The organism is Lentzea rhizosphaerae (assembly GCF_042649515.1).
GTDB classification, from domain to species: domain Bacteria; phylum Actinomycetota; class Actinomycetes; order Mycobacteriales; family Pseudonocardiaceae; genus Lentzea; species Lentzea aerocolonigenes.
The window spans coordinates 342483-454459 of sequence record NZ_JBHRZI010000011.1; the positions used below are offsets into that span (position 1 = coordinate 342483).

A 111977-nucleotide genomic window follows, 5' to 3' on the forward strand; every position below is an offset into this window, starting at 1 on the left:
GCTACTCCCACTCCCACCGCACTCCACGGATTCCGGGCTTGATGTTCCGCACGTGGATGTGCGTCGAAGCGGTCGTCCCGATCCACAGGTCGTTCAGCGCGGTTTCCGGTTCCTGCAACGAGGGCCGAGCGAACTCGTAGCAGCGCGCCGGCACCGCGTCCGGGTGGAAGTCGATCTGCAGGGTGTACTCGCCCACCGGCCGCAGGAACCGCCGGTCGCAGACCTCGCTGTCCGCACCGGGTCTCATCCGGACCGTGTAGTCGACGAGAGCCGTCTCCCCCGCCCTGAGCATCCGGTCGAACAGGATCTCCGCGACGAGGAACCCGGTGGAGTCCTCACCCCGCACCCTGCCGAGCCGGCACGGCGGTCCCGCCTCGATCGACGGCACCCCGAGGTCCGTGGCGTCGGCGAGCTGGATCGCGAGGAACCTGTCGACACCGTCCTCCAACGCCTGGACGACGCCGGTGCAGCGGTTCGACACCTCACGGCGGTCCGGGCCGATCACCTGCCGGTCCTGCACGCTGACGTACGTCGACGCCGTCGGCTGCAGCCGGTCGATCCGCGCCATGACCTCGCCGAGGTCGGTCGCGCGCGAGTCCCACATGTCCTCGATGGACATCGCCTGCCCGACCCACCGCCCCCGCGGCCGCTTGTCGCCGAGGCGGTCGGTGAGGAACCCCTCGCCGAGGTCGAGCAGGTCCTCCAGCGCGGCGACGACCTTCAACGACTCCGGCCGCTCCGGCCTGCTGCGGCCGCGGCGCCAGTAGCTCAGCGTCGAGAGGCTCACCTGCATGCCGCGGGCGGCCAGGTGGTGCTGGATGCGTTCGAGGCTGAGTCCACTGCGGTCGACGGCTTTCGTCAGCGCCTCCGCGAAGTCCACCACGGGGCCACCGTACGGCGCCGCGCCCTCCGCCAGTAGGCCCACACGGAGGGTCATGCCTCAGACGGCGCGTACGCCCTTGCGCCACACCGAGTGCGTCAACGGGACGCCCGGACGGTAGGCCAGATGCGTGATCGACGGCGCCTCCAGCACGTGGAGGTCAGCGCGCGCACCAGACCTGATGACGCCGACGTCGTCACGACGCAACGCCCGCGCGCCTCCGGCCGTGGCCGCCCAGACCGCCTCCTCGACGCTCATCCGCATCTGGAGCACCGCCGTCGTCACGCAGAACGCCATCGACGACGTGTAGGACGAGCCGGGATTGCAGTTGCTCGCCAACGCCACCGTCGCACCGGCGTCCAGCAGGGCGCGGGCCGGCGGCAGCGACTGGCGGGTCGACAGGTCGCACGCCGGGAGCAGCGTGGCGACCGTGTCGGACGAGGCCAGCGCGTCGACGTCCTCCTGCGAGAGGTACGTGCAGTGGTCGACGGACGCGGCACCGAGCTCGACGGCCAGCCGGACGCCGGGTCCCTCGCCGAGCTGGTTGCCGTGCACCCGCAGGCCGAGACCCTTCTCCTTGGCCGCGATGAGCACGGCCTTCGACTGCTCGTAGTCGAAGGCGCCCTTCTCGCAGAACACGTCGGCCCAGCGCACGAGAGGCGCGACGGCGTCGAGCATCTCACCGCGGACCAGCTCGACGTAGGTGTCCGCGTCCTCGCCCGGCGGCACGAGGTGGGCGCCGAGGAACGTCACCTCGTCGACGTGCTCGGCCGCGATCCGCGCGCTGCGCACCTCGTCCGCCACGTTCAGGCCGTAGCCGGTCTTGGTCTCGACGAACGTCGTGCCCTGCCGCAACGCCTCGGCGACGTGCCTGCGCACGACGTCCGACAGCTCGGCGTCGGTGGCGTTCCTGGTCGCGCCGACGGTGACCGCGATGCCGCCCGCGGTGTACGGCTTGCCCGCCATGCGCGCGCCGAACTCGGCGGTGCGGTCGCCCGCGAAGACCAGGTGGGTGTGGCTGTCGACCCAGCCGGGCAGCACCGCGCGGCCCTCGACGTCGACGCGTTCGTCGGCTGCCGGAGCTTCGGAAGCCTTGCCCACCCACGCGATCCGCTCGCCGTCGACGACCACCGCATCACCGGCGGACTCGCTGTTCGTCGTCAGCTCACCGATGCCGGTGATCAGCACGCTCATGCCCACAGCTCCTCGATCGCGTCCGCCAGCAGCCTGCCGACGTCTCCCAGAGTCTCGTGCACACCACCGGACGCGACCACCCGGCCGCGGACCACGACGGTGTCCACATCGGACGCCGTCGCCGACAGGAACACCTGCTGCGGCAACGAGCCCGCGGTGCGCGGTGTCGAGCAGCTGATCGCCACGAGGTCGCACGGCGCACCCGGTTCGATGCGGCCGCCCGGCCACCCCAGCGCGGAGTGCCGGGTGGCGGCCTCCAGCAGTTCGGCCGGCGAGAAACGGCCGCGTTGACCGGTGCGGAGACGTTCGTTGTGCTCCAGCGCGCGAGTCTCCAGCAACGGGTCGATCACCGCGTGCTGGTCGCTGCCCAACGACAGCGGGCTGCCCGCGTCCGCCAGCTCGCGGGCGGGGCCGATACCGTCGGCCAGGTCGGCCTCGGTGGTCGGACAGAAGCACGCACCGGTCCCGGACTCACCGAGCAGCGCGATGTCCTCGGGCGTCAGGTGGGTGGCGTGCACCGCCGTCGTGCGCGGCGACAACGCCCCGGCCTCGTGCAGCAGCGCGGTCGGGGTGAGGCCGTGGGCGGCGAGGCAGGCCTCGTTCTCGGCGGGCTGCTCGGAGAGGTGGACGTGCAGCGGTGCGTCCGGAAACGCCTGTGCCACCACGGAAAGCTCGCCCCGCGGCACGGCGCGGACGGAGTGGATCGCCGCGCCGACCTTCATGACGTCGTCGGACTTGAGCTCCGCCACCCGGTTCGCCCACGCCTCTGCCGTGCCGTCGGAGAACCGTTGCTGCACCTCGTTCACCGGCTGGTCGATGCCACCCGCGAGGTAGCAGGTGTCGAGCAGCGTGAGGCGGATGCCCGCGTCGGCCGCCGCCTCGCGCAGGGCGTACCCGAACTCGTTCGACCTGTCGTGCACGTAGTGGAACTCGCCGACGGCCGAGACGCCGGCGAGCGCCATTTCGCCGTAGACCGCGCGGGCCAGGCGGTAGTACGACTGCGGGGTCAACTTCGACGCCAGCGCGTACATGCCTTCACGCCACGTCCAGAACGTGCCGCCGCCGTCGTGCGTACGACCTCGGAGCGCCCGGTGGAACGCGTGCGAGTGGGCGTTCGCAAAGCCCGGCACGACAACGCCGTACAGCCTTCGCACGCCGAGCGGGATCGTGTCCACAGTGGACACGCTCGCGACGACGCCGTTCTCGACCCTGATCAGCACGCGTTCCGCGAGCCCGTCGGGCAGCCAGGCCCGCTCGCACCAGAAGTTCATGAGCCGAGGTGTTCGAGCGTCGCGGCCAGCGCCTTGACGCCCTCGTCGACGTCGGTCTGCTCGGCGAACTCCTCCGGCGCGTGGCTCACGCCGGTGGGGTTGCGCACGAACAACATCGCAGTCGGCACGTGCGCGGCGAGGATGCCCGCGTCGTGGCCCGCACCGGTCGGCAACGCCGGAACGCCGCCGAGGGCACCCGCGATGTCGTCGCGGAGGTTTGCGTCGAAGTGCACCGTGTCGCCGTACGACTCCTCGGTGATGACGACTTCGCAGCCCTCTTCCTCGGCAGCGTTGTGGGCCGCTTCGGAGATCTCCGCGACCATCGCACGGGTGCGTGCGTCGTCGCTGTCCCGGGCGTCCAGCCAGACGTCCACAGTGGACGCGATGACGTTGGTGCCACCGGGGTTGGGCACGAGCCTCCCCACGGTGGCGCGCCCGCCGCCGCTGGCCGCTTTCCGCGCCGCCAGAACGAGTTGCGACGCCGGCAACATCGGGTCGCGACGGTCCTCGATCAACGTCGCACCGGCGTGGTTGCCCTCGCCGCGGAACGTGAAGCGCCACCGGCCGTGCGCCAGGATGCTGGACGCGACGCCCACCGGCACCGTCAGGCCGCGGCCCTGTTCGACGTGCAGCTCGACGAACTGCCCGATGCGGCCCAGGGCCTTCTCGTCCTTGCCGACCAGGTTCGGGTTGTAGCCCGCGGCCTTCATGGCCTCGGCCAGCGTGACGCCGTCCGGGTCCTTGAGGTTCAGGGCCTTGTCCGCGTCGATGGCACCGGTCAGGAGCCTGCTGCCGAGGCACGCGACCCCGAACCGGCCGCCTTCCTCCTCGGCGAAGACCGCGATGGCGAACGGCCTGCGTGGCGTGACCCCCTTGGCCTGCAACAGGTCCACGGCTTCCAAGGCGCTCGTGACGCCGAGGGGTCCGTCGAACGCGCCGCCGCCGGGGACGGAGTCCAGGTGGCTGCCGGTGACGAGCGCGTTGTCGCCGCGCTCGCCCCACCACGCCCAGAGGTTGCCGTTCTGGTCGGTCTCGACGTTCAGGCCGCGTTTGACGGCCTGCTCGACGAACCAGTGCCGCAGCTCGAGCTCCGGCTTGTCGTAGCCGTGACGGGAGTAGCCGCCGCGCTTCGAGTCCCTGCCGACGTCCGCGATCTGGTCGAGCATCAGCCCTCCATCGGAATGCGGACACCCTTGTCCGCGGCCACCGTCTTCGCCTCGTCGTACCCGGCGTCCACGTGCCGGATGACGCCCATGCCGGGGTCGTTGGTCAGCACGCGCTCGATCTTCTGCGCCGCCAGCGGAGTGCCGTCCGCGACCGTCACCTGACCGGCGTGGATCGAACGCCCGATGCCGACGCCACCGCCGTGGTGGATCGACACCCACGTGGCGCCGGAAGCCGTGTTGACCAGCGCGTTGAGCAGCGGCCAGTCCGCGATCGCGTCGGAACCGTCCGCCATGGCCTCGGTCTCGCGGTACGGCGAGGCCACCGAGCCGCAGTCGAGGTGGTCTCGGCCGATGACGATCGGCGCGGACAGCTCGCCGGACGCCACCATCTCGTTGAACTTGAGGCCCGCGAGGTGCCGTTCGCCGTAGCCGAGCCAGCAGATCCGGGCGGGCAGGCCCTGGAACTCGACGCGCTCCCCCGCCATCTTGATCCACCGGGCGAGCTGCTCGTTCTCCGGGAAGAGCTCCAGAATGGCGGCATCGGTCTTCGCGATGTCGGCAGGGTCGCCGGACAGCGCGGCCCAGCGGAACGGGCCCTTGCCCTCGCAGAACAGCGGGCGGATGTAGGCGGGGACGAAGCCGGGGAACGCGAACGCGCGGTCGTAGCCGCCGAGCTGCGCCTCACCGCGGATCGAGTTGCCGTAGTCGAAGACCTCGGCGCCGCGGTCCAGGAAACCGACCATGGCCTCGACGTGCGCGGCCATCGACTCCCGCGCGCGCTGAGTGAACTCGTCAGGCTTCGCGCCGGCGTAGTCCTGCCACTCCTCCAGCGAGACACCGACAGGCAGGTACGCCAACGGGTCGTGCGCGGACGTCTGGTCCGTGACGATGTCGACCGGGACCTCGCGGCGCAGCAGCTCGGGCAGGATCTCGGCCGCGTTGCCCACGACACCGACGGACACGGCCTCACCGGCGGCCTTGGCGGCCAGGCAACGCTCGATGGCGCTGTCCAGGTCGTCCGCGATCTCGTCGAGGTAGCGGGTCTCCAGGCGACGCTGGGCGCGGTGCGGGTCGACCTCGATGCACAGCGCGACGCCCTCGTTCATCGTCACGGCGAGAGGCTGCGCACCGCCCATGCCACCCAGTCCGGCGGTGACCGTCAGGGTTCCGCGAAGCGTGCCGTTGAAGCGCTTGGTGGCGACCGCGGCGAACGTCTCGAAGGTGCCCTGGAGGATGCCCTGCGTGCCGATGTAGATCCACGAACCGGCGGTCATCTGCCCGTACATCGTGAGGCCCTCGGCCTCCAGGCGGCGGAACTCGGGCCAGTTCGCCCAGTCCGGCACGAGGTTCGAGTTCGCGATGAGCACGCGCGGCGCCCACTCGTGCGTGCGCATGACGCCGACCGGACGACCGGACTGCACGAGCAGCGTCTCGTCGGCTTCGAGGTTCTTGAGCTCACGGGAGATCGCGTCGAACGACGGCCAGTCGCGGGCGGCCTTGCCCGTGCCGCCGTAGACGACCAGGTCCTCGGGGCGCTCGGCGACGTCCGGGTCGAGGTTGTTGTGGAACATCCGCAGCGCGGCCTCGGTCGACCACTGCTTGGCGGTCAGTTCGGTGCCACGGTCAGCACGAACGGTGGTCATCACAGAGCTCCACTTCGAATCAGGGCCTCGGCGGCGGCGATCTCGGGTGCGAGGTGGCGGTCGGGGCCGGGCCCCTGGACCGTCTCGCGCAACTTCGCCACGGCCGCGGCCGTCGCGGGGGCGGGCTTGAGGGGCGCGCGCAGGTCGAGCGCGCGCGCTGCGGTGAGCAGTTCGATGGCGAGGACGGTGGTCAGGCCGTCCACGGCCTTGCGCAGCTTGCGTGCGGCGGACCAGCCCATCGACACGTGGTCCTCCTGCATCGCGGAGGACGGGATCGAGTCGACGGACGCCGGCACCGCGAGCCGCTTGAGCTCGGACACGATCGCGGCCTGGGTGTACTGGGCGATCATGTGGCCGGAGTCGACGCCGGGGTCGTCGGCGAGGAACGGCGGCAGGCCGTGCGAACGCGAGACGTCGAGCATGCGGTCCGTGCGGCGTTCGGCGATCGAGGCCACGTCCGCGAGCGGGATGGCCAGGAAGTCCAGCGCGTAGGCGACGGGAGCGCCGTGGAAGTTGCCGTTGGACTCGACCCGGCCGTCGGCCAGCACCACAGGGTTGTCGATCACCGACGCGAGCTCGCGGTCGGCCACCGTCGCCGCGTAGGCCACGGTGTCCCGCGCCGCGCCGTGCACCTGCGGGGAGCAGCGCAGCGAGTACGCGTCCTGCACGCGGGTGCAGTCGGGGCCGCGGTGCGAGGCGACGATCTCGGAGTCCCGCAGGAACGCGAGCATCCTGGCCGCGGACAGGTTCTGGCCGGGGTGCGGGCGCAGGGCGTGCAGCTCGGGCTCGAAGACCCGGTCGGTGCCCAGCAGCGCCTCGACGCTCATCGCGGCGGTGAGATCGGCGATGTCGAGCAACCGGGTGAGGTCGGCGATCGCCAGCGCCAGCATGCCGAGCATGCCGTCGGTGCCGTTGATCAGCGCAAGGCCTTCCTTCTCGGCCAGCTGCACGGGCTCGATGCCGGCCTGCTCGAGTGCCTCCGCCGCCGTGACGAGCTCCCCGGCGGCGTTGCGGACCATGCCCTCGCCCATCAACGCCAGCGCGTTCGCCGAGAGCGGCGCCAGGTCACCGGAGCAGCCCAGCGAGCCGAACTCGTGCACCACGGGGGTGATGCCGGCGTTCAGCATCCCGGCCATGGCGTCCACAGTGGACAGCCGAACGCCGGTGTGCCCGGTCGAGAGGGTGCGCAGCCGCAGCAGCATCAGCGCCCGCACGACCTCGCGCTCCACCTCGGGCCCGGAACCGGCGGCGTGCGAGCGGATCAGCGACCGCTGCAGCTGGGCACGGCGGTCCGGCGGGATGTGCCGGACGGCGAGCGCGCCGAACCCGGTCGAGACGCCGTAGGTGGGGCGTTCGGCCGTGGCGAGCTGTTCGATGTGGCCGCGGGCGGTGGTGACCGCCTCGCGGGCCGCCTCGGTGATCGCCACCGGGGCGCCGTCGCGGGCGACGGCATGAACGTCCTCGAGGGTCAGTGGCTTCGGACCCAGCTCCACCGGTTGTCGCATGCAGACATCACAGCGCTCCGGAGCCGACTCAGCGACCCCGGAGCGCGCGATGGCGTCTGGCATCCCAGACGCGCTACTTCTTGCCGATCCAGCCGGTGTCGAGGTTCGGCGCGATCGTGACGTCGTTGATCGCCGCGACCAGGTCCTGGACCGACCTGTCCCCGGTGCTGGTCGCGCTGATCCAGACCCCGCCCTCCTGCACCGCCACCGCGCGGCCGTCGAGGACCACGCCCTGCTTGCCACGGACGGTCACGGGCTCGGTCTTCTTGCCGCTGAAGTCCGGCGTCGCCGAGAACACGGTCACGTCGACGGGCGCAGGGGAAAGCCGCGCACTCCAGTCTCCGGGGCTGGTGCCCTTGAACTCGTTCGCGTGCTTGTCCTTCACCTTGAACGGCGCCTGGAAGGTGACGTTCGAGTCCGCGCGCACCGAGTCGGCGACGCGCAGAGCGGTTTCCTTCGGGTCGGTCACGCCGACCACCTGGACGACCAGCTTGTCCTGCGCCTTCCACTCGACGACGGCGCTCGTGCCGGACACCTGCACGCGAGCCTTCAGGCCGCGGACCGCCGCGTCCTGCCACTCGGCCAGCTCGCCCTTGTAGTCCAGACCGCTGTCGAGCTCGATCCGCGGGGCGTCGACCTGCGGGGCGCTCGGGGTGGTCCAGACGCGCGCGGTGGTGCCGTCCGGGTTCACGGCGCGAAGGGTCTCGGTGAAACCCTCCGGCAGCCAGTGCGGCGAGTACTTGAGGGCGACGACGCCCTGACCGTTGCCGGGCACCAGCGCCGCGGCCGCGTCGTTGCCGGTCGGCGGCGCGTACCTGTCGCTGGCGATGACGCCCGCGAAGATCAGGACTGCGACGGCCGCCACGCCGGCGGTGGCGATGAGGAAGATGTTGCTCCGTTGCTGCTTGCGCTTGCGCCGCAGGGCGTTGAGCGTCGGCCCCGGATGCGGGGTGCGTTCGGCGAGCTTGCCGAGCGCGTCCTTGACGAGCTGTTCGGTGTCGTTCACGACAGGCCCTCCCCGAGCCGCAACCCGACACCAGCGGGCTCCGGCGTGTGGTCCATCCGGAGTGTGGCCAGCGCACGTGAGATGTGGCTGCGCACGGTTCCCTCGGCACAACCGAGCATCTGTGCGATCTCCGAGTCCTCGTAGTTCTCGTAGTAGCGGAGCACGACCGCGGCCCGCTGTTTGCGGGGGAGCTTGGCGATCCGCTGCAACATTGCTTCCCGCTCGTCGTAGTGGTGCGTCGTGTCCGAGACGGGAGGTGTGACGGACTCCAGAGTCGTCATGCACAGAGCGACGTCCTTGGCCGCCCTGCGTCTGCGCCACGAGAGGTACTCGTTGGTCACCATGCGCTTGACGTAGGCGTGAGGGAGGTCGACTGAACCGATGCGATCCCACTTCTGCTGCGCGCGCAGCAGCACTTCCTGGACCACGTCCTGGGCCAGGTGCGGGTCACACGTGAGCACGGTGGCGTAGCGCAGCAACGGGGTCACCTGTTCTGCCACGAAGTCATCGAAACTCGGTGTCAATCCCGACCCCCTTCAAAACCGTCACGTCCCTATGACGCGCCTCGGTCCTGTTCTGTTGAGTGTGCCCTGATGGAGGAACGGCGTGGGCTGCATCACGTGGGAAAATCACTGTTGTGGGCAGCAGCAGTGACGTTCCCGCGCTGCGGCGAGGACTCGCGGTCCTCCGGCTGCTGGCGGGCAGGCCGGGTCCCGTCTCCGCGGCGTCGGTGGCGCGCGAGCTCAATCTGCCCAGGTCAACGACCTATCACCTGCTCTCGGAACTGACCGAGGCCGGGTTCGCGACCCACTTCCCCGAGGAGAAGCGCTACGGCCTGGGCGTCGCGGCGTTCGAACTCGGCTCCGCGTACCTGCGCCACGACCCGTTGGAGCGGCTGGCCCGTCCGTTGCTGCGCAAGCTCGCGGACCGGATGGAGAAGGTCGCCCACCTGGGTGTTCTGCACGGCGCCGAGGCGCTGTACCTGGTGCGTGAACAGCCGCGGCAGCCGCAGACGATCGTGTCCGACGTCGGCGTCCGCCTGCCCGCCCACCTCACCGCGTCCGGCCGCGCGATGCTGGCCCACGTGCCCCCGGCGCAGGTCAGGGCGCTGTTCCCGTCCGTCGCGTCCTTCGTCGACCGCACCGGCCGCGGCCCGCACAACCTGCCGGCGTTGCGCCGGTTGCTGACCATCGAGCGCCGTCAGGGCTGGGCGGTCGAGGACGGGTTCGTGACGGCGGGGTTCGCCTCGGTGGCGGCGCCGGTGTTCGACCACGGGGAACGGCCGATCGCGGCCATCACGCTGACGTTCCGGCACCTGTGCGACACGCCCTGCGGCCAGACGTGGCCGGACCTCGCCAAGGAGGTGCGCAAGGCGGCCGACGAGCTGACCGCCCGGATCGGTGGGCACGTGGCGCCCAGTTAGTAGCCATGTACATAGTAGCCATGTACTGTATCTGCCATGAGCAGTGCAGAGTTCACCGTTGGACACCTCGTCTGGCGTCTCGCGATGAAGTGGCGGACGGCCGTTGACCGCGCGTTGGCCCCCCTCGGCCTGACGCACGCGCAGTACGTCGTGCTGTCGTCGCTGCTGGCCCTGGACCGTCCGTCACAACGCGAACTGGCCGACCACACCGGCCTCGAAGCGCTGTACGTCTCGAAGCTGGCGCGCTCGCTGGAGGCTTCCGGCTTCATCTCGCGCGCTCGGGACAGCACCGACACCCGCACGGTCCGGCTGGAGCTGACCCCGCACGGCCGGTCGACGGTCGAACCCGCCGTCGCCGTGGTCAGGGCGCTGCTCTACCAGCTGACGGCCCCGCTGGGTGATCGTTCCTCGGCCTTCTCACGCGACCTGACCGCGCTGCTCGCCGTTCCCCTGTCCTGAGGAAGGTCCGTCATGCCTGTAGTTCCTGTTCTCGACTCGACCGTGCACTACGAGCAGTCCGGCTCGGCGCCGTTCGTGTTCCTGCACGGCAACCCCGGCTCGTCGCACGCCTGGCGCAACGTCCTGCCGCAGCTGGGCGGCCTGGCACCCGACCTGATCGGCATGGGCCGCTCGGGCAAGCCGGACGTCGAGTACTCGTTCGCCGACCACGCCCGCTACCTCGACGCGTGGTTCGACGCCCTCGAACTGGACCGCGTGGTGCTGGTCGGCCACGACTGGGGCGGTGCGCTGGCGTTCGACTGGGCGGCCCGGAACCCTTCGCGCGTCGCGGGCATCGCGTTCTTCGAGATGATCGTGAAGCCGATGTACGGCTCCGAGCTGCCGGTGCCCGCGCAGGAACGGGTGCGCAGGTTCCGCGCCACCGAGGCGCTGGAAGACGACGGGTTCGTGCGCCAGGCGTACACCCGCGGCGTGCTGACGCCTGTGTCGGACGAGGATCTGACGGCCTACCTGGCGCCGTTCCCCGACGCGGCGAGCAGGCGGCCGGTGCTCGCGTGGGCGCGGCAGATGCCGTTCGACGGGGAGCCTGCCGCGCTGGTGCCGCGGATCGAGGCCTACGACGCGTGGCTGGCCACCTCCGACGTGCCGAAGCTGCTCATGACGTTCGAGGGCTCGCCGACGTTGCTGATCGGGTCGCAGTTGCAGGCGTGGTGCTCGGCGAACGTCGCCGCACTGGACGTGGTGGCGCTCGGCGAGGCCGGGCATCACGCGATGGAGGACCGGCCGAAGGAGATCGCGGCGGCGGTCGCGGCCTGGGCAGATCAACACGATCTTGCTTAGATCGGGTGCATGGGGGTTGAAGAGTTCGATTTCGCGCACGCACCCGAACACGAGCGGCGAGACCTGTACGAGGTGCTCGCCGCCTCTGAGGCCGAGGAGCTGAGGGAAGCAGCGCCGTACGAACACCAGATCACCGGCTGGCAGTCGCCCAACGACCTCGGCTTCGGGCCTGCGCGCTTCGCGGTCGCACGGGAGGGCGAGCAGATCGTCGGCTACGTCTCGGCGCGGGTGACCGAGGAAGCGGCGAACGACCACATCGCACTGGTGTACATCGTGGTGCTGCCCGAGTTCCGCCGTCGTGGCATCGGCACAGCACTGCTGCACGCCCTGCCGTCACTGATGCCGGGACGAACCGTCGCCGAGTGCTGGAACGTGTACGAGGGCACCGCGGGCGAGCACTTCGCAGCCGCCCGCGGGTTGCGGATCGTCACGTCGATGACGAGGCAACGGCTGAACGTCACCGAACTGCCGGAGATCGGCGAGGTGCCGGCGGGCTACGAGCTGGTCACGTGGACCGGCCGGACACCGGACGAGTTCGCGCAGGTGTGCGTCGACGGGCTCAACGCCATGTCGGACGCGCCGTTCGGCGACACCGCGCTCGACTCGGCGGGCTACACGGTCGACCGCCTGCGACGAGAGGAGTCCAACGTCCTCGACGCCGGGGGCGACCGGTGGGTGGTGCTCGCGCTGCGGGGCCGTGAGATCGCCGGCCTGACCATCGTGGAACGCGGGCCCGGCGACCCCGCCACGGCCGAGCAGCTGCACACGGTCGTGGTGCCGGCACATCGCGGTCGCGGACTGGGCATGGTGCTGAAGGCGCGGATGCTGCACGAGCTGACCGGCGTCGAGGTGATCTTCACGCGGACCAGCAGCGGGAACGAGCACATGCTGCGCGTCAACCACGCGTTGGGTTACCGGGACCTCTACACGTACCTGGCCGTGCAGGCGAAGTCATGAGCGAGATCGACATCGACGAACTCGACTTCGACGGTGCCGCCGAACCCGACCTGCGTGCCCTGTTCGACCTTCAGGTGGCCTGGTGGACGAGCGCCATGCCGCCACGTGAACCGCCGGCGTTCAGCGGCTGGGTGCGGCGGCGACGGACACCGGAGGCCGGCTGGGGCCGCCCGCGGTTCGCCGTCGCGCGGGAGAACGGACGCATCGTCGGGTACGCGGACGGATACCTGCCGACGACCGGCAACACGCATCTCGTCGCGGGCACCGTCGTGGTGGACGAACGGTGGCGGGGTCGTGGCATCGGCACCGCGCTGCTCCGGTACGCCCTGCGCTCGTCGAACCGCGACACCGCTGAGGCCTCGTGGGTTCCTGCGGACAGCGAGGGCTCGCGGTGGGCGACCAGCCGCGGCTTCACCGTCGTCAGTTCAGCCACTCTGCAGGAGCTCGTGCTCACCGACCCGCTGCCCGAGGTCGGCGAAGTGCCGTCCGGCTACCGGCTGGAGCACTGGACCGGACGTGCTCCGGAAGACCTGCTCGACGCCTTCGTCGATGCGCTCAACGCGACGAACGACCAGCCCATGGGCGACAGTGCGATCGACCTCGTCCCACTCACGCGGGAACAGGTGCGGCAGGAGGAAGACGACCTGTCCTCCGCCGGAGTCGACGTGTGGGTCGTCCTCGCACTGCACGGCGACCAGGCCGCCGGTGTGACCGTGATGCACCGAACTCTCTCGCGGCCCTCTGTTGGTCACCAACGGCACACCGCCGTGGTTGCCGAGCATCGCGGCCAAGGCCTCGGCAGGTTGGTCAAAGCGCACATGCTCCGCCGGCTCACCGGCATCGAGACCGTCGAGACCGAGACGAACAGCACCAACGAGCACATGCGGCGCATCAACCACTCGCTCGGCTTCACCGACCGGCTCACCACCGTCGACCTGAGCGCACGCGTGGCCGATCTGAAGCTGTGAAACGATGAACGGCGCTTTTGTGCACGTCAGGTGCACAAAAGCGCCGTTCATCGTTTGCGGTCAGATGCCTGCGGAAGCGAGCCACTCCTTCGCGACCTTCTCCGGCTCGGGCTTGTCCGGCGACGCCAGCTTCTGGTTCAGGTCCAGCAAGGTCTTCGTGTCGATCTTCTTCGAGATGGCGTTCAGGGTGTCGCGCACCTGCTGCGACGCCTTCTTCTCGTTGATGAGCGGCAACACGTTCTGCGCGGCGAAGACGTTCTTCGGGTCTTCGAGCACCACGAACTCGTTGGCCTTGATGGCCGAGTCCGTCGTGAACAGGTCGGCCGCCTGCACGGTGTTGTCCTTCAGGCCGGCGACGGTCAGCGGGCCGCCGACGTCGAGCGACTTGAACTCCTTGAACTCGCAGTTGTACTTGGCCTTCAGGCCGGGCAGGCCGTCCGGCCGGTTCTGGAACTCCGGCGGGCCGCCGAAGACGAGCTCCTTGCAGTACGGCACGAGGTCGTCGATCGACTTGAGGCTGTACTGGGCGGCGATCTGCTTGGTGACGACGACCGCGTCCTTGTCCTCGGCCGCGGACTTGTCGAGCACGGTGAGGCCCTGCGGCAGGGCCTTCTTGAGCGCCGCGTAGACCTCTTCGGAGCCGACCTCGGGGGCTTCCTTGTTGACGTGCTTGAGAAGCACGCCGCTGTACTCGGGGATCAGGTCGATCGAGCCGTCCTGCACGCCCTTGAAGTACAGCTCGCGGTTGCCGATGTTCAGCTTCTTGGAGACCTTGACGCCCTTGGCCGCCAACGCCTGCGCGTAGATCTCGGCGAGCACGGTCGACTCCGGGAAGTTGGCGGAGCCCACGACGATCGTGTCCGTCGGGGCCGGGTTGTTGTTGCCGCCGGTCAACGGGTCACCGCCACATGCCGACAAGAGCATGACCGCAGCGACGACTGTCGCGATGCGCTTCATCGTTTTCCTCCGGTTCCCACTGGACGCAGCCCTGGCGAGACCGTCAGCCGTTGCAGGCCGGCGAACCCCAGGTCGACGAGAACGGCGAGCAGTGCCACGAGCACCGCGCCGGCGAGCATCTGACCGAACTCCTGCAGGGCGAGGCCGTCGAAGACGAACCTGCCGAGACCACCGGCACCGGTGTAGGCGGCGATGGTGGCGGTCGCGACCACTTGCAGTGCGGCGCCGCGGAAACCGCCGTAGATCAACGGAAGCGCGTTCGGGATCTCCACGTTCGCCAGGACACCCCACTCCCGCATGCCGACACCTCGCGCGGCGTCGACCGCCACCGGGTCGACCGCACGGATGCCCGCGTAGGTACCCGCCATGATCGGCGGGATCGCCAGCAGCACCAGTGCGACGTACACCGGGAAGTCACCGAGACCCGCCCACAGCACCACCAGGATCAGCACGGCGGTGGTGGGCAGGGCGCGCAGCACGTTCGAGAGCCCGACGACCAGGAACCCGCCCTTGCCGGTGTGGCCGACGAACGCGCCGAGCGGGATCGCGATCACCGCGGCGATCAACAGGGTCGTCAGCGTGTAACCGAGGTGTTCCAGCAACCGCACCGGAATCCCGGTCGTGCCGGACCAGTGCGCGGGATCGAAGAGCCAGCCACCCATTCAGCTCACCTCCCCGCCCTCGCCCACGGCGTGAGCGCTCGACCGACCAGCAACAGCAGCCCGTCCGCGAGCGCCGCGAGCACGACCGTCCCGATGAGACCGGCGAAGACCTTCGCGCTGTTGTCGGTCTGGTACCCCTCGGTGAAGAGCTGACCGTAACCGCCGAGCCCGACGAGCGCGCCGACGCTCACCATGCTGATGTTCGACACCGTCGCGACCCTCAGACCCGCGATCGTCACGGGCAGTGCCAGCGGGAAGTCGACGACGAAAAACCGCCGCAAAGGCCGGAATCCCATCGCGTTCGCGGCGGCCGTCACGTGGCCGGGCACCGCGGAGAGCGCGTCCGCGACCGAGCGCACCATCAGCGCGACCGTGTAGATCGTCAGCGGCACGATGACGTTGATCTCGTCGAGGATCTTCACGCCGACCAGCACCGGCGTGATCACGATCAGCGCGATGGACGGGATCGTGAACAGGACGTTCGCGAGCGGGAAGAGGACCGCGCGCGCCGTCGCGGACCGGGAAGCGAACCACCCCAGCGGGATCGAGAGCGCGAACCCGATCAGCACCGGCACGACGGAGAGCCGGAGGTGCACCTCGGTGACTTCCCAGAACCTTTCCCAGTTCTCGAAAATCCAGGTCACTTCGGGACCTCACCCGCCGCGCGGGCCTTCGCGAGCGCCTTGATGACGTCGTCGGCCCTGACCACCCCGGTCACCGCGCCGACGTCGTCGATCACCACACCGAGTGCGGACGGCGAGCTGAGCGCGGCGTCGAGCGCACCTCTGAGCGTGGAGCCGTCGTACAGCGAGCCGCCGGAGATCAGGTCCTTCTCGGCGACCTCGATCTCACCGTCCACACCGGACAGCCAGCCCTTCGGCCGGTTCTCGTCGTCGACGACGAGCGTCCAGTCCGAGACGGTGATGCGTTCGCCGAGCTTGGCCGTGGTGACCGGGTGCACGGGCACGTCGGCGTGCAGGAACGTGAGCGTGCGGTAGCCGCGGTCCCTGCCGACGAACGAGGCCACGAAGTCGTTGGCGGGCGCGGCCAGGAGCTCGGTCGGCTTCGCGTACTGCGCGAGGTGCCCGCCGGTCTGGAACACCGCGACGCGCTCGCCGAGCTTCAACGCCTCGTCGATGTCGTGCGTCACGAACACGATCGTCTTGTCGAGTTCCGCTTGCAGGCGAAGGAGTTCGTTCTGCAGGTCTTCCCTGACCACCGGGTCGACCGCGCTGAACGGCTCGTCCATCAGCAACACCGGCGGGTCGGCGGCGAGCGCGCGGGCGACCCCGACGCGTTGCTGCTGACCGCCCGAGAGCTGCGCCGGGTAGCGCTTGCCGAAGGCCGGGTCGAGCCCGACGCGCTCCAGCAGCTCGGCCGCGCGGGTGCGCGCCTTGCGTTTGTCCCAACCGGACAGAAGGGGCACGGTCGCGACGTTGTCCAGCACCGTGCGGTGCGGGAACAGCCCGGCCTGCTGGATCACGTAGCCGATGCCGCGCCGCAGGGTCGGCGGGTCGACGGTGAGGACGTCCTTGCCGTCCACCAGGATCGTGCCCGACGTGGGGTCGATCATGCGGTTGACCATGCGCAGCGACGTCGTCTTGCCGCAGCCGGAGGGGCCGACGAACACCGTGATGGTGCCCGCCTCGACCGTGAGGTCGAGCTCGTCGACAGCGATGGTCCCGTCCTCGAACCGCTTGGTGACGGCCCGGAACTCGATCACCCGAAGATCCCTCCGGTCGTGACGGCCTCCCCGATTCGGGCCGCCCTGGATGCAGATCCCTGTGACCTTAACTCGTTCGGCGTACCCCGGCACAGCGTTCCACCATCTGACAGGCCGTATGGTCTACCGCTTGTGACGATCGACCAGGTTCGGCAGTTGGTGTCGGAGCGCGGAGTGCACGCCCGCAAGCTCCGCGAGGTGTTGTCCCTGCTCAGCGAGGACTGGCATCCGCTGGCCGAGCTGGTGCGCCTGCCCGCAGTGCCCCGCCGCACCGTGCAGGACCTGCTCAAGGCCCTCGGTGACGACGCCGAATCTTCAGGTGATCGTTACCGCATCGCGCCCGGCCTGGTTGCGGCCTACCGCACCGAGTTCGCGGTGGCCGGTGTGCGCGACCACACCGACGTGCTGCGCCAGATCCTGGTCGACATCGCCGACGTGCCGCAGCCGCTGTCCTCGTTGGACCACGTGCAGGCGACCGCGGAGACGGCGCTCAACCGCGCGGTGTGGCTGGACTCCACCTACGACCTCGCGGGCAAGCGTTTGCTGTGCCTGGGCGACCACGACCTGACCTCGCTCGCCGTGGCCGCGGTCAACCCGCACGTGTCGATCACGGTCGTGGACCTCGACGAGCGACTGCTGGAGTTCATCGACTCCAGGGCTGCTTCCCGGGAACTCGACATCCGGACGTTGCACTGCGACATGCGTTTCGGGCTGCCTGCGTCCGTTCTGGAAACCTTCGACCTGGTCTTCAGCGACCCGCCCTACACGCCGGAAGGCATGGGCCTCTTCGCCGGCCGCGCGGTCGAGGCGCTCTCGGACATCGCCGCCGGCCGCGTGCTGCTGGCCTACGGCTTCTCCGACCGCACGCCCGCACTGGGCCTGAAGGTGCAGCAGGAACTGCAGAAGCTCGGCCTCGTGTTCGAGGCGATCCTGCCCGCGTTCCACCGCTTCGACGGCGCCCAGGCGATCGGTTCCGCGGCCGACCTGTACGTCTGCCGCCCCACCGGGCGACGCGCGGTGTCCGGCGGCACGCGCATCTACACGCACGGCGCGCAGTCCGTGGAGTCCGCGGGCCCGTCGAAGGAAGCACTCGCCGCACTCTCGGAACTGGCGCCACGCCCCGAATCCTCGCCGCCGCCGAAGCCCCGCCAGCCGGGCTGGGCCGAGCCGGTGGGCAAGGGTGCGGCCTCACTCGCCGTTGACCTGTCGGCAGATCCGGGCCCCTGGCTGCTGCGCACCCTGCTGGCCTCGTCACCGGCGCGGCTGGCGTGCCTGGTGCCGAACAACCACCCGTCGGTGTCCTCGGAGGCGGGGCAGAAGGAGCTGCAATCGCTGGTGGGAACACGGTTCTCGCTCAAGTTCCTGCGCAACAACCCCGATTCCAAGACCACGATCGTCGTCGCCGACCAGGTGCTGACCGGCACGCTGTCCCTGGGTGACCGCACGGTCCGCGAAGTGCTCATGAAGGCGCACGGCAAGCTGCGCAACGTGTGGCGCGAGGCGTTGATCACAGCGTCGCAGGGCGTGCTGACCAAGCGGCAGGCGGCGGAGATCGTCGACAACGCCTCTGTGACGGCGGACGACCTCGAGTTGAGGTTGATCGACCTGCCGAAGCACCGGATCGTGGCGCTGCTGCCGGAGATCTCGGCGAGTGCGCGGTATGTGGAGCGGCCGGAGAGCTGACCTCGTTCGGTGCGTGCACGTTTCAGCCTTCAGGCCCCTGGCCAAGTCCTCGGCCGTCGTCCATGAACGGCGCATTTGTGCACGTGAGGTCGACAGATGCGCCGTTCATGCCAGAGCCGGACTGGGCCCACGGCGCGTGGAGTGCAGACGCGCTCTCATCGGGCAGGTCGGGCTGGCTGGACTCATCCGCAGGCGACGAGGCTCAGCCGGCCCTCGGGATGTGCAACGGTCCCAGTGCCAGCACCGCCCGGAACTCCTTGGGCGGCACCGGACGCGAGAACAGCCACCCCTGGTAAGCATCCACCCCGACCCCGCGCAGCACGTGGAACTGCGTCGCGGTCTCGACACCCTCCGCCACGCACTTGCGGCCCATCGCGCGGGCCATGTCCACGACCGCGCGGGCCACGGCGAAGTCCGAGGAGTCGTTGCCCACGCCGGAAACGAACCGCCGGTCGACCTTGATGATCTGCGCCGGCAGGTCCTTCAGGCGGGCGAGCGACGAGTAGCCGGTGCCGAAGTCGTCCACGGCGAACTGCACGCCGCGCTGCACCAGCTCGTCCATCGACTGGCGCACCCGTGAAGGCAGGTCGACGAACGCCGTCTCGACGAGCTCCAGGACCACGCGCTCCCACGGCACGCCGGACTCCATGATCGCGTTCGAGACGATGTCGACGAACTCCGGATCGCCCGGCACCAGGCCGGCCAGGTTCACCGCCACCGACACCGGGCGGCCGTCGGGAGCGGGCCAGGTCGCGGCTTCCTTCAACGCCGTTCGCAGGACCCAGCGGTCCAGTTCGCGCATCAGGTCGCCCTGCTCGGCGACGGGCAGAAACACGTCGGGTGGCAGCAGGCCTCGGTCGGGATGCGGCCAGCGCACCAGGGCTTCGGCCGTCAGCACCGCGCCGTCCACGCCCACGACCGGCTGGAAGTGCAGGGCCAGGCCGTCGTGCTGCAGGGCGTCCCGCAGCTGGCCCTCGAGGTGCACCTGGCGGTCGGCGGACGCGATCAGCGCGGCGGAGGCCAGTGACACTCGTCCGGCACCGTTGCGCTTCGCCTCGAACATCGCGGCGTCGGCGAAGCGCAGGAGGTCCGCACCGTTGGCGCGGGAGCCGTTCGGGACGGCCGCGCCGATCGAGGCCGAGACCCGGACGAGCTGGCCGTGCACGGGAACGGCGGTGCGCAGCAACGAGGCCACGCGGGTCGCCAGGGCGTCGACGCCGCCGACCGAGTCGATGTCCTCGCAGATGATCACGTACTCGTCGCCGGACAGGCGCGCGGCCGTGCAGCCCTCCGGCAGGCCGCCCTCCAGCCGCCGTGCCAGTGCCACGAGCAGCTCGTCGCCCGCGTCGTGGCCGAGGGAGTCGTTGACGCGCTTGAAGTTGTCGATGTCGCAGAAGAAGACGGCGACCTTGGAGCGGCCGGGGCCGTCGAGGAGCTTGCTCAGCATCTCCTTCACCAGCGCGCGGTTCGGGAGACCGGTCAGCTCGTCGTGGGTCGCCTGGTGGCGCAGGGCTTCCGCGGTGCGGCGGCGTTCGGTGATGTCCAGGAACACGATCAGCCAGAAGCGGCGGCCGTCGTCCTGCACGGACAGGGCGATGTGCAGCTCGCAGTAGACCTTCTCGCCGTCGGGACGGACGAGGATGCGCTGCGGGATCTTCTGCGTGCGCTCGGCTGCCCACTGCAGGCCCGGCGAGGTGTCCTCGGGGTGGGTGAGCTGCTCGGCCGTCACGCCGCGCAGCTGCTCCAGCTCCATGCCGAGCAGGTCGCACAACGCGTCGTTGGCGTCGACCAGGCGCTCGGCCTCGTCGAAGAGACCGATGCCGACCGGCGTGACCGAGACCAGGTCGGTGAAGCGCTGCGAGGAACGCTTCATGCGTGCCTCGGCGGCGCGCTGCTCGGTGACGTCCTGGGCGGTGCCGACGGCGAGCTGCTTGCCGCGCGGGTCGTGGACGATCATGCCGTGGCACCGGAAGATGCGGATCGAGCCGTCGTGGCGCACCACGCGGTGCTCGAACTGCGAGGCGACCTCGTCCACCACCAGCTGGCGGCACAGGTCGTCGACCCAGGCGCGGTCCTCGGGGTGCACCAGGTCGAGGTACGCCTGGTAGCTGCCGGGGAGGTCCGCGGGCAGGCCGAAGAGCTCGCGGAGCATGTCGGACCACACGACCTCGCCGGTGGCGGGGTTCCACTCCCACATGCCGAGGCGGGCCGCCTGCTGCGCGTCCGCCAGTCTTCGGCGGTCCTCACGCATCTGGCGTTCCAGCGCACGTGCCTCGGTGACGTCCTGGATCGTGCCGTGGTAGCGCTCGATGCGGCCCGACGGGTCGATCTCCGCACGTGCCCGGCACATGTAGACGCGCTCGCCGAGCTCGCTGCGCACCTCCACCTCGACCGGCGCGTCGTCACGGGCGTGCAGCAGCTGGTGGCGGAGGTCCTTGACGGCTTCCCTGTCATCGGGGTGCACGCCGCTGAGCAGGTCGTCGTCCGGGGTCATGCCGATCTCGGCGTACATCTCCATCAGCACTTCGCTGCGGTGCACCGCGCGCGTGCCGGTCTCGTACGCCCAGCTGCCGATCCGGGCGATGCGCTGCGCCTCCAGCAGCCGCGCCCGTTCCTGGGCGAGCTCGGTGGCGGCGCGCTTGGCCTCGGTGATGTCGCGGATGTACCCGGTGATCTTGTCGAGCTGGCCCTCGTCGGACAGCCGCGCCTCCGCCACGCCGCGGATCCACCGCAGCTGGCCGTCCGGGCGCACGATCCGGTACTCGATGTCGATCGGGTCGCCGGTGATCTCGCGGCCGTGCCAGTACGACTCCACCATCGTGTAGTCGTCGGGGTGCACGACGTCGAGAACGGCCTGCGCGCCAGGCACGACCGTGCCGCGTTCGAGGCCGAGGAGCTCGTAGTGGGTGTCCGACCAGACGGTCAGACCGGTCTCCGGGTCGTACTCCCACGAACCCAGCTGCGCGACCTGCTGAACCTTGCGCAGCCGGCGCTGTTCGTCGCGCAACGCGTCCGCCGCGGCGGCCAGATCCGAGACGTCGATCAGCAGGACGGCCTGCAGACCCGTTCCGGGCACCGCGTGCCGGGCGACGCGGACCGGCAGCTCGGTGCCGTCAGCGCGCAGGAGCCTCAGGTCGGCGGAGTTGCCGAGGAGCAGCTCGCCCAGCGGGTGCCCGACGAGGTCGTCGGCTCCCTGCGCGCCGGCCAGCTCCACGGCCGCGGGGTTCGCCTGCATGACGACACCCTTGACGTCGACGAGCAACGACGGCGCGTCGGGCAGGGTCAGCCCGTCCAGCGTCACCGGAGGCTTGGCAGCCGTCCGTGCACGGCCGTTCACCACCGTCGCGCGTCCTACCCACTTGGGCACCGGCCCACCCTCTCCCGCATCCACCGCCCGCGGCAATTCGGGTGGGCACGACAACGGCACCCGAACGGCGGCAAACACGAACCCTCTCCTCGAGTGAACACCCGAGGAGAGGGACGGTAGCGCTTCGGAGCGTCATCGCCCACCCCTTGACGGGTTAACGAAAAGCCACGTTCGTGGTTCCGGTACCCGTGAACATGCAAAAGGGTGGCAAATGCAGAACGAGATCAGACTCCGGGTCAGGCGACGCCGTCGGCCCTGGCGGCAAGCGCCACAGCTGCGGCGACCTCGGGTCCGACGCGCGGGTCCAGTGCGGACGGAACAATTCGGTCTGGACCCAAATCATCCTTCGCGACCGCGAGAATGGCGTCCGCCGCCGCGAGTTTCATGCCCTCGGTGATCCGCCGCGCACCCGCGTCGAGCGCCCCGCGGAAAATGCCGGGGAACGCGAGCACGTTGTTGATCTGGTTCGGGAAGTCGCTGCGACCCGTCGCCACGATCGCGGCGTGCCTGGCCGCGACCTCCGGGTGCACCTCGGGGTCCGGGTTGGACAGTGCGAAGACGATCGAGTCGTCCGCCATGCTCGCGATCAGTTCCTCGGACACCTTCGACGAGCTGACGCCGATGAAGACGTCCGCGCCGCGCAGAGCCACGTCGATGCCGCCGTCGAGGTTGCTCTGGTTCGTGACCGCCGCGATCTCTTCCTTGATCGGGTTGAGGCCGGAACGACCGGTGCGCACGATGCCGCGCGAGTCGATCAGCGTGATCTCGCCGACACCCGCGGCCAGCAGGATCTTGGCGATCGCGATGCCCGCGGCGCCCGCACCGGAGATGACCACCCGCTGGTCACCGATGTTCTTGCCGAGGACCGTGTTGGCGCCGTTGAGCGCGGCGAGCGACACGACGGCGGTGCCGTGCTGGTCGTCGTGCATGACGGGGCAGTCGAGCGCCTCGATCAGCTTCTGCTCCAGCTCGAAGCAGCGCGGCGCCGAGACGTCCTCCAGGTTGACCGCGCCGAACGACGGGCGCAGCCGCACCAGGGTCTCGACGATCTCGTCCACGTCCGTCGTGTTGAGCACGAGCGGGATGGAGTCGAGACCGCCGAAGGTCTTGAACAGCGCGGACTTGCCCTCCATGACGGGCAGGGACGCGCTGGGGCCGATGTCGCCGAGACCGAGCACCGCGGTGCCGTCGCTGACGACGACGACCAGGCGGTGCGCCCACGTGTACTTCGCGGCGAGGGCGGCGTCCTCCGCGATGGCCTTGCTCACTCGTGCGACACCGGGGGTGTAGGCGATGGACAGCGCTTTCGGGTCAGCGAGCGAGGCGGTCGCGCCGACCTCGAGCTTCCCGCCCAGGTGCGCGTTGAAGATCTCCTCGTCCGTCAGCTTCGTCGGATCGGAGTTCTCGGTACGGGCTTCGTTCACTGCTGTCACGGCGTCCCTCCTGCGGTGCGGGCGGCGTAGTAGCCCCGGACATGGGCTCATCACCAAACGGCGCACCGGCCCAGCGTTGTCACGCCGGGTACACGGGGCCTTGAAAGTCGGTCGACGTCGCCGGCGAATTTGGCGCCGGTGAGCCGCCCGAGTGCTGCGGGTGACGGAAGTGTGGCAGGGTCCCGCTTCGCTGTCTGCGGCGGGGATCACACTTTTTCCGCAGGTCAGAGGGCATGTAGCAAGACGTCCGTCCGGTTTTCTGCACCGACCGGTCGGTTTATGCAGGCAGGAAGCACCCGATCGGTCAAGAAACTTTGACGCCTTAGAGTGACGGCATGCAGGCGAGTTCGCTGAAAATTGACGGCGCGTTCGAGTTCACACCTCGGACATTCCCCGACGACCGCGGCGTGTTCGTCTCGCCGTACCAGGAGGCAGCCTTCGTCGAGGCGGTCGGCCACCCGTTGAAGGTCGCCCAGACGAACCACAGCGTCTCCCGCGCGGGGACCATCCGCGGCATCCACTACGCGGACGTCCCGCCGTCCCAGGCCAAGTACGTCTTCTGCCCGCGCGGCTCGTTCATCGACATGATCGTGGACATCCGCGTCGGCTCCCCCACGTTCGGCCAGTGGGAGGCGGTGCTCGTCGACTCGACGAAGTGCAACGCCGTCTACCTGGCCGAGGGGCTGGGCCACGCGATGATCGCGCTGGAAGACGACACGACCATGAACTACCTCTGCTCCACCGTCTACAACCCGTCCGGCGAGCACGGCCTGACCCCGCTCGACCCGGCGCTGGACCTGCCGTGGCCCAGGGAGCTGGAATTCCTGTTGTCGGAGAAGGACACCGCGGCCCCGACCCTCGCCGAGGCCTACGAGGCCGGCGTGCTCCCGCGCTACGAGGACTGCCTGGCCCTGTACGCGTCCCTCAAAGCCTGAGCCGAGGCCTCGGCCATAGTCGAGCTTTGACGACTCCGAGCACCTCGGCCGGCCCGAGCTGCTCGGAGTCGGTGCTCGCGTAGGGGTTGTCTCCCACGACGTGCCACCCACCGTCCACGGGGTGAGAGGCCCGCTTGATCGACAGTTGCCCCGGTCTGCCGGCCCACCTGACCAGGACCACCTGACCGGCTCTGGGCATCGCACCCCATCTGACCAGCACGATGTCCTCGTCACGGAGGGCGGGCACCATCGAGGGCCCCCGCACGAGCACGGTGGAGAGACGCGGTCTCAACGATCACCCTTCGGTCAGCCGGAGTAGGGTCCTTCTTGTCGGAGCATCCACTGTTTTCATTCTGGGAGGAACGATGCGACTCGTGTCGCGCATTCTCCGCCCGCGCGTCGAGGCAACCGCGCACTGCGACCTGCCCTGCGGCGTCTACGACCCGGCGCAGGCCCGCATCGAGGCCGAGTCGATCAAGGCGGTTCAGGAGAAGTACCAGGCCAACGAGGACCCGGAGTTCCGGGAGCGCGCTGTCCTGATCAAGGAGCAGCGCAGCGAGCTCGTCAAGCACCACCTGTGGGTGCTGTGGACGGACTACTTCAAGCCGCCGCACTTCGAGAAGTACCCCGAGCTGCACGACCTGTTCAACCGCGCCACCAAGGCCGCGGGCGCGGCGGGCACCAAGGGGTCGATGGACCCGGCGTCGGGCCAGCAGCTGCTGGACCTGATCGCGCAGATCGACAAGATTTTCTGGGAGACCAAGCAGGGCTGAGCTCAGAGCCTTGTAAACGACGCTGACCAGCGAAAACCTTGTTCGTTGGTCAGCGTCGTTTGTCGTCCTTGAGGGTTGTTCGACGGCCCCCAGACGGCCCAAGTTCGTCCTAATTGGACTGACCGGCAACACCGTGTCTTCGGCCCGCAACTGTTAGCTCAACCGCCCCGCGAGTCTTCAGACGCTCGGTAGACAGATCCCCAGGCAGCGGCGCGGCGGGATCCTTGTCGTCGAAGCGCCAACGACGTCGAACACTCGGGCCTTCGCAGGGCGCAGACCGCACAGAGCCGCGCTCCACTGCATCGGAATGAGCATCGGTCCGTTTGGGGCATAAGGCGCATCGACAGACGTGCTTCTCGGGCAGACCAAGCGGATGACTGGCAATCAAAGCGCCTGTTCACATCCTCGAACGGCACTCCTGGCACGTCACGTCGCTACGGCCAGAACTGGCTCCTGCTCCATCAAACGAACCACACGCAGTCCGGTCATTTATCGAGTCCACGATGTAGTGAACCGGTCCTGATACCTCAACCCAGCAGGTAGCAGACGTGATCGGCGAACAGTAGTCGCTGTCGTGTCGCTCCCAGTACTCCGTCGCGGTGGGCTTGCCACAGTTCGGGCAGTTGTCAGTCGCCATCGTGAACTTCCAATGCTGGATCCAGCGGGAGTGCCACCCGGACTAGGCCTGCTCTGCTGTCTGCAGTTCGCACAAGTCTTAGATGGATCGACTGGTGCGCTCGTGTTGTTGCCCGCTGCCCCGACAGGACTGCCTCCGCACAGCTTCGGCGATCTGCCGCGCCACATCGGGAGGTGGCTCATGTTCCCAGAAACGCAGCACTCTCCAACCCGCCTCAGCTAGCTGGCGGTTGGTGTCCATGTCTCGCTCACGGTTTCCCCGCACCTTGTTGGCCCAGAAGCCTGCGTTGGCCTTCGGGGCTGTGTGGTGGTCGGGACAGCCGTGCCAGAAGCAACCGTCCACGAAGACCGCGACCTTCGCGCGGGTGAAGACCAGGTCAGCAGTACGACGTAAGGAAGGAACAGGCCGATATGAGACTCGATAGCGGAGACCGAGCGCGTGCACGGCTCGCCGGACAGCCAGCTCCGGCCCAGTGTCCCGCCCGCGGTTCGACCGCATGCTCGCCCGGGCACCAGGAGAGGACGCCCACGAGGGTTCAACCCGTACCACGGGTCCGACGGTACAAGGTTCTCGAAGATCCGATGTCGCGTCCCGAAAGTGTCAGACCCGCCGCATATGATGACGTCGTGCCCACCATGATCGATCTTTTCGCTGGCTGTGGCGGTATGACCGTCGGTTTTGCTGCGGAGGGGTTCACGTCAGAGCTTGCTGTGGAGTTCAACCTCCACGCTGCGGCGACGTACGCTGCCAACTTCGGCGAGCAGCACACCTTCCACGGCGACATCGCCAACCTCCGCGAGGCCGACATCCCTGAAGTTGACGTCGTGATCGGTGGGCCGCCGTGTCAGGGGTTCTCGAACCTAGGCAGTCGAGACATCAAAGATCCACGTAACCAGCTCTGGCGTGAGTACGTCCGAGTGGTGCTGGCCGCACGCCCCAAGGTCTTCGTCATCGAGAACGTCGACAGGTTCATGTCGTCATCGGAGTTCGCACTGCTTGTGAACGAGGCTGACCACGGGGCCCTCGCTGAGTATGAGCTGTCCTACGGTCACCTCAACGCGGCCGACTACGGTGTCTCGCAGCGCCGCAAGCGCACGATCGTCATCGGCTCTCGTGTCGGAAAGATCGAATTGCCAGCACCGACGCACGCCCGTGTGCCGGCGCCAGGTTCCGGCCTGAAGCCTTGGGTCGGAACCGCAGCCAAGATCGCCGTGCTGCCCGAGATCCCCGACACAACGGAACTTCCCCGCACGACTGTAGAGTTCTTTGGTCAGACCATGCCTGGCCCATTCAAGGGGCTTGACATCCACGTCGGACGAAATCCGACCAGCCTGTCATTGCAACGCTACGACAAAATTCCTCCAGGTGGCGGTCGTTTCGACCTGAACCCATACCCTGAACTTCTGCCTAAGTGCTGGCGAGACAAGCCCACAGGCACGACAGATGTCATGGGTCGGATGCGCTGGGATATGCCGTCCCACACAATCCGCACCGAGTTCTTCAAGCCGGAGAAGGGGGCGTACCTTCACCCCCAATGGGATAAGCAAGGAAAGCACCGCGTCAACCGGCCAATTACTCATCTCGAAGCAGCACTGTTGCAGGATTTCCCGGAAGACTTCTTGTGGTGCGGCTCTAAGATCGAGATCGCTCGACAGATCGGCAACGCGGTGCCAGCCGGACTTGCTCAAGCCATCGCCGCGCACATCAAGCCCCACCTTGCGTAGCACAAGAAGTTGTCGCATTGCCTGATCCGCTCAAGTCCGCTTCAGGCCAGCCACACGTGGACTAGCCTCTGCGGGCGTGAGCGGACCCGATTCGGCTGGCCAACTGCCACTTCTCCCAGAGCTGGACAACCCTGTAACCAGCGACTCAACAGACTTGCACCAGGTTCAACCAAGCAGCGGCACGGATGACGAACTAGACCGTGTACGACGTTGGCTGATCGCCAACGACCCTACCGGCAAGAGGTTCGCCCGAGTACTGCGCGAGTCTCTCGACCAGGTACTCGACGGTCCCAGGACCGGGAGATTCCGCTACTCGGACCTGCGCAAAACAGAGAAGACTCACGTCGGAACCGTTGTGGAGATCAATCTCGCTAAAGAGTTTGGTTTCACTGACGGTGCCGATATGGACTATCAGATTGCCGGCGCGCAGGTCGATTGCAAGTACTCGATGAGTCGGACCGGATGGGCGATCCCTCTTGAGGCAAGCGGTCATCTAGTTCTCTTGACGTGGACTGACGACAACGCTAGCAAATGGTCCGTAGGACTCTGGCGCGTCGACCCGAACCATCTGAACCCAGGAAATAATCGAGACAGCAAAAAAACAATCTCTGCCACGGGTCGCGCTCAAATTCATTGGCTCTGGCATGAGGCCAAGCTTGACGAGAATTTGCTTCTACATCTCAAAGCAAGCGATCTGGACAAGATCTTCTCTCATGATGGCAAGAGGAACGGACAGAAGCGGGTAAACGAGCTGTTCCGTCAAGTTCAAGGCCGAATCATTAGACGTGAAGTGGTCCTTACCGTGGCCCAGCAAAAAGATGGACCGCGTCGAGCTCGAATGGCACGCGAGCCGAAACAGCTCGGAAAGGAAGGGATAATCGTGTTGGGCCACTACTCGTGGGATGTCCAGGTCGCGGAGATTCTCGGGCTTCCCGTGCCAAAGTCAGGGGAGTGGGTCTCCGTCAGGATCGCCCCGGTAACGCCAGAGTCAACTCGGGCGAAGTTCCCTGCAGGGGACGGGTATTGGGCGATCGCGAACGACACCGACCCGGTCATGCCGGCGCCCGTAGTGCCCCGCGGAAAGCCCCTCGACGACGAGTAAGGCGATTGCTCTGAGTACAGCATGCGCAGCAGTGACGTCCAGCGTCATCGGCGGACAGCACAGGGCTACGTACCGATGACGACGGAGGAGCCATGCCGGAGCGTAGGAAGCCTGCCTCACCTGGGCCCATCACCGGCATCGCACCTCTGTTGGGCCAGCCGTCCTACATCGCCGGACCACCGCGCGAGGATACGGCCAAAAATGAACAGCTGCGCCAAGGGCAACGAATAACGGATCGGCCCAGGCAAGCCGGATATCAGCTCAGGAGAGACGATGACTGAATCACGGATATTACATATCGAATTTCATGGACGTGTCATCGAGCACCTTGGCATCGACATGTACCAATCTCCAGTCGCAGCCATAGCCGAGCTGATCTCGAACGCTTGGGACGCGGACGCAACGTCGGTCGACATCGACCTTCCGAAGAACATTCAAACGGGTGCCGAAATTGTCATCAGAGACAATGGCGAGGGCATGACATTCAATGAATGTCAGGATCGATACCTGAAGGTAGGTTACAACAGACGCAAAGACAGGAAATCCGCAGTAACAAACAAAAATGGCCGTCCAGTAATGGGCCGCAAGGGCATTGGAAAGTTCGCCGGCTTCGGAATCGCCGGTTTGGTCGAGGTAGAAACAGTCAGCGAGAAGACTGGCGAAAAGACCGTGTTTCAGCTGGACGTCGCTAAACTCACGGGCGAAAAGGACGACTACGCCAGCAGTACGCCAATGCCTGTCAGCGTCGTCACTTATCTACCACCCGACGAGGACCGCAAAGGAGATCACGGAACGAAGCTCACGTTACGCGAACTCACTTTAAAGAAGACTCCAAACACAGAGCAGTTCGCTCGAAGCATGGCTCGTCGATTCCTTCTTATGGACCGCGCAGACGAGTTCAAGGTTAACGTCGACGGAAAATCAATCTCTGACGTTGAAGAAGTCGAGAAGATCGAGTTCGATTTTCCGCGCGACTACAAGCAAGGTGAGCTGCCGCCCAACCTTACGGTCAAGGATGGCTGGGGCACTGAAGTGCTCCCGGACGGCAACAAGATCAAGTGGCGATTCGTCTTCTACAAGGACACGATCTCCGACGACGATCTCGCTGGCATATCAATCTTTAGCCACCACAAGCTGTCGCAGCGGCCCTTCTTCTTCAATCTCAGCGGCGGCATTGGCGGCCAACAAGGAATGAGCTATCTGTCAGGCAGGGTTGAGGCGGACTTTATTGATGACCAAACTCAAGATCTGATTTCGACCGAGCGTCAGCGGATAAGTTGGCAATCTGAAACTACTTTACCCCTGCTCAATTGGGGGCAGAGTCGAGTGAAGTCACTTCTTCGTCGCTGGCAGGATCGGCGTGCCGAAGTGAAAGTCGAGGCAATGAACAGGCGCCTCACACCGTTCTCCACTCGTCTCGACAAGCTCGACCCACCAGAAAAGAAGATCGTCAGACGTGCTCTAACAGCGGTCGCACGAATCGCCGTATTGTCTGACGAGAACTTCGCCCACCTTGCTGACGCCATCCTTTCAGCATGGGAAGGAGGCCGCCTCAAGGGCCTCATCGACAAACTTTCCGAAGCGTCCGAACTAGATGCCGAAGAACTGGTCCAGATTCTCGTCGAATCTCGCGTGATGAATGCGCTTCACGCAGCCGAACGAGTCAAGGCACAACTGAGCCTGATCGAAGGCCTTGAAGAGCGCATCCGAAATAGGGATCTTGAAAACGCGGTTCGCGACTACATCGCAGAGAACCCGTGGATGATCTCACCTGAGTGGGACACTTTCCGGGTTGAGAAGAGCCTCTCGATCCTCACAAAGGAGATCGCAAAGGAGTCACTCGACCAGGGCGGAGAAAATAACGGATGGAACAAGAGGGTCGACCTTCTTCTCTCATCCGGAAACCAGCTCCTCGTCGTAGAATTCATGCGACCAGGAGTAACTGCAGACTGGGACCACGTAAGCAGATTCAAGCGTTATGTGCTGACATTGCGTGCCGCCGTACTGGCCAACCGGGGCGGAGACTTCAGGGAAGTCAGCGGCCTGATGGTCGCGGATAGGATCGACCGCAACCCTGCAGTCGAGTCCGAAGTCGATAGCCTCAAAATACAAGGACTGCAGGCAACGGACTGGAACGGCTTACTATTCCGATCAAAGAAACAATGGGAAGAATACTTCCAGATCCTCGTTGATCGCGCACCCGAAGACGAGCGAATGCAAAATCTGGCGTCCACAACCTCTGCGCCTGACGATACGCAAGAGAGCGACGAAGAATAGACCTTCTAGATTCCGACTCCATCTGTTGGATCAGGCCCAAGGAACCAAGAGCTGCACCCCTGAAATCGAGGGCAAGCCTGTGGGCTGGTCGACGCCGTCAAGGCGTTGAGCTGTCCACAGGTGCGGCAGCCGAGCGCCGTGCCCAGCTTGATTAGGCTTGGACACGGCGCTCGTCCCAACGTGGGGCGCCATCAGCAAGCAGCGGCACCCTCTACTGCGTCACGCGGCCATCCGCCAGTGCACGACGTAGCCCGCTGCCTCCGCAGCGATCAGTGGGTCGAGGCGGTCGGGCCTACTGCGCTTCGACTCAAAGAATGGCTTTCCGCGGCGAGCATCCAGAACTACTGGGACCGCTCCAGGCAGGGTCTCGTCCACCGTGCGCTGCAAGATCCTCAAAGCGATGTTGGCAGCGTCGAGCTGCAACACCGGCTCCTTGAGATAGGCCAACACCACCCACGTCGTTCCGTCAGGCAGACGCAGCCCCAGGTGCGGCTGCACCTTCAGGTCCAGCTCTCCGACGGTCAACACGGACGGCCTGGTCCGGACGCCAGATGCCTTGAGACCGGAGAACCATGGCAGGAAGCCGGCCTTGATCTCGGTGAACGCGCGCTCCTGCCCGCGGCGATTGGCCCTCGCGATCGCCGTGTTCAGCTCGTTTTCAGGGCTGGGCGAGTTGGCCGCGCGACGCATGGCGTCCCTCATGCGCTGATAGAACGCACGACAGACGCCGTCTTCTGCGTCGTGGATGCTGCGCTGTTCCTTGACGATGTCGATGCGCCGACTGTTTCGGCTGCCGACGTACTCGGTGAACATCAACGTGGAGATGTCCACGTTCTGTGCCTTCAAGAGATCTCTCCTGTCCAGTGAACAGGCAGGCACACCATGACTATGTGAGGCAGCCGCGAGCGCTGGTTATGCGCTTGCCGCTTCATCGCGCTAGGGTCGGGGTGCGAAGTCCGGGCCCGTGTCTGGTGTCACCTGCCTCCATGGCAAGTGCTCCTGCCATGGGCCTTTCGCATATGCAGCTCAGGCAGCCCAGCGGGTCAGCACCGCTCTGCCGCGTTTGAGCGACTCCCAGCCTCAGCCCATGAGGTCAACACCTCACTCCTTGCGCACGATGGCGCACGCTTGTCTGTCTACTGAGGAGGAGTGTGGACCGTCTACGGAGCGGATGCAACTCGACACGAACATATGTTCACACAAGATCTAGGGTGATCCGCAGCTTGCGGATACGACATGTTGGGTTCTGCGGACAACTTGAGCTGTCGCCACCTGGAACTTCGCCTACGTAGTTCTGAGTTGTCCACAACCTACGACGCGTGGTTATCCACAGCGAAACTCGACGAAAGCTGGTTGCGCTGCCAGCGTGTCGCGATCATGAACGGTTCGTGATGCCTGTTCTCGGCCTTCGCGGTCCCTGTGGAGTCGGTGGGCATGGCCTCTGCCGTCGCGGACATCCCTCGGTTGCCTCGCCGACGCCGACGCGGGCCGCCAGGCCCGCTTGGAGGCGTCGGACAACACCGCCCGAGGGGTGAGACTCCGCGACGGCTGAAGCACGAGTGGCCAGCGGCCCCGCAGGGGCCGCCTTGATGAAGAAAAGAAACTCTGAACACGGCAGCTCCGGGCGGTCGCCAAAACAGGCATGCGCTTCAAACTCTTGGCATGAGATAGTCGAGCGATGCCCTATCAGGAGAGTGCCAAGGAGCGTGAGCGGCGCGAGTGGGTCACTAGACAAGAGGCGTTCAAGGACGCCAACGAGGCTCACGAAGCGGCACTGGCCGCAGCCACCACCGACAAAGAGAAGAGGGACATCAAGCAGGCCTTTGCTCAGTACCGAGCCGCGCATAGGGAAGAAGATATTCGTCGCGGGAAACGACTTCCCGGGACTCATGTTGCGATGCATCAGATCATGTGGGCGCGGTGGATCGAAGTAGCGGTTGAGCACGAACTCATCGCCCGTGCCGCATTCCCTGAACTACTTGCAAGAGCTGAGTCAGACGCGATCCTGCGCGAGTTCCGCGCGTCTCTTGTCGCCGTGACCTCGTCGGCTTACACCGTGGAAGCCTTCTTCGGCGACATCAAGTACCTGCTACCTGCCCCTACAGAGAAGCCCAACAAGCGGCACATTGCGTTGAGCAGCGCCTTTAAGCTGGCATTCAGAATCGCGGACAGTGAGCATTCACGCCTACAGCATGAATTATCTTGGCTCTTTGATCTACGCGACCAAGCCGCCCACCCTTACACCGAGTCAGAGCCTGCCCAGGAACATCCAGCAGGCTTCTACACCGGCGCCGAGTGCTGCAAGTTCAACGCGGTCACGAGTGGTCGCGCGGTGGATATAGCTCTAACGGTTCTAGGCTACGCAGATCCGCCATGCGCACCGCACAACAGGTCGATTGAACGATGGATACAGGACCGTAGCCCGTACCACCGCACGGTAATTGACTCCCTCAAGCAACAGCGCCAGGTCAAGCCGTTGATCTTGAGCGCCTAAACACTCAGGCACATCGCGAGGCAGTACAGCTAGCCCTTGATCAGCCGCACCAACTCTGCCGTGTCTGTCAGGTCTGCGAGCACCTCGACGGCTCCGGCGTCCCGCAGATCCTCGACACTGCTTCGCCCGCTGGCCACGGCGATGATCTGCACGCCTGCGGTCAGGGCAGCGCTCACATCCCGCGGGGTGTCGCCGATGAGCACCGTGTCGTCAGGGCCGAACTGGGTGTCGAGCTGTTGGGCCGCGCGCTCTCGGGCGATCGTCACCAGTTCCGCCCGGTCGGCGTGGTCGTCGCCGTATGAACTCGTCTCCAGATCGAGGAACTGTTCCAGTCCGAGCGCGACCAGCTTGATTCGCGCGACGGCACGGAGGTTTCCGGTCAACACGCCTTGGTGGACGGTCGGTTCAGCCTCCAGCGCCGCCAGAGCCTCTCGCGCTCCCGGCAGGACTCGGGCTCGCGACGCGAATTCATCCCGGCCGGCCTCGTAGCTGTCGATGAGCGCGCTCACGAGCTTGCCCGTTGTCGTGTCGGTTGGTTCGATGCCGTGGAGCTTCACCGTCTCGGCGATGATGTCCAGCTCGGTCCTGCCGCTCACGTCGGCAAGCTGTTGGAAGGGCCGGCCGAACGCTGCCGGAACCGCGCGCTCGTACATCTCGCGCCCCATGCCACGAGACTGAAGCAACGTGTGGTCGATGTCCCAGAGCACGAGCCGTCGCAGCTCGTTCGGCCTGATCATGCTTCGAGTCTGTCACTCGGTCGGGGTCTCGCGCTGGGGCTTAGGATCAGTGCAGGTCAACGCTTCGCAGGGGTGGAGATGGACGAGCAGCTCGCAGCCACGATCGGCGAACGCGTGCGCCTGCATTGCCTTGCCTCACGCAAGTCGAAGACCGTGATTGCTGGGCTGGCCGGCATCACGCCCGACTACCTCTACCAGATCGAACGCGGGCTCAAGCTCCCCACAGTGACGGTGTTGAAGCAGCTGGCCGACGTGCTGAACGTGTCGGCCGACGAACTGTTGAGCTCCACCGTGAAGCGTGAGACTCCGGCTCGGTCTGGTTCCGCGGGCGATGCCCTGTACAGGGCATTCACTAGGCCGCTGGTCTCCGATGGCGGCGCGAATTTTGACGCAAAAGCGTTGCGCTGCAACATCTTGAGCGCTTGGGAGACCTGGCAGACGTCGGCAACGCGATACAGCCAGCTCACGCTGGAACTCCCCGCGCTCGTGGTCGAGGCTGAGCAGGCGTTGCGTGGCGGCGGGAATCTCTCCGCGGCTGAACGCCGAGAAGTTCAGCGCTGCGCTGCTGATCTCTACGCCTTGGCGCGGAGCGTCGCCAAAAGGCTCGGCAGGGTCGACGTCGCGATGCTTGCGGCGGACCGGGCAATCCGGGCTGGGGAGAATGCGGACGATCCGCTGAGGTTGGCGATGGCGCAATGGAACCTCGCTCAGGTCCTGCTTGCCGATGGCGAAGCTGAGGGAGCAGAGGACGTCGCGATGCACGGAGCAGAGGCGCTCGATCCACGGTTCGAAGACGACCTGGACGCTGTGGCGCTCCGTGGTGCGCTCCTCCTCGTCGGGTCTATCGCTGCTGCACGTCGTGGTGATGTCTGGCGAGCCAGGGAGCGGGTGCGCGCGGTCGAGCCGTTGGCCAAACGGACCGGCGAACGCAACACACTCTGGACGGTGTTCGGTCCTACGAACGTGGCAATGCACGCCGTCAGCGTTGAGGTCGAGGCTGGCGCTGCTGCTGACGGGCTGCGCCTGGCCGAACAGATCGACCATGACCGCTCCCCCTCGATCGAGCGGCGCGTGGCGTTCCTCCTGGACCAGGCCAAGGGTCAAGTGCAACGGCGTGACTACGGCAGTGCGCTGGTCATGCTGTCCGCCACCGAACGCGAAGCGCCTGAGGACCTGAAGTATCGGCCGGCCGCCCACAAGGTGTTGGAGACCCTCGTCCAGCGGGCTCGGAGGTCAGTCGCGACCGAAGCGGCGCGACTGGCTACTCGCGTCGGCGCACCCCTCTGAGCAGCAGCGCTCCTAGTCAGGCCTAGCTGACGGCTCGGGTTGGTGCCCCGCAGTCGATCTAGCGTCGCCGCTGGCGCCTGGGATTAGAGCCGCTCCGTCCCCCGACTGTCTGAGCTGTCTCCCCCCGGTCCCAGGCGCCACCAACAGCTGCCCAGATCGAGGAGTGCTCAAAGGTGTTGTCACCCGAGGACGTCGACCTGGTCGCGAATATCCGAAAGATCGCCGATCTGATGCCCGGCGTTGCCTTCGACATCGTCATGGAGACTCTGTCACCGGAACGAGAACACGAGTTCGGCCAGATCCTCGTAGCGCTAGGCGAACTTCTCGCTCGCCGGGCGGAACGTCGAGGTTTCTCCGGAAAGACGGTCGAGCATGACCAGCGAAAGAACCTCAGTACGCACCTTGACTGCATCGCCTTGGAGCCGGGCGCAGTCATCTCGGACAAGCCGAGGCGAAAGTGACGATGTACATCCGGCCGACAATGGCCGAACGGTCGCTCGGTCGAGTCCTGTGGCGTTGGCGCGATAACACCGGAATGTCGCTGACGGAGGCCTGCGAGAAAGCAGGATTCTCGATCGCCCTCCTCAGCATGGCCGAGAACGCTTTGAGACCCTTCGATCCGCTGAACACGATGATTCTTGGACGCGTTTACGGCATCCCGAACGAGGTCTGGAAGCGTGAAGTAAGGCGTGCAGAGTTCGCAGCGGAAGCACGTACCCAAGCAAGAGCAAAGAAATCTCCGCTTGACCTGAACGCCACCAGAGACATGGACGAGGCGGCCCTAGACGCCACAGCTGTCTGCGCCTTTGGCGCAGATACGATTCCCCGTCTATTTCAGACCCCTGAGTACAGGAAAGCAGCCGGACCGGCCTTCCCGGCGCTTGAGGATGACGATCCAATTCTCCTGGCCGAACTACACTCAACCTGGATCAAGAACTTCTCGACCGACGCATCCTCCAGTCCGACTGTTAGCATCGTGCTCACCAGACGCGCGCTTCATCGAGTGGTCGCTAATGAGGCGGTCACCAGCGCTGCACTTGTCCAGCTGGTACACCTGTCGGAACTCGAAGACTTCACGGTTCAAGTCTTAGACGACGAGGCCTGCCTAGGCGCTCGCGCCGAGAGTTCCTATTGCCATCTGACCTTTCCTCACACACAACACGATGACGTGGTGTATCTGGAGAGCGCAGAGCACGGCCAGTACATCGAAGATCCTGCTACCTGCCAACTAATTCATTGCGGATTCAAGGCTTTACAGCAGTGCGCGCTGTCCCCCGCACAATCAGTGCAGGAAATTGCTGAAGCTGCCAGCACCCTTCAGTCGCGTACGCCTCGCCGGTCACCCAGCAGGAAGCCTCGACCAAAGACGCCGCGCTCGACCACACGAACGGAAAAGTAACAACGATGGAACAGGCTCCAATCACGCCTCGGAGTTGCGAACTGGGCGACGCGCTAAGGACTCTTCGCAAGGAGTTCGCCAAAGGAAGTGCGTTCGCCGAACAGCTCGACTGGGACCCAAGCAAGGTGTCCAACATCGAGCGCGGGAAGGTGAGGCCGACCGAGGTTGACTTGGCGCAGTACCTGACCGCGTGCGGCAAGGATCGGGGCTGGATCACCGATTTCAGTAACAACTACGCGCATGCTTTCCAAACCTACTTCGCTCAGACAGCAGCCAACTTCAGCACCGTTGCGTTTGCTGAACGCATGGCAGCCGCTATCACTGGGTACGGCAGGACAGCCATCCCGGACCTGCTGCGAACGATCGAGTACACCGAGAATCTTCTCCAGCGACGCGGGGCATCTCCGAACCAGGTTCAGGCTGCCATCCATTCCCAACGGGAACGTCAGCGCGTGTTGCGGTCCGACGCTCGCCCATCACTCCTGTTCTACATGGCAGAGACCGCACTGAACACGCAGTTCAAGAATGCCCGCGAGCGAATGGATCAGCTCGAACTCCTAAGGCGCATGTCGCGGTTCCTTCGCATCATTCCGTCCGGAGAGAATCTGTCGTCCTCAACAGATTTCACGCTCTACGAACGCGAGAAGCTGCCGACCACCGTCGTGGTCGACTGCGAATACGCAAGAGTCTTCATCCAAGACGACGGCGCAACCTCTCAATGCCAAGCGCTCCTGGCCGCGCTGGACGACGTCGCGTTGAGCCACACGGATTCGAGTCGGCTCCTCAGTCAACTGCTCGTGGAGGAGTACGTGGCAGGCATCAAGGAAGCGACGGACGACAGGCCGGCCGCATCCTGATCCTGAGCTGCACTCGGGTAGACACCGGTTCAGCTCTACCCCGACCGGGCACCTTGAGCCCGGCAGCCCAAATACCGAACCTCTAGCGTGAGCAAGGTGAACAACGTGGTTGAAGCGGACGTCCCGGACGGGCCTTTCAGCTCGCACCTTGCTTCAGCGGTCCTCAAGGAGGCGTCCGCCCACATCGGAATCGCCTCGACCGACGCACGCTTGATGCGCCTGGGCGAAAACGCCCTGTTCCACCTCCCCCGTTCAGGGGTCGTCGTCCGCATCGCGCGAAGTGCCGATCGTTGGGACGACGCGGTCAAGGAGGTGGCGGTTTCGACCTGGCTGGAGGAGAGCGGCGTACCTGCTGCCCGGCTGCACGCGGTCGACCAGCCGATCTTGATTTCGGGCTACCCGGTGACGTTCTGGCGCTACATCGACGGACGCAACGGCAACCGCGGGGACGTCGGCGACCTGGGTCGATTGCTGCTGAGGCTGCACCAGACGTCGCCCCCGACGACGTTCGAGCTGCCCGCCCAAGACATCTTCGTGCACGTCGAGTCGCGCATCGAGTCTTCTGATGTGCCGGACGCTGACAAGCGCTTCCTGTTGGACAGGGTCGCGGAGCTTCGAGACGAGATCAGCGGTCTCAAGTTCCAGATGGAACCCACGTCGACGCACGGGGACGCACACGTCCAGAACCTGATGGTCAGCGACGGCGCCGCGCTGCTCATCGACTTCGAGCGCTTCTCCAAGGGTCAGCCTGAGTGGGACTTGGCCATGACGGCGACCGAGTACCTGTCGGCCGGCTGGTGGACCGCGGACGAGTACCGCGAGTTCTGCGAGGCCTACGGGCACGACGTCACCAGGTGGAACGGATTCCGCGTCTTGCAGTCCACGCATGAGATCAAGATGACCACGTGGATCATGCAGAACGTTGACGAATCTGAAGAGATCGCCGCCGAGTACGCGACGCGGATCGAAACGATGCGGACCGGCCGTGCGACAACTCCGTGGCGGCCCTTCTAAGCCACCCTGGTCAACAGGACCGCAGTTCCGAGATCGATCTCCGGGTAGTGCCGCATCACGCGCTCGACGAACAGCCGCGTGCGGGGGTCCTTCGCGTGCAGCGTCGCGAGTTGCGCGTGGAAGTCGGTGAGATAGCGGACGTACCTGCTGGATTGCAGCGGGCCGGCCAGGTCCACCGCGTCGACCGCCAGGTCCACGGCTTCCTCAAGGTCACCGTTCGTGAGAGCACCCGCGGCCGAGACCATGCCGATGAACGCGCGCGTCCGCGGCGGGGTGTCGTGCGGTGCGATGGCTCGGGCCGCGTACAGACGGGCCTTCTCCGGCTGCATGAGGTCGCGGAATCCGTGGGCGGCTTCGCCTGCAAGCTCTTCCGCGTTGAAGTAGCTGATCCACGGCGGTTCGTCGTCCGGGACGTGCTGGCTGAAGAAGCGCTCTGCCTCGTGCATCACGCGGGCGAACTCGCGCGCCTGACCGCTGCTCGCCAACGCCCTCGCCTCCATCGCGAGGAACATCGAGGTGACCGCCGGAGTGGCTTTGGCGATGGTCGAGCCCTGCGCCGCACGCGCGAACTGGACGGCGTCGTTGAAGCGGCCGAGGTAGTTCGCCTGGTGGCTGAGGTTCGCCAACAACCGTCCACCTAGGACGTGGTCCTGCGCTTCGCGGGCAAGCCGTAGTCCCTGGACGAAGTACCGCTGTGCTGCACCGTGGCGGCCGGCGTCGTATGCACTCCACCCGAGTAGCTGCGCGACTTCCGCAGCTGCGCTGAACAGGTCGCGCCGTTCCGGCCCGCTGTGCGCGCCCTGCAGAAGGGGCGTGATCTCGGTCTTGAAGTAGAAGAGCAGCATCTTCCGGACGTGTCCGCCGCCGTACTTGAAGTCGAGATCCATCAGGTTGGCGGCCGTCGCGCGGATCGCGGATGCTGCCGCTCCCCCGCCTCGGCGGAGCTCGTCCGCGTCCGCCACGTGCAGGGAGTCTCCGAACATGTAGCCCGTGATGATGCCGGGCGTGGCCTCGTGCGCCCACTGCGAACGCACCAATGCCGGTTGGTCTTCGAGATCAGCGGCGGTGAGCTGGCTCATCAGGTCAACAGCTGCGTCCGCGCTCGGCGGGTACTCCGCGCCGTGCTCTGTCGCATCTGGACCGACAGCCTGAATTCCGCCGTTGAAGCCGATCTCCGCAAGGTCGACGCGCCGGCCGAGCTTGGCGCCCAGAGCAAGCGCGATGTAGTTCTGAGTTGCCGCTTTCGGCCGCGTGCCGTCGAGCCAACGACGCACAGACACGTGGTCGGCCGCAACGGTCTGACCGTCGCGATTGGCGAGTTCTCGTACTCGTGCGGCAAGCCCCTTGTTGCTCATGTCGGCTTCCGACATCACCGCAGCTAGGAGCTTGTTCGGTTCGCTGTTTCCGGTCAAATGATCACCGTGTCTGCACGCCGTGCACCTCCCGTGCACCCCTTCCGTGCATCAATGCACCCCCTTGAGCACACTGCAATGCACCCCCTCACCTGCCGTTCTATGTCTACATGAACGGAACACCGGATGAGTTGGAATTCATCAGCCTCAGGCTGCGTCAGTTGCAGTTCGCCATAACGAGGGTCACTGAGAAGGTGGAACAGATCGAGGATCGTCGGCGGCTTCGAGCTGCTCGACACGCTCAGTCAGATGCAAGACCGCCGCCTGCAATTGATCAAGCTGGCGAATGACCGTCTCGATCGTGACCGGGCTTCGATCCTCGGCCGGCGGTTCTTGAACGAAGACGCCTACGGCCGGTTGCGAGACCACCCAGCCCTCGGTCTCAAGGATCTGCACAGCCTTCTGCGCGGTCCCGAGCGCGACGCCGTGTTGCTCGGCGAGTTTGCGGTGACCGGGTAGCCGGGCGCCCACTTCCAGGGCTCCGGACCGGATGTCCTTCTTCACCGCTTCGACAACCCGCTGGTACGCGGCAAGTCCTGGCTGGTCGCTCACGGCATCAGCCTAACTTCACTGACCCACACTGCTACAGATCACCCGATTGGACTATGCCATCCGATCCATACTGCTCTACATTGGTATGTATCAGTTGCTCACCACCGGAGGTACGACATGGCTCTGAACGACATCCCCGTGATCCTGTCCCACTACAAGCTCCTGATCACCGAAGCACCCTGCGTGAAGATGCGCGAACTCGACGGCGGCCAGCTCGTTCCCGTGGTCGACCGCAACACGAACGAAGAGCAGTTCGTCGTGGTGCTGTTCGCCAAGGCCCGCCCGACTGAAGGCCGCCGCAAGACGAAGGGCGAGGAGATCCGCGTCAACCTCCCCGGCGACCCCGGCGCGGGGTTCGAGGAAGGCGACTACGTCGAGCTGATCAACCCCGTGATCAACACGTACGAGATGCGCGGGGAGGACGGCAAGATCACCGCCTCTGGCCTGTGGTTCAAGGCGGATGGCCTGACCCCTGCGGCACGCATCGTGTCCGCTCCCGCGGCTTAGTCCCGCAAGCCCTGCCCGGTAGGCCGGTAGCCCGCTTCGAGTCGGGCCAGGGCGCTCACATTTGTTCTTTGAGAATTACATAGCGAGTCGAACCATGCCTAAATCCGGAGCATTTCGTGTGCTCCGAGAGATTCGGTGAATCCAGGTACGCCTTCGTTCCTGGGTTTGCCGTGCCTCCCGAAAGGAGTTTCAGCATGGATGAGCGCTTGTACCCGATCGAACTTGCTGATCCGGACGGCGATGACCCGCGCTTCACGTTCGGCCTCGTCCATGAGGTTGGCGAAGTCCTTGCGAAGCACGGCTTTCCGGGCGTCGGCGAGAGCTGGCGCGACCACCTGGAGTTGCAGCAAGCGTTGTACCGCTTCATCTACGTGGGCGACTTGAGGACTGAGAGGTTGGCCAGTTGATCCAAGAGATGTTGAACGACCGCGCCCAGCAGCGATACGGCTCGTTCGTCGGCGCAATGGACTTCGTAGAGGAGTTGTTGGTGCCGCTGGAAAAGCTCATCAACCGGATGAGCGAGAAGCCCGGCAAGGCCGGTGGCTGGCGGGTCGCGACACCCGACGAACTCAAGGGCTACCTGCGGACCGCGCGGAACGACCTCAGTGCGCTGCGGGAGCAAGCCAAGCGGCACGAAATCAATTTGAAGGCCAAAGAGTGGGGAGCCTGATCGATGTCTCACCAGCTCGACAACGCCGTGTCCAACCTGGACCAGGCGATGAAGCAACTCCGCACGGCAATGGACGGCATCCCGGTCCGCCGTGAGGGCTTCACGGACCTGCGACGCCGGTTCGTCCGCTCGGTCAGCGTGCTGACCACGGAGGCGTCCTACGCCCGCGGGCAACTGCCCAACAACTGAATCCGCACTGATCAACGCGGCGGCCGATCTTCGACACGTTCGAGGGTCGGCCGTCGCGCATCCCTTAGGAGCAAAGCAATGGGTTGGAAGTGGAACGCAAGCAAGCGCGTCGTGGCCGCCGAGTTCCGCGCGGCACGATGGCTGGCCCGGAACCCGGAATGGATGCTCGCCCCGTCCGCTGTCGCGGCCGGTGCCTGCACGCTTGGCCCGACCGTCACGGGCTACGTCCTCGGCGGCGCAGTTGGCGCGACCGGGCTTTGGTACCGGGGTCACCCGGACTCGTTCGACACCTTGGCAGCCCCAACGCTGCGAGCCTGGCAACGGCGGTGGTTCGGGGCGTACGTCGGTGGACGCTGGCGGGACCTGATGGACGTACACAAGCTCACTACCGAGCACCGCCGGAAGAAGATCACGAACTACCCGCGTGTGGTGCGGGTCCGGTCGTACTCGCCGTCGATCGACACCGTGTTGGTGAAGCTCGCCAAGGGCCAGTCACCAATGCACTTCGCGCGCCAGGCAGAAGAGCTGGCGCACGCGATGGAAGCTGAACGCGTCGCAATCGAGCTGGTGAAGCCCGGTTACGTGGCACTCGTCGTCCAGCGGAACGAACCGTTCACGGAGATCATCCCTGCGCCGGACATGCCTGAGCACTCCGAGGACGTGGACCTGCGGGCGGTGCTGCTGGGTGAGGACGAGTACGGCGGCGACTGGACCGAACCCGTCCAGGGCACGCACACCCTGACGGCGGGCGGGACCGGGTCGGGCAAGAACTCGCTGGCGTTCGCCAAGCTGCGCTCGATGGCCCCGCTGATCCGGGACGGCGTCGTCCGCCTGTGGGTGTGCGACCCGAAGTACCTGGAGTTCGCGGCCATCAAGCCGATCACGGAGAACCGCTACGCCGATGATGCGGGCGATTGCCTGGAGCTGATCGAGATGTGGGTGGACGACATGGAGCGCACCCAGAAGCGGATGCAGCGGGCTGGGCTGCGGTCGGTCCAGCCGTCGCGGGAGTACCCGCTCAACCTGCTGATCGTGGACGAGATCGGCTCCCTGGTCGCCTACCGGCCCGAGTACGCCCGGCAGATCACGGGCCTGCTAGCTCGGGGCACCTCGATGGGCCGCGCAACCCTGCACGTCGCAGACGCCTACATCCAGGAACCCGACAAGGACACGCTGTCGATCCGGGACCTGTTCCCCAACCGCATCTGCCTGCGCACCACATCACCGACACACCCGGACATGGTGCTGGGTGAGGGCGCACGCGAACGAGGTGCGATCGCCGACCAGATTCCCGCGATTCCCGAAACGGCCGGCATCGGCTACCGCACCGACGAACGCTCACGCGTTCCCCGCCGGGTCCGCGCGGCGTACACGACAGACGAGAACATCCGCGAACTCGTGGAGTTCGTCCGCGACGGCCAGACCGGTTCCCTTCGCTCGATCGCCTGACTTTTCTTCACCCCAACACTTTTCGCCACTAATCGTGGAGGTCTTGTCATGCCCGAAAACAACGCTCCTCGCCGCTTGGACGGTCTGCTCCGCTCGATCCGCGGCCACATCCGCACGCTCGGCCTGCCCCGGCCGGACCGCTTGGTCATCTCCACGCCGTCCGGCTCGGTGCATGCCGAATTCACCTCCGGCACCGCACCAGATCGGTTGGCCTGTCTGCTGGTCTGGGCGGCCTCGCTGCACGGGGTCGAGCTGACTTGGACCCTCCAGGCTGCCGGAACCCTCTCCGTCGCGGCGACCGGCCGCACTGCTTCCGGAGTCGCGCTCGGGCTCGCTGCGTCGGCCTCGGTGGTCGAGTTGGGCGGCAAGGTCAAGTCCGGCTCGGGGGCGGTACTCGCCAAGGCCTTCCGGCTGGCCGTGTGCACGCCGGAACAGGTCACCTTCGATGAAGTCGCCCAGGTCGTCCAGGCCGCGCGGAAGTCCGCTCCCCGGCTGGCGGTGGCGGCGTGACGAACAACGACGCTGAAGCTTTCGGCTACCGGGTGTTGATGCGGGTCCTGTTCGGACCGACTGACGGACCGCCCGCCTGGCGTGAGCATGCTGCCTGCGCGGGCTCCGACCCGAGCCTGTTCGACACCGCCGGCCGAATCGCCGCCGCGAAGAAGGTGTGCGCGTCCTGCCCGGTCATCGATGAGTGCCGCCAAGACCAACTCGAATGGGAAGCCACCAGTCCCCGATTTCGGGCCAATGCCTCCGGCGTCGTCGGCGGCCTCACCGGTGCTGATCGGCGCCGCATCCACTACCCCGCCAGGAACGCAAAGGACGTGGCCTGATGAAGCTCATACTCGCTGTCCCGATCAATCTCCGCGGCTTCGTCCGCATCGCGCACATGGCAACCGCCGTAGTGACCTGCCTGATCTGCATGTACCTGCTTTTCGGCTTCGTCGGGCTCCTGGTGCTCGCCGTCGAACTGCTGTGGCTGGGGTGCCTGCTCCTCAAGGCAGCGCACGGGGAGTAGGTAGCCTGGTGTCCGAGAAGTCCAATCACAGCAACGAAACCGAGTCCGATGAACCGCGCGAGACGCGAACGGTTCGGCGTCTGCGGGCACAGCTCGATGAGGCGCAGGACATCCACCAGCTCACGGCGAACCCGTTGCTGGCGGCGGTGCAGGCGGACCGGTTCCGGGTCTCTGTGACGCGCTCCATGTGGTGCTTCCTGACATGCGGGCTCGGCTTCACCGCGACCGGCGTTCAAGCGTTTCTCGCCGGGCACCTCGGGCCGTCTGACCCGATGTGGTGGGGCGCGTGGCTCGTGGAACCGGCGTTCGCCGGAATCCTGATCACGCTCCTGAGGTGGGAAGCACAGATGCTCGCTCACGGCCTGGCGGTCGATGACCGGCCAGTCAAGTGGCTCAAGCGGGTGCTGCTCGGCGCAACGCTGATCACCAATGTGTGGTCGTCGCTGCGGCCTCCGGACGGGCAGATCAACGCCGGGATGGTTTTCCTGCACCTCGTGATCCCGCTCGTGGTGTTCCTGCTCGCCGAAGTCATGCCGGTGATCCAGGCACGCTGCAACGCCGCCCGTGCCAAGGCGGCTGAGGTCGTTCCTGCGCCGACGTCCACCCCTCCGAGCGCAGTCACTCCGGCGGCACCCACACGAACCGCGCTGAGGCTCCCTGGCCACCTGCAAGGTGCGCTGGACGCCAAGGCGAACGAGGTTCACGCGGAGGGTCGATCCCTTACCGCTCAAGACATCCAAGACGCGCTCAACGTGCCCGAGGAGTACGCCGCGCGGCTCGCTGCGCAACTCGCAGCCTGACCCATCTCAACCACGCGGGGCATGACCAGAACACCGGTCATGCCCCGCCTTTTTTGTTTTTCCGCAACGAAAGGAGGGCCACCGTGCTCACTCTGGAAGACCGCATCACCGCGCGAGTCAAGGCGGTCGACTTCCGGGCATGGCGAGACCGGGTGACCGCGATTGGCGGCTGTGCCGCGCCCATCCGGTTGTCTGGCGCCTTCCAGCTCCAAGACCTCTGCGGCGGGCTGATCGAGCACATCGGCGGAGACGTCATGGTCCCGTGTGGCAACCGCCGGGAGTCGGTCTGTCCGGCCTGCTCCGACCGGTACGCGGCCGACGCCTACCACCTGATGCATGCTGGGCTGGCCGGTGGCTCCAAGGGCGTTCCCGAGACGGTGTCCGAGAAACCGCGCGTGTTCGCCACGCTCACCGCCCCGTCGTTCGGCCCGGTCCACAACCGACCAACCACCACAACGGGCAAGGTCCGGCCCTGCACCGGCTGCGGCGAATGGCACCACGGCGACGATCCCCGCATCGGCGGTGCTGTCGACGCTGGGACCTACGACTACACCGGCGCGGTGCTCTGGCAGGCACACGCGGGCAAGCTGTGGCACCGGTTCACGATTGCCCTGCGCCGCAAGCTCGCTGGCGCGGCCGGCCTGAAGGTCGCCGAGTTCAAGCACCACGCCCGGCTCTCCTACGCCAAGGTCGCCGAATACCAGCGGCGTGGCCTCGTCCACTTCCACGCTGTCGTTCGGGTTGATGGTCCCGATGGACCTCACGACCCGACTCCGGCGTGGGCCACGGCCGAACTCCTCGGCGACTGCATCAAGGCGGCTGCTCGGGCGGTGCGGATCGACACCACGCGGCCGGATGGCTCGGCGCTGCACCTGCTGTGGGGGGAACAGGTCGACACCAAGGGAATCCGCGACTCCCAAGTGGAAGACGAGTCTGGCGAGATCAGCGAGGCCCGGCTGGCGGGCTACGTCGCCAAGTACGCCACCAAGGGCACGGGCGCGAAGGACACGGCGGACCGGCCGATCCGCTCGCAGCTGGACATCGACATCCTCCAGATCTCCGAGCACCACCGGCGGATGGTGCAAACCGCGTGGGACCTCGGCGGCCTGGCCGACTTCGAGGAACTGAACCTCCGCAAGTGGGCGCACATGCTCGGGTTCCGCGGCCACTTCCTCACCAAGTCCAAGCACTACTCGACCACCTTCCGCTCCATCCGCGAAGAGCGCAGGACGTTCCGGAAGCTCGAAATGTTCGAACGCCTCGAACTCGATCCCGCGGCCGTGGTCGTCGTCAACGACTGGCAGTACTCCGGGTCCGGCTACGACAACGACGCCGAACGCGAACTCGCCGCCGGCATCGCCGAACGAGTCCGCGCGCAACGCCTACGCAAGTACGAAAGGGAATCAGCAGCATGAGCCAACAGCTTTGGGACATCGCAGAAGTCGCCAACTACCTCCAGGTCACCGTTGCCACCGTCTACGGATGGCGTACCAAGAAGTACGGCCCCAAGGGAAGACGAGTCGGTAAGCACATCCGGTGGGACCCGGATGAGGTTCGAGCCTGGTTTCAGGCTCAACCGGCGGAGGTGGCGTGATGGGCCACGTACAGGACCGCTGGTTCACCACCGTCAAGGATCCGAGCAACCCCAAGAAGACTGTGCAGCAACCAACTTCGCGTTGCGGAGTCGGGAAGCGCTACCGGGCTCGGGTGATCGGGCCCGACGGCGGCGAGATCTCCGAGAGCTTCGCGGACGGTCAGGACAAGGCCGCTCAGGAGTGGATCAACACAACCGAAGCAAAGATCACGCTTGGGATCTACGAGTCTCCGCAAGCTTCCAAGAAGTCCAAGGGGATGCCTCTCCTGAAGCCGTTCGCGTCGGACTACATCGCCGATCACGACATGGACGAAGCCTCGCGCGAGATCCTGGAGATGCGGTTCGGGAAGCACATCTTCCCGCATCTCGGTGAGACGCCGCTCGATGAGATCAACGCCTCAGCTCTGAGGTCGTGGGACAGCAAGCTCCGCAAGGACAAGCTGTCAGACCAGTACCGGCACACACTGTTCATGAACCTGTCAGCGGTCATGAACGCTGCGGTCGATGACGAGGTGATCGACAAGAACCCGTGTGAAGGCAAGTCGGTCAAGAAGCCGAAGCCGACCAAGAAGAAGGTCGTGCCGTGGCCGGCCTCGCGAGTCTCGGCAGTGCGACGGGGCTTGCCCGAGCGCTTTCGAGTCGGGACGAACCTCGGTGCGGGGCTCGGCATGCGCCAGGGTGAGTGCTTCGGCGTCGCGGTGGAAGACATCGACCGCAAGGGGCGAGAGGTGCACATCGTCCGGCAGCTCAAGACCGTGAGGAACACGCTCGTCTTCGCGTTGCCCAAGAACAAGAAGACTCGCACTGTTCCGCTGCCGGACCACGTCGAGCGCTCGATCGACGCGCACATGGCGCAGTTCCCGCCAGTCCGGATCACGCTGCCGTGGGAAACGCCAGACGGTCCCCTGGTGACAGTCGAGCTGATCATGACGTCGATGAGGGGCCTCCCGATCCGGGCGAACGACTTCGACCGGAACTACTGGAAGCCCGCGCTCATCGGGGCTGAGGTGCCCGCAGGTCGATACGAGAACGGCATGCACGACCTGCGCCACCTGTACGCCTCGGTCCTGCTCGACGGCGGCGAGTCGATCAAGATCGTGTCGGAACTGCTCGGGCACGCGGACCCCGCGTTCACCCTTGCGACGTACACGCACCTCATCCCCGAGAACATCCCGCGGACCAAGGGCGTGATCGATGGGTTCCTGGCCCAACTCCACAGTGACGGCCCGGAGACGGCCCAAGCCCCCACTGAGACCCATTAGCGCAGCTCAGGGCATGTTCCCGGACAAATCGACAAGATTTTCTGGGAGACCAAGCAGGGCTGAGCCCTTCTTCGGACTTCTTGAACGGCGCCGCTCCCCTGGGCAGGGGGCGGCGCCGTTCGTCGTTCGGGGTAACTCCGCTCGGGTGACGTGCGATGTGATCTGATGCACATGCTTGAGGGGTGGGTTCCGGTTGGCTGATTCATGGGACTTCTTCGTGTCCTACACCGGCATCGACAGAGCATGGGCCGAGTGGATCGCCTGGGAACTCGAAGCCGAGGGTCACCAGGTGCTCGTGCAGGAGTGGGACATCGTGCCCGGCACCAGCTTCATCGACCTGATGCACCGCGGCGTGCAGGGTTCCGAGCGCACGATCGCGGTGCTGTCGGCCGCTTATCTGAAGTCCGTCTACGGGGCGGCGGAATGGCAGGCCGCGTGGCGTGACGACCCCAGCGGAGCCAGCCGGAAGCTGCTGGTGCTGCGGGTCGAGGACTGCGAGCGGCCGGGGTTGCTCGGGTCCATCGTCTCGGCGGACCTGTTCGGGGTCGACGAGAGCGCTTCCCGTGCCCGTCTGCTTCGGGCCGTTCAGGGTGCGGTGACGGGCCGGCTGAAGCCGGCGTCGCGTCCTGGCTTTCCTGGACGGTCCGCTCCGAGCTTTCCCGGTGCGCTGCCGTCGGTGTGGAACGTGCCACAGCGCAACCCGAACTTCACCGGGCGGATCGAGTCGCTGGACCGGATGCGCGAGGCCATGCGGTCCAGCAGCACCGTTGCTGTGCATTCGTTGCGCGGGATGGGCGGTGTCGGGAAGACGCAGCTGGCGATCGAGTACGCCCACCGGTTCGCCGGCGACTTCGACGTGGTGTGGTGGATTCCGGCCGAGCAGCCGGCGTTGATTCCGGAGCACCTCTGTCTCCTGGGTGCCGAGCTCGGACTCGACGTCGATCCGTCCTCGGTCGGCAAAGTGCTCGCGGCGTTGCGGACCCGGTCGCGGTGGCTGCTCGTGTTCGACAACGCGGAAGACCCAGCCGAGCTGCGGCGCCATCTTCCGTCCGGGCCAGGGCACGTCATGATCACGACGCGGCGCGGTGGATTTGGCGCACTGGGAGCCGTTCTGACCGTTGACGTCCTGGATCGCACGGAGAGCGTCACGCTGTTGCGACGACGTCTGCTGACCACGTCTGACGAACAAAACGAGACTCTCGCGGAGCTGCTGGGCGACCTGCCTCTGGCGATCGAGCAAGCCTCTGCCTATCTGGAAGTCACCGGGTTGTCCGTGGACGACTACGTGACACTGTTCCGCGAACGCGCAGCAGAAATGATCAGCCGCGGAAAGGCGGTCGACCGGCAGGAACGACTGAACACGCTGTGGGACATGTCGTTGGCCGCGCTCGCCGAAGAGCACCCCTCGGCGTTGCACCTGCTGAACCTGCTCGCGTGGATGGCTCCCGAACCGGTACCTCTCGACCTGTTCACCACCCATCCCGACGAGCTCCCGGAGTCCGTCGCCACCGCGGCACGGGACGAACTGGCCTGGGCTGAGACCGTCGGCGCCCTGGTCGACCGGTTCTTCGTTCGACGCACCGGCAAAGAGGTCACCATCGTCCACCGGCTTCTCCAGCAGTCACTGCGAGCGCAGGACATCCCGCAAGCGAAGGCCGCAGTGCATTCGCTTCTCGTCGCCGATCTGCCGCACAAGATCTGGGACGCCCCGACGAACTGGCCACGCTGGCGTGCGCTGCTTCCTCACGTCCTCGCCGCCACCGACGACGTGGAACTCAACCCGACGAAACAAGCCTCGTGGCTGCTGTCGCGTGCGGCTTCGTACCTGCGGACCACAGGCCGTCCTGGTGATGCCAAGCCTCTTTTCGAGCGAGCGCTGACCCTCGACACGGCGATCCACGGCCCTGACGACCCCCGCGTCGCCGCCAGCATGCACGACCTCGGCAACGCCATTCGCGACCTGCGCCGTCCCGCTGACGCGCTTCCGTTGTACGAACAAGCTCTCAGCATCTTCGAAGCGGCCCACGGGCCCACGCATCATCAGGTCGCCATTGGCTTGAGCGGGCTCGGTAGCGTCCTTTGGGACCTGCGCCGATTCGACGAAGCCGAATCGTTGCTGCGAAGGGCCTTGGCCATCGACGAAGCCCTCTACGGGCCTGACCACCGGCGCGTTGCGGCTGACCTGACCGACCTCGGCAGCATTCTCAGCAGCATGGGGCGCTACGACGACGCCTGTCGCATGCTCACCCGAGCGCTCACCATTCGCGAAGCGAGCTACGGACCTGACCACCCGCACGTCGCCATCACTCTGAACAACCTCGGCAACGCACTTCGCGGAACGGGCAACCACCCGCAGGTCCTGACCATGCTCGAGCGAGCGCTCACCATCTTCGAAAACGCGTTCGGCCCCCACCATCCTCACGTCGCGATCAACCTCCACAGTCTCAGCCTCGTGCTCGACGAACGAGGTCGCCACGACGACGCGAAGGCTCTCGTCGAACGGGCGCAGGCGATCATGACGCGAATACAGAACGGTGCCGCTCCCTGAACCAGGAAACGGCACCGTTCATCGTGGTTGAAACCTAAGCGGGGTCCGTCACCTTGCCGGTCAACTCGAACCCGGTACCACCAGGCGGGAACGGCTCGAACTTCAGCCGAACCGACTCCTCTCCCTCCGCCTCGGCGTCGCCAACGGTCGGCACCGAGAACTCGGCGGACGTCTGCCCCGCCAGGACGATCGCGTACACCCTCAGCCCCGTGGACGACAGCGGCCGCGACGGCAGCGGTTCCTCACCGGAGAAGTTGAGGAGCCACTCCGGGTCGACGTCCGTTGTGGACAGTTCCGTGCCACTCGCGGGTGCCACGACCGAGCCGAGGATCCCGATCGTCGTGTCGGCGGCCTCCGACAGGGTCAGCTTCCACTTCAGTTCGCTGCCCTCCTTCACGCTGTCAGCCACCGGAGTGACCGTCAGCTGTGGCGGCGCGTCGTCGTCGCGGACCATCAGCCCGCCGACCGCGGAGCCCACCACGGCGTTGGAGATCGCCTGCACCGCAACGGGATGACTGGTGTCGCGGCCCCACCTGGTGTTGCCGGCGACGGTCACGGGCACCTCGGTGCGGTTCTCGCCCGGCTTCAGGGTCACGAGTTTCGTGGCGGGGGCGTCGTCCGGCCCGTTGTAGAAGAGCCGGAAAACTCGCGTGCCGCCGCCGGTGGCCGTCACCTCGATGTTGTAGGTCTTGGTGCCGGAGTTGCCCTCGTCGACCGACTTGAAGGCGGTGTCGATGCGGCTCAGACGCGTTGGCACCACGGGGACCAGGCCCTTGTCCCAGCCGTGGGCGTCGATCAGCCAGGCCTCGCCGGACGCGGACTCCGGCGTCAGTTCCAGCGCGGCCAGGTGGGCCAGGCCGGCGGGCAGCGGGACGCGCACCTCCTGGGCCCACTGGGCGCTCAGGCGGTCGGTGGCGGGCAGGCCGGTCAGCGTGACCGAACCCAGCGCGTGCTTCTGTCCAGTTTGGTCGGTCACCGATACGGCGAACGCCGAGGCGGGTGCGTTCGGCGGGACGGCCAGGCGCAGGGCCAGGTTGCGGGAACCCTTGAGCGACACGGGTGACGCCGGCTTCACCACGCCGGTCTCGCCCGCGGCCGACCACTTCAGCGCCACCGACAGGCGTTCCGGCTGCGTCGTTGCGAAGCGGAAGCCGACGAAGTGCGGGGAGCGCGAACCGCCGCACGCGACGGCGGCATCCCGCGACGTCTGCTGGCAGACCTTGGCGCTGCCGGAGGCGACGGTCGCGCCGTCGGGCACGACGAACGACTTCCGGTCACCACCGATGGCGTGCGAGAGGACGCGGGCCGGGTCGGCGGACGGGGCGCGGACGCCCGAGCCGTCGAGCAGCGGCAGCACGGACTCGTCACGGGCCAGGAACAGGCGGGCCGACGCCGCGACGTAGGTGGCGCCCATCGTCTGCTGCTGGTCCGCGGTCAGACGGGTCGGCGTGCCCGGCGCGCACACGGCGTCGGGTGTCTGGCCCGGCCAGAAGTCGTCGTTCGCCGGCGCCACCGCCTGGCCGGGAGTCCATTCGCTGTTGAAGAAGTTGTGGTTCGCACCGATCATGTACAGCGCGCTGTGCAGGGCGGCGCCACGGCTGAGGCCGCGCGTCTGGTCGAGGAACATCTGGCCCTGCAGGTCCGAGACGTCACCGTCGCAGCCGGGCAGGAACGTCACCGACGGCACGTCCGGCGCCGGGTTGTGGCCGAAGATCGTGGGACCGATCAGCACGTCACCGCGGATCTGCCAGCGCACCGGCCCGCTGAACCCGGTGTCGCCCGGCGGCGGGGTCAGGCTGTCGGTGGCGGCGCGGTTGACGCCCTCGCCACCGCGGGAGTGGCCCACCAGCAGCACCTTCGACATGTCGGCTGCCGGCGCGGCCTTCACCGCGTCGGGAACCGTGCCGCGACCGGCGGACCAGTCGGCCCACTTCGCCAGGTGGTGGCGCACCAACGACGAACGTCCCTGCGCACCGGAGTCCGCGGTCATCGCGTCCTGGGCGTTGATGCCGTTCGCGGAGATCGACACCGTCACGTACCCCTGCGAGGCCAGCAGCTGCTGCGCCTTCAGGTAACCGCGGTGACTCGGCACGGCCGTGAACCCGGACGCGCACGGCCAGGTCATCTGGATCTGACCCGTCTCGCTGTAGCAGGTGTAGTGCCTGCCGTGCAGGAACAGCACCAGCGGCCGCTTGCCCGGCGCACCCTTCGGCGCGACGACGACGCCGTCCATCTCGATCGGCGCCGCGTACTCGGGCAGCTTGACCGAGTCGAGCGTGTACTCCCCTGTGGTCGTGGCGTACGGCCCCGGCGTGCCGGGATCGACCGTCGCCTGCGGCAGCAACGCGGGCAGCGCGGCAGGTGCGGACAGACCGGCGGCGGAAGGCTCGGCCACGTCCAGCCGACGGCCCGCCGAACGCACCTGGAGCGCGTCGCGATTCTTCAGCGGTGCCGACAACGTGAAGGTGCGCAGGTCCGCGGACTCCCTGGCGAGGCCGAGGAACCGGTCCCCCTCCCAGAACTCCACGCCCGCGTCCGACAACGGCATCGGAGTGGAAGCGGTCCACCGGATCACGTCACCGGAGACGGTCCAGCCGGGATCGGAAGGTGCGGCCGACGCGGGCAGAGCCGGTACGACCGCGGCTATCAGAACTGGTATCAAAAGCGCGACTGAGCGACGCATGTGTGGGTCCCCCTCAAAAGGACGATCCACTCCGTTCTAGCGACGCCGCACAGCGCACAGCACGTCGTTTTGGCCGGAAATCGCCAATCAAAACGACAACCAGCCGGGAGTACTACGCCGTTCAGACCAGCATCTGTGAATGGGGACGATGATGGGGCCGGCGCAGCGTCTCAAGGCGACCGACGCGAGCATTCAGGGCACGGACGGCGCCCAGGAGTGACAGAGCCCCTCTCAAGGTCGCAGAGGCGTCACCGTTCTCTGGTCTCGGTGTCGCGCTCGGCCTGACGCAGTTTGTTCCACGTCGAGGTCAGGTCTGCCCGGATGCGCGCGACGCGGACACCGAAGGCCTCGCGGATCTCCTGCGCGTCTACGTCGTCGGGGGCGCCGTGGTCGGGGTGCTCGGCGGTCATGGCGACCGGGATACCTCGTTCGTGGACTCCTCCAAACGTGGTGCCCGTCACTCCTTAGGATCGAACAGGTGAGCACCCACCTCTACCTGCTGCGCCACGGCCAGACCGAGTGGTCCGAGAGCGGCAGGCACACGGGACGCACTGACATCGAGCTGACGCCCGAGGGCGAGCAGCAGGCACGCCGGGCAGGCGCTGTGCTCGCCCGGCTGAGGGGGACGGACCAGGCGCCGGCGCTCGTGCTGACGAGTCCCCGGCAACGGGCGACCAGGACGGCCGCGCTGGCAGGGCTCGAGGTCAACGCGACGACCGAGGAGCTCGCCGAGTGGGACTACGGCGACTACGAGGGCATCACCACGCCGCAGATCCGCGAGCGCGTTCCCGGCTGGACGGTCTGGACGCATCCCATGCCGGGCGGCGAGACGCACGCGGAGGTGCAGGACCGGGCCCGCAAGGTGCTCGGCGAGGTGCGCAAGATCCTGCCCGGCGGCGACGTGGTGCTGGTGGGGCACGGGCACTTCAGCCGCGTGCTGATCGCGGCGTGGCTGGGACTGGCGCCCGACCAGGGTGTCCACTTCGGACTTGACCCGGCCGGCATCTGCCAGCTGGGAGACGAGCGGGGGGACCCGCAGGTGCGCAGGCTCAACGTGCCTGCTTGGGAGATCTGATGATCCGACGGGTGGAACCGCGCGACGTCGACGCGGTCGTGAAGCTGGTGCACGAGCTCGCCCTGTACGAACGGGCGCCGGAGCAGTGCCACCTCACCTCGGAACAGTTGCACACCGCGCTGTTCACCGAGAACCCCGCGCTGTTCGGCCACGTGGCCGAAGTGGACGGCGAGGTCGTCGGAATCGCCTTGTGGTTCCTCAACTTCTCGACGTGGGACGGCGTGCACGGCATCTACCTCGAGGACCTCTACGTCACGCCGGAGCAACGCGGCAACGGCCTGGGCAAGAAGCTCCTGGAAACACTTGCCCAGGAGTGCGTGGCCAAGGGCTACACGAGGTTCCAGTGGTGGGTCCTCAACTGGAACGAGCCGAGCATCGGGTTCTACAAGAAACTCGGTGCCGTCCCAATGGACGAGTGGACGGTGATGCGAGTGGCCGATGAGGCGCTGCAAAAGCTGGCCTCTTCACTCTGAAGGTTGACGGATGGTCTCGAAAGGCTCACGAAACGGGAATTCCACACAGGACCGGTGCACGGTGCTGGCAGCGTCCCCGCTCGCCGATCCCCCGGCACCAAAGTAAGCGTGGAAAGAAGGAAAGACCTTGAACGACCCGACTACGCCCGAGGTTGACACTGCTGCCGCGATGGGCATCCTGACCACGTTCCTGGTCATCGGCGCCATCTTCACCGTGATCGGCATCGTGATCATGTGGAAGGTCTACGCGAAGGCCGGCCAGCCGGGCTGGGCGTCGATCATCCCGATCTACAACCTCTACGTGCTGGTGAAGATCGCGGGCCGCCCCGGCTGGTGGACGGTCCTGCTGCTCATCCCGTTCGTGAACATCATCGTGCTGGCGATCGTCTCCATCGACGTCGCGAAGTCGTTCGGCAAGGACGCCGTCTTCGGCGTCGTCGGTCTGTGGCTGTTCGCCATCATCGGCTACGCGATCCTCGCGTTCGGTGGCGCGCAGTACCGCGGCCCGGCCGCGCTCGGCGGCCAGCAGGCCGCGTACTGAGGTTGAGCCTCAGCACCTGAAGGGCCGGGCCAGAAGACAACCCCTGTACTTCGGGCCCGGCCTTCACTAGGGTCAGCAATGAAATCGTTTTCAGAACGTTTCAGACGCCGAGCTGCCGCCGCCCTCGACGCAGGACGAGGAAGGACCTCTCAACGATGAGGCGTCGACTGACCGGCGCGTTCGTCGCACTAGCGGTGGTCGTGGCACCGGTGGGCGTGGCGAAGGCGGCCAGCTTCAACGTCAAGGACTACGGCGCGAAGGGCGACGGCAAGGCGGTCGACTCGGCCGCCATCGACAAGGCCATCGCCGCCGCGTCAGCGGCCAGCGGCGGTGTCGTCGAGATCCCGCCCGGCACGTACCTGAGCCGCTCGATCCACCTGAAGAGCAACGTCACGATCAACCTCCAGCAGGGCGCGCGGATCGTGGCGTCCGGCAGCGGCATCGACGCGCCAGAGCCCAACCCCAACTCGAAGTACCAGGACTTCGGGCACAGCCACTTCCGCAACGCGTTGCTGTGGGGCGAGAACGTCGAGAACATCAGCTTCACCGGCAAGGGCGTCATCGACGGCGCCAACAAGCTGGAGACCGGCGAGAACATCCCGGCGGGCAAGGGCGACAAGATGCTGTCGCTCAAGTTCTGCAAGAACGTCAGCATCACCGACGTGACGTTCCGGGAGGCCGGCCACTTCGCGATCATCACCAACGGCTGCAACGGATTGCGGTTCGACCGCATCACCGTCGACTCGCCGGAGGACCGCGACGGCATCAACTTCATCAACAGCTCCAACGTCGAGCTGTCGAACTCCACGATCGTCGCCAGCGACGACGCGGTGGCGTTCAAGAGCGACTACGCCACCGGGAAGACGTTCCTGAGCGAGAACAACGTCGTCCGCGACTCCACGATCGGGTCGACGGAGAACAACGCCATCCAGTTCGGCTCGGAGACGTGCGGCAGCTTCAAGAACATCCAGTTCCGCAACCTCAAGGTCACCGGCGCCTCCAAGGCCGGGCTGGGCATGGTCTCCATGGACGGCGCGGTGATCGAGGACGTTCTCTACGACAACATCCAGCTCACGAAGACGGGCTCGCCGATCTTCATCCACGTCGGCAAACGCGGCCGCTGCCCGGGCAACCCGCCCACCGGCAGGATCCGCAACATCACCTACCGGAACATCACCGGCACGAACCTGACCGCGCCGCGCGACATTCCCGGCGACCCCGAGTACGCGTCGACGATCTCCGGCCGCGCCGACTCGAAGATCACCGGGCTGACGTTCGACAACGTGAAGCTGACCGTTCCCGGCGGCCACAAGGAATCCGACGCCTCGAAGAACCCGCCGGAGGTGTCCGGTGAGTACCCGCCGCGGATCTTCGGCGTGCGGCCGGCGTTCGGGTTCTGGATCCGCAACGCGACGGACGTGAAGTTCCTCAACAGCACCATCGAGTTCGACAAGAACGACGGGCGCCCGGCGTTCACCACCGACAGCGTTTCCGGAATCTCGCTCAACGGCGTGAAGGTGGAACGCAGCACAGGCGCGAACGACCTGTTGTGGCGCAAGAGCAACGGTGTGTCCGTCACGGACAGCACGACGACGACCGGTCAGGCGTTGCGGGCCAAGACGAGTTAGACGACGCCGACCGCGCCGTAGGTCGAGGCGTCGGCGGCGGCCGAGGTGCCGGGGAGTTCGCCGTCCGCCCTCCAGTGGGCGGCGAGCACCAGTCCCGGTTCCAGCAGCTTCAGGCCGCAGAGGAACTCCTCGACGTCCTGTTTGGTCCGCGGGATCAGGACGCTGCCGAGGTGGTCGGACATCACGAGCAGCCGGTCCACGAGGTCCGGTTCGACGTCCTTCGTGAGGTGCGTCAACGCCAGAACGCTGCCCTCGCACAGAGCGGCCCGGTACCGCGCGATGACGCCCGCCGGCTCGTCGGCGACGTACGGGAGGATGCCGACCATCAGCACCGCGGTCGGCTGGGTGAAGTCGATGAGACGGCGCGTCTCCGGGTGGCGCAGCACCGCGCCGACGTCGGACACGTCGGCCTGCACGATGGCGGCGTTGAGGTTGTCCCGCAGCATCGTGCGGGAATGCGCGACGGCCACCGGGTCGTGGTCGACGTAGACGACGTTGCACGCCGGGTCGATCGACTGGGCGACCTCGTGGACGTTGCCGGCGGTCGGGATGCCGCTGCCCAGGTCGAGGAACTGGCGGATGCCCATCTCCTCCACGCACAGGCGCACCACGCGGCGGGAGAACGACCTGATCGTCCTGGCCATCTCGGCGACCGGGAACCGTTTGATGCTCTCCTCGGCCAACGCGCGGTCGACCGCGAAGTTGTGCGCTCCGCCGAGGTAGTAGTCGAACAGGCGAGCCAAATTTGGGCGTTCTGAACCGCCGTTTGTCGTCACCCGCTTCGGGCCGTCCTGCACTGCGCACCTCACCCTGCTGCTCCCGAGCGGCGCGAACGCTGGCAGCACGGTAACCGGCTACTCCGTTCGTGTCCATCCACCATTAGTGAACACGCAGGGTGATGACACAGGTGTCTCCACAGCAACGCGGGGGCCCCGCGTTCCCCAGAAGGAAACGAAAGGCCCCCGCGTCACCTCGAAAAATCAGACTCCCGCGGTCGTGCGGATCCAGTTGCGGTAGCTGGTGTTGTTGAGGCTGGTGTAGTTGGAGCGCGTCGAACGGTCCGACGTGGACGCGACGCCGACCTGACGGCCGTTGGCGAACATCGGGCCACCGGAGTCACCGCCGGCCGCGATGCCGTCCACCCTGGTCACCGAGATGGCCTGGCCACCGCGGTAGTCACGGCCGTTGGTGGACGTGACGCGGGTGTTCGCGACCTTCAGGTAGCGCGACTGGCAGTTGATCTCCGGCTGGTTGGTGCAGGTGGCGCCCCAGCCGTAGAGCTGCACGGTCTGGCCGACCGAGACGGGGTTGACCAGCGGGGAGAACGGCGCCGACATCGACGTGGTCACGTGCACCAGGGCCAGGTCGGCCGAGGAGTGCTTGACGATCCGGTCACCGGTGACGAGCTGGCCACCGGACGTCTGGTCCAGGCTGCCCGCCCGGAACGTGTACGTGCCGGCCGACGCCACGCAGTGCTCAGCGGTCAGGATCCACTGAGGCGCGATCTTCGTGGCGGAGCAGTTCTCGCGTCCGTTCACGAAAAGACGTGCCGCGTACGGGAAGTTCGACGCGTAGCTGCCACCGATGATCATCGGCGACATGCCCGGCTCTTCCGGAGCAGCCGACGCGACAGGAGCGAGGGAGAGCGCCGCCAGGAAGGCGCCCGCGATCGCGGTCAGAACACGCATGGTTGGTCACCTCGTGAGTGCAGGGAGTGGTTAAACAACCACGCACAGCTTCACTCGAACGTGTGACCGTGACCACCCTCCGTTAGTCGGCTTTGTCACCTTCGTTCACATCCGCGTCGGCCAGGCCCATGGCCCACTGACGGCCGTCACGGGTGAACAGCAGCACGAGCACCACAACGCAGTAGATGCCACTCAACGACCCGAGCAGCTGCTGCTCCGACGGTCCGTACGCGTACCAGGCACAGCCGAGCAGCAGCAGCTGCGTGACGATCACGGGCGTGCGCGCGCTGTGGTGGCCGCGGAACAACATGACCGACGCCACGATCACCCCGCCGAACCAGAGCGCGAGCACTCCGGCCGCGCCGAGGATCGGGCCGCCGGAAGGCGCACCCTGGACGACCCGCACGACGAGCGCCACGGCCAGCGCGATACCGCCCAGGCCCTGCAGGAAGGTGAGTGCGGAGGCGACGAGCACCGCGCGCGGCGGTGCCGGGGTCGCGGCGTTGCTACTGCTCACGAGAACCGTTCCTCACGTTCTGTACTGGTCACGGATCGTAGGCCACCCGGTTGGAGGGCTCACTGAGCACGTCCCGCGGGGGAAGATCAAGGGGCCTTCAGCGAGCCGGCGGTCGTCCGGGGTGCACTCGTCTGCGAGGCGCACTCGGTGCTACGGAAGGGAGATTTGCGCCACTTTCGTGAGGCTGGAGCCACCCTGAGGGAGGACATGCGCGCGGCTGACGGTCACGCACTGTCTTACTCTCAAGTAGTGCGCGCTCTTCTCGTGGTGAACCCGCAGGCGACTACAACGACGCCGGCCGGTCGTGACGTGTTGGCGCACGCACTGGCCAGCGACGTGAAGCTGGAGATCATCGAGACCTCGTACCGCGGCCACGCGGCCGATGCCGCGAGCAAGGCGGCGGAGGACGGGTTCGACCTGGTCATCGCCCACGGCGGCGACGGCACGGTCAACGAGGTGGTCAACGGCATCCTGCGCGGAGGCCCCCGCCCGAACAAGCCGATGCTGGGCGTCGTGCCCGGCGGGTCGGCCAACGTCTTCGCGGGCGCGCTCGGCATTCCGCGTGACCCCGTCGAGGCCACGCACGTCCTGCTCCAGGCCATCGAGCACGGCACCAAGCGCCGGATCGGGCTCGGCCAGGTCTTCGCGGACGTCATCGAGGGCGGCCGCTGGTTCACGTTCAACGCCGGCATGGGTCTCGACGCCGACGTCGTGGCCGGTGTCGAGAAGAAGCGCGCGAAGGGCCGCAACGCGAGTCCCGCGCTGTACCTGTCCGTCGCACTCAGGGCGTACGCGCAGAACGTGCGCAAGCCGCAGCACTTCACCGTCGAGATCCCGGACGAGGCGCCGTTCGACGACGTCGGCATGGTGTTCGTCTCGAACACCGACCCGTGGACGTACTTCGGCGACAGGGCGATCCAGCTCAACCCCAGCACGTCGTTCGACGGAGGCCTGGGCCTGAGCGCGCTGAAGACGCTGCGCGTGCCCACCGTCGGGCGCTACGTCGCCCAGGTCCTCGCCACCGGGAACCCGCGGAGCGGAAATCTCGTTCGGCGTGACGACGTGGGTTATGTCAGAGTGAAGTGCGAGGAGCCCGCCAACCTCCAGGTCGACGGTGACTTCCTCGGCACGACGACTGCTGTGGAGTTCCGGGCAGTGCCTGACGCGTTGACTGTTGCCGTATAAGCAACTTGACAGTCCGTGATCAGTTCGTGACTGTCTCGGTACCCACCCGGGATGTACTGCAGTCGAGTGACAGCAGAGCGTGAAACACCAGGTGAACGCTGTCGATCTTTTGGGTGAGTTCACTCACCGGGTCAGTGCTTACCCCTTGACATCCCAGCCGTTCGTGAAAGCATTCACAAGCACCCCAAAACGACCGCTGACAACCGGCGTGCCCTTGTGCGCGCCTAGCTGAGGAGTAGTTCCAATGGACTGGCGCCACCGCGCGATCTGCCGCGACGAGGACCCCGAGCTGTTCTTCCCCGTTGGGAACAGTGGTCCCGCGCTGCTTCAGATCGCCGAGGCGAAGACCGTCTGCCGCCGCTGCCCCGTCGTCTCCGACTGCCTCGCGTGGGCGCTCGAGAGCGGCCAGGACGCCGGCGTGTGGGGCGGGATGAGCGAGGACGAGCGCCGCGCTCTCAAGCGCCGCAACGCCCGCACGCGGGCCCGCAGCAACGCCTGAGCAGGCAGTTAGCCGCGAACACACACATATAGGAAGAAGCCCGACACCGTGCCAGGTGTCGGGCTTCTTCTCTGTTTGCACACCCTCCCGCATGACCACGTGAGACCGCTGAGGCTGGTCGCCACGTGTGCACGGCGTTAGTTTAGCGCCGCCCCCTCAGCGGTACGCGCAGGACCGCCTCTGTACCGCCTCGGGGCCTCCGCCGCAAGCTCAAGGAGCCTCTCAATTCGGAATCGACGAGGGTCCGAACGATCTGCAGACCGAGACGATCCGTGCGCTCCAGGGAGAAACCGGGCGGAAGCCCCTTGCCGTCGTCGGTGATCGACACGTCGAGCCACTTCGCGGACCGCTCGGAGTGCACGACGACCTCTCCGCGCTGGCCAGGGGCGTAGGCGTGCTCGAAGGCGTTCTGCACGAGCTCGGTCAGCACCATCACCAGCGGGGTGGCGATCTCGGCGGGCACGATCCCGAAACCACCCTCGCGGCGCACCTTCACCTGGGTCTCGGTGACGGCGACGTCGCTCATCATCGGGATCACCTTGTCGACCACGTCGTCGAGGTCCACCCGCTCGTCGACCGACATCGACAACGTCTCGTGAACCAGTGCGATGGAAGTCACACGACGGACCGACTCGGCGAGTGCCTCCTTCGCCTCAGGGTTCGTCAACCTGCGACTTTGTAACCGGAGCAGGGCCGCGACGGTCTGCAGGTTGTTCTTCACCCGGTGGTGGATCTCGCGGATCGTGGCGTCCTTGGACATCAACGCCCGGTCGCGCCGGCGCACCTCGGTGACATCGCGACACAGCACGATCGCGCCGGCCGCCTGCCCGCGCGGCCGAAGGGGCAGAGATCGGAACAGCACCGCGGCACCACGACGTGACTCGGCCTCCATGCGCATGGACGGCTGACCGTCCAGTGCCTGCCGGATGCGCTGGGCGACCTCGGTGGCGTCGAACGGGTCACCGATGAGGCTGCGGGTCAACGGCGCCAGGTGCACGCCCACGAGATCCGAAGCGTGCCCCATGCGGTGGTACGCCGACAGGGCGTTCGGCGAGGCGAAGACCACCGCCCCGGACGGGTCGAGCCTGATCAGGCCGTCGCCGACGCGCGGACTGGTGTGCACGTCCGGTGACGGTTCGGGAGCGGGGAACGTGCCGTCCGCGATCATCTGACACAGGTCGGCCGCACTGCCGAGGTACGAGATCTCCAACGGCGACGGCACGCGCGGCACCGCCAGGTTCGTGCTGCGGCTCAGCACCGCGATGACCTGGGTGCCCAGCCGCACCGGGATGGTCTCGCGGCGCACGGGCACGCCCAGGTGCCAGCGCGGGTCCTCCTCGCGGCAGATCCGCTGTTCGTCGATGGCCCGGCGCAGCTGCGGGTGCTCCTCGGTGTCGACCTCGCTGCCGACGACGTCCTCGGGGTGCGCGGTCGGTGCGGTCGTCGGACGCGCCTGGGCCACGCAGAGGAACGTCTGGTCGTCCAGCGGCACGTACATGAGGAAGTCCGCGAACGACAGGTCGGAGAGGAGCTGCCACTCGGCGACGACCAGCTGGAGGTGGTCGACGGCGGCGCCGGAGAGCTTCGTGTGCTCGGCCAGCAGGTCTGTGAGCGTGCTCAGAACTCCTCCATGCGAAAATGGTGGGTGAAGCAGTTCTGATCCTAGGAGACACCCATGTCGAAGCGTGCTCGCAAGCGCCGCGACCGCAAAAAGGGCGGCGCCAACCGAGGCAAGCGCCCCAACGCCTGAGTGCCGTAAGAACGATGAACGGCGCTTTTGTCCACCTGAGGTGGACAAAAGCGCCGTTCATCGTTTGGGTCAGCCCTCGGTGCGGATCTCCACGATCGTGGCGCGGATGCGCGCCTTCAGGTCGGCCGGGGCGTGATCCCCGCCGCACTTGCGCGCGAGCAACGCCTTGAGGTGCTCCTCCAGCCCGAACTGCTCCAGGCACGGATGGCACTCGTCGAGGTGCGTCTGCAGGGCCGCGCGCCGCGTCTGGTCGCACTCCTGGTCCAGGAAGAGCCAGACCTCGGACAGGACCTCTGAGCAGTCGGTGTCGTGGGGTTCGCCGCAGTTCATGACGCTTCTCCGTTGTTGCCTCGGAGGAAACCGCGATCGCGGGCGACGTCCGCCAGCATGTCGCGGAGCTGGCGACGGCCCCGGTGCAACCGGGACATCACCGTGCCGATCGGGGTGCCCATGATGTCTGCGATCTCCTTGTACGCGAAGCCTTCGACATCGGCGAGGTAGACCGCGATCCGGAACTCCTCCGGCAACCGCTGCAATGCTTCCTTGACGTCGCTGTCGGGCAGGTTGTCGAGTGCCTCGACCTCGGCGCTGCGCAGCCCGGACGAGGTGTGGCTCTCCGCCTGCGCCAGCTGCCAGTCAGTGATCTCTTCGGTCGGCTGCTGGATCGGCTGGCGCTGCTTCTTGCGGTAGCCGTTGATGTAGGTGTTCGTCAGGATCCGGTACAGCCAGGCCTTGAGGTTCGTGCCCTCCGAGAAGGACGCGAACGCCGAGTAGGCCTTGAGGTACGTCTCCTGCACCAGGTCCTCGGCATCAGCCGGGTTGCGCGTCATGCGCAGGGCGGCCGAGTACAGCTGGTCGAGCATCGGCATCGCATCGCGCTCGAAACGCGCGGCTCGCTCCGCCGTCGTCTCCGTCGTGCCGGTGGCGGGCACCGCGCTCCCTTCCCACAGGTTCTGGGTCGGTACCGACTCTACGCGGGGCCGCTCGAGCATGTTCGTCACCACGTCCTGGGTAACAACGGAGGTGCTGGTAGTAATTCCGCATGGCCGGACGTGGGACTCCCGCCACAGCGCTGCTGGACAAGCAGCGGGTGGCGCACACCTTGCACTCGTACGAGCACGACCCCCGCCACGAGTCGTACGGGCTGGAGGCGGCCGAGGCGCTCGGGCTGGTGCCGGAGCGCGTGTTCAAGACGCTCGTGTGCGAGGTGGACGGCAAGCTCGCGGTCGGCGTCGTGCCGGTGACCGCGCAGCTCGACCTCAAGGGTCTGGCGGCTGCTCTCAAGGGCAAGAAGGCGAAGATGGCCGTCGTCGCCGACGCCGAACGCGCGACGGGATATGTCGCCGGCGGAATTTCGCCGCTCGGGCAGAAGAAGCGACTGCCGGTGGTGCTCGACGAATCGGTTTCTAATTTCGAAACGATTTTCTGCAGCGCGGGCAGGCGTGGTCTCGAAGTCGAGATCACGCCTGCCGATCTGGCGCGACTCACCAATGCGGTGGTCGCGCGAATCAGCGCTTAGCTGACCGGCGCCTGGATGCCACCCATCCGGACGTTCGCGCCGATACCGGACGTCGGCCACGCGATGGTGACCAGATCACCCGTCCTGCCCTGGCCGGGCAGGTTGAAGCGGACGAACGCCGGGCTGAGCTGAGGCCCCTGAAGGCTCGATGCCACGTAGGTGACGGCATGGCGGCCCCCGCCGACCACCATCTCGGTGTACGGAGGCTGGCCTCCGTTCTGGGAGGCGTTCATGTCGTTGCCCTGCTGGTCGAGGAAGCGCACGTTGCTCACCGTGCCCCCGATCGTGCAGGAAGCACCCTCCGCGGCGACGAACCGGATCACGTGCGCCTTGGTGGTCGAAGGCGACGGCGACCGCATGTCGTACACACCGATCGCCAGATCGCTGCCGGTGCACCACGGCCCCCGCTCCTCGGTCTGACCGGCCTGTGCCGCCGAGGTCACCACGACGCCCAGAACTGCGGCTCCGGCCAGTGCGGCTGCGGTCGTGATCGTGCGGTAGTTGCTCATTCGTTGATCCCCGAATTCATGACGATCTGCGATTTCCCCTACGCCCACAGGTGACGCCGCCGATCCGCACTCGGTTGCTCGAACAACGAATGTAGTCCTACAGGATGATTTCCGTCTCGATTGGCGCTATTCGCCCGTTTGGCCGTCGATCGACTCGCGGAGCAGGTCGGCATGACCGTTGTGGCGGGCGTACTCCTCGACCATGTGGACCAGAATCCAGCGCAGGCTCACGCGGGGTCCGTCCTTCCACCCCGGACGCTTCGAGAGCTGGCCCAGGTCGCCGGTTTCGAGGGCTTCCGCGACGGCCTTGCGCGCCCGGTCCACCTCGTCCTGCCAGAGGGCGTTGAGCTGATCCGGCGTGTCCTGGGCGGCCGAGTGCCAGTCCCAGTCGCGGTCGGCCTTCCAGTCCACGCTCGCCCACGGCTCCCGCGGCGCGCGGTCGTGCAGGACGACGTGGAACCACTGCTGCTCCACGTACGCGAGGTGCTTGAGGATCCCGCCGAGGGTCATCGACGACTTCGCGGTGGTCACGTTCAGCTGCTCGGCGGTGAGACCCGCGGTCTTCCAGGCGAGCGTGGCTCGTTGCCAGTCCAGGAAACCCGTCAGGGTCCCGAGCTCGTCGGCGTCCATCGGGGGTTCCGGACGGCCGTGCTCATCGAGGTTCGTCATGAGCGCGATCACAGTCGAAGACGTAGAGTGCCACCACATGGTTTAGACCAATTCGGAGGCAGACGTGCGCATCCTCGACCTCGACCGCACCGGGCTCGCCGCACTCCGCGGGCCGGACCTCTCCCGTGCCGTGGCGGCATCGGAGGGCCGGACGATGGTCGCCGAGGTGTTCGCCGACCGCGCCGCGCTGTCGTTCGACGGGCAGACGGGCGTGCACAACGCCGAGCTGATGGCCGCGTTCGGCGCCGACGTGATCGTGCTGAACATGATCGACCGGGTGTGGGACGGCAGCACGTTCCGCTTCCCCGGCCTCGGTGAGCTCGGCAGCCTGACCGAGTTGGCGGAACGGATCGGCAGGCCGATCGGCGTCAACCTGGAGCCCGGCACCGTTCCCGAGCTGCGCAAAGCCACTGAGGACAACGCGCAACGGCTCGCCGACTCCGGTGCGGCGCTGATCGTGCTGACCGCCAACCCCAGCACGGACGGCTCGCTCGACGGCATGGCCCGCGCCACCGAACAGATCCGCACGGAAGCCGCGCTGTGGGTCGGCAAGATGCACCACGCGGGTCACCCCGAGCCCATCACCGCGGCCAAGCTCGCGAACCTCGTCGACGCCGGCGCGGACGGCGTGATCCTCCCGATCCCCGGCACGCTGCCCGGCGTCACGCGCGAAGCCGCCGCCGAGGCGGTCCGGGCCGTGCACGAGAAGGGCGCCGTCGTCATGGGCGCGATAGGCACGTCGCAGGAGGGCGCGCACACCGACGTCGTGCCGCAGCTGGCCCTGCTCGCCAAGGAGATCGGGGTGGACGCGCACCACATCGGCGACTGCTTCCTGCCGGGCATGGGCGACCCCGAGCTGCTCTACGCCTACTCGGTCGCCGTGCGGGGACGCAGGCACACGTGGGTGCGGATGGCGCGTTAGTCGAGCGGTCTGAGCACCCGGTCCAGCCACTCGCCCACGAACCGGCCCACGTCCGCAACGGACGCCTTCAGCGAATGGTCGCCCTTCAGCAGGACGACTTCGCGGTGGTGACCGCGCGGGGGCTGGCCGAACGGGTCGTTCTCACCCTGCACGACGAGCGTGGCCACCTCGACGCCGTCGAGCTCGGCCAGGCGGGACTTCTCCGGCTTGCCCGGCGGGTGCACCGGGAACGCCAGGCACAGCACCGCCACGGCCTGGCCCTCGACGGACGTGCGACAGGCCACGCGGGCACCCGACGACCGGCCCCCGAACACCAGGGGCAGGCCGTCGAACCACCGTTCGCCGAGGTCGTCGACCACGGACAGCCAGGCCGTGTCGAGCTGTTTGGCCGGCGCGGGAGCACGTCGGCCCGCCACGCGGTACGGCTGCTCGACCAGGGCAACGTGCACGCCGACGGCGTTCGCGGCGTGGCAGGCGGCCACCAGGTCTGGTGCCTCGACACCACCACCGGCGCCGTGGCCCAGCAGCAGTGCCGCACGCGGTTCGTGGGCACAGTGCAGCGAGGCCCTCGCGGGGCCGTGCGGCGTGTCCACCAACAACGTCGTCACGACGTCTCGAACAAACTGGGTGCGGGCTTCTCGTCCTCGGTGAGCGAGACGCGTTCCATCAGAGAGGCGTTGTTGTTCTTCACGCTGTTCACCGCCGTCGACACTGGGCGCAGTTCGAGCGCCTCGACGATCGAGGGATCCGGAGCCAGGAGCTCACTCGGGTCCAGGGAGGTGGGGTCGAGCCACGCCGACCAGCGGTCCTGGGGCAGCAGCAACGGCATGCGGTGGTGCACCTCGGTCATCGCGCCGATGGCGTCCGTCGTGAGCACCGCGCACGTGACGGTGGGCACGTCGTCCTTCCACCACACCGACCAGATGCCGGCCATGGCCAGAGAAGTGTCGTCTCCCAGCGTCATGAAGTACGGCTGTTTGCGCCCCTCGGCCGGCTGCCATTCGTACCAACCGGCGGCGGGGATGATGCAGCGGCGCTTCATCGCGGACTGCTTGTAGGCGGGCTTCTCCAGGACGCTCTCGGCGCGGGCGTTGATCATCTTGGCCGCTCCGGAGAGGTCCTTGGCCCAGTGCGGGACCAGGCCCCAGCGCATGACGCGGATGCTGCGTTCCAGCTCCTCGTCCTCGGGTTTGCGCTCGACCACGGCCATGACGTGCTTGGTGGGAGCGACGTTGTAGTCCGCGCCAGGAGCCTCGCCGCCGGTCCCGTCCACCGCGTCGAACTCGGCCGCCAGCAGCGCCGGGTCCTTGGTGGAGGCGTACCTACCGCACAAATCCGATCACCTCCGAAGTCGCAATAATCCCACGTCCCACACACCAGGGCGAACTGTCCCAGGACAGATGCGGGATCATTCAGGCATGACTCAGCACTGGTCAGCCCCCAGCGCGCCCGGCCCAGTCCACTCGACGGTGCCGGTGCCCGGCTCGAAGTCGATCACGAACCGCGTCCTGGTGCTCGCGGCACTGGCCGACGGGCCCTCCACGGTGCACGCACCGTTGCGCAGCCGCGACACGGTGCTGATGGCTGCCGCCCTGTCCTCCCTCGGCGTCGGGTTCGCCGACCGCGAGGACGGCGGCTGGGACGTCACGCCCGGCCCGTTGCACGGCCCGGCCGACGTCGACTGCGGCCTCGCGGGCACGGTCATGCGGTTCCTGCCGCCCGCCGCGGCGCTCGCGGAGGGCGAGATCCGGTTCGACGGCGACCCGCACGCCCGCACGCGGCCGATGAGCACCGTGCTGGGTGCGTTGCGGTCGCTGGGCGCGGACGTCGAGGGCGACGCGCTGCCGTTCACGTTGCGCGGCACGGGATCGGTGCCCGGCGGTGAGGTGACGATCGACGCGTCGGGCTCCTCGCAGTTCGTGTCCGGGCTGCTGCTGTCCGCCGCGCGCTACGACAAGGGCGTGACGGTGCGCCACGCGGGCAAGCCGGTGCCTTCGTTGCCGCACATCGACATGACGGTGCAGACGCTGCGCTCGGTCGGCGTGCAGGTCGAGACCGACGGGAACACCGCGTGGCACGTCGAGCCGGGCACCATCGCCGCCCGCACGTGGCACGTGGAGCCGGACCTCTCGAACGCGACGGTGTTCCTGGCGGCGGCCGCGGTGACCGGTGGCGAGGTGACGATTCCGCACTGGCCGGCCACGACCACCCAGCCCGGTGACGCGGTGCGCGGCATCCTGGAGCGCATGGGCTGCGAGGTTCTCGTTTCCGAGCACGGTTTGACCGTGCGCGGGCCGTCGCGACTGTCCGGTGTGGACATCGACCTGCACGACGAGAGCGAGCTGACGCCGACCGTCGCCGCGCTGGCCGCGCTGGCCGAGGGACGGACGGTCATCCGCGGTGTCGCACACATCCGCGGCCACGAGACGGACCGGATCGCGGCGCTCGTGAACGAGATCAACGCGTTGGGCGGCACCGCGTCCGAGACCGAGGACGGCCTGATCATCGACCCCGCTCCGCTGCACGGCGGCGTGTGGAAGGCCTACGCCGACCACCGGATGGCGACCGCGGGCGCGATCATCGGCCTGGTCGTGCCGGGCGTCGAGGTCGACGACATCGGCAGCACGACCAAGACGATCCCCGACTTCCCGGGCATGTGGCAGGCCATGCTCACGGAGGCGCGTTGACGTGAGCAAGCGGGACTGGCGCAAGCTCGACGAGTCCGACGTGCGCGTGCGCCCCGGCAAGGGGACGCGGCCGCGCAGCAAGAGGCGGCCCGAACACGCCGACGCCGAGAGCGCGATGGTGATCGGCGTGGACCGGGGTCGCTGGACGTGCGCGTTGGAGACCGGCGTCGTCGTCACGGCGATGCGTGCGCGCGAACTGGGCCGCACGCCCGTGGTGGTGGGCGACCAGGTCGGCATCGTCGGTGACACGTCGGGCCAGCCGGACACGCTGGCCCGCATCGTGCGCGTCGAGGAACGGACCTCGGTGCTGCGCCGGACCGCGGACGACACCGACCCGTTCGAACGGGTCGTCGTCGCCAACGCCTCCCAGCTCATCATGGTCGTCGCGCTGGCCGACCCGCCGCCGCGCACGGGTTTCATCGACCGCTGTCTGGTCGCCGCGTACGCCGGCGGCCTGGAACCGGTGCTGTGCCTGACGAAGTCGGACCTCGCGTCCGCCGACGATCTGCTGGCGCTCTACACCGAGCTCGACGTGCCCGTGATCGTGACGCGGTTCGACGAGGAACCGGCCGTGCTGCGCGCGCGGCTCAAGGACACGGTGTCGTGCCTGATCGGGCACTCCGGTGTCGGCAAGTCCACGTTGGTCAACAGGCTGGTGCCGGACGCGAACCGTGCGGTCGGCGTGGTGTCCGGTGTGGGCAAGGGCCGGCACACCTCGACCCAGGCCGTGGCGCTGCGGCTGCCCGACGGCGGCTGGGTCGTGGACACGCCGGGCATCCGCTCGTTCGGCCTCGCGCACATCACGCCGGACGACATCGTGAAGGCGTTCCCGGACTTCGCCGAGGCCGCGGAGGAGTGCCCGCCCGGCTGCGGTCACCTCGGCGCGCCGGAGGACCCGGGCTGCATGCTGGACGAGCTGGTGCCGGACGCGCCCGGCCGCCTCACCTCGTTGCGCAGGTTGCTCGCGTCACGTGCCGGACTCGACGAACACGGGGACCGGCCCGATGCCGATCGGTGACACTGAACGGGTGATCAAACGACTCGCCGGGTACGGCATCGTGATGCGCACCGGCGCCGTGCTGTCGCTGGTCCTGCTCGGCGCTCTGGCAGCGTGTTCGAACTCGCAGAAGCCCTCTGCCTTCACCGGCACCGACCCCTGCACGCTGCTCGCGTCCGGTGACGCGGGGCAGCTGAACGGCACACCGGCCAGGAGCGGGCGGACGTGCGACTTCCGGTTCGAGTCGCTGACCGTGCGGCTGACGCTGCTGGAGGCGGCGTTCGCGGACGAGTCGCGAGGGCTGCTGTCCGGCGGCGGCCACGGCGGTGTGATCGCCGGGGGCGAGGGTGAGAGCAACAACCGCCCGCTGACCCGGAGGTGTTCGGAGGCCTCGGGCGAGGTGACGTGCGAGGCCGTCCTGGAGGTGCGGGAACGGCAGCTCGTCCGGTTCGAGGTCGTGCAGCGCGGCACCGACCCCAACGCCGTCGGGCAGGTCGTCGAGGGCCTCGCCGCGAAGGCGTTCGAAAGGCTCCCGAAGTGAAGCGCCTGCTGCCGTTGGTGCTCCTGGTCGCGGGCTGCACGGCCACTCCCGTCGCGACCGCGCCCACGACCACGACCACCACGACAACGACGACCGAGACGACGGTCGTCACGACGTCGCCGCGCATCGACACGCCGAAGAAGCTCCCCGCGGACCCGTGCCGGCTGCTGACGGCGGCGGACTTCGACTCGCCGCTGGCGGGCACGCCCGCGCCGGGCCCCGCGATTCCGCGGTCCTGCGTGTTCCAGGAGGGCAACACCGGCACCGACGCCGACATGTTCGTGGTGGTGGCGTTCCAGGGCGCCTTCGCGAAGCCGGCGGACGCGGTCGGCGAGATGCTCATCGAGGGTCATTCGACGGCAATCTCGTTCGTCGTCAAGCCCGGCGTGATGCAGTCCGTCTACACCGTCGCCGTCAACGCGACCGAGTCCTACATGGTCATCGTCGACCTGCCGAAGGCCAACTCGGCACAGGTCTCGCAGATCGCGCTCGGCAAGGCGCAGAAGGCGTTCAAGCGGCTCGTCACAACCTGACGCGCTGTCCCGTCCACTGGTCATGAAGGTTTTCGTGATCGGTGCGACGGGTGTGCTCGGACGGGAAGCGGTGCCGCTGCTGCGGGCGGCCGGACACGAGGTCGGGGTGCTGGACCGGCGCACCACCTCGCTGTTCGACGCCGGGCAGCTGGCTCGGGCGTTTGCGGGCTACGACGCCGTCATCAACCTCGCCACGCGCATCCCGTTGAGCGCCAAGGCCGTCCTGGCCAGTGCCTGGGCGGAGAACAACCGCATCCGCACGCTCGGCGGCGCGGCGGTCGTCGAGGCGGCACGGCTGGCGGGCGTCGGGCGGATCGTGCAGGAGGGCATCTCGTTCGTCTACGCGGACGGCGGTGACCGGGAGCTCGACGAGAACGCGCCGCTCGCGCCGGTCGGGCACATCGCCAGTTCGGTGCAGGCGCAGCACAACGTGCTCGCGCACCCCGGCGGGGTGTTCCTGCGGATCGGCCTGCTGCTCGGCGGCGAGGCGCAGTCACCGCCGGTGCTCGTCGGCGACGGGTGGATGAACGTCGTGCACCCCGGTGACGCGGCGGCCGCGGCGATCGCGGTCCTGGACGCGCCACCGGGGATCTACAACGTGGGGACGCCGGTGCGGAAGCGGGACCTCGGGATCACGCGGCTGCCGGCGTTGCTGGGCAGGTTCGCCGCGTCGTTCGAGGTGTTCTCCCGTTCACAGCGCGTGGTGAGCACCAAACTCACCGAGGCCACCGGCTGGCGACCGCGCCGCTAACCCATGTGCGGATACTGGTGATCCGTTGGCGGCACCAGGGTTTCCTTGATGGCGCGCGGGCTCGTCCAGCGCTGCAGGTTGTAGATCGAGCCCGCCTTGTCGTTGGTGCCGGACCCGCGCGACCCGCCGAACGGCTGCTGCCCGACGACGGCGCCGGTCGGCTTGTCGTTGACGTAGAAGTTGCCCGCCGCGAACCGCAGAGCTTTGTGCGCCTGCTCGACGGCAGCCCGGTCGCGGGCGAAGACGGCACCGGTCAGCGCGTACGGGGTGGAGGTGTCGATGGTCTCCATGATCGTCGGGAAGTCGGCGTCCTCGTAGACGTGCACGGCGAGGATCGGTCCGAAGTACTCCGTCGTGAAGATGTCGTGGTGCGGATCGGTGCCGAGCAGCACGGTCGGGTCGACGAAGTAGCCCACCGAGTCGTCGCACGAGCCGCCGGCGAGCACCTCGACCGAAGTGGACGCCGACGCCATCAGCAGCGCCTCCTTGTGCTTGGCGAACGCGCGGTGGTCGATCACCGCGCCGCCGAACGCCGACAGGTCCGTGACGTCGCCGTAGGACAGGGACTTCGTGATGTCGAGCAGACGTTCCCGGACCCCGCCGTCCCACAACGACCGTGCGACGTAGGCACGTGAGGCGGCCGAGCACTTCTGGCCCTGGTACTCGAAAGCACCGCGCACGAGCCCGGTGACGAGCGCCTGCGGATCCGCGGAGGCGTGCGCCAGCACGAAGTCCTTGCCACCGGTCTCGCCGACGACGCGCGGGTAGGCGCGATAGTTGTCGAGGTTGCTCGCCATGGTCTGCCACAGCGCCTTGAACGTCCGCGTCGACCCGGTGAAGTGCAGGCCGGCGAAGAACCTGTCCCGCAACGCCACCTGGCTCACCGCGTGCCCGTCACCGGTGACGAGGTTGATCACCCCCGGCGGCAGACCGGCCTCTTCGAGCAGCCGCATCGTGTAGTGCGCGGCGAGCTGCTGCGTCGGCGACGGCTTCCACACCACGGTGTTGCCCATCAACGCGGGCGCCAGCGGCAGATTCCCCGCGATGGCGGTGAAGTTGAACGGCGTGATCGCCACGACGAACCCGTCGAGCGGCCGGTGATCCATGCGATTCCACACGCCGGGGCTGCTGACCGGCTGCTCCTCGAGGATGCGGCGGCCGAAGTGGACGTTGAAGCGCAGGAAGTCGATCAGCTCGCACGCCGAGTCGATCTCGGCCTGCTGCACGGACTTCGACTGCCCGAGAATCGTGGCGGCGTTGAGGATGTCCCGCCACGGCCCGGCGAGCAGGTCCGCCGCGCGCAGGAGGACCGCGGCGCGTTCGTCGAACGGCAGCTCCTGCCAGTCGGGCGCGGCGTGCTGAGCGGCCCGCATGGCATCCGCGACGTCGGAGTTGGTCGCCTGCGCCGTCACGCCGAGCACGTGCCGGTGATCGTGCGGCTGAACGACGTCAACGCGGTCACCACCACCCATGCGCTGCTGACCACCGATGGTCATCGTCAGCTCGTGCGTGGTGTTCTCGAGCTCTGCAATGCGCGCCTGCAGACTGGTGCGTTCGGCGCTACCGGGAGCGTAAGTGCGCACGGGCTCGTTGACCGGTTCGGGTGCAGACGTGACGGCGTCCATTCCCCCATCGTGGCACGCAGTAGTAGGGTCCGTCGGGTGGCGCGGGTGACTGGCATCGGCGGGGTCTTCCTGCGTTCCAGAGATCCCGTGCGCCTGGCCGCCTGGTACCGCGACAACCTCGGGGTGCCGATGAGCGAAAAGGGCACCGTCACCTTCCACTGGCTCGACACCGCGACGGACGCGCATCCGGGCACGACGACGATGGCGTTGTTCGCCCACGACACCGAGTACATCGGCGAACCGCACCAGCGCACGATGCTGAACCTGCGGGTCGACGACCTGCCGACGCTGATGGCGAAGCTGAAGGCGCGCGGGGTGGAGGTGCTGCCGGACACCGAGGACTCGGAGTTCGGGCGGTTCGGGTGGTGCGTGGATCCGGAGGGGAACCGGATCGAGCTGTGGGAGCCCGCGGAGGGCATGTGAGCCGCCGCCGGTGATCCGATTTCAGTGCACGACGACACCGTCGTGGTCGAGTACGGGCAGTTCTGCCTGCAGGACATGGCCCGCCTGCACGGTGCGGCCGAAGCACCGGTGCCCGCCCACCAGCTTCGCAGAAGGCCTCGAACAGTGGCTCGTCCAGATCTGGCCGGTGTAGCGGCGGCCCGGCCGGGCTACATCAGCTCCAGCACGAACGCGAGCTCCTGCGGCGCGTACCAGGCCAGCTCGTGGTCCTCCGCGCTCCCCAGCGCGAACTCCGCATCCGGGTCACCGAGGTCCGCCGCGTCCACCACGTCCGCCGCCGCCCGCACGTCCTCTTCGGCCTCGGCCGTGTCGAGGTGCACCGACGCGACGGCCTTCATCGTCACCGAGCCGGCGACCTTCACCACCGAGAAGTCCAGGTCGGGGCGCAACGTCACGTCGTCCATGTCGACAGCGACCACCGCGCGCCGCGGCTCGGCCTTCTCGTCGCCTGCCAGCAGTCGCAACGAAGCGCGGGCCGCGTCCAGCATCGCGGCGTACTCCAGTTCCTCCGTGTCGCCTGCCGCGTAGGACTCGCGCAGGGCGGGCGTCAGGGCGAACGCCGTGCCGCCGATCGGAGTCAGTTCGCCGCTGTCGACGAACGTCCGCAGCATCGACACCGTGGCCGGGATGTAGACCCTCATGACGCGCTCGCCGTCCCCATCAGTTCCTCCACCGACTCCTCGACCATGGTCGCGAGAACGTCCACATCGGACATGGCGTCGCGGTCGCCGTTCAGCCCGAAGTAAACACCGCCGTCGTACGACGTGACCCCGATGGCCAGCGCCTGGTTCTTGGCGAGCGGGACAACGGGGAAGATCTCGGTCATTCTCGCGCCCGCCGCGTACAACGGCACCTGCGGGCCGGGAACGTTGGTGACGATCACGTTGAACAGTCGGCGCGAGAACGACGAGGCCGCTCGTGCGCCGAGGGCGTGCAGCGTCGGTGGCGCGAAGCCGGAGACCCTCACCAGCGCGTCGGCCGCGACGGACTGGCCCGATTCCTTGTGTGCTCGCATCGCGTGCGACACGTGGTGCAGGCGCACCACCGGGTTCGGTTCGCCGACCGGCAGGTCCACGAGGTAGGCGCTCACGTTGTTGCCCGAGTCCGGGTCTGCGTCGCGCACCGAGAGAGGTGCCATCGCACGGATCGTGGTGCTGCCGGTGACGTTCTCGCCGCGGCTGAGCAGCCAGTTGCGCAGCGCACCGGACAGAGCCGCGAGCACCACGTCGTTGACGGTGCCGCCGTGGGCCTTGCGGATGGCGCGCAGGTCGTCGAGCTGGGCGCGGGCGACGGCGAACCGGCGCTGCGGCGAGGTGATGCGGACGTTCAGCGGGGAACCGGGTGCCGGGGTGGCGGCGGTGCGCACTGCCGACGCGAGGACGCCGAACGCGTTGAAGACCTTCTCGACCGTCGCGACGGTGTCGAGCGCGGCGCTGCGGACGTTCTCGACCAGCTCACCGGGGCTGTGCACGATGTCGGTGACCGCGTCCGCCACGAGCTGCAACGCGCCGGGTTCCGGCTGCGGCATCCAGAGGTTCTCGACGTTGGTGCGCGGCGACGGCGACACGTCCAGCATGACCTGGCCGATCTCCAGCGACGCGATGCCGTCGATCATGGCCTGGTGGGTCTTGGTGATGACCGCGGTCTGGTTCTTCGCGAGGCCCTCGACCAGGTAGATCTCCCACAGTGGACGGGAATGGTCGAGCGGCCGCGACATCAGGCGCGCGACCAGGTCGTGCAGCTGGGTGTCGTTGCCCGGCTTGGGCAACGCCGACCTGCGCACGTGGTACGTGACGTCGAAGTCCGGGTCGTCGACCCAGACCGGGCGGGCGATGCGTCCCGGGACGTGCACGACCTTCTGCCGGTAGCGCGGCACGAGGCTCAGTCGTTGCTCGATGAGGTCGACGAGCTTGTCGTAGTCGAAGCCAGCCTTGGGCCGGCGGAACACCGCCACGCCACCGACGTGCATCGGCGTCGTGGAGTCCTCCAGGTACAGGAACGAGGCGTCCAGCGCTGACAGTCGGTCCGGCATGCACCCAGCCTAGTGGCGTTTGCGATCCATCAACTTCTGAAGTGCGGCGCGCTCGGCGGGATCACGGTCGTGACGTTCGAGACGGATGCGCGCGGCCTCCGGGATCGCTTCGAGCACCCTCGGGTCCACATCGGCCATGAACGACCTGAGGAACCGCCACCGCGTCAGCTTCATGACCGGCGCGAGACGGGCGACGGCGAGCGACACCCAGCTGAGCGCGACGTCGAGCCGGCGATCGCCCTTCGTCGCGGACGCCCAGTCGAGCACGACAGGGCCTTCCGGGCCGAGGACGACGTTGCCGGGGTGCAGGTCGAGGTGCAGCAGGTTGCCCTCGCCGCTCAGGAAGTCCGGCGCCGCGATGACGTCGAGGCGGCGGTGCAGGTCCGCGAGCTCACGGCCGAGCTGCCCGGCGAGCCACGGCTTGCGGCCGATCTCCTCGGACATCCGCGGACCGGGCACGTACTGCATGACGAGCTCGTCGGCGGTCGCCTCGTGCACGCGCGGAACGGGGATGCCGTGGCCGCTCAGGTACGTCATCATCTCGGCCTCGCGCCGCAGGTCACGGCCGGTGCGGGTGCGCTTGACGAGCAGCCCGTCGGACCGGATGAACACGTCCGAGTCCTGGCCGCTCGCGAGGTGTTGACGTTGCGCGACGCTGCGCATACCTGCCGTCATGTGACGATCATCATGCATATGATCCAAAGCACAAGGGCCGAACGGCTCTAGTCGAGCTCTTCACCCGTTTGAGCCGGGCGTACGAGGCTCTGTCACCCTCTTGCTGTGGAGATCTCGCCCAAGGACCGCTTCGTCACCGTCTACGGCCGCAAGCCCGTGCTGGAGGCGCTCGACGACCCGGCACTGTCGGTCGACAAGGTGGTGCTCGCCGACACCGCCCGCGGCCCGGCGGCGCGCGAGATTCTCGACGCGGCCCGTTCGCGTGGTGTGCAGGTGCAGCGTGCGACGGCTCAGCGGGTGAAGGTGCTGGCGGGCAACGGCAAGCAGGACCAGGGCGTGCTGGCCGACGTCGTGGCGCCGCGCATGAAGCCGCTCGCGCTGGCACTCGAAGAAGGCACACTCCGGTCCGTGCTGGTGCTCGACGGCATCACGACGCCCGCGAACGTCGGCATGATCCTGCGGACGGCGACGGCCGCGGGCATCGACGGCATCGTCGTGCCGCGGCGTGGCGTCGCCTCGATCGACCCTCTCGTGGTGAAGGCCTCCGCCGGGGTGGCTTTCCGCGCGCCCGTGCTGCGCTGCGGCACCGCGGCGGAGGCCTCGGCTTTGTTGCGAGCGTCCGGCTACCCGCTTTACGCGTTGGATTCCCACGCGTCCGACACGATTTATTCCGCCACGTTCGGCGAACGCGCCGCTTTCGTGCTCGGCAGCGAGACGTCGGGAATCACCGACGACGTGCGGCCGCACATCACGTCGTGGCTCTCGATTCCGATGGCGGCGGGCGTGGAATCGCTCAACGTCGCTTCAGCGGCGGCCGTGCTCTGCTTCGAGCTCGTGCGGCGCGCTCAGTCGGACATCCAGTAGACGTGGTAGCCGTCCACGCGGGGGAACCCCAGCAGTGACGTGCACATCGCGACCGACGACGAGCCCCTGACCCGGCCGATGCTGCCGTACTGGTCCCAGAACCCCAGGCCGTTCGAACAGTGGGCGACCGCGCGGAAGCGGCCCGGCCTGCCCTGGTCGCAGTAGACCTCGACACTGCGCCCGTCCCTCAGGAATTCCTCGTAGCAACCACGTTCGTACGCTTGTGCGGGTGCTGCAATTGCCGTGGCTGCAATGGCGACTGCAACGCAAGCGACAATTCTTCGCATTTTCTCCCCTATGCATTCGACTGCGTGCACAATGGACGGTAGTGCGCGGCCGAATAGCGAGCAATTACGCTGCGGGGTGAACCCTCAATCGCGGAGCGCGATCGCTAGCAGGATCTCCAGTTCCTCGAGGGTGGACCGTGTCGACCGATGGTGGACACCGACCATGCCCGCCTGCGCCGCTCCCCTGACGTTGATCGCGAGGTCGTCGACGAAGACGCACTCGTCCGGTTCGAGGTCCAGCTTCGCGGCCGTCAGCAGGTAGATCTCGATCTCCGGCTTCGCCAGGCCGACCTCGCCGGAGAGGATCGCGGCGTCGAAGAGGCCCGCGAAGGCCGCCGGTGGCTGCCACCAACCGTCCGCGTTGGACAGCAGGGCCGTCTTCAGGCCGTGTTCCTTGGCCTTCCTGAGGGCGGTGAGCAACGGCGGTTCCGCCGGGTTGTCCTCGCCGGGATCGGTCAGGACGCCGCCGTAGTCGAGCACCAGGGCTTTCAGCACGTTCTGGACGGTACCCACTTTCGGGTGCCGGATGTCCTGATCACCACGTCGGCGCGCCTGGTTCGGCATGCCCCCAGTTGTCCGGCGCCTGCCCGCCTACGAGCCTCCGGCCGGTGCGGTGGTCATTCCCCGGCCACGCCTGCGACCGCATCCCCGGCCGGTCCGGGTGCCGGTGCCGGATCCGCCGTCGCCCGCGCTCGACGCCGTCCGGCTGGTCGGCGTGGTCCTGGAGGTGCTGGACGGACGCCGGCCGGGGCGGTTGTTGCGCGAGGTGGCCACGCCTGGGCTGGCGACCCGGCTGGGTCTGCTGGTCCGCTCGCGAACGACCCGCATGCTGCGGCCACCTCGGGTCTGTCACCCGTCGCAGTTCGCCGCCGAGATCGCCGTGACCATCCGCAGGGACGAACGGGTGCTGGCAGTCGCGGCACGCGCCGAGCACACCGACGACCGCTGGCACTTCACCGCGTTCACCGTCCTGGAGTGAGCCGGTTTCGCATTTTTGAAGTGCACGCGGGGACCTTTCGTTCACTTGGAACGCACGAAAGGGCCCCGCGTGCGGACTGCAACTGCGGTCAGCGGTGCTTGCGCTGGTTCTTCGCCGCCTGACGGGCTGCCTCGCGGCGCTCCTTGCGGGTGCCGCCGCCCTGCTGGCCGCCGGCGCCGTTCGGCTCGCCGTGCTGCTCGACGCCGCCGTCCTCGGCCGGGCCGCTGTAGCTCAGGTGCTGCTGGCCGGGGCCACCGAGACCCTTGCCGCGCAGGGCGGGCGGGATCGCGTTGCCGCTGGCCAGCTGGGCCATCGCCGGGCCGGCGGGGGCCTCGGCCTGCTGCTGGGCCTGCTGCTGCGCGGCGGCCGCTGCCCGAGCGCGGGCACGGGCGCCACCGCCCTGCGGCTGCACCTGCGGAAGGGCCTGCGGCGCCGCGCTCAGGGTCACGGGGACCTCGGGCTGGGCGGGCTCCGGCTCGGCCGCTTCGACCTGGAGGTTGAACAGGAAGCCGACGACCTCTTCCTTCAACGCGTCGAGCATCGCGTTGAACATGTCGAAGCCCTCGCGCTGGTACTCGATGAGAGGGTCGCGCTGCGCCATGGCGCGCAGGCCGATGCCCTCCTTCAAGTAGTCCATCTCGTAGAGGTGCTCACGCCACTTGCGGTCCAGCACGGACAGCAGGACGCGACGCTCCAGCTCACGGGTCGCGCCCTCGCCGACGCGGCCGTCGATGTCGGCCTCGCGCGCGCGGTAGGCGTTCATCGCGTCCTCGACGAGGAGGTCGCGCAGGTACTCGCGCGTGATGTCCTCGTCGGACTCGAGGAGCTCCTTCGCGTCCAGCGTCACCGGGTACAGCGTCTTGAGAGCGGTCCAGAGCTTCTCGAAGTCCCAGTCCTCGGCGTAGCCGTCGGCCGTGGCGCCGTTGACGTACTCCTCGACGACGCTCTGGATCATGTGCTCGACCTGTTCCTTCAGGTCTTCGCCGGCGAGAACGCGGTGGCGCTCGGCGTAGATCACCGTGCGCTGGCGGTTCATGACCTCGTCGTACTTGAGGACGTTCTTGCGGATCTCGAAGTTCTGCTGCTCGACCTGGGTCTGCGCGCTGCGGATCGCGCGGGTGACCATCTTGTGCTCGATCGGCACGTCGTCCGGCACGTTCAGGCGCGTCATGACCATCTCGACCATGGACGCGTTGAAGCGGCGCATCAGCTCGTCCTGCAGCGACAGGTAGAAGCGCGACTCACCGGGGTCGCCCTGACGGCCGGTACGACCGCGGAGCTGGTTGTCGATGCGGCGCGACTCGTGGCGCTCGGTGCCGAGCACGTAGAGACCACCGGCCTCGCGGACCTCGTCGGCCTCCGCCTTGCCCTGGATCGTCAGCTCCTCGACGACCTTGGCCCAGGCCTCTTCGTACTCCTCCGGCGTCTCCACCGGGTCGAGGCCGCGCTCGCGCAGCTCGTGGTCCGCGATGATGTCCGGGTTGCCGCCCAGCACGATGTCCGTACCGCGACCGGCCATGTTCGTGGCGACCGTGACGGCACCCTTGCGGCCGGCCTTCGCGATGATCAGCGCCTCGCGGTCGTGGTGCTTCGCGTTCAGCACCTCGTGCGGGATACCCCTGCGCAGCAACAGCTTCGACAGGTACTCGGAGCGCTCGACGCTCGTCGTGCCGATCAGGACCGGCTGACCCTTCTCGTGCTTCTCGGCGATGTCGTCCGCCACCGCGTCGAACTTGGCCTCCTCGGTCTTGTAGACGAGGTCGGGCTGGTCCTTGCGCTGCGGCGGGCGGTTCGTCGGGATCGGGACGACACCCAGCTTGTAGGTCTGGTGGAACTCGGCCGCCTCGGTCTCGGCGGTACCGGTCATGCCGCCGAGCTTCTCGTAGAGGCGGAAGTAGTTCTGCAGCGTGATCGTGGCGAGAGTCTGGTTCTCCGCCTTGATCTCGACACCTTCCTTGGCCTCGATCGCCTGGTGCATGCCCTCGTTGTAGCGGCGACCGGCGAGCACGCGGCCCGTGAACTCGTCGACGATCATGACTTCACCGTTGCGGACGATGTAGTCCTTGTCGCGGTTGTAGAGCTCCTTCGCCTTGAGGGCGTTGTTCAGGTAGCCCACCAACGGCGTGTTCGCGGCCTCGTACAGGTTGTCGATGCCGAGCTGGTCCTCGATGAACTCGACACCGAGCTCGGTGACGGCGATCGTGCGCTTCTTCTCGTCGTACTGGTAGTGGTACGACTTCGACTTCTCCTCGACGACCTCGAGGCGCTCCTTCTGCGAGAGCGTCGTGACGTCGATGCCGCGCATCCGCGGGGCGAGTCGGGCGAACTCCGTGTACCAGCGCGCCGACTGCTCGGCGGGGCCGGAGATGATCAGCGGCGTGCGGGCCTCGTCGATGAGGATCGAGTCGACCTCGTCGACGATCGCGAAGTAGTGGCCGCGCTGCACGCACTCGTCCAGGCTCCACGCCATGTTGTCGCGCAGGTAGTCGAAGCCGAACTCGTTGTTCGTGCCGTAGGTGATGTCCGAGTTGTACGCCACACGGCGCTGCTCGGGCGTCATCTCGGAGAGGATCGCGCCGACGGACATGCCGAGGAAGCGGTGCACGCGGCCCATCCAGTCCGCGTCGCGCTTGGCCAGGTAGTCGTTCGTGGTGATGACGTGAACGCCCTTGCCGGCGATGGCGTTGAGGTAGACCGGCATGACCGAGGTGAGGGTCTTGCCCTCACCGGTGCGCATCTCGGAGATCTGCCCGAGGTGCAGCGCGGCGCCACCCATCAGCTGCACGTCGTAGGGGCGCTGACCCAGGGTGCGCTTCGCGGCCTCGCGGGCGACGGCGAACGCCTCGGGCAGCAGCTCGTCCAGGGACTCGCCCTCGGCGTGGCGTTTCTTGAACTCGTCGGTCTTGGCGCGCAACTCGGCGTCGGAGAGGTCGACCACGTCATCTTCCAGCCCGTTGATGGCGTGTGCGATGTTGCGGAGGCGCTTGAGCATCTTGCCCTCGCCGGAGCGGAGCAGTCGGGACAGCACCATCTGGATAGACCTCATCACCTGTATCGCGGCGCGCCCACGTCGGACGCCTTTCCCCTGCCCATCGTAGGCAAGTCGCCAAGATGTGTGCACAGACACAGGCGGATTGGGTCGCCTGACCTGGTATGGGCAGGTCAGGTGCCGTCTGCGGGGGTGTGCCGCCATCTTCGGCTACTGCTGTGGTGAACGCATGAGGCCCGCGTGAAGGTTCCTGGTCGGACGAGATTCACCTTGACGGTGAACGTCCGGGTGAGGAATGAGGCCGGGTGGCGGTAGACGCAGGCCGCCGACCTGGGCACACAGCGCTCGGACACCGCGCCGCGACAGACGCGCGCCGCCGCCCCGCACGCGAGGGGTGCGGGGCGGCGGCGGTTGAAGGAACGGGGTCAGCGGATCAGGCCAGCCTGATCACGCCGTAGTCGAATCCCTTCCGGCGGTAGACGACACTCGGGCGCCCGCATTCGGTGTCGGCGAACAGGTAGAAGTCGTGTCCGACCAGCTCCATCTCGTAGAGGGCCTGGTCGACGGTCATCGGTTTGGCGGCGTGCTCCTTTTCGCGTACGACGCGTCCGGGCAACTTGTCTTCGAGGCCCTCTTCCCAACGCTGCGCGGGCACTTCCGCCATGCCCTCGTAGTCGGCCTCGGGTGCGTCGAGCACCGCGGTCTTCGCGCGGCGCGACGTCATGCTTTCGCCGGCGGACGGGATCTCCCCCAGTCCGCTTGTCGCTTCGGCCACCGAGATCGGGGCCCGCGCCCCGTGGTGGACGCGCCTGCGGTCGTGCGACCGACGCAGACGGTTCTCGAGCTTCGCGACCGCAGAATCGAGCGCGGCGTAGAAGTCACCCGCGCAGGCTTCGGAACGGACCACAGGTCCACGTCCCTTGCCGGTGATTTCGACCCGCTGGCAGTTCTTCGACTGTCGGCGGTTCGGCTCGTGGAAAAGCTCCACGTCGAAGCGGATGACCTTGCGGTCGTAGCGCTCAAGCCGGGCCAGCTTTTCGGCGACGTGCACCCTGTAGTGATCGGGCACCTCGACGTTGCGGCCCTTAACGACGATGTCCATACACGACCTCCCTCGCTTTGCTGCGAGCTATGGCTGGACTGCATTCAGAGCGCCGTGGCGATCATGGATCGCAGATGTGTCGCAGAGGGTCGTCTCCCTCAGCTCTCACGGCGCCAGGGTCATGGGCTGTTCGCCTCCTCCCCGCGGGCCGGGAACGCTGATAGCGGTGCACGTTAGCTTGGGATTCACCGTCGCGTAAGCCCCCTTGCCGGGGGAACGCGCAGATTTTTTGGTGACTACGCAGCGCGACGACAGCGCGTTGCGAGTCGTGTCCCGAGCGTGCCACGAACCAGGTTCACCGGCATGTCGCTCACCCGTACGGCGCAGCCGCGACCCGGCACTCGACGGCAGCTTCGCTGCGTCGAACGGTCCCAGTCGCGGCCTCATACCCAGCCAACGGCCGACCCGCGCGTCATGTTCCCGAAACTTCGAAGAGATCGATTCCGATCCACTTCGCGGGACCGAACGGCACTTCTTGCGAGTGAACCGATCGGTTCCGCCGCCCGATCACGACCCAGTCACGCCGGGCTGAACGGCCGATTTCGCCCAATACCGGACAAGACCGTTGATCACCATCAGCGGCTAATGCGGTAATAACCGCTGGTCAGATCCAGATGTGAATAGTCGTTAACTTCCGGGGGGCGCGCTCCACGGGCCCGGCGTGGCCTGCGCGCTCGTGGGTGGCGGACGCCGCGGTGGCGCCGCGGCGACCAACGTGCGGACGTCTCAGTTCTGAAACCTCGCCTCAACAGTCGTTGGGACAAACGGGTCGAAACGAGTAACCGGATCTTGGGGCGTCGTCACAGAAGTGCTGCCGAGCACAGGTTTCCGGTCGTGGTCGTGGGCGTTGGTGATCGACAACGCAACACGAACTTCACCCTTGTGGGCGGTGCCGAAAGTCCTCGCCCATTTTTTGTCAGACCCCGCCGCCATCCTGGTGCCATGACAGCACTCGACCTGCTCCTGCCGTCTTCTTGCGCCGGCTGCGGCCGCCGCGGCGCCACGTGCTGCGCGGCGTGCCTCGACTCCTTCGGACCACCCAACGCCGTCAAGGTCCCCGGTGTCGGCCCGCCAGTGTGGACGCTCGCCGCCTATCACGGCCCCGCAAGGGAACTGGTGCTCGCCTTCAAGGAACGGGGCGCACGAGCCCTCTCAGCGTGGTTCGGCGCGATGGTGGCAGCCGCGCTGGCCTCGGTGGGCTCCGCACCGTGGACGCTGGTCCCAGCGCCATCTCGTGTGAGCGCCGCAAGGGTGCGCGGGGGCGACCACATGCTGAGGGTGGCGCGTGCCGTGGAGATCGCGGCGGTGGCACCGGTGCTGAGGCTCGCGCCCGGGGTGGTCGACTCCGTCGGGTTGAGCGCTGGGGCACGCCGCCGGAATTTGGAGGGGCGGGTCGAGGTTTGCGGGCGGCCTCCGCCGGGGACGACGGTCCTGCTGGACGACGTGATCACGACCGGGGCGACGGCGGCCGCTTGTGTGCGGGCGTTGCGGCGGGCCGGGGTGCGGACGCACGCGGTGGTGGCGCTGACGTCGGCGAGGCCGCAGTAGGGCGCGAGGCCGGGACCGCAGTAGGCAAGCAGCGGCGGCATGGCGAGCCCGCCCACGCCCTGAGCAAGCGGGCCCGGCGGTGGGGTCCCGTCGCCAACGCAACCACCTACGCAACAGGCACCCGCCAACGCACCCCAGGGAACGCCCCCAGAGCCCAAATCACCCCGGATAAAACACCAACGCCCCAGCCGAAACCCGAATCCCGCTGGCCCTCCAAACATCAGTGATGTCCGAAGCCGACCACAACCCGGAAGGATCGATCACCTGAACCTGCCGAGCCGGCGCCGCAGCCACCGACCCGACCGGCACGGTGAGGTTCGACTGGCTGTACCGGTCCAACTTGTACCCGTCCGCATAAACCTTGGTAACCGGCAACGCGGTCAACGAAGACGAAACCACCAGCACGTCCTGCGACAACCAGTCGATCGACTGCACGGACGACCCGAGCGTCGACGGCTGGATCTGCCGCGGCGAGCGCAGCGCCACGTCCTGGTCGTGGCGCACCACCGACGCCACGTACAACCGACCGGCGATCACCAGAGCCGCGCGCGTGCCGTCGCGGGACAGGCGCAGTTCGCTGATGGCGCCGAACGGGGAGATCTCGGTGATGTTGACGCCCTTGGCGGTCCAGCTGCCGTTGTCGGAACGGGTCACGCGGGACACGGAGGCGCCGTCCACGACGGTCCACACCTCGGCTCCCGGTTCCTTCGGGCCGCTGGAGAGCAGCCAGGTCGGCCTCGACAAAGTGGTCGCACGCTGGTCCACTTCGGACAGTTCCTGTTCCAGCTCGCCGACGCGCAGGCGCATTCCGCCGCCCGCTCGGTACACCACGGCCAGACGTGAGCCGTCGAGGGACTGGGCCGCCGACACCGCGCCGTACGCGCCGGCGCCTGCTGGGCCCTTGATCGGGTTGCCGTCGGTGAGGGAGCGGATCGAGCCGTCCACCACGAGCATGCCCTGGAGGTTCGCGTTCAGGGCCAGCAACGACTCGCCCGCGGTGGCCGAGACGTCGGACGGCCGGTAGTCGCGTTGGTCCGGGAGGATCTGCTGGCCGTCGACCAGCACTCGCACGCGGGACGTGGTGACGCCGGAGTACGACTTCACGACCTGGGCCACGATCTGCTTGCTCTTCTCGGGCGTGAGGTCCTTGCCCACCTTGGTGAGGTTGACCTCCAGCGCGCCGTCGTCGGCCTCCTTCGTCTCCGAGAAGACGTCGGTGTCCGGGCCCAGAGCGCTCACCAACGTGTCGCGCACCGCGTCACCGGGGCCCTTGATCAGCAGCTCCGTCACGCGCGTCGGGATGCTCGTGGCGGGCGGGATCACGACGTAGCGCGGGTCCGGCACGAGGACGCTGAACTCGCGGTTGTAGAAGTACAGCGTCACGCGGCGGTAGTTGCTGTTGAACAGGTTCTGCGGCATGTACACGCCCGGCGGCGGTTCGGAGATCCGCCACTGGTTCTCGTTGTTGCGCTCGAGCTTCAGCATCTGCTTGAGGTCGTCGAGCCGCGGCACGAACGAGTTGTCGTTGCCCAGGCGGCCGACGTACTTGCCCTGCAGCAGAACGGTTGTCGTCTTGTCCTGCGGCCCCAGGGGCGTCGGCACGGTCGCGAACGCGGTCTCGATGATCGTGGGGTTCTTGGTGTCCCACTTCTTGTCCGCTTCCGGCGTCAGGTAGGCGCGGGCGGCCGCGAAGTCGCGGTCCGGGTTCGAGGTCGCGTCGATGAAGTCGCGCACGAGCGTGATCGGGTCGAGGTTCTGCCGCGGCTCGGGAGCGGTGACGGTGTTCGTCGTCTTGCTGTCCTTGGGGCCGATCGGCTTCGGCTGCGTGTTCGTCGGGATCGCGGCGCACCCGGACAGGGTCACGAGGACGAGCGCCAGCACAGCCAGCCGTTTCACCGCACTTCCTCCGAAACCTCGTCCTTGGCGGGTCCGTCCACGGGCTCGGCGGGCTGCCAGGTGATCTCCTCCGGCGTCAGCTCGACCTCGTCCGGTTCGGTGTGCACGACCGGTTCCTCCACCACCGCAACGGGTGCGAGCTCGATCGCGGGCGCGAGCGGCAACGGGCTCTCGCGCAGTTCCTCGCCGTGTCGGCGGGGCAACGTCAGGCGGAACACGGCGCCGTGGCCGGGCTCGCCCCACGCCTCCAGCCAGCCGCCGTGCAGGCGGGCGTCCTCCAGCGAGATCGACAGGCCCAGGCCAGTGCCGCCGGTGCGGCGGTTGCGGGACGGGTCGGCGCGCCAGAAGCGGCTGAACACCAGCTCGGCCTCACCTTGCCGCAGACCGACTCCGTGGTCCCGCACGGTGATCGCGACCGCGTTCTCGTTGCCGCGCATGGTCAGCTCGACCGGCTGGCCCTCGCCGTGGTCGATGGCGTTCGCCAGCAGGTTGCGCAGAATCCGTTCCACGCGACGGGAATCCAGCTCGGCGACGAGCTCGGAATCCGGCAGGTCCAGCACGACCGGCGAACCCGCGCTCGTCGAGATCGCGCGCACCGAGTCGTGCGCACGGCGCGCCAGCACGCGAATGTCGACCTGGTCGGCGGTCAGCTCCTCGACACCGGCGTCCAGCCGCGAGATCTCCAGCAGGTCGCCCAGCAGCGACTCGAACCTGTCGAGCTCGTCGACCAGCAGCTCCGTCGAGCGCGCGAGGCCTGCGGGGAACTGTTCACGTGAGGCGTGCAGGACGTCCGCGGCCATGCGCACCGTCGTCAACGGCGTGCGCAGCTCGTGCGAGACGTCCGAGGTGAACCGGCGTTGCAGCTGGCCGAACTCCTCCAGCTGCTTGAACTGGGCCTGGATCGACTCGGCCATCTCGTTGAACGACTCGGCCAGGCGCGCCACGTCGTCCTCGCCGACGACGTGCATGCGTTCGTGCAGGGTGCCGTCCGCGAACCGTTCCGCGACCTCGGCGGCCTGCCGCACCGGGCGCACGACCTGGCGCGTCACGAGGTTCGCGATCAGCGCGAGCAGGATCAGCAGCACGATGCCGCCGACCACGAGCGTCGACTGCACCACCTCGGCGGTGCGCTGCTCGGAGGTCAGCGGGAAGATCAGGTACAGCTGCATCGAACGGGCGGACGTGCTCATCGGCAGGCCCACGACGAACAACGTGGTCGGCGTGTTGCCGCGCTGCACCGTGTGGATCTGGGTGCCCTCGTCGCCGTTCTCGACCATCTCGCGCAGGGCGCGCGGAACGTCCTCCAGCGGACCGACGGACGGCACGCGCCCGGCACCGCTCGAACCCAGCCCGTCGGCCAGCACGGGTTCGAACGCGCCGGCGCCCGCCGTCGTGGCGTCCGTTCCGGTGCCACCGACGGCGAGCTTGTTGATCGCGCTCGTGAACCGCGTCTGCACGCTGTCCGGGCCGGGGTTCAGGCCGACCAGGTCGGACTGGATCAGGTTGCGCGAGGCCATGGCCTGGCGCACCGCCGCCTCGTCCTTGGTGTTCAGCAGCTGGTTGGTGATCTGCATCTGCAGCACCATGCCCAGCACGAACACCACGGCGGACGACAGCGCGAGCGTGGACACGACCACGCGCAACTGCAGCGAACGACGCCACAGATCACCAAACGCGGCCCATCGCTTCCGCGCTTCCTCGACGAGGAACTGCGCCTTCGCGACGACCGGTCCAACGAACTTCATACGCCACCTGTCACGGAGGGCCGGCCTTGTACCCGACACCTCGGACAGTCAACACCACCTCGGGGTGCTCCGGGTCCCGTTCGACCTTGGAACGCAGCCGCTGCACGTGCACGTTCACCAGGCGCGTGTCGGCGGCGTGGCGGTAACCCCACACCTGCTCCAGCAGCACCTCGCGGGTGAACACCTGACGCGGCTTGCGGGCCAGTGCGACGAGGAGGTCGAACTCCAGCGGCGTGAGCTGGATCGGCCTGCCCTCGCGCAGCACCTCGTGGCCGGGGACGTCGATGGTGAGATCGCCGATCTGCAGCACCTCGGACGGCTCGGCCTCGGTGCGGCGCAGGCGCGCCCGGATGCGGGCCACCAGCTCCTTCGGCTTGAACGGCTTGACGACGTAGTCGTCCGCGCCGGACTCGAGGCCCAGCACCACGTCGACCGTGTCGCTCTTCGCGGTGAGCATCACGATCGGCACGCCCGACTCGGACCTGATCGCCTTGCAGACGTCGATGCCGTTCATGCCCGGCAACATCAGGTCGAGCAGCACGAGGTCGGGCTTGAGCTCGCGCAGCGCGGGCAGGGCACGGGCACCGTCGGCGACCACCGCGGTGTCGAAGCCCTCCCCGCGCAACACGATCGTCAGCATCTCCGCCAGGGCGGGGTCGTCATCGACGACGAGCACGCGTGCCTTCATACTCAATATCGTCGCACTGCCGGTCGCGCGTTCGCGCACCGCCCATGTTCCGTTGCCGCTGGTGGCGATGTGCGCTCGTTCGGTAACCGGCTGGAACCCTCGCTCCACGTGCCCCACCTCGCCCGATTCGGCCTGCTCGTCGCCGGGTTATCCGCACGACGGTCACCTTTCGTTACCTGGAGTTGTCAGGCCGTGCGGACGGCGGAGGCCAGCCAGATGCGCGCGTCACCCACCTTCCGCGGATCGGTGATCGCCGGGACCGCGCGGCCGTGCCGGGCGGCGAGGTCGATCTGGTGCGTCACGGTGGCGTGCCAGCCGTGGCCGCCGAGCCACTCGACCGGGTCCTCCACGTCGGACTGCCAGCGCGCGTTCATCGTGCCGAACCGCTCGTGCACGGCTCTCATCTGCGGCAACTCGCGGAACTCGCGGTTGACGTGTTCGAGCGCGAGCGTGCTGCCGCGGGTCGACAGCGCGCTCACCAGGTACATGACCTGCTCACCGGCGTCCGGCGGCAGAAACATGAAGAGGCCCTCCAGCAGCCATGCCGTGGGCCTCTTCGGGTCGAACCCCGCGCGGATCAGCGCTGTCGCCCAGTCGTCGCGCAGGTCGCACGGGACGACGGTCCGTTCGCACAGGGGTTGAGCACGTAAGTCGTGCAGGGCGTCTTCCTTGAACCCGACGAGCTCGGGCAGGTCGAGCTCGAAGACTGTTGTGCCCGGCGGCCACTGCAGCCGGAACGCCCTGGTGTCGAGGCCCGCCGCCATGATCACGACCTGGGGTTTGGCCGCGGCGAGGAGCTCGTCGTCGAAGTACCGGGTGCGCAGGACGAAGTGGTCGCCTGCGAGGGTGCGGACGCCGTTCAGGTCGCTCGCGGAGCCGGCGGCCTCCACGAGTCCTGCGGCCAGGGGGTCGTCGAAGAGGCGGCGGAGATGACCTTGTTCCTGTGCGCGGGCGGCAGCGATCAGGACAGCCGTACGAGCTACACCGACCGGGGGGCGCTGCAGAACACGCTTCAAATCGTGATCTCCTATACACTCACAGTGACGTACCGGACACACGATCGTGTCAACCGGTACACACGTGAGCGACCACTCAAGGAGTGAAGAGTCGTCCCAAAAGGGACGAAAAGTTCACGTTTGACCGCCCGTCGACCACTTGCCACGGGGCCAGCCAGTTGATCTTCGCCAATCCGTCGTAAACGATTCCGCACCGAGCCTGCAACGAGCCATCGGACTCGTAGAGGTCCCTCGCACGCGAGTAGTCGTCTTGCTCGCGTTGCGCGGCTCGTTCGGCCGCGACCTCCACGGGCACGCGCAGCAGCAGGTGAAGATCGGGAACGGGCAGCCCGAACCGTTCGATCTCCAACTCGTACACCCATCGGACGAACTCGCCGTTCTCGTCCTGGTGGAGGCGGGCAGCGCTGTAGGCGGCACTGGACGCGACATAGCGGTCGAGCAGGACCACGTCGTGCTCCTCGAGGTCCTTGCGGATCTCGTCGGCCGCACCGCGCCGGTCCAGCGCGTACAGCACGGCCATGCCGTACACGGAGTCGCTGAGGTCGCCGAGCCTGCCGTACAGGCCGTCGCGGACCAGGTCAGCGTGCACGCTCTGGCCGTAGCGCGGGAACGCGTGAGTGGCCACGGTCCTGCCCTGAGCACTCAGCGCCTCGGTCAACCCGTTGGCGAGCGTGCGCTTGCCGGCCCCGTCCAGGCCTTCGATCACGACGAGCTTTCCCACGCCGCGAACCCTAACTCCACACCGTTCCGCCACTCACACGGCCGTTCCACGTCCCCCACACGGGCGAAATCCGATCTTTCGATCACCAGAACGAGTGACTACGGTGAACAGTCACACGGCGCGTGTGTGAAGGGTAGGTGCCGCGGTGGCCGCGGAATCCGGGCACGCCGGGTCGGTCGACGAACCGATCGGTAACCCGACCGGGGGTCTGCCGACCCCGCTCGCCGAGACGCTGCGCTACGGGCCGTTCCACCGCGCACTGCGCGAGGCGATCGCCCACCGGGGCCTCTCGCTCGCCAGGCTGCGCGCTCACCTCGAACAACTCGGTGTCCAGGTAGGCCAGTCGACTCTCTCCTACTGGCAACGGGGTCTGCGCCATCCCGAGGTACCGCGTGCCATCAGCACGGTGCGCGCGCTGGAGTCGGTGCTACGCCTACCGCCGTCGTCCTTGTTGGACCTCATCGGACCGCGCACGGCCAACACCTACGCACCACGGCCGGTGGCGACCTGGCCGGAGCCCGCACCACTGCTCGCGTCGTTCGACTCCGTCCCGGAGGCCGCGCGCGGCAACGCGGAGCTCGAAGTGCTGTCCGTGCACGACACGGTCCAGATCGGCATGCACCGCGAACAGCGCTCCATCACCACACGGCTGGTCGTGCGCGCGGTGCGCCAAGGTCCGGACCGGTACCTGGCGGTGCACCACGGCGACGAGGGAGCGCTGATCGAGAACGCCTTGGTCAGAGCCGGCGAAGGCTGCCGGCAGGGGCGGCTGCGCCGAGAAAGCGCTTCCCGCAAACTGGCGGTGGAAATGCTGTTCGACCGGCGGCTCGCGGCCGGTGAGGAGCACGTCTTCAGCTTCACGATCGTCGACGACACCGGCAGCGCCACGCAGGGACACCACCGGACGTTTCGCGAGATGTGCGGCTCGTACCTCGTGCAGCTGTCGTTCCACCGGCGCGCGATGCCCGCGCGCTGCATGAAGCAGTTCCGCGCCTCGGCCGACGCCACGCCGGTCGACGTCGAGGAGCTGGTGTGCGGGCTCGGCGGGGTCGTCAGCGCGTACTTCGGCGACGTGGGGCCGGGAATCGCGGGCATCGCCGTCGAGTGGTCGTGAGCCCCCCCGCACCGCCGGCGAAGGGTTTCGTGAGGGCGGGAAACGCCCGAACCTCGGGGGTCTGGGGGTCGTCCCCCAGAAGACACGGCGACCGACATGGTCCGCGCAGTCCGCGGACACACGTCGCCGGAGGGAAGCGAGAAGGCTAAAACCGGCGGCCCGAAGGCCAGACCGGGCCCAGAATTAGCAGGAAGCTCTCTCATGGCCTCGCGGCTGCAACGGTAGCAGTGAAACCCTCAGTCCGACAGCATGTTTCCCAGCTGGGCGACAGTGGTGACACCGCCGGTCTCCGCCTGCGAAAGTCCGATGTGGACGATCGGAGCGTCCGATGTGGAACCCTTGCGCCCGAACAGTTCCGCCAGCTTGCGCACGGTGAAGTACTTGCGGTGCAACGCCGCCGATGCGATCAGCTTCGTCAGGTCGCGGTTCTGCTCGACCCGGTTGCCCCACGACGTGCCGCGCAGGTAGAGGTGCAGCCAGGTGCCGAACCAGCTGTCGCCCTCCCGTTCGAACATCACCGGCAACGCCACCTTTCCCTTGCCGCGCATGGCTGAACGCGCCCGGACCGTGCTCGGCTCGAACGGCTTGCCCATCTGGTCGCGGTCGCGGCTCATGAACCCGAACATCGACTCGGCGACGTCGTCGAACCCCTCTCCCGAGTAGATGTTCACCTGCGGCACCACGTACTTCGCGTGCAACGCGTCTGCGTGCAGGTCGATGAACTCCGTGGCACCGTCCGGGGCCTCCGTGACGTCACCCGAGTAGTAGGCGCCCTTGCGCTTGAGCCACGTCCACGACACGTGCCCCTTGAACTCGAAGTTCTCGTTGAGCAGCGCCGCGGACAGGTCGTAGTCGGTCCGCTTGACGCGCTGCCGCCAGTGCACGAAGAACCGCAGGACATCGCCTTCGAACCACAGCTTCGACCCGCGTGGCAGCACCCCGAAGCCGTCCTCAGTGGCCGTGCCGGACATCGGCACGACGACGTCGAGGACCTCCGGGTCGACGACCAGCTCGGAGAAGTCCGGCAGTCTGCGCACCAGTTCGTCCTCGACGACCGCGGTGATCGCGGCGACGGCCGCGGGGTCGAGCGGCGGGCGGGTGTCGTCCTCGATCCACACCTTGCGGCCGCGATTCGCGAACACCCTTGCCGCGTCCGGCTTTTCGCGGTTCGCCAGGTGTTCCAGCACCGACACCAGCACGCGGCCGGACACGTCGGGCGCGGCGGCTCGGACGGCTTCCTCGACGTTCGAGGCGCCGTGCCTGACCAGCCGGTCCACCTGACGCAACAACATGCCGGGCGCCTTCGCGAGGATGCGCAGCGCGAGGTCGGCATCGCCGTCCGCGAACGCGACCTCCACCTGACCCGCGAACGACCGGACGGTCTTCTCCTTGCGCGCCACCGCGAACACGTCCTGAGCGTGCTCGAACGGGTACTCGTGCGGGTGCAGCCGCTCCCCCAGCCGCTTCCACGCCTCGCGGTGCTGGTGGACGTCGCCGAACTTGCTCGGCGCCACCTCGTTCAACGCGGCGAGCAACGCCCGGCGCTCGGCCCTGCGGAAGGACCGGAAGCGGGTGGGCTCCCTCAGCGTGACGTCACCGCCGGACGCCTCGCTCGCCAGGCGCAGCACGTCCGTCACCGTGTCGGTCCCCGTCAGCGGCCGCTGCGCGACGAGGCGCGCGGCGTTGAGGATCGCGCGGTTCTCCCTGGTCGGAACGTCTCCCGAGGCGAGGTCGAGGCGCTGCGTGGCGAGCTCGCCGAGCAACGCCCGGTCGGCCTCACCGAGCGGAATCGGGCTCGCGGCGAGCTCCAGGTACAGGCGGGTGATCTCGTCGTCGAGGGTGCCGCCGAGGTGCAGGACGGTGACGCGGTCCTTCAGGGACGGGATCAGGTCGTCGTGCGCTGCGAGCATCTCCTCGTACGTGTGCTGGACGCGGCCGTACTTCGGCAGGTCGAGGAGGTTGCCGGTGAACTCGGCGACGTCCCCGATGCACTCCAGCCAGAACTCGACGGTGTCCGGCACGTTGCGCGGGAAGTCCCTGAAGTACGGGTTGTGCTGGGCCTGCGCGCCGACGAGCTCCTTGACCGCCCGGACGATCTCGTGGGAGTACTCCACGGCATCAGCGGTGCCGGAGACGTGTTCGAGCAGCTCGCGCGAGGCCTTGAACCCGACTTTGAGCAGCGCGGCGTCGAGCTGTCTGGCGGTCGCGCCGCCATCGCCCGCGGCGCCGTCCGACTGGGGCACGCGCAGGGTCTTCTTGATGATGGTCGTCCGCACCAGGCCAGTAAAACCCGCACGTCAACCGAGTTCCGAGAGGGCTTTCCCGTACTGCGCGCGATCGAACCGGAACGGCCCGAAGCCGCTGTAGTCGCGGTCCTTCCGGCGCGGCTGGCGGAACCCGTCCCAGACGATCGTGTCGCCGTCGACGCCGATGTCCGCGAGCAACGGCCAGCAACCGGTGTCGCCGCACGAACAGGCGAGCACGATCCGGCTCTTGCCCGGCCGGAACGAGTCGGCGTCCCGCACGTCGGCGATGAAGCCGCCGTACATCTCGCCGGCGGGCTTCATGGTGGCACGCGCCTCGAAGGCGTCGATCAGGTCGGTGAGCGGCGTACCGTCGACCAACGGCACGATGGCATCGCACGACCAGACGTCGTGCGTCTCCACCGCGAAACCGAACTCGTTCACGAATCTCAGCGTAATTCCACCCGTTTGGGCACGCTGTTGTTTTTCCTCCATCGCCTAACGTCGAATCCATGAACGGCGATCCGTCCACTCCGTACAGCCGTGACCTGGGTGATGAGCTGCGACAGGTGCGGGAGCGCTTCACGACCTTCCGCTCGCGGAAGATCGCCCGGATGCTCGGGTGGGATCCGGGGAAGGTCTCCAACATCGAGCACGGCAAGGTGCGGGCGAGCGAGATCGACCTGATCCAATACCTCGGCAGGTGCGGCCGCAGTCAGAAGTTCATCGAGGACTTCCTGAGCCGATACCGGTCCGCGTTCGACGACTACTTCGTGCAGGTCCCCACCAACCTGCGGACAGTAACGATGGCCGAGTCGAGCGCCGACAAGATCACCAGCTACAGCCTGACGACCATTCCTGGCTTGGTGCAGACCGAGGACTACGCAACAGCGCACTTCGAGGCTGGCACGATCGCTCGGGACGAGATCGCGGCGGCTGTTCGCTTCCGGGTGGAACGGCAGGCGATCCTAAGTCGGCCGAATCGCCCGCTGTGCACCTTCTTCATCCACGAGAACGCCCTGCGGCTCAAGGTCGGTAGTGATGCGATCATGGAAGACCAGCTCATGAGGCTGCTCTTCCACACCCACATCATCCGGATCGTGCCGGCTTCAAGTGGCCCAGCAGGAGTTTTCGCGGCTCCATACGTGCTGTGGGAGTACGAGAAGCGCAGCAGCGTCGCCTACACGGAATCCGACCTCGCGATGGTGTTCGTTCAGGACCTGGCCGGAGTCAAGACGTGCAAGTCGATCTTCGCGCATCTGGATGCGCTGGCACTCAGTGAGGAACAATCGCGATCGATGGTGGCGGATCTCGCCAGCCGATCGCGGGAGGACCTCAATGGCCGGAGACTGCACCTGGCGTAAGAGCAGCTACAGCGGTAACGCGGACGCGGGCAACGAGTGCGTCGAGGTGGCGTTCGCCCAGGTCGTGCGCGTCCGTGACTCGAAGAACACCGCCGGCCCCGAGCTGAAGTTCAGCGTCGAGGCCTGGCAGGGGTTCATCGGAGCTCGGTAGGCAGCGGCAGGCCCAGCGCCGTCAGCAACCGCGCCGTTTTGATCTCGACCAACCACTCGGCGGGGTCGTCGTTCCCCGACTTGCCCAGCCAAGTGTCCTCGGGGTCGTCCTCGGCCAGGTAGCCGCGGATCTCCGCCGCGGCACGCCCGGACCAGGCGGCCAGCCCCTCCGCCTCGCGATCTGGATCCGTGGGTGCGGAGGCCTCGGGGTAACCGAAGTAGGCGCGCGGGGTCTGGCCGAGATACGCCACGCCGGTCCCAGGCCCGGCGGGCGCGTAGACGACCTCGGTGAAGTCGCTGTTGAGGATGTTCATCCACAGGAACGGCTCCACCAGCGGCGGCCGCTCGGCCTCCGGCAGGGTGATCCACCGGCCGTGCTCGAACGCGTACGTGCCGAAGAACCCCATTACCGGCTGAGCTCGACCGGCAGCGGCAGGTCCAGCGCCTCCAGGAACCGCGCCGTCTTGATCTCGACGAACACGTCGACGTCCTCGACGTCCTGTTCGTCCTCCACCGAGAAGTCGTCCGGGTCCTCGTCCTCAGCCAGGTAACCGAGGATCTCGGCCTGCTTGGCCGTGACATCGCCCGAGTTGTTCAGGGCCCACCACGCGGCCAGCCCCGCCGCCTCGCGAAGCACGTCCGTGGGGTCGGACGCGTTCGGGTTCTCGAAGTAGGTGCGCGGCGTCAGCCCGAGGTACGCGACACCGGTGCCGGGGCCGGCCGGCGCGTAGACGACCGAGGTGATGTCGCTGTCGTGGATGTCGATCCACAGCGACGGCTCGTCGAGCGGCGGCAGCTCGCCCTCGGACAGCGTCTTCCACTGGCCGTGCTCAAACGCGTAAGTGCCGAAGAATCCCACGACGCACATGAAACAGGGGGCCTCCCGCGGCACGCGCGGGAGGCCCCTGGGAAACCACGATCAGCAGCGGTGCGTCACCGGATGGCACGGTCCGCCGTTGGCTCACCGTGCTGAAGAAAGAGGGGTCGGTCGCGACGACCGGCGTGTCCGAAGGCAGCAAGAACGTGAAGTACCGCCGGACCGGGAAGAGCTATCTGACGGACGGCGAACCTCAGGAACTCGGCTGGCTCACTATCCTGCACGCTAGCAGTCTGTGAGCAGTAAGACGGCGACACGGATGAACGGCGCTTTTGTCCACCTGAAGTGGACAAAAGCGCCGTTCATCGCGAACTCAGTAGCGGTAGTGGTCCGCCTTGAACGGGCCCTCGACGTCCACGTCGATGTACTCGGCCTGGTCCTTGGTCAGCTTGGTGAGCTTGCCGCCCAGCGCCTCCAGGTGGATGCGCGCGACCTTCTCGTCCAGCACCTTGGGCAGGCGGTAGACCTCGTTGTCGTACTCCTCGTGCTTGGTGAACAGCTCGATCTGCGCGATCACCTGGTTCGAGAAGGAGTTCGACATGACGAACGACGGGTGGCCCGTCGCGTTGCCGAGGTTCAGCAGGCGGCCCTCGGACAGCACGATGATCGTGCGGCCGTTCGGGAAAACCCACTCGTCGACCTGCGGCTTGATGTTGTTGCGGCGGATGCCGGGGTAGCGGGCGAGGCCGGCCATGTCGATCTCGTTGTCGAAGTGGCCGATGTTGCCGACGATCGCCTGGTGCTTCATGTTCGCCATGTGCTCGACCATCACGACGTCCTTGTTGCCGGTCGTGGTGATGATGATGTCGGCGCGGTCCAGGACGTCCTCGAGGCGCTGGACGTCGTAGCCGTCCATGGCGGCCTGGAGGGCGCAGATCGGGTCGATCTCGGTGACGATCACGCGGGCACCCTGGCCGCGCAGGGACTCCGCAGCGCCCTTGCCGACGTCGCCGTAGCCGCAGACGACCGCGACCTTGCCGCCGATCAGGACGTCGGTGCCGCGGTTGATGCCGTCGATCAGCGAGTGGCGGATGCCGTAGCGGTTGTCGAACTTCGACTTCGTCACGGCGTCGTTGACGTTGATGGCCGGGAAGAGCAGCTCACCGGCGGCGGCGAGCTGGTACAGGCGCATGACGCCCGTGGTCGTCTCCTCGGTGACGCCGCGGATGCCGGCGGCGATGTTCGTCCACTTCTTGCCGTCCTGGGCCAGCGAGTTGCGGAGCGTCTCGAGGACGATCTTCCACTCTTCCGGGTCGTTGTCCTCGGCGTTCGGGACGACACCGGCTGCTTCGTACTGGACGCCCTTGTGGACCAGCAGCGTCGCGTCGCCGCCGTCGTCCAGGATCATGTTCGGGCCCTTGCCGTCCGGCCAGGTGAGCATCTGCTCGGCCGTCCACCAGTACTCCTCGAGCGTCTCGCCCTTCCACGCGAAGCACGGGATGCCCTTGGGCTCCTCCTCCGTGCCGTACGGGCCGACGACGACGGCCGCGGCCGCGTGGTCCTGCGTCGAGAAGATGTTGCAGGAGGCCCAGCGCACCTCGGCGCCCAGGTCGACCAGGGTCTCGATGAGCACAGCGGTCTGGATCGTCATGTGCAGCGAGCCCGAAACACGCGCACCCTTGAGCGGGTACACCCCGGAGTACTCGCGGCGGAACGCCATCAGGCCGGGCATCTCGTGCTCCGCCAGACGGATCTCCTTGCGACCGAACTCGTGGAGTGACAGGTCGGCCACTGCGAAGTCGATGCCGTTGCGGGTCTGCAAGCGGTCCGCGGTCATTGAGAAGTCCTCCAGGGCACTTCAGTGAAGGGTGTCTTCCGACCATACCGCCCGTTGATGCACCACTATGACCCCTACTTCGGGTGAGGGAGGTCTCGGGTGTTGATCGCGGGCCCGGACACACGTGTCGTCGAGCTGAGGGTGCACGGCGTGCAAGGAACGACGCCGCAGACGCTCGTCGACGCCGTCGCGGCCGTGGACGTTGCGGGAGACGGACTCGGGCGCATCGTGCGTCCGGCGGACAGACTTCGCAGGCCGGCACCCGGTCCCGTGCTGCAGACGGAGGGGCGGCCCATCCCCCGCGTGGTGGAGGGGTACCTGTGGGGTGGAATGACGTCCGGCGGTGTGGCCAAGGCCACGTGGGCGCTGCTCTTCCCGTTCAGCATCGCGAACGTCGCGCACTGGATGCTGCCTCCCGTCCCCGAGCGCAACCTGCCCGCTCACCTGCTCGGCATCGGCCTGCGATCGTTGCTGCGGGTGTTCGCGCTGCTGCTCACGGCGTTGCTGGTCGCGCAGATCTCCGTGGTGAGCCTCGATCTGCTGGCGGCCCAGTGTCTGCGGCCGGGTAAGCCTTGCCTGACCAGCATTCCGGCCGATGTGCGTGCTCTTCCTTGGTTTCGGACTTTCCTGGGACTGCTGCCGATCGTCGCCGTCATCGCGGTGATGCGGCGGGTCTCGCACGTCGACTGGCGGATCGAGCGCAAGGAGATCGCCGACGCGGAGGACAAGGACCAGCAGCCCTCGTCCGGACTGCCCGGCGCGCACGTCGCGACCGACCCCGACACGCCGGCGCTGCGATCGCTGCACGTCGTGGCGGCGCTCGCGGTGACGTCGCTGATCGCGCTCGGTGGACCGTTGAAGCAGCTCACGGCCACCGGAGGGATGGGCGTGGCGATCACGGTCGCGTGGGTCGTCGCGCTCGTGTTCATCGGTGTGTCCGTGCTCGGTGTACTGCTGCTGGACGACCCGACGGGCGGTGCGCCCCATCGCGGCGGACGGTGGCTGCGGGCCGCTCTCGGCAAGAAGCCTCGTCGTGCGTTGTTGGCGTTGGCGGTGTTGCTGATGCTCACGACGCTCGGGTTGCTGGAGCAGCTGCCGTTGCGGGTGCCGGGCGCGGACGTGACCGTGCAGGTCGTGGCGTTGCTGATGGCGTTCGTGCTGGTGCTGTTCGGGCTGATGCTGCTGCCCGCCGCACTGCTGGCGCGCAGGACGTGGGCCGCGCTGCCCCGCGAGCTGCGGCCGTGGGCCGGTGGCTGGTTCTCCGCGCCCGTGCTGGCGATCGCCGGACTGCTCGGTGGCGGGTTCGGTGCCGGGGTCGCGCTGCCGGTGCGCAAGGCGTTGGGAAGTGACCTGCACCTGCCCGTCGGCTACGACTACATCACCCTGTTGTGGGGTGTGGCGGGCGCGTTGGGGCTGCTGAGCACGTTCGCGGTGGCGTCGTTCACCGGCGCGGTGCGGTGGCGGGCGTTCCGCAAGGGCAAGGTGTGGGCGCGTGAGGCGTCGTTGCTGCACTCCGGCCGGATGCGCGACCTCCGCGCGGCGACGCGCGCGTGGTGGTGGGCGCGTTGGGAACGCAACCACGGCCATCACATGATCCTGATCATCGCGTCCGTGCTGGTGGTCGGCGCGGTGGTGGCGACGGTCCTGCGGATCCGCAACGTGCCGCCTGCCACGTGGATCGCGCCGTTCTCGGCGTTCGGCGTCGGCGTGCTCGGCCTGCTCGCGGTGTCGTTGCTGCGGGCCGTTTATCTGGCGGCGCGGCAGCCCGAGTCCGGACGGCGGCTCGGCATCATCGCGGACATCGCGCAGTTCTGGCCGCGCGAGGCGCACCCGATCGTGCCGCCCTGCTACGCGCTGAAGGTCGTGCCGGAGCTGGTCGCCCGCGTGCAGGACCACCTGCGCGACCCCGGCACCCGCGTGGTCCTCTGTGGACATTCGCAGGGCTCGCTGCTGGTCGCCGTCGCGGCTGCCAGGTTGCTGGAGGAACTGCCGTCGCACGACCGCGAACGGATCGGTCTGGTGACGGCGGGCTCGCAGCTGCAGTGGGCGTACCCGCGGGCGTTCCCGGCGGTGGTGCCGCACGCTTCCCTGGCCCGGTTGTCCGGAGGTCTCGACGGGCGGTGGCGCGCGCTGTGCCGCGGCACGGACCCGTTGGGCGGCGCGGTGATGACGTGGCGGCGGCAGGTGTTCGACGGGATGCTGCTCGGCGTCGGCTACCGCCCGGACGGCTCGGAGGGCGCGCTGGCACCGGCGTTGCGCGGGCCGACGGGGGCGTTGGTGCTGGGCGGCGACCACTGGTTGCCGGACCCGCAGCGCGGCCCGTTCCCCGGACGGCGGTGGCGGTCCGGGGTGTCGGCGCACTCGGACTACACGTCGGATCCGGAGTGGGACCGGGCCGTGGCGATCGCGGCGGGACTGCTGGAGGTCGACGCACCGGAGTCGCCGCCGCTGCCGTTCGCGCGCAGGCCCGAAACGCGGTCGCGTGACGCGTTGGGCGGGTCCTAGGCTTCGGCACATGCTGACTGGGGACCTGGTCCGACTGCGACCAATCGAGCCGGAGGACGCCGACGCGTTCTACCGCTGGCACAACGACGAAGAAGTCATGCGCTGGTTGCAGAGCTACTTCCACGAGTCGCTGGCGGCCCTGCGCAAGCGCTTCGCCGAGCGCCAGGAGAACAGGTTCGAGAAGTCGACCTTCTGCATCGAGACGCTGGAAGAACGCAAGCTCATCGGCGTGGTGGCGTTGCGGGACGCGGACCCGATCAATCGGCGCGCTTCGGTCGACATCTACATCGGCGAACCCGAGTTCTGGGGCGGCGGCTACGGCACGGACGCGCTGCGACGGGTGTGCCGGTACGGGTTCGACACGCTGCGGCTGCACTCGATCGAGCTCACCGTCGTCGAGGCGAACGAGCGGGCGATCAAGTCCTACAAGAAGATCGGCTTCCAGGTCGACGGACGGCTGCGGCAGGCCTTCTTCCGCGACGGCGAGTGGCACGACGAACTGCTGATGTGCGTGCTGCCCGACGAGCTCACCTGAGGGCGGGCGCCCGGCGATCGAGCGCCCGCCTGCACTTCGGCACGATCAGGGCTACCCGACCAACTCCCAGCCGCGGAACGCGCCGTCGTCGTTCTGGGATTTGACGTACAGGCGGCCGTCGTACCCGAGGACCGCCAGCACCACCAGTCCGTCGCGATCGGTCGCCGCCGCAGGTGTCCCGACGATGCTGCCCCGCTGGTCGGCCCAACCGCCGAACCCGCCATCGGGTGCGACCTGGGAGCTCGTGCTGACGCCGCCGCCACCGTTGCGCGTCGCCACCAGGATCCGACCGTTCCCCGGAGTGACCGCCGCAATCTCGCCGACGCCACCGTGGCCGCCCGTGTTCGCCGGAGTCGGGTTGAACGCGCCGTTCACCGCGATCTGGTAGATGGTCATCACGTTCGCGGTGCCCGCCTGCCGGTAGAACACCTCGATCCGACCGGACTGGTCCTTGCCGACCGTGAGCCCGCTTCCCGGTGGCACCTGCGGGAAGTTCGTGTCCACCTGGAACGCCGCGTTCGCACTGGGCTGGTACCAGTGCTGGATGCCCGACGGGGTGGGGGCGAACAGTTCGATGCGGCCGTCGTTCGTCACGGCCGCGGCGGGCGGACCTTGGACGTACGTCCCGCCCATGTCCGCCCAGGTGTCGTTCCAGCCGCCGTTCACCTGCACCTGCCAGCGGGAGCTGACGCCACCACCGGCGTTGCTGACGAAGACCTGCAGCCTGCCGTCGCCGTTGGACGCCACGACCGGCGAGCTGGTGTTCAGAGCACCGACACCGCCGGAGGGGTTCCCCAACGAACCCCAGGCCCAGGTGCTGCCGGTCTGGAACCGCGAAATGATCTCACCGGTGTCCGCGCGTTGCCCGAACACCTCGAGACGGCCGTCCTGGTTGTTGCCCACCGCCAGCCCGACGGCCAGTGCCCCACCCGGATTGCCGTGCGAGACCGGACCCTGCCACGCGAAGGTGGCGTTCTGGAACCACTCGTAGAGCTTGCCGCCCGCCACGGCGAACGCGTGCAGTCTTCCCGTCGAGTCCATGCGCATCCACTGCGTGCCACGGGGGTGTCGTGAGTACTGGCGTTGTTCCCACTGCTCGAAGTCGCCGACCTGAGTGGCCAGCGGGTCGTGTGGCAGGTAGTGGTCCACGACGATGCGCATCTTCTCGTCCCGGTGAGCCGGCATGAGATTCGCCGGCAGCTCCGAAATGTTGTAGTCGCGGTAGTGCTCCAACAGCACGCGCGGGTGCGCTGCCGAGTAGCGGTCGACGGCTTTGTCCGCGAACCACGCGGCGGCGACGTGGTCCTGGTGGTCTCCTCGCAGACGGAGGTCGGGTGCCGGGTCCTGCACGCGGACGAGCGTCGCCGAGTAGGTCTCCAGCACCGCGGCCAGGACGTCCACCACATCGCCCTGGTCGTAACGTTGCGGTGGGGCGTTCTCCATGTGGAGGGTGTCGGTCACCAGGGACGCGTTGTCCCGCAGCTTGCTGAGCGCTCCACCACTCAGGAACCGGGTGTCCGCGTTCTCGGGGAGGTTGAGGCACACGAGTCGGACGTGCGGCGCCCCGATGAGCGTGAAGAGCTGGACCACGTGGTTCGAGAACACCGGGGAGCTGGCGGTCCAGCACCCTCCTGGTCCAGCGCTGCTCAGCTCGCAGCCGGTCACCCTGGCCATGGCCGCGTAGGACTGCCGCGCGCCGGCCTGGCGTTGTGCCGCGTATGCCTCCGGGTCGGGTGTCGATTCAGGTGCGGCCTCGCCCGCGGTCACGAAGACGGTCGTCGTCTCATAGCCGTTGTTGATGCCCGTGGCGATGTCCGGGTTCATGAAGAGCAGGTCGTCGTCCTGGTGCGCGACGATCTGCACGATGCTCTGCGGCTGCGCTGCCACCGCCGGTCCCGTCGCGGACATCAAGGATGCCGCGGCCAGTGCCACCACCATTGGTACAACTTGATTTCTCACGTGGCCCCCCAGGGCGTTCACCGGGCACGCCGTGGATGGCGCGTCCACGGCGATCTCACCAGAAAGCGCCTCGCGCGCGAGGCGGAATACGCGACCTCACCGCGTCATGAGGCCACGAGCGCGGGGGCGAGGTGACCGATCGCCTCGCGCAGGTGGTCCTCGACGGAGGCGCTCGGGACCACGACGAGACCTGAAGGACGCACGCCCACCCACCGCTGCACGGCGATGCGTGCGGCGGCGGACACCGCGGCGGCGAGCACGGCGGCACCGAGTTCGTCCTTGCCCAGTCGTGCCGCGATCACCTCGGCGATCGGCGGTTCCATGGACGACGTGGAGTCCAGGTAGGCCTCGCGCAACGACGGCGTCGAGGTGATCAGCGCGAGGGCCTCCGACGGCGGTTCGCGGTACTGCTCGGCGAACGCGGCAACGATCGAGTCGACGAGCGGCTCGTCGGCGGACCGGGAGCTCAGCGCTTCGGCCACCCGGAGCGCGCGCGTGGCCGTGATGCCCGCGACGATCGCCTGCTCGCGGCTCGCGAAGTAGTTGTTGTACGTGCGCGGCGAGACGTTCGCCGCCTCCGCGATCTCGTCGACCCGCACGTTGTCGACGCCCTTCTCCAGGGCCAGTCGCAACGCGGCGGCCGACAGCGCCGCACGGGTCTCGGTCTTCTTGCGCTCACGCAGTCCCACGCGATCACTGTAGAGACCTGTTGCAACACGATCGCTACCGATTGACTTTCGATAGATCACTGCCGATACTCGATCGCATGATTGCTGAACGTTGGGCGGTGACCGCCCTCCGGGTCTTCCTGGCGGTCCTGTTCGGGATCCTCGTCGTGTTCGAGACGCTGTCCCTGCCGGGCAAGTTCATGTACATGGCGCAGCAGAACCCGAACGACCCCCTGATCTGGCCCGGCGCGATCATCTCGATCTTCTGGGTGATCTGCGTCCAGGTGGTGATCGTCGCGACGTGGAAGCTGCTCACGCTGGTCCGCAAGGATCTGATCTTCACCGACGCCGCGATCAAGTGGGTCGACGTGATGGTCTGGGCCGTTGCGGCAGAATGGGTCGTGCTGGTGGGCGTGTTCCTCTGGGTCGGCTTCAACGCGGACGACCCCGGCGCGCCGATGGTGCTGTTCCTGCTGACGACGGGGGCCACTGTGTTCGGACTCGTGCTGGTCGTGATGCGGGCGTTGCTCCAGCGCGCCACGACGTTGCGTTCCGACATGGAAGCGGTGATCTGATGGCCATCGTCGTGCGCATCGACGTCGAGCTGGCCAAGCGCAAGATGAGCGTCGGCGAGTTCGCGGAGAAGGTCGGGCTGACACCGGCCAACGTCGCGGTGCTGAAGAACGGCCGGGCGAAGGCCGTGCGGTTCAGCACGCTGGAGGCCATGTGCCGGGTGCTGGAGTGCCAGCCCGGCGATCTCCTCGAGTTCGTGGAAGACGAAGAGGCGTCCTAGCCGAGTCGTTTCGCCAGTCGGTCGGCAGCCTCGAGCCGCCCCGACTCGGCGAGCAGGCCCACCGGCGCCAGCACGTAGTCGCGGTCGACGGTGATCTCCGCGGTCCGCAGCACGGGCCGCAGCACCGGATCCGCCCGCAGCGCCTCGACGATCGGCGTGATGTCGGGCGTGTGCCGGAAAACTCCGCCGGAGAGCACCAGCAACCCCGCGCCGTGCGGGCCGAGCTGGCCGTCGACCTGCCTCAGGTGCCTGCGCACGGCCAGGATCGCGGCGAACGACGCGAGCCGCACGTCCACCGCCGGGTCGTCGGGGAGCCACCCGACGTTCTCCGCCCGGAAGCGCGCTTCCTCGGTCAGGTCCTCGGTCGTGATGCGTTCCGCGAGAGCCTCCTTGACCACGCCAGGAGCGGACCAGCGCATGCCGAGGTCGCCCTCGACCGTGCGGCGGTCCGGTGGCAACGCGACCGTCCTTTCCAGACCCTCGCTGTCCGCTGTGGACACCGCCGAGTAGACGTCCGTCGTCGCGCCGCCGACGTCCACCACCAGCACGGCGCCCTCGCGGTCCTGCGCGGCGAGCCGGGAAACGCCGGCCAGCACGGCATCGGGCGTCACGGCCCGCACGAGCTGCCGGAACCTCGGCCCGCGGGACAGGCCCTTGCCGCCGATCACGTGCTGGAGGAACGCCTCGCGGATCGCCCTGCGGGCCGGTTCCGGGGCGAGCCGGCCGACGTCCGGCAGCACGTTCGGGCACGCCACGACGGTCCGTTTCGCGAGGAGCCGCAACGCTTCCGGCTGCGCCTCGACGTTGCCGGCCAGCACGATCGGCACGGCCACGCGGGCGAGCTTCGCGGCGTTGTGCAGCAGCACGGACTGGTCGCCGCCGTCCGTGCCGCCGACGAGCAGCACGAGGTCCGGAGCCGAGGCCCGCAACGCCTTCACGTCGACCGGACCGGCGCTGACGTGCACGATCTTGGCGCCGGCGCTGAGCGCGACCCGGTACCCGGCCTCGGCGCTCACCACGCGTTCCTGACCGACGACCGCGAGCCGCAGCCCGCCGCCGGCCGACGAGCACGCCAGGATCTCGCCGTCACCCACCTCGGCACGCAACGCGTCGATGCCGCGCAGCACCTCGGGGGGTGTGGTCGGGTGCTGCCCGGTGCGGACCAGCTCGCCCTCGGGGGTGACGAGAGCGGCCTTGGTCCAGGTGGAACCGACGTCGAGACACAGGATCACAAGGCAAGCTAACCACTGTGAAGCTCACGCCCAAGGTGATCCTCGAAGGCACCCGCCTGACCGGCAAGACGGACCTGGCCTACGCGCTCAACGAACACCCCCGCCTCGTCGGCCACCGCAAGTACCGCTACCACTCGCCGTTGATCTCGGGCGAGTGGAGCGGGTTCACGAACGAACCGTGGGGTCGCGGGCTGATCGACTTCGCAGCCGATGAGACCGCACACGCGATGGAGACCTACGAGACGTGGGTGCGCATGTTCGAGTTGCAGCGCTACTACTCGTGGATCGTCGACCGGTTCCACCTGTCCACCATGGCCTACCAGGCACGACAGGGGCGTGACTTCGACTTCGGCTGGCTGGAGGAACGGCTGAAGCCCCTCAACTTCGCGATCGTGTTGTGCACACGGCCGGAGGACACGTTCGAAGAAGCGCGCGAGGAACGGCTGAAGATCAGCGCGAACCCGAAGCAGTACGTCTCGTTGAAGCCGTTCATCGAGGAGCAACAACAACTGCGGGAGCTCGCGGCGAAGTCGATCCTGCCCGTGTTCGGGTTCGACGTGACGCGGCAGGGGCCCGACGACGTGGCCGACTGGCTGGAGGAACACGACCTGCTGACGCTCTAGCCGCGGACGAAGTTCAGCAGCCGGTCGGCTTCCTGCTCCAAGGCCGCCCAGTCGGTGGGGCTGACCGGCCGGAACGGGTTGAGGCGCAGCGTTGCACCGTCCAGCGACCACGTCCCGTGCACCCGGCCGTCCACCAGGAAGGTCGGCAGCACCCGCGCCTGGCCGGGCATCACCCGCCTGCGGTCCTCGTCGCTGATGATCCGGGTCCGGTCGGCGTGGCCGAGCAGGGCGTTGTCGAAGGCGGGCAGCAGCCGGACCGGTGCGGGCGTCTCGGGGTCGGGCAGTTCGGCGTCGGCGAGGTCGAACAGCTCCTCGCCGCCCGGGCCGGTGTGGCAGCGCAGTTCGGGGCGCATCTCCGCGACGACCTCGGCCAGGCGGGTCAGTCCGGACCAGGCCTGGACGTCCTTCACCCCGGCCGGGCCGAACGCGGCCAGGTAGCGGCGGATCAGCTCCTTCGCCGAACCCGCGGTCGCCATCGGCTGCCCGAGCCAGGCCTCGGCGGGCGTGACCGAGACCGCCGACCGGTTGCCCCACGAACCCCACGCGCCGGTGGCCGCGCCGTGGACGAGCGGGAGCCTCAGTTCCACCTCGCCGGCCAGGATCCGGCCGTCGCGGCCGGGGTGGCGTTCGGCCAGGCGGCGAGCGAGCTCCTTGCGCGACAACGTTCTTCCCGCGAGAAGGTCGAGTCCTTCCGCCGCCAGGTCGAGTCCTGCGTTGTTCCTGGTGAAGTGCGGCGTGCCGGCCGTGCGGTCGAGCACGGGCTGCAGGACCGGCCGCAGCCGTCGGAAGTCGTCGGCCGCGGCGAGGTGCTGGGTGCTGCGGAGCAGGCCGGACCGCACCACCCGCCGGTCCTCCAGCAGCGCGGTGAGCTGGGCGTGCGTGAAGTCGTGGATCCGGCTCCACAGCCCGACGTGGGCCCAGTTGGGCTCCTGCGCCTGCACGGCGACCAGTCGCTCGATCACCTCGAGCGGGGTGTGATCGGTGCGCCGCAACAGGAACTGGCGGTCGAGCAGCGCCCGGTTCAGCACCCTGTGCGAGAGGGTGGTCACGACAGCCGCACCGAGACGTTGCCGCGGTAGGCCCCCTGCAGCAAGGAGAGGAACGCCTGCGGGACGTCCTCGATCCCGCCCTCGACCACGGTCTGCGGGAAGACGAAACGGCCCTGCGCCAGCCAGGTGCCGAAGTGCTCGCGCCAGGCCGCGACCTGATCCGGTGTGTGGTGGCAGGAGAACGGCAGCAGCTCGACTCCCCTGGCCTCGGCCGCCGCGCGATCGGGCTGCGGGAACCGTTGCGCCGCACCACCGAGCTGGCTGGACAACGAGCCGCAGAGCGCGAAACGTGCTCCCGGCCGGGCCACCTCCAGCGCGCCCTCGTACTGCTCGCCGCCCACGACGTCGAAGAACACCGAGATGCCGTCAGGTGCCAGCTCCCTCAACCGGTCGGCCACCGGACGGTCGTGGTAGTCGAAGGCGGCGTCGAAGCCGAGCTCGTTCACCAGGTAGTCGGCCTTCGCCCGGCTGCCGGCACTGCCGATCACCCTTGCCGCGCCGAGGTTCTTGGCGATCTGCCCGGCCAGCGAGCCGACCCCGCCCGCCGCGCCGGACACGAAGACCACGTCGCCCTCGCCGACGGCCGCCACGTCGGCCATCCCGTAGAAGGCGGTCGGTCCCTGGCCGAGGTGGTAACCGGGGTCGAGTTCGCGGTCGAGCTTCACGTACGAACCGGCCGGACCGGCCGAGTGCTCGCTCCAGCCGGTCATCCCCTGGACGAGGTCACCGGCCTGGAGCTCCGGGCTGTCGGAGCGGATCACCGTGCCGATCGCGGTCACGCCCACCCGTTGCCCCGGCTGCCACGGCGGAACGGGAATCGTGCAGTCGGCGCGCATCAGCTCCAGGTAGGTCGCGGCGAGCCCGATCCGTTCGGTGCGCACCAGGACCTCACCGTCCACTTCGGTCTCGGCAACGGTGAAGTGGCCGAGCGCGGGGGCGCCGGTGACGTGGGCGGTCAGCTGGATCTCGCGGGTGATCATGTTCTGTTCCTCACCTCGGTTTTGGCCGTCGAGATCGACCCTATGGAGGCTTCCGGCCACTTTCTGACCGGAAGTCGAGGCAAGATGTCCGTCATGGCGAACACCAGCTCACGGACGCTGAGACTGCTCTCGCTGCTGCAGACCCACCGGCACTGGTCCGGCCTCGAACTGGCCGACCGGCTCGGGGTCTCCGAGCGGACGCTGCGCCGCGACGTCGAGCGGCTGCGCGAGCTGGGCTACCCGGTCGGCGCGTCCCGCGGCACCGACGGCGGCTACCAACTCGCGCCCGGCGCCGTGCTGCCTCCGTTGCTGCTGGACGACGACGAGGCGGTGGCGCTCGCGGTCGGCATCGGTGACGCGACGCAGAGCGGGATCGCGGGGATGGAGGAGGCGTCGTTGCGCGCCCTGACCAAGGTCGTGCGGGTCCTGCCGCCCCGGCTGCGGGCCAGAGTGGACGCGTTGCGGGCGATGACGGTCTCGGCCGGCGCGTCCGGACCGGCCGTTCCGGCAGGGGTGCTCACCGCGGTCGCCCAGGCGTGCCGCGATCAGGAAAGGCTGCGGTTCGGCTACCTGGCGAGAGGTTCAGCACCAACTGAACGAGAGGTCGAGCCGCACCGCGTCGTCGCGCTCGGCGGACGTTGGTACCTGGTGGCGTACGACCTCGGCCGGCACGACTGGCGCAGCTTCCGCCTCGACCGCATGACCGACCCGGCGGCGACCCGTGCGCACTTCCGGCCACGTGCGCTGCCCGCCGAGGACGCCGTGGCGTTCGTCCGGGCGGTGAGCGGCGCCCCGGCTCCGCTCACGGTCGAGGTCCTCGTGCACGCGCCGGCCTCGCGGGTGCACCAGGCCGTCGGCCGCTGGGGCACGATCGAGCCCGTTGATCAGGAGAGCTGCCGGCTCACCATGACGTCGACCTCGTTCGACTGGCCGACGCAGGCGCTGGGCAACGTGGGCGCCGAGTTCGAGATCGTCGGGCCGCCGGAGTTCGCCGCGCACGTCCGGGAGTGGGGTGAGCGCTTCACCCGTGGTGCTGGTCGTCCGCCTTCTCGTGCACGACCTTCATGAACGAGCCGAGCTGCGCGAGCTGTTCCGGCGTGAAGAGGTCGATCAGGTACTCGCGCACGGTGGTGACGTGGCCAGGAGCCGTGGCCTGCAACAGCTCCTTGCCGGCGTCCGTGAGCACGGCGAGGATGCCGCGCTCGTCGGACTCGTGCCGCTCGCGCCGCACGAGTCCCGCCTTCTCGAGCTTGCCGATCTGGTAGGTCAACGAGCTCTTCGAGACCACGATGCGGCGCGCCAGCTCGGTCATCCGCAGGCGGTTGCCCGGCTGTTCGGACAGCACGACCAGCACGTTGTACTGCGCGTGCGAGAGGCCCGCATCGCGCTGCAACTGCTGTTCGATCTGCCTCTCGAGGAGGTGGTACGCCTGGACGAAGTGGTGCCAGGCGTTCCCCTCCTCCTCGGAGAGCCACCGCGCGTTTTCCATGTTGCGCAGGTTAGACGCTAGATGCCCGGCTCTTCGCCGTGCTTGATGACCGGCTCGGGCTCGACCTTCGCCTGACCTGTCTTGGCGAGCACCGAGTTGCGCCGGCTGTAGACGAAGTAGACGACGACACCGAGCGCCATCCAGATGAGGAACCGGACCCACGTGAGCGCGGTCAGGTTCAGCATCAGCCACAGGCAGGCGAGGATCGCGAGGATCGGCACCAGCGGCACGAGCGGCACGCGGAAGCCGCGTGACAGGTCCGGCCGGGTCTTGCGCAGCACCAGCACACCGGCGGACACGAGGATGAACGCGAACAGCGTGCCGACGTTCACCATCTCTTCGAGCTTGCCCGCCGGGAAGAAGCCCGCGGCGATCGCGACCAGCACACCGATGATGATCGTGATGCGGGTCGGCGTGCCGTGGCTGCCGGTCTTCGCGAGACCGCGCGGCAGCAGGCCGTCACGGGACATCGCGAACAGCACGCGGCTCTGGCCGAGCATCAGCACCATGACGACGGTCGTGAGACCGGCGAGCGCACCGACCGAGATCACCGTCGCCGCCCAGTCGACACCGTTGTCCGAGAACGCCTTGGCGAGCGTCGCTCGGGTGCCGTCCGGCTTCGTCGCGAGCTCGGTGTAGGGCACCATGCCGGTGATCACCAGCGTCACGGCGACGTAGAGCACCGTGACGATCGCGAGCGAGCCGAGGATGCCGCGCGGCACGGCCTTCTGCGGGTTCTTGGTCTCCTCCGCCGTGGTCGCCACGACGTCGAAACCGATGAACGCGAAGAACACGATGCTCGCCGCCGCCAGCATGCCGAGCACGCCGTAGGTGCTGCCCGAGTAGCCGGTGATCAACGAGAACAGCGACTGCTCGATGCCCGTGTGCGCGGCGGGACCGCTCTCCGCGGCCGGCGGGATGAACGGGGTGTAGTTCTCGGCCTTGATGTAGCCGATGCCGAGCACGATCACGAGCAGCACCACCGCGACCTTGACGGCCGTGATGACCGCGCTGACCCGCGAGCTGAGCTTCGTGCCGACGACCAGCAGCACCGTGAGCACGGCCACCAGCAGCACCGCGCCCCAGTCGAACTTGAAGCCGTCGCCCACCTCGGTCTTCACGTCGATCCCGAGGAGCCCCAGCGTGGTCTGCAGGTAGGCCGACCAGCCCTTCGCCACCGCAGCTGAGCCGACGGCGAACTCCAGCACCAGGTCCCAGCCGATGATCCACGCGGCGAACTCGCCGAACGTCGCGTAGGAGAAGGTGTACGCGCTACCGGCGACCGGCACCGTCGAGGCGAACTCGGCGTAGCACAACGCGGCCAGCGCACAGGCGATCGCCGCGAGCACGAAGCTCAGCGAGACAGACGGCCCGGCGATGTTGCCCGCGGTGCTCGCGGTGAGCGTGAAGATGCCCGCGCCGATGACCACGGCGACGCCGAAGACCGTGAGGTCCCACGCCGTCAGATCCTTGCGGAGCTTGGTGTCCGGCTCGTCCGTGTCCGCGATCGACTGCTCGATCGACTTGGTGCGCCACAACCCGTTCCCCGGCACGGTGCATCCCTCCTCAATGGAAACCCGTTCGGCCCACCCTAGAGGTATCCAGCATGTGGAACGCCTATAGCTGCTCTTCCCGGGAAACGCGGGGGCCCCGCGTTCCCCAGAAGGAAACGGGGGACTCCCGCGTTCCCCGGGAACAGAGGTCAGGCGCTGGTGACGGTGGAGCGGTCGAGGTCGGGCTCCAAGTAGATGAGGCGGGCGTGCGGGACCTTGTTCCGCACCCGCTGCTCCGCGTCGTTGATCGCCTGCGCCACCTCGTCCAGCGGCAGCCGCGGCTCCAGCGCGATCTTCGCCGCGACCAGGAGCTCCTCCGGGCCGAGGTACTGGGTCTTGATGTGGATGACCCGCTGCACCTTGCCCGCGGCCAGCTCGTCGCAGATCACGTCGAGGTCGGTGTCCGAGGCGCCCTCACCGATCAGCAGCGACTTCATCTCGATGATCAGGATGATCGCGATGATGCCCAGCAGCACACCGATGCAGATGGTGCCGAGAGCGTCGAAGGCCGGGTTACCGGTGATCATGGTGAGGCCCACGCCGAACAGCGCGAGCACCAGACCGACGAGCGCGCCGAGGTCCTCCAGCAGCACGACCGGCAGCTCCGGCGTCCGGGAGTTGCGGATGAAGCCCCACCACGACGCGTCGCCCTTGATCTTCTTCGACTCGCCGATGGCGGTGATGAAGCTGTAGGTCTCGAGCCCGATCGCGACGACGAGGATGCCGACCGCGACCAGCGGGCTGGAGAGGCCCTCCGGGTGCTGCAGCTTGTGAATGCCCTCGTACAGCGCGAAGACCGAGCCGAGGCTGAAGAGCAGCAGCGCGACGACGAACGACCAGAAGTAGCGGTCGCGGCCGTAGCCGAACGGGTGGAGCCTGGTGGCCTTGCGCTGGGC

General features: G+C 67.6%; 116 protein-coding genes (1 of these 116 only partly in view). 58 read left to right on the plus strand and 58 right to left on the minus strand.

What is annotated here, in order from left to right; genetic code table 11:
• Position 1: 1 nt before the first annotated feature.
• The 8 genes from ACFOWZ_RS08920 to ACFOWZ_RS08955 form a co-directional block, all read right to left on the minus strand.
• Positions 2-937 (minus strand): hypothetical protein, encoded by a 936-nt coding sequence (locus ACFOWZ_RS08920; protein WP_382371014.1) that lies wholly within the window; start codon positions 935-937, stop codon positions 2-4.
• A 3-nt stretch (positions 938-940) separates the two neighbouring features.
• On the minus strand, positions 941-2074 hold the full coding sequence (gene hutI / locus ACFOWZ_RS08925) for an imidazolonepropionase (protein ID WP_382371016.1): 1134 nt from the start codon (positions 2072-2074) through the stop codon (positions 941-943).
• The gene (locus ACFOWZ_RS08930) at positions 2071-3345 is read right to left on the minus strand and encodes a formimidoylglutamate deiminase (RefSeq protein ID WP_382371018.1); all 1275 of its coding nucleotides are present in this window, start codon (positions 3343-3345) and stop codon (positions 2071-2073) included. The genes hutI and ACFOWZ_RS08930 overlap by 4 nt, the downstream gene beginning before the upstream one ends.
• Positions 3342-4511 (minus strand): allantoate amidohydrolase, encoded by a 1170-nt coding sequence (locus tag ACFOWZ_RS08935; RefSeq protein ID WP_382371020.1) that lies wholly within the window; start codon positions 4509-4511, stop codon positions 3342-3344. The genes ACFOWZ_RS08930 and ACFOWZ_RS08935 overlap by 4 nt, the downstream gene beginning before the upstream one ends.
• Positions 4511-6154, minus strand: coding sequence for a urocanate hydratase (gene hutU / locus ACFOWZ_RS08940; protein ID WP_449280277.1), 1644 nt, complete (start codon positions 6152-6154; stop codon positions 4511-4513). Before hutU ends, ACFOWZ_RS08935 begins: the two co-directional genes overlap by 1 nt.
• On the minus strand, positions 6154-7659 hold the full coding sequence (gene hutH / locus ACFOWZ_RS08945) for a histidine ammonia-lyase (RefSeq protein ID WP_382371024.1): 1506 nt from the start codon (positions 7657-7659) through the stop codon (positions 6154-6156). Before hutH ends, hutU begins: the two co-directional genes overlap by 1 nt.
• Positions 7660-7732: 73 nt before the next feature.
• On the minus strand, positions 7733-8665 hold the full coding sequence (locus tag ACFOWZ_RS08950; protein WP_382371026.1) for a DUF4367 domain-containing protein: 933 nt from the start codon (positions 8663-8665) through the stop codon (positions 7733-7735).
• On the minus strand, positions 8662-9189 hold the full coding sequence (locus ACFOWZ_RS08955; RefSeq protein ID WP_030471314.1) for a SigE family RNA polymerase sigma factor: 528 nt from the start codon (positions 9187-9189) through the stop codon (positions 8662-8664). Before ACFOWZ_RS08955 ends, ACFOWZ_RS08950 begins: the two co-directional genes overlap by 4 nt.
• Positions 9190-9302: 113 nt before the next feature.
• Between ACFOWZ_RS08955 and ACFOWZ_RS08960 the strand changes: the two genes are divergently transcribed.
• The 5 genes from ACFOWZ_RS08960 to ACFOWZ_RS08980 are packed head-to-tail and all read left to right on the plus strand — an operon-like array spanning position 9303 to position 13312.
• Positions 9303-10088, plus strand: a complete 786-nt coding sequence (locus ACFOWZ_RS08960) for an IclR family transcriptional regulator (protein ID WP_382371028.1) — start codon at positions 9303-9305, stop codon at positions 10086-10088.
• A 36-nt stretch (positions 10089-10124) separates the two neighbouring features.
• Positions 10125-10547 (plus strand): MarR family winged helix-turn-helix transcriptional regulator, encoded by a 423-nt coding sequence (locus ACFOWZ_RS08965; RefSeq protein WP_382371030.1) that lies wholly within the window; start codon positions 10125-10127, stop codon positions 10545-10547.
• Positions 10548-10559: 12 nt separating this feature from the next.
• On the plus strand, positions 10560-11387 hold the full coding sequence (locus ACFOWZ_RS08970; RefSeq protein WP_382371032.1) for a haloalkane dehalogenase: 828 nt from the start codon (positions 10560-10562) through the stop codon (positions 11385-11387).
• 9 nt (positions 11388-11396) lie between these two features.
• Entirely contained in the window at positions 11397-12344 is a 948-nt protein-coding gene (locus tag ACFOWZ_RS08975) for a GNAT family N-acetyltransferase (RefSeq protein ID WP_382371034.1), read from the plus strand.
• A complete protein-coding gene (locus tag ACFOWZ_RS08980) occupies positions 12341-13312 on the plus strand; it encodes a GNAT family N-acetyltransferase (RefSeq protein ID WP_382371036.1) in 972 nt (323 codons plus the stop codon). Before ACFOWZ_RS08975 ends, ACFOWZ_RS08980 begins: the two co-directional genes overlap by 4 nt.
• A 60-nt stretch (positions 13313-13372) precedes the next feature.
• Here ACFOWZ_RS08980 and ACFOWZ_RS08985 read toward each other — a convergent pair whose 3' ends face one another.
• The 4 genes from ACFOWZ_RS08985 to ACFOWZ_RS09000 are packed head-to-tail and all read right to left on the minus strand — an operon-like array spanning position 13373 to position 16654.
• Positions 13373-14269 carry an ABC transporter substrate-binding protein gene (locus ACFOWZ_RS08985; protein WP_382371038.1) on the minus strand — a complete coding sequence of 299 codons (897 nt, stop codon included), beginning with the start codon at positions 14267-14269 and terminating at the stop codon, positions 13373-13375.
• Positions 14266-14931: an ABC transporter permease gene (locus ACFOWZ_RS08990; RefSeq protein WP_382371040.1), complete on the minus strand. Its 666-nt coding sequence runs from the start codon at positions 14929-14931 to the stop codon at positions 14266-14268. Before ACFOWZ_RS08990 ends, ACFOWZ_RS08985 begins: the two co-directional genes overlap by 4 nt.
• A gap of 5 nt (positions 14932-14936) precedes the next feature.
• Positions 14937-15575 (minus strand): ABC transporter permease, encoded by a 639-nt coding sequence (locus ACFOWZ_RS08995; protein ID WP_382371042.1) that lies wholly within the window; start codon positions 15573-15575, stop codon positions 14937-14939.
• A complete protein-coding gene (locus tag ACFOWZ_RS09000; RefSeq protein WP_030471306.1) occupies positions 15572-16654 on the minus strand; it encodes an ABC transporter ATP-binding protein in 1083 nt (360 codons plus the stop codon). Before ACFOWZ_RS09000 ends, ACFOWZ_RS08995 begins: the two co-directional genes overlap by 4 nt.
• Positions 16655-16786: 132 nt before the next feature.
• Between ACFOWZ_RS09000 and ACFOWZ_RS09005 the strand changes: the two genes are divergently transcribed.
• Positions 16787-18337, plus strand: coding sequence for a bis-aminopropyl spermidine synthase family protein (locus ACFOWZ_RS09005; protein ID WP_382371044.1), 1551 nt, complete (start codon positions 16787-16789; stop codon positions 18335-18337).
• A 202-nt stretch (positions 18338-18539) separates the two neighbouring features.
• Here the strand turns inward: ACFOWZ_RS09005 and ACFOWZ_RS09010 are convergent, their stop codons facing one another.
• Both ACFOWZ_RS09010 and ACFOWZ_RS09015 read right to left on the minus strand, forming a co-directional pair.
• On the minus strand, positions 18540-21704 hold the full coding sequence (locus ACFOWZ_RS09010; RefSeq protein WP_382371046.1) for an EAL domain-containing protein: 3165 nt from the start codon (positions 21702-21704) through the stop codon (positions 18540-18542).
• A 236-nt stretch (positions 21705-21940) separates the two neighbouring features.
• Positions 21941-23137: an NAD(P)-dependent malic enzyme gene (locus ACFOWZ_RS09015; RefSeq protein ID WP_372497487.1), complete on the minus strand. Its 1197-nt coding sequence runs from the start codon at positions 23135-23137 to the stop codon at positions 21941-21943.
• 335 nt (positions 23138-23472) lie between these two features.
• On the opposite strand from ACFOWZ_RS09015, the gene ACFOWZ_RS09020 reads away from it, so the two are divergent.
• Complete coding sequence (locus tag ACFOWZ_RS09020) at positions 23473-24072, plus strand: dTDP-4-dehydrorhamnose 3,5-epimerase family protein (RefSeq protein ID WP_030471302.1); 600 nt, start codon at positions 23473-23475, stop codon at positions 24070-24072.
• Here the strand turns inward: ACFOWZ_RS09020 and ACFOWZ_RS09025 are convergent.
• Entirely contained in the window at positions 24062-24343 is a 282-nt protein-coding gene (locus ACFOWZ_RS09025; protein WP_382372612.1) for a S24 family peptidase, read from the minus strand. The two genes, ACFOWZ_RS09020 and ACFOWZ_RS09025, sit on opposite strands and share 11 nt — an antisense overlap.
• A 94-nt stretch (positions 24344-24437) precedes the next feature.
• On the opposite strand from ACFOWZ_RS09025, the gene sodN reads away from it, so the two are divergent.
• Entirely contained in the window at positions 24438-24845 is a 408-nt protein-coding gene (sodN, locus tag ACFOWZ_RS09030; RefSeq protein WP_030471300.1) for a superoxide dismutase, Ni, read from the plus strand.
• Between the two features lie 715 nt (positions 24846-25560).
• Here sodN and ACFOWZ_RS09035 read toward each other — a convergent pair.
• Positions 25561-25980, minus strand: coding sequence for a very short patch repair endonuclease (locus tag ACFOWZ_RS09035; protein ID WP_382371049.1), 420 nt, complete (start codon positions 25978-25980; stop codon positions 25561-25563).
• A gap of 137 nt (positions 25981-26117) precedes the next feature.
• On the opposite strand from ACFOWZ_RS09035, the gene ACFOWZ_RS09040 reads away from it, so the two are divergent.
• From ACFOWZ_RS09040 to ACFOWZ_RS09050, 3 genes are all read left to right on the plus strand, one after another.
• Entirely contained in the window at positions 26118-27206 is a 1089-nt protein-coding gene (locus ACFOWZ_RS09040) for a DNA cytosine methyltransferase (protein WP_382372614.1), read from the plus strand.
• A 76-nt stretch (positions 27207-27282) separates the two neighbouring features.
• Positions 27283-28308: a NaeI family type II restriction endonuclease gene (locus ACFOWZ_RS09045; protein ID WP_382371050.1), complete on the plus strand. Its 1026-nt coding sequence runs from the start codon at positions 27283-27285 to the stop codon at positions 28306-28308.
• Between the two features lie 273 nt (positions 28309-28581).
• Positions 28582-30585, plus strand: a complete 2004-nt coding sequence (locus tag ACFOWZ_RS09050; protein WP_382371052.1) for an ATP-binding protein — start codon at positions 28582-28584, stop codon at positions 30583-30585.
• Positions 30586-30804: 219 nt separating this feature from the next.
• Here the strand turns inward: ACFOWZ_RS09050 and ACFOWZ_RS09055 are convergent, their stop codons facing one another.
• A complete protein-coding gene (locus ACFOWZ_RS09055) occupies positions 30805-31431 on the minus strand; it encodes a hypothetical protein (RefSeq protein ID WP_382371054.1) in 627 nt (208 codons plus the stop codon).
• Between the two features lie 832 nt (positions 31432-32263).
• Between ACFOWZ_RS09055 and ACFOWZ_RS09060 the strand changes: the two genes are divergently transcribed.
• Positions 32264-33079: a hypothetical protein gene (locus tag ACFOWZ_RS09060; protein ID WP_382371056.1), complete on the plus strand. Its 816-nt coding sequence runs from the start codon at positions 32264-32266 to the stop codon at positions 33077-33079.
• A gap of 29 nt (positions 33080-33108) precedes the next feature.
• Here ACFOWZ_RS09060 and ACFOWZ_RS09065 read toward each other — a convergent pair whose 3' ends face one another.
• Positions 33109-33816, minus strand: coding sequence for an HAD family hydrolase (locus ACFOWZ_RS09065; protein WP_382371058.1), 708 nt, complete (start codon positions 33814-33816; stop codon positions 33109-33111).
• Positions 33817-33894: 78 nt separating this feature from the next.
• Between ACFOWZ_RS09065 and ACFOWZ_RS09070 the strand changes: the two genes are divergently transcribed.
• The 5 genes from ACFOWZ_RS09070 (at position 33895) to ACFOWZ_RS09090 (ending at position 38373) form a co-directional block, all read left to right on the plus strand.
• Positions 33895-35103, plus strand: a complete 1209-nt coding sequence (locus tag ACFOWZ_RS09070) for a helix-turn-helix domain-containing protein (protein WP_382371060.1) — start codon at positions 33895-33897, stop codon at positions 35101-35103.
• Positions 35104-35276: 173 nt separating this feature from the next.
• Positions 35277-35564, plus strand: a complete 288-nt coding sequence (locus ACFOWZ_RS09075; RefSeq protein ID WP_382371062.1) for a hypothetical protein — start codon at positions 35277-35279, stop codon at positions 35562-35564.
• Positions 35565-35566: 2 nt separating this feature from the next.
• The gene (locus ACFOWZ_RS09080; protein ID WP_382372616.1) at positions 35567-36502 is read left to right on the plus strand and encodes a Scr1 family TA system antitoxin-like transcriptional regulator; all 936 of its coding nucleotides are present in this window, start codon (positions 35567-35569) and stop codon (positions 36500-36502) included.
• A gap of 5 nt (positions 36503-36507) precedes the next feature.
• Positions 36508-37359, plus strand: coding sequence for a helix-turn-helix domain-containing protein (locus ACFOWZ_RS09085; protein ID WP_382371064.1), 852 nt, complete (start codon positions 36508-36510; stop codon positions 37357-37359).
• 96 nt (positions 37360-37455) lie between these two features.
• A complete protein-coding gene (locus tag ACFOWZ_RS09090) occupies positions 37456-38373 on the plus strand; it encodes a phosphotransferase family protein (protein WP_382371066.1) in 918 nt (305 codons plus the stop codon).
• Here the strand turns inward: ACFOWZ_RS09090 and ACFOWZ_RS09095 are convergent.
• On the minus strand, positions 38370-39743 hold the full coding sequence (locus tag ACFOWZ_RS09095; protein WP_382371068.1) for a hypothetical protein: 1374 nt from the start codon (positions 39741-39743) through the stop codon (positions 38370-38372). The two genes, ACFOWZ_RS09090 and ACFOWZ_RS09095, sit on opposite strands and share 4 nt — an antisense overlap.
• Before the next feature lie 225 nt (positions 39744-39968).
• Entirely contained in the window at positions 39969-40337 is a 369-nt protein-coding gene (locus ACFOWZ_RS09100; protein WP_253322594.1) for a GntR family transcriptional regulator, read from the minus strand.
• Positions 40338-40454: 117 nt separating this feature from the next.
• Between ACFOWZ_RS09100 and ACFOWZ_RS09105 the strand changes: the two genes are divergently transcribed.
• The 13 genes from ACFOWZ_RS09105 to fxsT all read left to right on the plus strand — a co-directional run bounded on the left by ACFOWZ_RS09105 (position 40455) and on the right by fxsT (position 50374).
• A complete protein-coding gene (locus tag ACFOWZ_RS09105; protein WP_253322593.1) occupies positions 40455-40844 on the plus strand; it encodes a hypothetical protein in 390 nt (129 codons plus the stop codon).
• A 194-nt stretch (positions 40845-41038) separates the two neighbouring features.
• Positions 41039-41251 carry a hypothetical protein gene (locus ACFOWZ_RS09110; RefSeq protein ID WP_382371071.1) on the plus strand — a complete coding sequence of 71 codons (213 nt, stop codon included), beginning with the start codon at positions 41039-41041 and terminating at the stop codon, positions 41249-41251.
• On the plus strand, positions 41248-41514 hold the full coding sequence (locus ACFOWZ_RS09115; RefSeq protein WP_382371073.1) for a hypothetical protein: 267 nt from the start codon (positions 41248-41250) through the stop codon (positions 41512-41514). The genes ACFOWZ_RS09110 and ACFOWZ_RS09115 overlap by 4 nt, the downstream gene beginning before the upstream one ends.
• Before the next feature lie 3 nt (positions 41515-41517).
• Positions 41518-41703 (plus strand): hypothetical protein, encoded by a 186-nt coding sequence (locus ACFOWZ_RS09120; protein WP_253322590.1) that lies wholly within the window; start codon positions 41518-41520, stop codon positions 41701-41703.
• A gap of 78 nt (positions 41704-41781) precedes the next feature.
• Positions 41782-43152: an FtsK/SpoIIIE domain-containing protein gene (locus ACFOWZ_RS09125; RefSeq protein WP_382371075.1), complete on the plus strand. Its 1371-nt coding sequence runs from the start codon at positions 41782-41784 to the stop codon at positions 43150-43152.
• Between the two features lie 48 nt (positions 43153-43200).
• Positions 43201-43662, plus strand: a complete 462-nt coding sequence (locus ACFOWZ_RS09130; protein ID WP_382371077.1) for a hypothetical protein — start codon at positions 43201-43203, stop codon at positions 43660-43662.
• On the plus strand, positions 43659-43985 hold the full coding sequence (locus ACFOWZ_RS09135) for a WhiB family transcriptional regulator (RefSeq protein WP_382371079.1): 327 nt from the start codon (positions 43659-43661) through the stop codon (positions 43983-43985). Before ACFOWZ_RS09130 ends, ACFOWZ_RS09135 begins: the two co-directional genes overlap by 4 nt.
• On the plus strand, positions 43985-44170 hold the full coding sequence (locus ACFOWZ_RS09140) for a hypothetical protein (RefSeq protein ID WP_382371081.1): 186 nt from the start codon (positions 43985-43987) through the stop codon (positions 44168-44170). Before ACFOWZ_RS09135 ends, ACFOWZ_RS09140 begins: the two co-directional genes overlap by 1 nt.
• 134 nt (positions 44171-44304) lie before the next feature.
• A complete protein-coding gene (locus ACFOWZ_RS09145) occupies positions 44305-44970 on the plus strand; it encodes a hypothetical protein (protein WP_382371083.1) in 666 nt (221 codons plus the stop codon).
• A gap of 83 nt (positions 44971-45053) precedes the next feature.
• Positions 45054-46385, plus strand: coding sequence for a replication initiator (locus tag ACFOWZ_RS09150; protein ID WP_382371085.1), 1332 nt, complete (start codon positions 45054-45056; stop codon positions 46383-46385).
• Complete coding sequence (locus ACFOWZ_RS09155) at positions 46382-46564, plus strand: helix-turn-helix transcriptional regulator (RefSeq protein WP_319968535.1); 183 nt, start codon at positions 46382-46384, stop codon at positions 46562-46564. Before ACFOWZ_RS09150 ends, ACFOWZ_RS09155 begins: the two co-directional genes overlap by 4 nt.
• On the plus strand, positions 46564-47826 hold the full coding sequence (locus tag ACFOWZ_RS09160) for a tyrosine-type recombinase/integrase (RefSeq protein WP_382371088.1): 1263 nt from the start codon (positions 46564-46566) through the stop codon (positions 47824-47826). Before ACFOWZ_RS09155 ends, ACFOWZ_RS09160 begins: the two co-directional genes overlap by 1 nt.
• Before the next feature lie 193 nt (positions 47827-48019).
• Positions 48020-50374 carry an FxSxx-COOH system tetratricopeptide repeat protein gene (fxsT, locus tag ACFOWZ_RS09165; protein WP_382371090.1) on the plus strand — a complete coding sequence of 785 codons (2355 nt, stop codon included), beginning with the start codon at positions 48020-48022 and terminating at the stop codon, positions 50372-50374.
• Positions 50375-50408: 34 nt separating this feature from the next.
• On the opposite strand, the gene ACFOWZ_RS09170 is transcribed toward fxsT, so the two are convergent.
• On the minus strand, positions 50409-53057 hold the full coding sequence (locus ACFOWZ_RS09170) for an alpha/beta hydrolase family protein (RefSeq protein WP_382371092.1): 2649 nt from the start codon (positions 53055-53057) through the stop codon (positions 50409-50411).
• Positions 53058-53305: 248 nt separating this feature from the next.
• Positions 53306-53467 carry a hypothetical protein gene (locus ACFOWZ_RS09175; RefSeq protein WP_156094199.1) on the minus strand — a complete coding sequence of 54 codons (162 nt, stop codon included), beginning with the start codon at positions 53465-53467 and terminating at the stop codon, positions 53306-53308.
• Between the two features lie 68 nt (positions 53468-53535).
• On the opposite strand from ACFOWZ_RS09175, the gene ACFOWZ_RS09180 reads away from it, so the two are divergent.
• The 4 genes from ACFOWZ_RS09180 to ACFOWZ_RS09195 all read left to right on the plus strand — a co-directional run bounded on the left by ACFOWZ_RS09180 (position 53536) and on the right by ACFOWZ_RS09195 (position 56774).
• Positions 53536-54132 carry a histidine phosphatase family protein gene (locus tag ACFOWZ_RS09180; protein ID WP_382371094.1) on the plus strand — a complete coding sequence of 199 codons (597 nt, stop codon included), beginning with the start codon at positions 53536-53538 and terminating at the stop codon, positions 54130-54132.
• Complete coding sequence (locus ACFOWZ_RS09185) at positions 54132-54605, plus strand: GNAT family N-acetyltransferase (protein WP_382371096.1); 474 nt, start codon at positions 54132-54134, stop codon at positions 54603-54605. The genes ACFOWZ_RS09180 and ACFOWZ_RS09185 overlap by 1 nt, the downstream gene beginning before the upstream one ends.
• Before the next feature lie 127 nt (positions 54606-54732).
• Complete coding sequence (locus ACFOWZ_RS09190) at positions 54733-55146, plus strand: DUF5684 domain-containing protein (RefSeq protein ID WP_382371098.1); 414 nt, start codon at positions 54733-54735, stop codon at positions 55144-55146.
• A 155-nt stretch (positions 55147-55301) separates the two neighbouring features.
• Positions 55302-56774, plus strand: a complete 1473-nt coding sequence (locus tag ACFOWZ_RS09195; protein WP_382371100.1) for a glycoside hydrolase family 28 protein — start codon at positions 55302-55304, stop codon at positions 56772-56774.
• On the opposite strand, the gene ACFOWZ_RS09200 is transcribed toward ACFOWZ_RS09195, so the two are convergent.
• From ACFOWZ_RS09200 to ACFOWZ_RS09210, 3 genes are all read right to left on the minus strand, one after another.
• Entirely contained in the window at positions 56771-57619 is an 849-nt protein-coding gene (locus tag ACFOWZ_RS09200; protein ID WP_382371102.1) for an SAM-dependent methyltransferase, read from the minus strand. The two genes, ACFOWZ_RS09195 and ACFOWZ_RS09200, sit on opposite strands and share 4 nt — an antisense overlap.
• A gap of 135 nt (positions 57620-57754) precedes the next feature.
• Positions 57755-58462, minus strand: coding sequence for a S1 family peptidase (locus tag ACFOWZ_RS09205; RefSeq protein WP_382371104.1), 708 nt, complete (start codon positions 58460-58462; stop codon positions 57755-57757).
• Positions 58463-58544: 82 nt separating this feature from the next.
• A complete protein-coding gene (locus ACFOWZ_RS09210) occupies positions 58545-58979 on the minus strand; it encodes a hypothetical protein (RefSeq protein ID WP_382371106.1) in 435 nt (144 codons plus the stop codon).
• A gap of 249 nt (positions 58980-59228) precedes the next feature.
• Here ACFOWZ_RS09210 and ACFOWZ_RS09215 point away from each other — a divergent pair, with 249 nt between their 5' ends.
• Both ACFOWZ_RS09215 and ACFOWZ_RS09220 read left to right on the plus strand, forming a co-directional pair.
• On the plus strand, positions 59229-60164 hold the full coding sequence (locus tag ACFOWZ_RS09215; protein ID WP_382371108.1) for a diacylglycerol/lipid kinase family protein: 936 nt from the start codon (positions 59229-59231) through the stop codon (positions 60162-60164).
• A gap of 244 nt (positions 60165-60408) precedes the next feature.
• Complete coding sequence (locus ACFOWZ_RS09220) at positions 60409-60663, plus strand: WhiB family transcriptional regulator (RefSeq protein WP_015104912.1); 255 nt, start codon at positions 60409-60411, stop codon at positions 60661-60663.
• A 142-nt stretch (positions 60664-60805) separates the two neighbouring features.
• Here ACFOWZ_RS09220 and ACFOWZ_RS09225 read toward each other — a convergent pair whose 3' ends face one another.
• Positions 60806-62284 (minus strand): sensor histidine kinase, encoded by a 1479-nt coding sequence (locus tag ACFOWZ_RS09225; protein ID WP_382372618.1) that lies wholly within the window; start codon positions 62282-62284, stop codon positions 60806-60808.
• 54 nt (positions 62285-62338) lie between these two features.
• Between ACFOWZ_RS09225 and ACFOWZ_RS09230 the strand changes: the two genes are divergently transcribed.
• On the plus strand, positions 62339-62413 hold the full coding sequence (locus tag ACFOWZ_RS09230; protein WP_369809028.1) for a 50S ribosomal protein bL37: 75 nt from the start codon (positions 62339-62341) through the stop codon (positions 62411-62413).
• 69 nt (positions 62414-62482) lie between these two features.
• On the opposite strand, the gene rsrA is transcribed toward ACFOWZ_RS09230, so the two are convergent.
• Positions 62483-62743: a mycothiol system anti-sigma-R factor gene (gene rsrA, locus ACFOWZ_RS09235; RefSeq protein WP_030471287.1), complete on the minus strand. Its 261-nt coding sequence runs from the start codon at positions 62741-62743 to the stop codon at positions 62483-62485.
• Positions 62740-63405, minus strand: coding sequence for a sigma-70 family RNA polymerase sigma factor (locus ACFOWZ_RS09240; protein ID WP_236703869.1), 666 nt, complete (start codon positions 63403-63405; stop codon positions 62740-62742). The genes rsrA and ACFOWZ_RS09240 overlap by 4 nt, the downstream gene beginning before the upstream one ends.
• A gap of 50 nt (positions 63406-63455) precedes the next feature.
• Between ACFOWZ_RS09240 and ybaK the strand changes: the two genes are divergently transcribed.
• A complete protein-coding gene (gene ybaK, locus ACFOWZ_RS09245) occupies positions 63456-63932 on the plus strand; it encodes a Cys-tRNA(Pro) deacylase (protein ID WP_382371111.1) in 477 nt (158 codons plus the stop codon).
• On the opposite strand, the gene ACFOWZ_RS09250 is transcribed toward ybaK, so the two are convergent.
• Both ACFOWZ_RS09250 and ACFOWZ_RS09255 read right to left on the minus strand, forming a co-directional pair.
• Positions 63929-64441, minus strand: coding sequence for a hypothetical protein (locus ACFOWZ_RS09250; RefSeq protein WP_382371113.1), 513 nt, complete (start codon positions 64439-64441; stop codon positions 63929-63931). The two genes, ybaK and ACFOWZ_RS09250, sit on opposite strands and share 4 nt — an antisense overlap.
• 126 nt (positions 64442-64567) lie before the next feature.
• Entirely contained in the window at positions 64568-65110 is a 543-nt protein-coding gene (locus tag ACFOWZ_RS09255) for a DinB family protein (RefSeq protein WP_382371115.1), read from the minus strand.
• Between the two features lie 64 nt (positions 65111-65174).
• On the opposite strand from ACFOWZ_RS09255, the gene ACFOWZ_RS09260 reads away from it, so the two are divergent.
• Complete coding sequence (locus tag ACFOWZ_RS09260) at positions 65175-66032, plus strand: DUF7916 family protein (RefSeq protein ID WP_382371117.1); 858 nt, start codon at positions 65175-65177, stop codon at positions 66030-66032.
• Here ACFOWZ_RS09260 and ACFOWZ_RS09265 read toward each other — a convergent pair.
• Positions 66029-66640 carry an alpha/beta hydrolase family protein gene (locus ACFOWZ_RS09265; RefSeq protein WP_030471281.1) on the minus strand — a complete coding sequence of 204 codons (612 nt, stop codon included), beginning with the start codon at positions 66638-66640 and terminating at the stop codon, positions 66029-66031. The genes ACFOWZ_RS09260 and ACFOWZ_RS09265 overlap by 4 nt on opposite strands.
• Complete coding sequence (locus ACFOWZ_RS09270; RefSeq protein ID WP_382371119.1) at positions 66637-67365, minus strand: SOS response-associated peptidase; 729 nt, start codon at positions 67363-67365, stop codon at positions 66637-66639. The genes ACFOWZ_RS09265 and ACFOWZ_RS09270 overlap by 4 nt, the downstream gene beginning before the upstream one ends.
• A gap of 85 nt (positions 67366-67450) precedes the next feature.
• Here ACFOWZ_RS09270 and aroA point away from each other — a divergent pair, with 85 nt between their 5' ends.
• The 5 genes from aroA to ACFOWZ_RS09295 are packed head-to-tail and all read left to right on the plus strand — an operon-like array spanning position 67451 to position 71541.
• Entirely contained in the window at positions 67451-68719 is a 1269-nt protein-coding gene (aroA, locus tag ACFOWZ_RS09275) for a 3-phosphoshikimate 1-carboxyvinyltransferase (RefSeq protein ID WP_382371121.1), read from the plus strand.
• Position 68720: 1 nt separating this feature from the next.
• The gene (gene rsgA, locus ACFOWZ_RS09280) at positions 68721-69737 is read left to right on the plus strand and encodes a ribosome small subunit-dependent GTPase A (protein ID WP_382371123.1); all 1017 of its coding nucleotides are present in this window, start codon (positions 68721-68723) and stop codon (positions 69735-69737) included.
• A 10-nt stretch (positions 69738-69747) separates the two neighbouring features.
• Positions 69748-70257, plus strand: coding sequence for a hypothetical protein (locus tag ACFOWZ_RS09285; RefSeq protein WP_382371125.1), 510 nt, complete (start codon positions 69748-69750; stop codon positions 70255-70257).
• Positions 70254-70790, plus strand: coding sequence for a hypothetical protein (locus ACFOWZ_RS09290; protein ID WP_382371127.1), 537 nt, complete (start codon positions 70254-70256; stop codon positions 70788-70790). The genes ACFOWZ_RS09285 and ACFOWZ_RS09290 overlap by 4 nt, the downstream gene beginning before the upstream one ends.
• Positions 70791-70812: 22 nt before the next feature.
• On the plus strand, positions 70813-71541 hold the full coding sequence (locus tag ACFOWZ_RS09295) for an NAD-dependent epimerase/dehydratase family protein (protein ID WP_382371129.1): 729 nt from the start codon (positions 70813-70815) through the stop codon (positions 71539-71541).
• Here the strand turns inward: ACFOWZ_RS09295 and pruA are convergent.
• A complete protein-coding gene (pruA, locus tag ACFOWZ_RS09300; RefSeq protein WP_382371131.1) occupies positions 71538-73166 on the minus strand; it encodes an L-glutamate gamma-semialdehyde dehydrogenase in 1629 nt (542 codons plus the stop codon). The genes ACFOWZ_RS09295 and pruA overlap by 4 nt on opposite strands.
• A 36-nt stretch (positions 73167-73202) precedes the next feature.
• On the opposite strand from pruA, the gene ACFOWZ_RS09305 reads away from it, so the two are divergent.
• On the plus strand, positions 73203-73589 hold the full coding sequence (locus ACFOWZ_RS09305) for a VOC family protein (RefSeq protein WP_030471274.1): 387 nt from the start codon (positions 73203-73205) through the stop codon (positions 73587-73589).
• Positions 73590-73777: 188 nt separating this feature from the next.
• Here ACFOWZ_RS09305 and ACFOWZ_RS09310 read toward each other — a convergent pair whose 3' ends face one another.
• From ACFOWZ_RS09310 to ACFOWZ_RS09320, 3 genes are read right to left on the minus strand one after another with little or no spacing between them, the layout of a single operon-like run.
• Complete coding sequence (locus tag ACFOWZ_RS09310) at positions 73778-74269, minus strand: DUF6912 family protein (protein ID WP_382371133.1); 492 nt, start codon at positions 74267-74269, stop codon at positions 73778-73780.
• Positions 74266-75660, minus strand: a complete 1395-nt coding sequence (locus ACFOWZ_RS09315) for a WS/DGAT/MGAT family O-acyltransferase (RefSeq protein WP_382371135.1) — start codon at positions 75658-75660, stop codon at positions 74266-74268. Before ACFOWZ_RS09315 ends, ACFOWZ_RS09310 begins: the two co-directional genes overlap by 4 nt.
• 9 nt (positions 75661-75669) lie before the next feature.
• The gene (locus ACFOWZ_RS09320) at positions 75670-76335 is read right to left on the minus strand and encodes a phosphotransferase (RefSeq protein WP_382371137.1); all 666 of its coding nucleotides are present in this window, start codon (positions 76333-76335) and stop codon (positions 75670-75672) included.
• A gap of 105 nt (positions 76336-76440) precedes the next feature.
• Between ACFOWZ_RS09320 and ACFOWZ_RS09325 the strand changes: the two genes are divergently transcribed.
• The gene (locus tag ACFOWZ_RS09325; protein ID WP_382371139.1) at positions 76441-77199 is read left to right on the plus strand and encodes a TrmH family RNA methyltransferase; all 759 of its coding nucleotides are present in this window, start codon (positions 76441-76443) and stop codon (positions 77197-77199) included.
• On the opposite strand, the gene ACFOWZ_RS09330 is transcribed toward ACFOWZ_RS09325, so the two are convergent.
• Together ACFOWZ_RS09330 and ACFOWZ_RS09335 are read right to left on the minus strand one after the other, a co-directional pair.
• A complete protein-coding gene (locus ACFOWZ_RS09330) occupies positions 77181-77486 on the minus strand; it encodes a hypothetical protein (RefSeq protein WP_156094197.1) in 306 nt (101 codons plus the stop codon). The two genes, ACFOWZ_RS09325 and ACFOWZ_RS09330, sit on opposite strands and share 19 nt — an antisense overlap.
• A gap of 84 nt (positions 77487-77570) precedes the next feature.
• Positions 77571-77981 carry an HAD-IA family hydrolase gene (locus tag ACFOWZ_RS09335; RefSeq protein WP_382371142.1) on the minus strand — a complete coding sequence of 137 codons (411 nt, stop codon included), beginning with the start codon at positions 77979-77981 and terminating at the stop codon, positions 77571-77573.
• 67 nt (positions 77982-78048) lie between these two features.
• Between ACFOWZ_RS09335 and ACFOWZ_RS09340 the strand changes: the two genes are divergently transcribed.
• Entirely contained in the window at positions 78049-78465 is a 417-nt protein-coding gene (locus ACFOWZ_RS09340; RefSeq protein ID WP_382371144.1) for an Rv3235 family protein, read from the plus strand.
• 88 nt (positions 78466-78553) lie between these two features.
• Here the strand turns inward: ACFOWZ_RS09340 and secA are convergent, their stop codons facing one another.
• Positions 78554-81496: a preprotein translocase subunit SecA gene (secA, locus tag ACFOWZ_RS09345; protein WP_449280278.1), complete on the minus strand. Its 2943-nt coding sequence runs from the start codon at positions 81494-81496 to the stop codon at positions 78554-78556.
• Positions 81497-81887: 391 nt separating this feature from the next.
• The gene (hpf, locus tag ACFOWZ_RS09350) at positions 81888-82556 is read right to left on the minus strand and encodes a ribosome hibernation-promoting factor, HPF/YfiA family (protein ID WP_030471266.1); all 669 of its coding nucleotides are present in this window, start codon (positions 82554-82556) and stop codon (positions 81888-81890) included.
• Between the two features lie 942 nt (positions 82557-83498).
• Between hpf and ACFOWZ_RS09355 the strand changes: the two genes are divergently transcribed.
• Complete coding sequence (locus ACFOWZ_RS09355; RefSeq protein WP_382371146.1) at positions 83499-84104, plus strand: ComF family protein; 606 nt, start codon at positions 83499-83501, stop codon at positions 84102-84104.
• Positions 84105-84263: 159 nt separating this feature from the next.
• Here ACFOWZ_RS09355 and ACFOWZ_RS09360 read toward each other — a convergent pair whose 3' ends face one another.
• From ACFOWZ_RS09360 to ACFOWZ_RS09380, 5 genes are all read right to left on the minus strand, one after another.
• Complete coding sequence (locus tag ACFOWZ_RS09360; protein WP_382371148.1) at positions 84264-86000, minus strand: LpqB family beta-propeller domain-containing protein; 1737 nt, start codon at positions 85998-86000, stop codon at positions 84264-84266.
• The gene (gene mtrB / locus ACFOWZ_RS09365) at positions 85997-87745 is read right to left on the minus strand and encodes an MtrAB system histidine kinase MtrB (protein ID WP_382371150.1); all 1749 of its coding nucleotides are present in this window, start codon (positions 87743-87745) and stop codon (positions 85997-85999) included. Before mtrB ends, ACFOWZ_RS09360 begins: the two co-directional genes overlap by 4 nt.
• A gap of 10 nt (positions 87746-87755) precedes the next feature.
• Positions 87756-88433 carry an MtrAB system response regulator MtrA gene (gene mtrA, locus ACFOWZ_RS09370; RefSeq protein ID WP_030471262.1) on the minus strand — a complete coding sequence of 226 codons (678 nt, stop codon included), beginning with the start codon at positions 88431-88433 and terminating at the stop codon, positions 87756-87758.
• A gap of 185 nt (positions 88434-88618) precedes the next feature.
• Positions 88619-89449, minus strand: coding sequence for an SAM-dependent methyltransferase (locus ACFOWZ_RS09375; protein ID WP_382371153.1), 831 nt, complete (start codon positions 89447-89449; stop codon positions 88619-88621).
• 76 nt (positions 89450-89525) lie between these two features.
• Entirely contained in the window at positions 89526-90170 is a 645-nt protein-coding gene (locus tag ACFOWZ_RS09380; protein ID WP_382371155.1) for a dTMP kinase, read from the minus strand.
• Positions 90171-90315: 145 nt separating this feature from the next.
• Here ACFOWZ_RS09380 and ACFOWZ_RS09385 point away from each other — a divergent pair, with 145 nt between their 5' ends.
• Positions 90316-91284 carry a hypothetical protein gene (locus tag ACFOWZ_RS09385; protein WP_382371157.1) on the plus strand — a complete coding sequence of 323 codons (969 nt, stop codon included), beginning with the start codon at positions 90316-90318 and terminating at the stop codon, positions 91282-91284.
• 236 nt (positions 91285-91520) lie between these two features.
• On the opposite strand, the gene ACFOWZ_RS09390 is transcribed toward ACFOWZ_RS09385, so the two are convergent.
• Positions 91521-93560, minus strand: a complete 2040-nt coding sequence (locus ACFOWZ_RS09390) for a hypothetical protein (RefSeq protein ID WP_382371159.1) — start codon at positions 93558-93560, stop codon at positions 91521-91523.
• Positions 93561-93581: 21 nt separating this feature from the next.
• Positions 93582-93971, minus strand: coding sequence for a hypothetical protein (locus tag ACFOWZ_RS09395; RefSeq protein ID WP_382371161.1), 390 nt, complete (start codon positions 93969-93971; stop codon positions 93582-93584).
• A gap of 68 nt (positions 93972-94039) precedes the next feature.
• On the opposite strand from ACFOWZ_RS09395, the gene ACFOWZ_RS09400 reads away from it, so the two are divergent.
• Together ACFOWZ_RS09400 and ACFOWZ_RS09405 are read left to right on the plus strand one after the other, a co-directional pair.
• Positions 94040-94891 (plus strand): DUF5753 domain-containing protein, encoded by an 852-nt coding sequence (locus ACFOWZ_RS09400; protein ID WP_382371163.1) that lies wholly within the window; start codon positions 94040-94042, stop codon positions 94889-94891.
• Complete coding sequence (locus ACFOWZ_RS09405; protein ID WP_382371165.1) at positions 94866-95042, plus strand: DUF397 domain-containing protein; 177 nt, start codon at positions 94866-94868, stop codon at positions 95040-95042. Before ACFOWZ_RS09400 ends, ACFOWZ_RS09405 begins: the two co-directional genes overlap by 26 nt.
• Here the strand turns inward: ACFOWZ_RS09405 and ACFOWZ_RS09410 are convergent.
• Positions 95026-95448: a hypothetical protein gene (locus ACFOWZ_RS09410; RefSeq protein ID WP_382371167.1), complete on the minus strand. Its 423-nt coding sequence runs from the start codon at positions 95446-95448 to the stop codon at positions 95026-95028. The two genes, ACFOWZ_RS09405 and ACFOWZ_RS09410, sit on opposite strands and share 17 nt — an antisense overlap.
• Complete coding sequence (locus ACFOWZ_RS09415; protein WP_382371169.1) at positions 95448-95900, minus strand: hypothetical protein; 453 nt, start codon at positions 95898-95900, stop codon at positions 95448-95450. The genes ACFOWZ_RS09410 and ACFOWZ_RS09415 overlap by 1 nt, the downstream gene beginning before the upstream one ends.
• Positions 95901-96007: 107 nt before the next feature.
• Between ACFOWZ_RS09415 and ACFOWZ_RS09420 the strand changes: the two genes are divergently transcribed.
• Positions 96008-96157 (plus strand): hypothetical protein, encoded by a 150-nt coding sequence (locus ACFOWZ_RS09420; RefSeq protein ID WP_382371171.1) that lies wholly within the window; start codon positions 96008-96010, stop codon positions 96155-96157.
• Between the two features lie 74 nt (positions 96158-96231).
• Here the strand turns inward: ACFOWZ_RS09420 and ahcY are convergent, their stop codons facing one another.
• On the minus strand, positions 96232-97695 hold the full coding sequence (gene ahcY / locus ACFOWZ_RS09425) for an adenosylhomocysteinase (RefSeq protein ID WP_382371173.1): 1464 nt from the start codon (positions 97693-97695) through the stop codon (positions 96232-96234).
• Between the two features lie 99 nt (positions 97696-97794).
• On the opposite strand from ahcY, the gene ACFOWZ_RS09430 reads away from it, so the two are divergent.
• Positions 97795-100200, plus strand: a complete 2406-nt coding sequence (locus ACFOWZ_RS09430) for a hypothetical protein (RefSeq protein WP_382371175.1) — start codon at positions 97795-97797, stop codon at positions 100198-100200.
• A gap of 10 nt (positions 100201-100210) precedes the next feature.
• Entirely contained in the window at positions 100211-100735 is a 525-nt protein-coding gene (locus ACFOWZ_RS09435; protein ID WP_382371177.1) for a GNAT family N-acetyltransferase, read from the plus strand.
• A 51-nt stretch (positions 100736-100786) separates the two neighbouring features.
• Here the strand turns inward: ACFOWZ_RS09435 and ACFOWZ_RS09440 are convergent, their stop codons facing one another.
• Positions 100787-102673 (minus strand): PIG-L family deacetylase, encoded by a 1887-nt coding sequence (locus ACFOWZ_RS09440; RefSeq protein ID WP_382371179.1) that lies wholly within the window; start codon positions 102671-102673, stop codon positions 100787-100789.
• A gap of 125 nt (positions 102674-102798) precedes the next feature.
• Positions 102799-103383 (minus strand): TetR/AcrR family transcriptional regulator, encoded by a 585-nt coding sequence (locus ACFOWZ_RS09445; protein ID WP_382371181.1) that lies wholly within the window; start codon positions 103381-103383, stop codon positions 102799-102801.
• A gap of 77 nt (positions 103384-103460) precedes the next feature.
• Between ACFOWZ_RS09445 and ACFOWZ_RS09450 the strand changes: the two genes are divergently transcribed.
• Both ACFOWZ_RS09450 and ACFOWZ_RS09455 read left to right on the plus strand, forming a co-directional pair.
• Positions 103461-103937: a DUF2975 domain-containing protein gene (locus tag ACFOWZ_RS09450; protein ID WP_382371183.1), complete on the plus strand. Its 477-nt coding sequence runs from the start codon at positions 103461-103463 to the stop codon at positions 103935-103937.
• Positions 103937-104155, plus strand: coding sequence for a helix-turn-helix domain-containing protein (locus ACFOWZ_RS09455; protein WP_382371185.1), 219 nt, complete (start codon positions 103937-103939; stop codon positions 104153-104155). The genes ACFOWZ_RS09450 and ACFOWZ_RS09455 overlap by 1 nt, the downstream gene beginning before the upstream one ends.
• Here the strand turns inward: ACFOWZ_RS09455 and ACFOWZ_RS09460 are convergent.
• The gene (locus ACFOWZ_RS09460) at positions 104152-105387 is read right to left on the minus strand and encodes a glutamate mutase L (protein ID WP_382371187.1); all 1236 of its coding nucleotides are present in this window, start codon (positions 105385-105387) and stop codon (positions 104152-104154) included. The two genes, ACFOWZ_RS09455 and ACFOWZ_RS09460, sit on opposite strands and share 4 nt — an antisense overlap.
• A 17-nt stretch (positions 105388-105404) precedes the next feature.
• On the opposite strand from ACFOWZ_RS09460, the gene ACFOWZ_RS09465 reads away from it, so the two are divergent.
• On the plus strand, positions 105405-106010 hold the full coding sequence (locus tag ACFOWZ_RS09465; RefSeq protein ID WP_382371189.1) for a hypothetical protein: 606 nt from the start codon (positions 105405-105407) through the stop codon (positions 106008-106010).
• Here ACFOWZ_RS09465 and ACFOWZ_RS09470 read toward each other — a convergent pair.
• Together ACFOWZ_RS09470 and ACFOWZ_RS09475 are read right to left on the minus strand one after the other, a co-directional pair.
• Positions 106007-107059 carry a winged helix DNA-binding domain-containing protein gene (locus tag ACFOWZ_RS09470; protein WP_382371191.1) on the minus strand — a complete coding sequence of 351 codons (1053 nt, stop codon included), beginning with the start codon at positions 107057-107059 and terminating at the stop codon, positions 106007-106009. The genes ACFOWZ_RS09465 and ACFOWZ_RS09470 overlap by 4 nt on opposite strands.
• Positions 107056-108039 (minus strand): zinc-binding dehydrogenase, encoded by a 984-nt coding sequence (locus ACFOWZ_RS09475; protein WP_382371193.1) that lies wholly within the window; start codon positions 108037-108039, stop codon positions 107056-107058. The genes ACFOWZ_RS09470 and ACFOWZ_RS09475 overlap by 4 nt, the downstream gene beginning before the upstream one ends.
• A 93-nt stretch (positions 108040-108132) precedes the next feature.
• Here ACFOWZ_RS09475 and ACFOWZ_RS09480 point away from each other — a divergent pair, with 93 nt between their 5' ends.
• Positions 108133-109107: a helix-turn-helix transcriptional regulator gene (locus ACFOWZ_RS09480; RefSeq protein WP_382371195.1), complete on the plus strand. Its 975-nt coding sequence runs from the start codon at positions 108133-108135 to the stop codon at positions 109105-109107.
• Here ACFOWZ_RS09480 and ACFOWZ_RS09485 read toward each other — a convergent pair.
• The 3 genes from ACFOWZ_RS09485 to ACFOWZ_RS09495 form a co-directional block, all read right to left on the minus strand.
• A complete protein-coding gene (locus ACFOWZ_RS09485) occupies positions 109061-109528 on the minus strand; it encodes a MarR family winged helix-turn-helix transcriptional regulator (protein ID WP_382371197.1) in 468 nt (155 codons plus the stop codon). The two genes, ACFOWZ_RS09480 and ACFOWZ_RS09485, sit on opposite strands and share 47 nt — an antisense overlap.
• Before the next feature lie 17 nt (positions 109529-109545).
• Positions 109546-111081, minus strand: coding sequence for an amino acid permease (locus ACFOWZ_RS09490; RefSeq protein ID WP_382371199.1), 1536 nt, complete (start codon positions 111079-111081; stop codon positions 109546-109548).
• A 149-nt stretch (positions 111082-111230) separates the two neighbouring features.
• On the minus strand, positions 111231-111977 hold the 3' portion of the coding sequence (locus ACFOWZ_RS09495) for a cation diffusion facilitator family transporter (RefSeq protein ID WP_382371201.1). Its footprint extends 177 nt past the window's final position; 747 of the gene's 924 nt are visible here — the last part of the coding sequence; its start codon lies beyond the right edge, outside the window — the gene reads right to left on this strand; the stop codon is at positions 111231-111233.

Excerpts from the sequence above, each read along its gene's own strand:
- ahcY (WP_382371173.1), bottom strand. The coding sequence starts at position 97,695 with ATGACCGCGGACCGCTTGCAGACCCGCAACGGCATCGACTTCGCAGTG.
- ACFOWZ_RS09355 (WP_382371146.1), top strand. The coding sequence starts at position 83,499 with ATGACAGCACTCGACCTGCTCCTGCCGTCTTCTTGCGCCGGCTGCGGC.
- ACFOWZ_RS09315 (WP_382371135.1), bottom strand. The coding sequence starts at position 75,660 with ATGCCGGACCGACTGTCAGCGCTGGACGCCTCGTTCCTGTACCTGGAG.
- ACFOWZ_RS09195 (WP_382371100.1), top strand. The coding sequence starts at position 55,302 with ATGAGGCGTCGACTGACCGGCGCGTTCGTCGCACTAGCGGTGGTCGTG.
- hutI (WP_382371016.1), bottom strand. The coding sequence starts at position 2,074 with ATGAGCGTGCTGATCACCGGCATCGGTGAGCTGACGACGAACAGCGAG.
- ACFOWZ_RS09435 (WP_382371177.1), top strand. The coding sequence starts at position 100,211 with ATGCTGACTGGGGACCTGGTCCGACTGCGACCAATCGAGCCGGAGGAC.
- ACFOWZ_RS09040 (WP_382372614.1), top strand. The coding sequence starts at position 26,118 with ATGATCGATCTTTTCGCTGGCTGTGGCGGTATGACCGTCGGTTTTGCT.
- ACFOWZ_RS09060 (WP_382371056.1), top strand. The coding sequence starts at position 32,264 with ATGCCCTATCAGGAGAGTGCCAAGGAGCGTGAGCGGCGCGAGTGGGTC.
- ACFOWZ_RS09170 (WP_382371092.1), bottom strand. The coding sequence starts at position 53,057 with ATGCGTCGCTCAGTCGCGCTTTTGATACCAGTTCTGATAGCCGCGGTC.
- ACFOWZ_RS08920 (WP_382371014.1), bottom strand. The coding sequence starts at position 937 with ATGACCCTCCGTGTGGGCCTACTGGCGGAGGGCGCGGCGCCGTACGGT.
- ACFOWZ_RS09020 (WP_030471302.1), top strand. The coding sequence starts at position 23,473 with ATGCAGGCGAGTTCGCTGAAAATTGACGGCGCGTTCGAGTTCACACCT.
- ACFOWZ_RS09480 (WP_382371195.1), top strand. The coding sequence starts at position 108,133 with ATGGCGAACACCAGCTCACGGACGCTGAGACTGCTCTCGCTGCTGCAG.
- ACFOWZ_RS09450 (WP_382371183.1), top strand. The coding sequence starts at position 103,461 with ATGATTGCTGAACGTTGGGCGGTGACCGCCCTCCGGGTCTTCCTGGCG.
- ACFOWZ_RS09070 (WP_382371060.1), top strand. The coding sequence starts at position 33,895 with ATGGACGAGCAGCTCGCAGCCACGATCGGCGAACGCGTGCGCCTGCAT.
- ACFOWZ_RS09125 (WP_382371075.1), top strand. The coding sequence starts at position 41,782 with ATGGGTTGGAAGTGGAACGCAAGCAAGCGCGTCGTGGCCGCCGAGTTC.
- ACFOWZ_RS09405 (WP_382371165.1), top strand. The coding sequence starts at position 94,866 with ATGGCCGGAGACTGCACCTGGCGTAAGAGCAGCTACAGCGGTAACGCG.
- ACFOWZ_RS09050 (WP_382371052.1), top strand. The coding sequence starts at position 28,582 with ATGACTGAATCACGGATATTACATATCGAATTTCATGGACGTGTCATC.
- secA (WP_449280278.1), bottom strand. The coding sequence starts at position 81,496 with ATGGTGCTGTCCCGACTGCTCCGCTCCGGCGAGGGCAAGATGCTCAAG.
- ACFOWZ_RS09320 (WP_382371137.1), bottom strand. The coding sequence starts at position 76,335 with ATGACGGCAGGTATGCGCAGCGTCGCGCAACGTCAACACCTCGCGAGC.
- ACFOWZ_RS09085 (WP_382371064.1), top strand. The coding sequence starts at position 36,508 with ATGGAACAGGCTCCAATCACGCCTCGGAGTTGCGAACTGGGCGACGCG.
- ACFOWZ_RS09310 (WP_382371133.1), bottom strand. The coding sequence starts at position 74,269 with ATGAGGGTCTACATCCCGGCCACGGTGTCGATGCTGCGGACGTTCGTC.
- ACFOWZ_RS09175 (WP_156094199.1), bottom strand. The coding sequence starts at position 53,467 with ATGACCGCCGAGCACCCCGACCACGGCGCCCCCGACGACGTAGACGCG.
- ACFOWZ_RS09400 (WP_382371163.1), top strand. The coding sequence starts at position 94,040 with ATGAACGGCGATCCGTCCACTCCGTACAGCCGTGACCTGGGTGATGAG.
- ACFOWZ_RS09185 (WP_382371096.1), top strand. The coding sequence starts at position 54,132 with ATGATCCGACGGGTGGAACCGCGCGACGTCGACGCGGTCGTGAAGCTG.
- ACFOWZ_RS08985 (WP_382371038.1), bottom strand. The coding sequence starts at position 14,269 with ATGAAGCGCATCGCGACAGTCGTCGCTGCGGTCATGCTCTTGTCGGCA.
- ACFOWZ_RS09255 (WP_382371115.1), bottom strand. The coding sequence starts at position 65,110 with ATGACGAACCTCGATGAGCACGGCCGTCCGGAACCCCCGATGGACGCC.
- ACFOWZ_RS09105 (WP_253322593.1), top strand. The coding sequence starts at position 40,455 with ATGGCTCTGAACGACATCCCCGTGATCCTGTCCCACTACAAGCTCCTG.
- ACFOWZ_RS09330 (WP_156094197.1), bottom strand. The coding sequence starts at position 77,486 with ATGCGAAGAATTGTCGCTTGCGTTGCAGTCGCCATTGCAGCCACGGCA.
- ACFOWZ_RS09240 (WP_236703869.1), bottom strand. The coding sequence starts at position 63,405 with ATGCTCGAGCGGCCCCGCGTAGAGTCGGTACCGACCCAGAACCTGTGG.
- hutU (WP_449280277.1), bottom strand. The coding sequence starts at position 6,154 with ATGACCACCGTTCGTGCTGACCGTGGCACCGAACTGACCGCCAAGCAG.
- aroA (WP_382371121.1), top strand. The coding sequence starts at position 67,451 with ATGACTCAGCACTGGTCAGCCCCCAGCGCGCCCGGCCCAGTCCACTCG.
- ybaK (WP_382371111.1), top strand. The coding sequence starts at position 63,456 with ATGGCCGGACGTGGGACTCCCGCCACAGCGCTGCTGGACAAGCAGCGG.
- ACFOWZ_RS09340 (WP_382371144.1), top strand. The coding sequence starts at position 78,049 with ATGCCCCCAGTTGTCCGGCGCCTGCCCGCCTACGAGCCTCCGGCCGGT.
- ACFOWZ_RS09455 (WP_382371185.1), top strand. The coding sequence starts at position 103,937 with ATGGCCATCGTCGTGCGCATCGACGTCGAGCTGGCCAAGCGCAAGATG.
- ACFOWZ_RS09250 (WP_382371113.1), bottom strand. The coding sequence starts at position 64,441 with ATGAGCAACTACCGCACGATCACGACCGCAGCCGCACTGGCCGGAGCC.
- ACFOWZ_RS08930 (WP_382371018.1), bottom strand. The coding sequence starts at position 3,345 with ATGAACTTCTGGTGCGAGCGGGCCTGGCTGCCCGACGGGCTCGCGGAA.
- ACFOWZ_RS09475 (WP_382371193.1), bottom strand. The coding sequence starts at position 108,039 with ATGATCACCCGCGAGATCCAGCTGACCGCCCACGTCACCGGCGCCCCC.
- ACFOWZ_RS08965 (WP_382371030.1), top strand. The coding sequence starts at position 10,125 with ATGAGCAGTGCAGAGTTCACCGTTGGACACCTCGTCTGGCGTCTCGCG.
- mtrB (WP_382371150.1), bottom strand. The coding sequence starts at position 87,745 with ATGAAGTTCGTTGGACCGGTCGTCGCGAAGGCGCAGTTCCTCGTCGAG.
- ACFOWZ_RS09155 (WP_319968535.1), top strand. The coding sequence starts at position 46,382 with ATGAGCCAACAGCTTTGGGACATCGCAGAAGTCGCCAACTACCTCCAG.
- ACFOWZ_RS09440 (WP_382371179.1), bottom strand. The coding sequence starts at position 102,673 with ATGGTGGTGGCACTGGCCGCGGCATCCTTGATGTCCGCGACGGGACCG.
- pruA (WP_382371131.1), bottom strand. The coding sequence starts at position 73,166 with ATGGACGCCGTCACGTCTGCACCCGAACCGGTCAACGAGCCCGTGCGC.
- hpf (WP_030471266.1), bottom strand. The coding sequence starts at position 82,556 with ATGGACATCGTCGTTAAGGGCCGCAACGTCGAGGTGCCCGATCACTAC.
- ACFOWZ_RS09410 (WP_382371167.1), bottom strand. The coding sequence starts at position 95,448 with ATGGGGTTCTTCGGCACGTACGCGTTCGAGCACGGCCGGTGGATCACC.
- hutH (WP_382371024.1), bottom strand. The coding sequence starts at position 7,659 with ATGCGACAACCGGTGGAGCTGGGTCCGAAGCCACTGACCCTCGAGGAC.
- ACFOWZ_RS09065 (WP_382371058.1), bottom strand. The coding sequence starts at position 33,816 with ATGATCAGGCCGAACGAGCTGCGACGGCTCGTGCTCTGGGACATCGAC.
- rsrA (WP_030471287.1), bottom strand. The coding sequence starts at position 62,743 with ATGAACTGCGGCGAACCCCACGACACCGACTGCTCAGAGGTCCTGTCC.
- ACFOWZ_RS09295 (WP_382371129.1), top strand. The coding sequence starts at position 70,813 with ATGAAGGTTTTCGTGATCGGTGCGACGGGTGTGCTCGGACGGGAAGCG.
- ACFOWZ_RS09110 (WP_382371071.1), top strand. The coding sequence starts at position 41,039 with ATGGATGAGCGCTTGTACCCGATCGAACTTGCTGATCCGGACGGCGAT.
- ACFOWZ_RS08990 (WP_382371040.1), bottom strand. The coding sequence starts at position 14,931 with ATGGGTGGCTGGCTCTTCGATCCCGCGCACTGGTCCGGCACGACCGGG.
- ACFOWZ_RS08975 (WP_382371034.1), top strand. The coding sequence starts at position 11,397 with ATGGGGGTTGAAGAGTTCGATTTCGCGCACGCACCCGAACACGAGCGG.
- ACFOWZ_RS09035 (WP_382371049.1), bottom strand. The coding sequence starts at position 25,980 with ATGCGGTCGAACCGCGGGCGGGACACTGGGCCGGAGCTGGCTGTCCGG.
- ACFOWZ_RS09485 (WP_382371197.1), bottom strand. The coding sequence starts at position 109,528 with ATGGAAAACGCGCGGTGGCTCTCCGAGGAGGAGGGGAACGCCTGGCAC.
- ACFOWZ_RS09130 (WP_382371077.1), top strand. The coding sequence starts at position 43,201 with ATGCCCGAAAACAACGCTCCTCGCCGCTTGGACGGTCTGCTCCGCTCG.
- ACFOWZ_RS09205 (WP_382371104.1), bottom strand. The coding sequence starts at position 58,462 with ATGCGTGTTCTGACCGCGATCGCGGGCGCCTTCCTGGCGGCGCTCTCC.
- ACFOWZ_RS09095 (WP_382371068.1), bottom strand. The coding sequence starts at position 39,743 with ATGTCGGAAGCCGACATGAGCAACAAGGGGCTTGCCGCACGAGTACGA.
- ACFOWZ_RS09220 (WP_015104912.1), top strand. The coding sequence starts at position 60,409 with ATGGACTGGCGCCACCGCGCGATCTGCCGCGACGAGGACCCCGAGCTG.
- sodN (WP_030471300.1), top strand. The coding sequence starts at position 24,438 with ATGCGACTCGTGTCGCGCATTCTCCGCCCGCGCGTCGAGGCAACCGCG.
- ACFOWZ_RS09140 (WP_382371081.1), top strand. The coding sequence starts at position 43,985 with ATGAAGCTCATACTCGCTGTCCCGATCAATCTCCGCGGCTTCGTCCGC.
- mtrA (WP_030471262.1), bottom strand. The coding sequence starts at position 88,433 with ATGAAGGCACGCGTGCTCGTCGTCGATGACGACCCCGCCCTGGCGGAG.
- ACFOWZ_RS09120 (WP_253322590.1), top strand. The coding sequence starts at position 41,518 with ATGTCTCACCAGCTCGACAACGCCGTGTCCAACCTGGACCAGGCGATG.
- ACFOWZ_RS08980 (WP_382371036.1), top strand. The coding sequence starts at position 12,341 with ATGAGCGAGATCGACATCGACGAACTCGACTTCGACGGTGCCGCCGAA.
- ACFOWZ_RS08970 (WP_382371032.1), top strand. The coding sequence starts at position 10,560 with ATGCCTGTAGTTCCTGTTCTCGACTCGACCGTGCACTACGAGCAGTCC.
- ACFOWZ_RS09160 (WP_382371088.1), top strand. The coding sequence starts at position 46,564 with ATGGGCCACGTACAGGACCGCTGGTTCACCACCGTCAAGGATCCGAGC.
- ACFOWZ_RS09080 (WP_382372616.1), top strand. The coding sequence starts at position 35,567 with ATGTACATCCGGCCGACAATGGCCGAACGGTCGCTCGGTCGAGTCCTG.
- ACFOWZ_RS08935 (WP_382371020.1), bottom strand. The coding sequence starts at position 4,511 with ATGCTCGACCAGATCGCGGACGTCGGCAGGGACTCGAAGCGCGGCGGC.